105 protein-coding genes and 2 tRNA genes (1 of these 107 running past the window's edge) are annotated in these 112,010 nt (G+C 66.2%); 50 read left to right on the plus strand and 57 right to left on the minus strand.

Annotated elements, in window-relative coordinates; translation table 11 throughout:
* Positions 1 to 79 precede the first annotated feature (79 nt).
* Both SCA01S_RS01725 and SCA01S_RS01730 read left to right on the plus strand, forming a co-directional pair.
* Positions 80 to 574 carry a hypothetical protein gene (locus tag SCA01S_RS01725; RefSeq protein ID WP_062782283.1) on the plus strand — a complete coding sequence of 165 codons (495 nt, stop codon included), beginning with the start codon at positions 80 to 82 and terminating at the stop codon, positions 572 to 574.
* A gap of 122 nt (positions 575 to 696) precedes the next feature.
* The gene (locus SCA01S_RS01730; RefSeq protein ID WP_022674660.1) at positions 697 to 1,149 is read left to right on the plus strand and encodes a hypothetical protein; all 453 of its coding nucleotides are present in this window, start codon (positions 697 to 699) and stop codon (positions 1,147 to 1,149) included.
* A gap of 75 nt (positions 1,150 to 1,224) precedes the next feature.
* On the opposite strand, the gene SCA01S_RS01735 is transcribed toward SCA01S_RS01730, so the two are convergent.
* On the minus strand, positions 1,225 to 1,683 hold the full coding sequence (locus SCA01S_RS01735) for a MaoC family dehydratase (protein WP_022674659.1): 459 nt from the start codon (positions 1,681 to 1,683) through the stop codon (positions 1,225 to 1,227).
* A 54-nt stretch (positions 1,684 to 1,737) separates the two neighbouring features.
* The gene (gene ychF / locus SCA01S_RS01740; RefSeq protein ID WP_062782286.1) at positions 1,738 to 2,838 is read right to left on the minus strand and encodes a redox-regulated ATPase YchF; all 1,101 of its coding nucleotides are present in this window, start codon (positions 2,836 to 2,838) and stop codon (positions 1,738 to 1,740) included.
* Between the two features lie 170 nt (positions 2,839 to 3,008).
* Here ychF and SCA01S_RS01745 point away from each other — a divergent pair, with 170 nt between their 5' ends.
* Entirely contained in the window at positions 3,009 to 4,589 is a 1,581-nt protein-coding gene (locus tag SCA01S_RS01745; protein WP_084390746.1) for a tetratricopeptide repeat protein, read from the plus strand.
* 162 nt (positions 4,590 to 4,751) lie between these two features.
* On the opposite strand, the gene SCA01S_RS21610 is transcribed toward SCA01S_RS01745, so the two are convergent.
* The 5 genes from SCA01S_RS21610 to SCA01S_RS01770 all read right to left on the minus strand — a co-directional run bounded on the left by SCA01S_RS21610 (position 4,752) and on the right by SCA01S_RS01770 (position 8,664).
* Positions 4,752 to 5,147 carry a PEP-CTERM sorting domain-containing protein gene (locus SCA01S_RS21610; RefSeq protein WP_084390722.1) on the minus strand — a complete coding sequence of 132 codons (396 nt, stop codon included), beginning with the start codon at positions 5,145 to 5,147 and terminating at the stop codon, positions 4,752 to 4,754.
* Positions 5,148 to 5,384: 237 nt separating this feature from the next.
* Positions 5,385 to 5,954 carry an aminoacyl-tRNA hydrolase gene (gene pth, locus SCA01S_RS01755; RefSeq protein ID WP_022678194.1) on the minus strand — a complete coding sequence of 190 codons (570 nt, stop codon included), beginning with the start codon at positions 5,952 to 5,954 and terminating at the stop codon, positions 5,385 to 5,387.
* A 157-nt stretch (positions 5,955 to 6,111) separates the two neighbouring features.
* The gene (locus SCA01S_RS01760) at positions 6,112 to 6,726 is read right to left on the minus strand and encodes a 50S ribosomal protein L25/general stress protein Ctc (protein ID WP_054130944.1); all 615 of its coding nucleotides are present in this window, start codon (positions 6,724 to 6,726) and stop codon (positions 6,112 to 6,114) included.
* A 121-nt stretch (positions 6,727 to 6,847) separates the two neighbouring features.
* The gene (locus tag SCA01S_RS01765) at positions 6,848 to 7,741 is read right to left on the minus strand and encodes a TraB/GumN family protein (RefSeq protein ID WP_062782292.1); all 894 of its coding nucleotides are present in this window, start codon (positions 7,739 to 7,741) and stop codon (positions 6,848 to 6,850) included.
* Positions 7,738 to 8,664, minus strand: a complete 927-nt coding sequence (locus SCA01S_RS01770; protein WP_062782294.1) for a TraB/GumN family protein — start codon at positions 8,662 to 8,664, stop codon at positions 7,738 to 7,740. Before SCA01S_RS01770 ends, SCA01S_RS01765 begins: the two co-directional genes overlap by 4 nt.
* A 99-nt stretch (positions 8,665 to 8,763) precedes the next feature.
* Here SCA01S_RS01770 and SCA01S_RS01775 point away from each other — a divergent pair, with 99 nt between their 5' ends.
* The 3 genes from SCA01S_RS01775 (at position 8,764) to ppdK (ending at position 14,643) form a co-directional block, all read left to right on the plus strand.
* Entirely contained in the window at positions 8,764 to 9,669 is a 906-nt protein-coding gene (locus SCA01S_RS01775; protein WP_028658361.1) for a glycine--tRNA ligase subunit alpha, read from the plus strand.
* Between the two features lie 133 nt (positions 9,670 to 9,802).
* Positions 9,803 to 11,911, plus strand: a complete 2,109-nt coding sequence (glyS, locus tag SCA01S_RS01780) for a glycine--tRNA ligase subunit beta (RefSeq protein ID WP_062782297.1) — start codon at positions 9,803 to 9,805, stop codon at positions 11,909 to 11,911.
* A 65-nt stretch (positions 11,912 to 11,976) separates the two neighbouring features.
* Positions 11,977 to 14,643, plus strand: a complete 2,667-nt coding sequence (gene ppdK / locus SCA01S_RS01785) for a pyruvate, phosphate dikinase (RefSeq protein WP_062782300.1) — start codon at positions 11,977 to 11,979, stop codon at positions 14,641 to 14,643.
* 118 nt (positions 14,644 to 14,761) lie between these two features.
* Here ppdK and SCA01S_RS01790 read toward each other — a convergent pair whose 3' ends face one another.
* Positions 14,762 to 15,571: a methyltransferase domain-containing protein gene (locus SCA01S_RS01790; RefSeq protein WP_062782303.1), complete on the minus strand. Its 810-nt coding sequence runs from the start codon at positions 15,569 to 15,571 to the stop codon at positions 14,762 to 14,764.
* 67 nt (positions 15,572 to 15,638) lie between these two features.
* Between SCA01S_RS01790 and SCA01S_RS01795 the strand changes: the two genes are divergently transcribed.
* From SCA01S_RS01795 to SCA01S_RS01805, 3 genes are all read left to right on the plus strand, one after another.
* The gene (locus SCA01S_RS01795) at positions 15,639 to 16,385 is read left to right on the plus strand and encodes a ComF family protein (protein WP_062782956.1); all 747 of its coding nucleotides are present in this window, start codon (positions 15,639 to 15,641) and stop codon (positions 16,383 to 16,385) included.
* Positions 16,386 to 16,842: 457 nt separating this feature from the next.
* A complete protein-coding gene (hisI, locus tag SCA01S_RS01800; protein ID WP_062782959.1) occupies positions 16,843 to 17,178 on the plus strand; it encodes a phosphoribosyl-AMP cyclohydrolase in 336 nt (111 codons plus the stop codon).
* Between the two features lie 33 nt (positions 17,179 to 17,211).
* On the plus strand, positions 17,212 to 17,658 hold the full coding sequence (locus tag SCA01S_RS01805) for a MerR family transcriptional regulator (RefSeq protein ID WP_062782306.1): 447 nt from the start codon (positions 17,212 to 17,214) through the stop codon (positions 17,656 to 17,658).
* Positions 17,659 to 17,691: 33 nt separating this feature from the next.
* Here SCA01S_RS01805 and SCA01S_RS01810 read toward each other — a convergent pair whose 3' ends face one another.
* From SCA01S_RS01810 to tyrS, 5 genes are all read right to left on the minus strand, one after another.
* Positions 17,692 to 18,393 (minus strand): dienelactone hydrolase family protein, encoded by a 702-nt coding sequence (locus tag SCA01S_RS01810; RefSeq protein WP_062782309.1) that lies wholly within the window; start codon positions 18,391 to 18,393, stop codon positions 17,692 to 17,694.
* A gap of 6 nt (positions 18,394 to 18,399) precedes the next feature.
* On the minus strand, positions 18,400 to 19,317 hold the full coding sequence (gene cysK, locus SCA01S_RS01815; protein ID WP_022675767.1) for a cysteine synthase A: 918 nt from the start codon (positions 19,315 to 19,317) through the stop codon (positions 18,400 to 18,402).
* 29 nt (positions 19,318 to 19,346) lie between these two features.
* A complete protein-coding gene (locus SCA01S_RS01820; RefSeq protein ID WP_028657730.1) occupies positions 19,347 to 20,639 on the minus strand; it encodes an MFS transporter in 1,293 nt (430 codons plus the stop codon).
* Positions 20,640 to 20,769: 130 nt separating this feature from the next.
* Positions 20,770 to 21,108, minus strand: coding sequence for a PilZ domain-containing protein (locus SCA01S_RS01825; protein WP_022675765.1), 339 nt, complete (start codon positions 21,106 to 21,108; stop codon positions 20,770 to 20,772).
* A 110-nt stretch (positions 21,109 to 21,218) separates the two neighbouring features.
* Positions 21,219 to 22,445 (minus strand): tyrosine--tRNA ligase, encoded by a 1,227-nt coding sequence (tyrS, locus tag SCA01S_RS01830; protein ID WP_062782312.1) that lies wholly within the window; start codon positions 22,443 to 22,445, stop codon positions 21,219 to 21,221.
* 31 nt (positions 22,446 to 22,476) lie between these two features.
* On the opposite strand from tyrS, the gene SCA01S_RS01835 reads away from it, so the two are divergent.
* Both SCA01S_RS01835 and SCA01S_RS01840 read left to right on the plus strand, forming a co-directional pair.
* Entirely contained in the window at positions 22,477 to 23,043 is a 567-nt protein-coding gene (locus SCA01S_RS01835) for a DOMON-like domain-containing protein (protein WP_062782315.1), read from the plus strand.
* A complete protein-coding gene (locus SCA01S_RS01840; protein WP_062782317.1) occupies positions 23,040 to 24,242 on the plus strand; it encodes an exo-beta-N-acetylmuramidase NamZ family protein in 1,203 nt (400 codons plus the stop codon). Before SCA01S_RS01835 ends, SCA01S_RS01840 begins: the two co-directional genes overlap by 4 nt.
* Here the strand turns inward: SCA01S_RS01840 and SCA01S_RS01845 are convergent.
* Positions 24,236 to 24,664, minus strand: coding sequence for a GFA family protein (locus SCA01S_RS01845; protein ID WP_062782320.1), 429 nt, complete (start codon positions 24,662 to 24,664; stop codon positions 24,236 to 24,238). The two genes, SCA01S_RS01840 and SCA01S_RS01845, sit on opposite strands and share 7 nt — an antisense overlap.
* Positions 24,665 to 24,774: 110 nt before the next feature.
* Between SCA01S_RS01845 and SCA01S_RS01850 the strand changes: the two genes are divergently transcribed.
* On the plus strand, positions 24,775 to 25,515 hold the full coding sequence (locus SCA01S_RS01850) for a glutathione S-transferase family protein (RefSeq protein ID WP_062782323.1): 741 nt from the start codon (positions 24,775 to 24,777) through the stop codon (positions 25,513 to 25,515).
* A 162-nt stretch (positions 25,516 to 25,677) separates the two neighbouring features.
* Positions 25,678 to 26,490 carry a hypothetical protein gene (locus tag SCA01S_RS01855; RefSeq protein ID WP_062782962.1) on the plus strand — a complete coding sequence of 271 codons (813 nt, stop codon included), beginning with the start codon at positions 25,678 to 25,680 and terminating at the stop codon, positions 26,488 to 26,490.
* A 45-nt stretch (positions 26,491 to 26,535) separates the two neighbouring features.
* On the opposite strand, the gene SCA01S_RS22045 is transcribed toward SCA01S_RS01855, so the two are convergent.
* The 4 genes from SCA01S_RS22045 to SCA01S_RS01875 all read right to left on the minus strand — a co-directional run bounded on the left by SCA01S_RS22045 (position 26,536) and on the right by SCA01S_RS01875 (position 32,981).
* The gene (locus tag SCA01S_RS22045) at positions 26,536 to 27,582 is read right to left on the minus strand and encodes a hypothetical protein (protein WP_157088831.1); all 1,047 of its coding nucleotides are present in this window, start codon (positions 27,580 to 27,582) and stop codon (positions 26,536 to 26,538) included.
* 137 nt (positions 27,583 to 27,719) lie between these two features.
* The gene (locus SCA01S_RS01865) at positions 27,720 to 29,627 is read right to left on the minus strand and encodes a methyl-accepting chemotaxis protein (RefSeq protein ID WP_062782329.1); all 1,908 of its coding nucleotides are present in this window, start codon (positions 29,625 to 29,627) and stop codon (positions 27,720 to 27,722) included.
* A 129-nt stretch (positions 29,628 to 29,756) separates the two neighbouring features.
* Positions 29,757 to 31,781, minus strand: coding sequence for a DNA topoisomerase IV subunit B (locus tag SCA01S_RS01870; protein ID WP_062782331.1), 2,025 nt, complete (start codon positions 31,779 to 31,781; stop codon positions 29,757 to 29,759).
* A gap of 69 nt (positions 31,782 to 31,850) precedes the next feature.
* Complete coding sequence (locus SCA01S_RS01875; protein ID WP_062782965.1) at positions 31,851 to 32,981, minus strand: penicillin-binding protein activator; 1,131 nt, start codon at positions 32,979 to 32,981, stop codon at positions 31,851 to 31,853.
* Positions 32,982 to 33,095: 114 nt separating this feature from the next.
* On the opposite strand from SCA01S_RS01875, the gene rsmI reads away from it, so the two are divergent.
* From rsmI to SCA01S_RS01895, 4 genes are all read left to right on the plus strand, one after another.
* Positions 33,096 to 33,938 carry a 16S rRNA (cytidine(1402)-2'-O)-methyltransferase gene (gene rsmI, locus SCA01S_RS01880; protein ID WP_062782334.1) on the plus strand — a complete coding sequence of 281 codons (843 nt, stop codon included), beginning with the start codon at positions 33,096 to 33,098 and terminating at the stop codon, positions 33,936 to 33,938.
* Complete coding sequence (locus SCA01S_RS01885; RefSeq protein ID WP_062782337.1) at positions 33,935 to 34,285, plus strand: YraN family protein; 351 nt, start codon at positions 33,935 to 33,937, stop codon at positions 34,283 to 34,285. The genes rsmI and SCA01S_RS01885 overlap by 4 nt, the downstream gene beginning before the upstream one ends.
* Positions 34,286 to 34,502: 217 nt before the next feature.
* Complete coding sequence (gene gshB, locus SCA01S_RS01890) at positions 34,503 to 35,453, plus strand: glutathione synthase (RefSeq protein WP_062782968.1); 951 nt, start codon at positions 34,503 to 34,505, stop codon at positions 35,451 to 35,453.
* A 43-nt stretch (positions 35,454 to 35,496) separates the two neighbouring features.
* On the plus strand, positions 35,497 to 36,138 hold the full coding sequence (locus SCA01S_RS01895; RefSeq protein WP_062782340.1) for a DedA family protein: 642 nt from the start codon (positions 35,497 to 35,499) through the stop codon (positions 36,136 to 36,138).
* Between the two features lie 126 nt (positions 36,139 to 36,264).
* On the opposite strand, the gene accC is transcribed toward SCA01S_RS01895, so the two are convergent.
* From accC to SCA01S_RS01925, 6 genes are all read right to left on the minus strand, one after another.
* Entirely contained in the window at positions 36,265 to 37,617 is a 1,353-nt protein-coding gene (gene accC, locus SCA01S_RS01900) for an acetyl-CoA carboxylase biotin carboxylase subunit (protein ID WP_062782343.1), read from the minus strand.
* Positions 37,618 to 37,630: 13 nt separating this feature from the next.
* A complete protein-coding gene (gene accB, locus SCA01S_RS01905) occupies positions 37,631 to 38,125 on the minus strand; it encodes an acetyl-CoA carboxylase biotin carboxyl carrier protein (protein WP_054130953.1) in 495 nt (164 codons plus the stop codon).
* A gap of 119 nt (positions 38,126 to 38,244) precedes the next feature.
* Entirely contained in the window at positions 38,245 to 38,703 is a 459-nt protein-coding gene (gene aroQ / locus SCA01S_RS01910; protein WP_022675254.1) for a type II 3-dehydroquinate dehydratase, read from the minus strand.
* A 94-nt stretch (positions 38,704 to 38,797) separates the two neighbouring features.
* Positions 38,798 to 39,193, minus strand: a complete 396-nt coding sequence (locus SCA01S_RS01915) for a hypothetical protein (protein ID WP_107715560.1) — start codon at positions 39,191 to 39,193, stop codon at positions 38,798 to 38,800.
* A gap of 102 nt (positions 39,194 to 39,295) precedes the next feature.
* Complete coding sequence (locus SCA01S_RS01920) at positions 39,296 to 40,645, minus strand: aldehyde dehydrogenase family protein (protein ID WP_062782349.1); 1,350 nt, start codon at positions 40,643 to 40,645, stop codon at positions 39,296 to 39,298.
* A 312-nt stretch (positions 40,646 to 40,957) separates the two neighbouring features.
* Positions 40,958 to 41,034: transfer RNA gene (locus SCA01S_RS01925), tRNA-Pro, on the minus strand.
* 270 nt (positions 41,035 to 41,304) lie between these two features.
* Here SCA01S_RS01925 and yajC point away from each other — a divergent pair.
* From yajC to secF, 3 genes are all read left to right on the plus strand, one after another.
* Positions 41,305 to 41,628, plus strand: a complete 324-nt coding sequence (gene yajC, locus SCA01S_RS01930; RefSeq protein WP_022675251.1) for a preprotein translocase subunit YajC — start codon at positions 41,305 to 41,307, stop codon at positions 41,626 to 41,628.
* Between the two features lie 77 nt (positions 41,629 to 41,705).
* Positions 41,706 to 43,304: a protein translocase subunit SecD gene (gene secD, locus SCA01S_RS01935; protein ID WP_022675250.1), complete on the plus strand. Its 1,599-nt coding sequence runs from the start codon at positions 41,706 to 41,708 to the stop codon at positions 43,302 to 43,304.
* A gap of 17 nt (positions 43,305 to 43,321) precedes the next feature.
* A complete protein-coding gene (secF, locus tag SCA01S_RS01940) occupies positions 43,322 to 44,299 on the plus strand; it encodes a protein translocase subunit SecF (RefSeq protein ID WP_022675249.1) in 978 nt (325 codons plus the stop codon).
* 147 nt (positions 44,300 to 44,446) lie between these two features.
* Here secF and SCA01S_RS01945 read toward each other — a convergent pair whose 3' ends face one another.
* A complete protein-coding gene (locus tag SCA01S_RS01945) occupies positions 44,447 to 45,643 on the minus strand; it encodes a glycosyltransferase (protein WP_174544778.1) in 1,197 nt (398 codons plus the stop codon).
* A 98-nt stretch (positions 45,644 to 45,741) separates the two neighbouring features.
* Positions 45,742 to 46,314, minus strand: a complete 573-nt coding sequence (locus SCA01S_RS01950) for a helix-turn-helix domain-containing protein (protein WP_022676005.1) — start codon at positions 46,312 to 46,314, stop codon at positions 45,742 to 45,744.
* A 216-nt stretch (positions 46,315 to 46,530) separates the two neighbouring features.
* On the opposite strand from SCA01S_RS01950, the gene SCA01S_RS01955 reads away from it, so the two are divergent.
* Entirely contained in the window at positions 46,531 to 48,357 is a 1,827-nt protein-coding gene (locus SCA01S_RS01955; RefSeq protein ID WP_245652408.1) for a DUF885 domain-containing protein, read from the plus strand.
* Positions 48,358 to 48,411: 54 nt separating this feature from the next.
* Here SCA01S_RS01955 and SCA01S_RS01960 read toward each other — a convergent pair whose 3' ends face one another.
* On the minus strand, positions 48,412 to 50,205 hold the full coding sequence (locus tag SCA01S_RS01960) for an ABC-F family ATP-binding cassette domain-containing protein (protein WP_062782352.1): 1,794 nt from the start codon (positions 50,203 to 50,205) through the stop codon (positions 48,412 to 48,414).
* 107 nt (positions 50,206 to 50,312) lie between these two features.
* On the opposite strand from SCA01S_RS01960, the gene SCA01S_RS01965 reads away from it, so the two are divergent.
* The 3 genes from SCA01S_RS01965 (at position 50,313) to SCA01S_RS01975 (ending at position 52,876) form a co-directional block, all read left to right on the plus strand.
* Positions 50,313 to 50,615, plus strand: coding sequence for a hypothetical protein (locus tag SCA01S_RS01965; RefSeq protein ID WP_369801227.1), 303 nt, complete (start codon positions 50,313 to 50,315; stop codon positions 50,613 to 50,615).
* Between the two features lie 145 nt (positions 50,616 to 50,760).
* Positions 50,761 to 51,435 (plus strand): response regulator transcription factor, encoded by a 675-nt coding sequence (locus SCA01S_RS01970; protein WP_022676009.1) that lies wholly within the window; start codon positions 50,761 to 50,763, stop codon positions 51,433 to 51,435.
* Between the two features lie 121 nt (positions 51,436 to 51,556).
* On the plus strand, positions 51,557 to 52,876 hold the full coding sequence (locus SCA01S_RS01975; protein WP_084390748.1) for a sensor histidine kinase: 1,320 nt from the start codon (positions 51,557 to 51,559) through the stop codon (positions 52,874 to 52,876).
* Positions 52,877 to 52,951: 75 nt separating this feature from the next.
* On the opposite strand, the gene SCA01S_RS01980 is transcribed toward SCA01S_RS01975, so the two are convergent.
* The 4 genes from SCA01S_RS01980 to rph form a co-directional block, all read right to left on the minus strand.
* On the minus strand, positions 52,952 to 53,851 hold the full coding sequence (locus tag SCA01S_RS01980; RefSeq protein WP_062782355.1) for a tyrosine recombinase XerC: 900 nt from the start codon (positions 53,849 to 53,851) through the stop codon (positions 52,952 to 52,954).
* 12 nt (positions 53,852 to 53,863) lie between these two features.
* Entirely contained in the window at positions 53,864 to 55,015 is a 1,152-nt protein-coding gene (hemW, locus tag SCA01S_RS01985; protein ID WP_062782358.1) for a radical SAM family heme chaperone HemW, read from the minus strand.
* A gap of 111 nt (positions 55,016 to 55,126) precedes the next feature.
* A complete protein-coding gene (gene rdgB, locus SCA01S_RS01990; RefSeq protein ID WP_062782361.1) occupies positions 55,127 to 55,756 on the minus strand; it encodes an RdgB/HAM1 family non-canonical purine NTP pyrophosphatase in 630 nt (209 codons plus the stop codon).
* Positions 55,753 to 56,469 (minus strand): ribonuclease PH, encoded by a 717-nt coding sequence (gene rph / locus SCA01S_RS01995; protein ID WP_062782364.1) that lies wholly within the window; start codon positions 56,467 to 56,469, stop codon positions 55,753 to 55,755. The genes rdgB and rph overlap by 4 nt, the downstream gene beginning before the upstream one ends.
* A gap of 135 nt (positions 56,470 to 56,604) precedes the next feature.
* Between rph and hrcA the strand changes: the two genes are divergently transcribed.
* The 3 genes from hrcA (at position 56,605) to SCA01S_RS02010 (ending at position 58,704) form a co-directional block, all read left to right on the plus strand.
* A complete protein-coding gene (hrcA, locus tag SCA01S_RS02000) occupies positions 56,605 to 57,681 on the plus strand; it encodes a heat-inducible transcriptional repressor HrcA (protein WP_062782367.1) in 1,077 nt (358 codons plus the stop codon).
* The gene (gene grpE, locus SCA01S_RS02005) at positions 57,678 to 58,244 is read left to right on the plus strand and encodes a nucleotide exchange factor GrpE (RefSeq protein WP_022677505.1); all 567 of its coding nucleotides are present in this window, start codon (positions 57,678 to 57,680) and stop codon (positions 58,242 to 58,244) included. Before hrcA ends, grpE begins: the two co-directional genes overlap by 4 nt.
* 208 nt (positions 58,245 to 58,452) lie before the next feature.
* Positions 58,453 to 58,704, plus strand: coding sequence for a glycine zipper domain-containing protein (locus tag SCA01S_RS02010; RefSeq protein ID WP_022677504.1), 252 nt, complete (start codon positions 58,453 to 58,455; stop codon positions 58,702 to 58,704).
* Here SCA01S_RS02010 and SCA01S_RS02015 read toward each other — a convergent pair whose 3' ends face one another.
* Together SCA01S_RS02015 and SCA01S_RS02020 are read right to left on the minus strand one after the other, a co-directional pair.
* Positions 58,705 to 59,154 carry a hypothetical protein gene (locus tag SCA01S_RS02015; protein ID WP_062782369.1) on the minus strand — a complete coding sequence of 150 codons (450 nt, stop codon included), beginning with the start codon at positions 59,152 to 59,154 and terminating at the stop codon, positions 58,705 to 58,707. It abuts the gene before it with no gap.
* A gap of 15 nt (positions 59,155 to 59,169) precedes the next feature.
* Positions 59,170 to 59,724 carry a copper chaperone PCu(A)C gene (locus SCA01S_RS02020; protein ID WP_157088832.1) on the minus strand — a complete coding sequence of 185 codons (555 nt, stop codon included), beginning with the start codon at positions 59,722 to 59,724 and terminating at the stop codon, positions 59,170 to 59,172.
* A 178-nt stretch (positions 59,725 to 59,902) separates the two neighbouring features.
* Here SCA01S_RS02020 and dnaK point away from each other — a divergent pair, with 178 nt between their 5' ends.
* The gene (gene dnaK, locus SCA01S_RS02025; RefSeq protein ID WP_062782372.1) at positions 59,903 to 61,810 is read left to right on the plus strand and encodes a molecular chaperone DnaK; all 1,908 of its coding nucleotides are present in this window, start codon (positions 59,903 to 59,905) and stop codon (positions 61,808 to 61,810) included.
* A gap of 120 nt (positions 61,811 to 61,930) precedes the next feature.
* Positions 61,931 to 63,070, plus strand: coding sequence for a molecular chaperone DnaJ (gene dnaJ / locus SCA01S_RS02030; protein ID WP_022677501.1), 1,140 nt, complete (start codon positions 61,931 to 61,933; stop codon positions 63,068 to 63,070).
* Between the two features lie 63 nt (positions 63,071 to 63,133).
* Here the strand turns inward: dnaJ and SCA01S_RS02035 are convergent, their stop codons facing one another.
* Positions 63,134 to 65,533 carry a patatin-like protein gene (locus SCA01S_RS02035; RefSeq protein WP_062782375.1) on the minus strand — a complete coding sequence of 800 codons (2,400 nt, stop codon included), beginning with the start codon at positions 65,531 to 65,533 and terminating at the stop codon, positions 63,134 to 63,136.
* A 189-nt stretch (positions 65,534 to 65,722) separates the two neighbouring features.
* Here SCA01S_RS02035 and SCA01S_RS02040 point away from each other — a divergent pair, with 189 nt between their 5' ends.
* Genes SCA01S_RS02040 through SCA01S_RS02055 form a run of 4 tightly spaced genes read left to right on the plus strand, consistent with a single transcriptional unit; the run spans position 65,723 to position 72,238 of the window.
* Positions 65,723 to 67,108, plus strand: coding sequence for a TIGR03013 family XrtA/PEP-CTERM system glycosyltransferase (locus tag SCA01S_RS02040; protein WP_062782378.1), 1,386 nt, complete (start codon positions 65,723 to 65,725; stop codon positions 67,106 to 67,108).
* A gap of 15 nt (positions 67,109 to 67,123) precedes the next feature.
* Positions 67,124 to 69,274 carry an XrtA/PEP-CTERM system histidine kinase PrsK gene (gene prsK, locus SCA01S_RS02045; protein ID WP_062782381.1) on the plus strand — a complete coding sequence of 717 codons (2,151 nt, stop codon included), beginning with the start codon at positions 67,124 to 67,126 and terminating at the stop codon, positions 69,272 to 69,274.
* Positions 69,274 to 70,650 (plus strand): PEP-CTERM-box response regulator transcription factor, encoded by a 1,377-nt coding sequence (gene prsR, locus SCA01S_RS02050; RefSeq protein WP_028658192.1) that lies wholly within the window; start codon positions 69,274 to 69,276, stop codon positions 70,648 to 70,650. Before prsK ends, prsR begins: the two co-directional genes overlap by 1 nt.
* Complete coding sequence (locus SCA01S_RS02055; RefSeq protein WP_084390725.1) at positions 70,643 to 72,238, plus strand: tetratricopeptide repeat protein; 1,596 nt, start codon at positions 70,643 to 70,645, stop codon at positions 72,236 to 72,238. The genes prsR and SCA01S_RS02055 overlap by 8 nt, the downstream gene beginning before the upstream one ends.
* 7 nt (positions 72,239 to 72,245) lie before the next feature.
* On the opposite strand, the gene panB is transcribed toward SCA01S_RS02055, so the two are convergent.
* Positions 72,246 to 73,115, minus strand: a complete 870-nt coding sequence (gene panB, locus SCA01S_RS02060; protein WP_062782384.1) for a 3-methyl-2-oxobutanoate hydroxymethyltransferase — start codon at positions 73,113 to 73,115, stop codon at positions 72,246 to 72,248.
* A gap of 228 nt (positions 73,116 to 73,343) precedes the next feature.
* Between panB and SCA01S_RS02065 the strand changes: the two genes are divergently transcribed.
* Positions 73,344 to 74,864, plus strand: coding sequence for an amino acid permease (locus tag SCA01S_RS02065; protein WP_022675416.1), 1,521 nt, complete (start codon positions 73,344 to 73,346; stop codon positions 74,862 to 74,864).
* Positions 74,865 to 74,952: 88 nt separating this feature from the next.
* On the opposite strand, the gene SCA01S_RS02070 is transcribed toward SCA01S_RS02065, so the two are convergent.
* The 3 genes from SCA01S_RS02070 to SCA01S_RS02075 are packed head-to-tail and all read right to left on the minus strand — an operon-like array spanning position 74,953 to position 76,355.
* On the minus strand, positions 74,953 to 75,435 hold the full coding sequence (locus tag SCA01S_RS02070; RefSeq protein WP_022675415.1) for a pyridoxamine 5'-phosphate oxidase family protein: 483 nt from the start codon (positions 75,433 to 75,435) through the stop codon (positions 74,953 to 74,955).
* 32 nt (positions 75,436 to 75,467) lie between these two features.
* The gene (locus SCA01S_RS22990) at positions 75,468 to 75,596 is read right to left on the minus strand and encodes a hypothetical protein (RefSeq protein WP_327195818.1); all 129 of its coding nucleotides are present in this window, start codon (positions 75,594 to 75,596) and stop codon (positions 75,468 to 75,470) included.
* Positions 75,597 to 75,614: 18 nt separating this feature from the next.
* A complete protein-coding gene (locus SCA01S_RS02075; protein ID WP_369405402.1) occupies positions 75,615 to 76,355 on the minus strand; it encodes an alpha/beta fold hydrolase in 741 nt (246 codons plus the stop codon).
* A 153-nt stretch (positions 76,356 to 76,508) separates the two neighbouring features.
* Here SCA01S_RS02075 and SCA01S_RS02080 point away from each other — a divergent pair, with 153 nt between their 5' ends.
* Both SCA01S_RS02080 and SCA01S_RS02085 read left to right on the plus strand, forming a co-directional pair.
* Complete coding sequence (locus SCA01S_RS02080) at positions 76,509 to 77,756, plus strand: putative DNA modification/repair radical SAM protein (RefSeq protein ID WP_054130981.1); 1,248 nt, start codon at positions 76,509 to 76,511, stop codon at positions 77,754 to 77,756.
* 3 nt (positions 77,757 to 77,759) lie between these two features.
* Positions 77,760 to 79,202: a UdgX family uracil-DNA binding protein gene (locus SCA01S_RS02085; protein ID WP_062782387.1), complete on the plus strand. Its 1,443-nt coding sequence runs from the start codon at positions 77,760 to 77,762 to the stop codon at positions 79,200 to 79,202.
* A 61-nt stretch (positions 79,203 to 79,263) separates the two neighbouring features.
* Here the strand turns inward: SCA01S_RS02085 and SCA01S_RS02090 are convergent, their stop codons facing one another.
* The gene (locus SCA01S_RS02090) at positions 79,264 to 81,990 is read right to left on the minus strand and encodes a hypothetical protein (RefSeq protein WP_062782390.1); all 2,727 of its coding nucleotides are present in this window, start codon (positions 81,988 to 81,990) and stop codon (positions 79,264 to 79,266) included.
* Between the two features lie 72 nt (positions 81,991 to 82,062).
* Between SCA01S_RS02090 and SCA01S_RS02095 the strand changes: the two genes are divergently transcribed.
* From SCA01S_RS02095 to SCA01S_RS02115, 5 genes are all read left to right on the plus strand, one after another.
* Positions 82,063 to 82,416, plus strand: a complete 354-nt coding sequence (locus SCA01S_RS02095; RefSeq protein WP_062782393.1) for a hypothetical protein — start codon at positions 82,063 to 82,065, stop codon at positions 82,414 to 82,416.
* 97 nt (positions 82,417 to 82,513) lie between these two features.
* Entirely contained in the window at positions 82,514 to 83,734 is a 1,221-nt protein-coding gene (locus tag SCA01S_RS02100) for a hypothetical protein (protein ID WP_062782396.1), read from the plus strand.
* Positions 83,724 to 84,695: a hypothetical protein gene (locus SCA01S_RS02105; protein ID WP_157088833.1), complete on the plus strand. Its 972-nt coding sequence runs from the start codon at positions 83,724 to 83,726 to the stop codon at positions 84,693 to 84,695. Before SCA01S_RS02100 ends, SCA01S_RS02105 begins: the two co-directional genes overlap by 11 nt.
* A gap of 2 nt (positions 84,696 to 84,697) precedes the next feature.
* Positions 84,698 to 86,098: a sensor histidine kinase gene (locus SCA01S_RS02110; protein ID WP_022676549.1), complete on the plus strand. Its 1,401-nt coding sequence runs from the start codon at positions 84,698 to 84,700 to the stop codon at positions 86,096 to 86,098.
* Between the two features lie 136 nt (positions 86,099 to 86,234).
* On the plus strand, positions 86,235 to 86,663 hold the full coding sequence (locus SCA01S_RS02115; protein ID WP_156306423.1) for a hypothetical protein: 429 nt from the start codon (positions 86,235 to 86,237) through the stop codon (positions 86,661 to 86,663).
* A gap of 47 nt (positions 86,664 to 86,710) precedes the next feature.
* Here SCA01S_RS02115 and SCA01S_RS02120 read toward each other — a convergent pair whose 3' ends face one another.
* From SCA01S_RS02120 to gltX, 3 genes are read right to left on the minus strand one after another with little or no spacing between them, the layout of a single operon-like run.
* Positions 86,711 to 86,920 carry a hypothetical protein gene (locus SCA01S_RS02120; RefSeq protein ID WP_054130987.1) on the minus strand — a complete coding sequence of 70 codons (210 nt, stop codon included), beginning with the start codon at positions 86,918 to 86,920 and terminating at the stop codon, positions 86,711 to 86,713.
* A 15-nt stretch (positions 86,921 to 86,935) separates the two neighbouring features.
* Positions 86,936 to 88,222 carry a citrate synthase gene (locus tag SCA01S_RS02125; RefSeq protein ID WP_022676546.1) on the minus strand — a complete coding sequence of 429 codons (1,287 nt, stop codon included), beginning with the start codon at positions 88,220 to 88,222 and terminating at the stop codon, positions 86,936 to 86,938.
* 48 nt (positions 88,223 to 88,270) lie between these two features.
* A complete protein-coding gene (gene gltX, locus SCA01S_RS02130; protein WP_062782401.1) occupies positions 88,271 to 89,743 on the minus strand; it encodes a glutamate--tRNA ligase in 1,473 nt (490 codons plus the stop codon).
* A 169-nt stretch (positions 89,744 to 89,912) separates the two neighbouring features.
* Between gltX and SCA01S_RS02135 the strand changes: the two genes are divergently transcribed.
* Positions 89,913 to 92,114: a ComEC/Rec2 family competence protein gene (locus tag SCA01S_RS02135; protein WP_157088834.1), complete on the plus strand. Its 2,202-nt coding sequence runs from the start codon at positions 89,913 to 89,915 to the stop codon at positions 92,112 to 92,114.
* Entirely contained in the window at positions 92,111 to 92,995 is an 885-nt protein-coding gene (locus tag SCA01S_RS02140; protein WP_084390726.1) for an energy transducer TonB, read from the plus strand. The genes SCA01S_RS02135 and SCA01S_RS02140 overlap by 4 nt, the downstream gene beginning before the upstream one ends.
* A gap of 253 nt (positions 92,996 to 93,248) precedes the next feature.
* Here SCA01S_RS02140 and lexA read toward each other — a convergent pair whose 3' ends face one another.
* The 9 genes from lexA to SCA01S_RS02185 are packed head-to-tail and all read right to left on the minus strand — an operon-like array spanning position 93,249 to position 102,040.
* On the minus strand, positions 93,249 to 93,938 hold the full coding sequence (gene lexA, locus SCA01S_RS02145; RefSeq protein ID WP_062782407.1) for a transcriptional repressor LexA: 690 nt from the start codon (positions 93,936 to 93,938) through the stop codon (positions 93,249 to 93,251).
* Positions 93,939 to 93,995: 57 nt separating this feature from the next.
* Positions 93,996 to 95,231, minus strand: coding sequence for a molybdopterin molybdotransferase MoeA (locus tag SCA01S_RS02150; protein WP_062782410.1), 1,236 nt, complete (start codon positions 95,229 to 95,231; stop codon positions 93,996 to 93,998).
* The gene (gene moaC, locus SCA01S_RS02155) at positions 95,228 to 95,698 is read right to left on the minus strand and encodes a cyclic pyranopterin monophosphate synthase MoaC (RefSeq protein WP_043608145.1); all 471 of its coding nucleotides are present in this window, start codon (positions 95,696 to 95,698) and stop codon (positions 95,228 to 95,230) included. Before moaC ends, SCA01S_RS02150 begins: the two co-directional genes overlap by 4 nt.
* 7 nt (positions 95,699 to 95,705) lie before the next feature.
* Positions 95,706 to 96,152 carry a reverse transcriptase-like protein gene (locus SCA01S_RS02160; protein WP_062782413.1) on the minus strand — a complete coding sequence of 149 codons (447 nt, stop codon included), beginning with the start codon at positions 96,150 to 96,152 and terminating at the stop codon, positions 95,706 to 95,708.
* Between the two features lie 7 nt (positions 96,153 to 96,159).
* The gene (gene trpC, locus SCA01S_RS02165; RefSeq protein WP_062782416.1) at positions 96,160 to 96,948 is read right to left on the minus strand and encodes an indole-3-glycerol phosphate synthase TrpC; all 789 of its coding nucleotides are present in this window, start codon (positions 96,946 to 96,948) and stop codon (positions 96,160 to 96,162) included.
* 12 nt (positions 96,949 to 96,960) lie between these two features.
* A complete protein-coding gene (trpD, locus tag SCA01S_RS02170) occupies positions 96,961 to 97,956 on the minus strand; it encodes an anthranilate phosphoribosyltransferase (protein WP_062782985.1) in 996 nt (331 codons plus the stop codon).
* Positions 97,953 to 98,537, minus strand: coding sequence for an anthranilate synthase component II (locus SCA01S_RS02175; protein ID WP_054130993.1), 585 nt, complete (start codon positions 98,535 to 98,537; stop codon positions 97,953 to 97,955). The genes trpD and SCA01S_RS02175 overlap by 4 nt, the downstream gene beginning before the upstream one ends.
* A 10-nt stretch (positions 98,538 to 98,547) precedes the next feature.
* Positions 98,548 to 100,092, minus strand: a complete 1,545-nt coding sequence (gene trpE / locus SCA01S_RS02180; protein WP_062782419.1) for an anthranilate synthase component I — start codon at positions 100,090 to 100,092, stop codon at positions 98,548 to 98,550.
* Positions 100,093 to 100,096: 4 nt separating this feature from the next.
* The gene (locus tag SCA01S_RS02185; protein WP_062782421.1) at positions 100,097 to 102,040 is read right to left on the minus strand and encodes a peptidylprolyl isomerase; all 1,944 of its coding nucleotides are present in this window, start codon (positions 102,038 to 102,040) and stop codon (positions 100,097 to 100,099) included.
* Positions 102,041 to 102,287: 247 nt separating this feature from the next.
* Between SCA01S_RS02185 and tpiA the strand changes: the two genes are divergently transcribed.
* From tpiA to pyrG, 3 genes are all read left to right on the plus strand, one after another.
* Positions 102,288 to 103,058: a triose-phosphate isomerase gene (gene tpiA / locus SCA01S_RS02190; protein WP_062782424.1), complete on the plus strand. Its 771-nt coding sequence runs from the start codon at positions 102,288 to 102,290 to the stop codon at positions 103,056 to 103,058.
* Positions 103,059 to 103,131: 73 nt separating this feature from the next.
* Positions 103,132 to 103,518 (plus strand): preprotein translocase subunit SecG, encoded by a 387-nt coding sequence (gene secG, locus SCA01S_RS02195; protein WP_022675537.1) that lies wholly within the window; start codon positions 103,132 to 103,134, stop codon positions 103,516 to 103,518.
* A 205-nt stretch (positions 103,519 to 103,723) separates the two neighbouring features.
* Positions 103,724 to 105,355 (plus strand): CTP synthase, encoded by a 1,632-nt coding sequence (gene pyrG, locus SCA01S_RS02200; RefSeq protein ID WP_022675538.1) that lies wholly within the window; start codon positions 103,724 to 103,726, stop codon positions 105,353 to 105,355.
* A 194-nt stretch (positions 105,356 to 105,549) separates the two neighbouring features.
* On the opposite strand, the gene SCA01S_RS02205 is transcribed toward pyrG, so the two are convergent.
* Positions 105,550 to 106,014, minus strand: coding sequence for an Hsp20 family protein (locus SCA01S_RS02205; RefSeq protein WP_028657657.1), 465 nt, complete (start codon positions 106,012 to 106,014; stop codon positions 105,550 to 105,552).
* A gap of 171 nt (positions 106,015 to 106,185) precedes the next feature.
* Here SCA01S_RS02205 and grxC point away from each other — a divergent pair, with 171 nt between their 5' ends.
* The 4 genes from grxC to SCA01S_RS02225 all read left to right on the plus strand — a co-directional run bounded on the left by grxC (position 106,186) and on the right by SCA01S_RS02225 (position 107,983).
* On the plus strand, positions 106,186 to 106,461 hold the full coding sequence (grxC, locus tag SCA01S_RS02210) for a glutaredoxin 3 (RefSeq protein WP_028657658.1): 276 nt from the start codon (positions 106,186 to 106,188) through the stop codon (positions 106,459 to 106,461).
* Positions 106,462 to 106,469: 8 nt separating this feature from the next.
* Positions 106,470 to 107,321 carry a carbon-nitrogen hydrolase family protein gene (locus SCA01S_RS02215; protein ID WP_062782427.1) on the plus strand — a complete coding sequence of 284 codons (852 nt, stop codon included), beginning with the start codon at positions 106,470 to 106,472 and terminating at the stop codon, positions 107,319 to 107,321.
* Entirely contained in the window at positions 107,318 to 107,827 is a 510-nt protein-coding gene (locus tag SCA01S_RS02220; protein WP_062782430.1) for a DUF1178 family protein, read from the plus strand. Before SCA01S_RS02215 ends, SCA01S_RS02220 begins: the two co-directional genes overlap by 4 nt.
* 79 nt (positions 107,828 to 107,906) lie before the next feature.
* Positions 107,907 to 107,983 (plus strand) — tRNA-Arg (locus SCA01S_RS02225).
* 44 nt (positions 107,984 to 108,027) lie between these two features.
* Here the strand turns inward: SCA01S_RS02225 and SCA01S_RS02230 are convergent.
* The 5 genes from SCA01S_RS02230 to SCA01S_RS02250 form a co-directional block, all read right to left on the minus strand.
* Complete coding sequence (locus SCA01S_RS02230; protein ID WP_062782432.1) at positions 108,028 to 108,456, minus strand: hypothetical protein; 429 nt, start codon at positions 108,454 to 108,456, stop codon at positions 108,028 to 108,030.
* 87 nt (positions 108,457 to 108,543) lie between these two features.
* The gene (locus SCA01S_RS02235) at positions 108,544 to 108,963 is read right to left on the minus strand and encodes a GNAT family N-acetyltransferase (protein ID WP_022675544.1); all 420 of its coding nucleotides are present in this window, start codon (positions 108,961 to 108,963) and stop codon (positions 108,544 to 108,546) included.
* A 57-nt stretch (positions 108,964 to 109,020) separates the two neighbouring features.
* Positions 109,021 to 109,671, minus strand: coding sequence for a TadE/TadG family type IV pilus assembly protein (locus SCA01S_RS02240; protein ID WP_022675545.1), 651 nt, complete (start codon positions 109,669 to 109,671; stop codon positions 109,021 to 109,023).
* Positions 109,665 to 110,243: a TadE/TadG family type IV pilus assembly protein gene (locus SCA01S_RS02245; protein ID WP_167542857.1), complete on the minus strand. Its 579-nt coding sequence runs from the start codon at positions 110,241 to 110,243 to the stop codon at positions 109,665 to 109,667. Before SCA01S_RS02245 ends, SCA01S_RS02240 begins: the two co-directional genes overlap by 7 nt.
* A gap of 20 nt (positions 110,244 to 110,263) precedes the next feature.
* Positions 110,264 to 112,010: the 3' portion of a TadE/TadG family type IV pilus assembly protein gene (locus SCA01S_RS02250; protein WP_084390727.1), read on the minus strand. 59 nt of this gene lie beyond the right edge of the window; only the last 1,747 of its 1,806 coding nucleotides appear in the window; the start codon falls outside the window, past its right edge; its stop codon occupies positions 110,264 to 110,266.

Here is a 112,010-nt window from a genome sequence, read left to right on the forward strand (position 1 = left end):
GCCCCCTCCGTCGGGCCTGCGGCCCGCCACCTCCCCCGAGGGGGGAGGATGTGTTGCCTATTGCTGTGGGAGAGAGATCATGCGTTCGATTGTTCTGGCCTTGCCTCTGGTTTTGCTCGCCGCGTGTCACAAGGCCCCGCAGCAAAGCGACGATGCGGCGATTGCCCAGGTTGAGGCGGCGCAGAAGGAGCGGGCACCGGCGCAGGAGATCAGCCCGCAGGTCATCGACTTTTTCGACATCACCAAACGCAAGCTGACCGGATCGGGATGCAACTTCGTGCCTGACAATGGTGGCATGGGGGCGGTGCTGCTGGCGCAGGAAGATCGCGGCCTCATCAAGATCAAGGATCAGATCGTGGTATTGGCCGCCGACAAGGGCAGTGCCAAGCTGCCGCAGCACGGCTGGTCGCACTATACCGGGCGCGAGTGGGCGCTGACGCTGACGCGGATCGATGATGGCAAGGCCAAGACGATGGGCGTGATCGACAGCTTTGACGGGCAACTGGTGATTTCCGACGCCGATAGCCGCCCGGTTTATACCGCCAAGGGCAATGTGCAGTGCAAGCCGATGTAGGTTTGCGCACCATATCTTGCAAAAGCACCAATCTGGCGCGTTTTGGTCCATTTCGGCGTGACTCTTTGCCCTCTCATGCGTCTTGCATCGCGCGGGGGCGCCAAAGACTAAGGGAAACGCCTATGAACAAGGGTCGTCACATCGTGTTGCTTTCCGCACTTCTGCCAATGGCGCTGGCAGGGTGTGCAACCACCGGATCGGTTAAGCGGGCCCAGGCTGCGGCCGATCAGGCACAGGCGCGCGCTGATGAAGGCGTAATGACGGCGCAGCGGGCGCAGGGTTCGGCCGATTCCGCGGCACAGGCTGCGGCGCAGGCACAGGGTTCGGCCAACAACGCTATGACTGCGGCGCAGAGCGCCGGTTCGGCCGCCCAGGCCGCCTCGATGGCGGCGCAATCGGCCGGCAGCCGTGCCGATACGCTGGAAACGCGCCTGCGCTCGCTTGAGCGTTGGAAGTGGGCCAAGACCCACCCCAAGAAGGCCAAGAAGCACCACGCGCGTCATCACCACGCCAAGCACAACGCGGCGCTGCATCGTCCGGTCACGGCCGATCAGACCTCTGCCCAGAAGATGTGATCACGCACATCTGATGCAAGGAAACGGGCGCGTGTGGCCATGCCACGCGCGCCCTTTTTCATGGACGCTGCCTGCTTAGTCGGTGCCGTTGGGGTCGCGCGTGCTCACCATGGCGTTGCTCACCATGGTCAGTACAATCACGCCATCCTGGTTGAGCACGCGGGTTTCGGCGCGGAACAGGCCCATTTCCGGGCGCGATTGGCTGCGCCGCTTGCTCAGGATCGTGGTTTCCACGCGCAGCGTGTCGCCGGGGTAGACCGGGTGGCGCCAGCGCAGTTCGTCAATGCCGGGTGAACCAAGGCCCTGGTGGCCGGCGCGGTCCTGCTCTTCCACGATCATCGCCATGGTCATGGCACAGGTGTGCCAGCCACTGGCGGAAAGCCGCCCGAAGTGCGTGGCGGCGGCCGCCTCGTCAGACAGGTGGAACGGTTGCGGGTCATACTTGCCCGCAAATTCCACCACTTCCTCTCGCGTGACGTGGCGTTGCCCGAACCGGGCAACGGCGCCCACTTCCAGATCTTCATAGTGTCGCATGGGGGGCAGGGTGAACCTGCTTTCCCCATGCGTCAACCATCCGATCGAACAGGTTCAGACGTTGAACTTGAAGTGCATCACATCGCCGTCCTTGACGATGTATTCCTTGCCTTCCTGGCGCAGCTTGCCGGCATCGCGCGCGCCCGCCTCGCCGCCCAGCGCGACGAAATCGTCAAAGGCGATGGTTTCGGCGCGGATGAAGCCGCGCTGCATGTCGGAGTGGATTTCGCCGGCAGCCTCGGGGGCCTTGGCGCCCTGGTGGACGGTCCAGGCGCGGGCTTCCTTGGGGCCGACGGTGAAGAAGGTCAGCAGGTGCAGCAGATCGTACCCGGCGCGGATCACGCGGTTGAGGCCGGTTTCATGCAGCCCCAGTTCGGCCAGGAACGCCAGGCGTTCTTCGCTATCCATCCCGATCAGGTCGGCTTCGATCGCGGCAGAGACCACCACGGCTTCGGCGCCTTCGGCCTTGGCCTTTTCGAACACGCGGGCAGAGTGGGCATTGCCGGTGGCGGCGCTTTCCTCTTCCACGTTGCAGACATAGAGCACCGGCTTGGCGGTGAGCAGCTGCGCCTGCTTGAACAGGCGCTCTTCCTCGTCATCCTTGGGCTGGGTGAGGCGGGCCGGCTTGCCCTCGCGCAGCAATTCCAGCGCCTGGCCCAGCACCGAGGCCATGGCCTTGGCTTCCTTGTCGCCGCTGGTCGCCTTCTTGGCGGCGGCGGGCACGCGCTTTTCCAGGCTTTCCAGGTCCGACAGCATCAGCTCGGTTTCCACCGTATCGGCGTCCGACAGCGGATCTACGCGGTTGTCGACATGCTGGATATCGTCGTTTTCAAAGCAGCGCAGCACATGGATGATCGCATCCACTTCGCGGATATTGCCCAGAAACTGGTTGCCGAGGCCTTCACCCTTGGATGCACCGCGCACCAGGCCGGCGATGTCGACAAAGCCAAGCTGGGTGGGGATGATCTTCTGGCTGCCGGCGATCTTGGCCAGGGTATCGAGCCGCGCGTCGGGCACGCCGACATTGCCCACGTTGGGTTCGATCGTGCAGAACGGATAGTTGGCGGCCTGGGCCGCCTGCGTTTCGGTCAGCGCGTTGAACAGCGTCGACTTGCCGACATTGGGAAGGCCGACGATCCCGCAACGAAAACCCATCTTCGTGTCCTTGGCTATGGCCCCAAGCCGATGCGGGGCCGCATATTGCCGGCCGCGATGGTGGCTTGTAGGCCCAAGGTCAAGGGGGCAGCGCCCTGTGGCAAGGGGTTTTGCGTGGCCGGTCGGCAATCTTCACCGAAGTTTCAGGCCTTGCTGGCATGGCAACCGGCATGAGGCGCGCTATCCTGCCATCGTTTTTGCACCGCCATGCCCGTGCCGGTCTGCCGCGCGGCGCGCTGATCACGCCGGCATTGGCGCTGGCCCTGGTGCTGGCCGGCTGTGGCGACAATCCCGCCGCCCATGCTGCCAAGGCCCGCAGCGCCTTTGCCGCGCAGGATTTCGTGACGGCGCGGATGGAAGCGCTGAGCGCGCTCGACTCGGGCAAGCTGCCCGCCGCCGACTCGCAGGCGCTGCTGCGGCTGCTCGCCCGTGCGCAGTTGCAGATGGGCGATGGCGATGGCGCGCAGGCAACGCTGACGCGGCTGGAAGATGCCGGCGGTGGCGGGCCGGCGGTCAACCGCATGAAGGCCGAAGCAGCCCTGCTGCGCGGCCTGCCGCGCCAGGCGCTGTCGCTGCTGGGCCAGGATGGCGATGCCGATGCCTGGCGCCTGCGGGCCGCAGCGCACCAGGCTCTGGGTGACAATGCCCAGGCACTTTCTGCATTTCGCCAGGGCATGGCCGCCGGAGACAATGTGCAACTCGCGCGCGACTATGCCCGCTTCCTGATCACGGCCGAAGATTTTGCCGGGGCCGACCAGGTCCTGGCCGTGATGCAGCGGCTCGATCCCAAGGGCCTCGATACCGCGATGGTCGAAGGGGCGCTGCGGGTCCGGCAAGGCCAGCTAGACGCGGCCGGCGCTGCCTATGACCGCGCGATCGCGGCCTATCCCCGCCGGATCGAGCCGCTGATCGAGCGGGCCAACCTGGCTGACATGCAAAGCCAGCTCGACCGCGCGATCGGCCTCATCGGCAAGGCCGCGCGCCTCGCGCCGGGCGATTCACGCGTGCTCGATCTGCAGGTGCAGTTCGCCAGCGAAAAAGGCGATTGGGAAAAGGTACGCCAGCTCTTGGCGCCGCATGAGGTCGATCTCGATCCACGCACCCCCAATGGGCTGACCTATGCCGAGGCGCTGCTGCGCCTGGGCCATCCCGAGCAGGCCCGCGTGATCTTTGCCCGCGCGCTGCTGCTCTCGCCGCAAAATCCCTATTCGCGCATGATGCTGGCCGAAGCACAACTGGCCACCGGCGATCCCGGCACGGCGCTGCGCACGATCCGGCCCTTGTCGGATTCGCTGCTGGCTGGCCAGCGCGAACTCGATCTGGCCCTGCGTGCGGCGCGGGCAGCGGGTGATCCCTCGGCCGATGCGCTGGCGGCGCGGCTCCGCTCCGGCCAGTGGCAGCAGGACCAGCGCCTGGCCGCCGATGGCCAGGCCGCGCTGGGCCGGCGCGATTGGGCCGCAGCAATCACCGCCTATACCGCGTTGCTGGGCAATGGCAGCGATCCCGAAGTGCTCAAGCGGCTGGCGGTGGCCTATACCAGCGCTGGTCGCCACCAGGAAGCGATCGCCTATGCCGACCGCGCCCTGGCCCAGGCGCCGCGCGATCCCGACATGCTGCATATCGCTGGCCTCGTGCGGCTCAACGCCGGGCAGGACATGGCCGCCGCGCAGCATCTGTTGAGCCGCGCGGTCGATGCCGATCCGGCCAACCGCCTGTTCCGCGCCGATCTCGCCCGCGCCCAGGCACGTTGAGGCCATAGACCTCTTCCGAACGCAAAAATGCCGCCCAAGCCAGGCTTGGACGGCATTTTTGGAGAAACATCGCGTGGCGGCGGGATTTGGGCCAGCCGGGCGGCATGCGCAAGGCGTGCCGGCCCGTCCCTGTGCTGGTGCCCCCAGGCCCGCGTGCCGCGATCAGCGGCGGCGACGACGCACGAACGCCAAGCCAGCCAGGCCAGCGCCCATCAGGCCCAGCATGCCCGGTTCCGGCACGTCGGTGCCACCGGTCGACGACGAGGTAGTGCTGCCGCCCGAGGTCGACGAGGTGGTCGAGCCGCCAGTCGAGGTCGAAGTGGTGCTGCCGCCCGAAGTCGACGACGTGGTCGAACCGCCCGAGGTGGACGAGGTGGTCGAAGACGTGGTGCTGCCACCCGAGGTCGAGGTCGAAGTCGACGAGGTGCTGCCGCACATCGCCGCGCCGGCCGAGTGGCCGCAGTTGCAATAGTGCGTGTGGAAGAAGGTGGCGTGGGCCGGGGCTGCAGCGATGGTGGTGGTCAGCGCGGCGGCGAGGATGGCAATCGAACGCTTCATGGTCAGTCCCCTGTCAAACTTGAAGTTTCAAACTGGAAGGCAGACGTTCGAACCATTAGATCCGAATGCACTGTCTTGGTTGACAGAGGTAAAAGCAAAAGCGGTGCCAATTGCAGAAATCAGCGCTTTTTGGTGGTTAACGCCGTTTCACGGGTGTGTCGGTTGTAAGCGATTCCGACGGTTTTTCCGGAAATTCGCGTTAACCTTTTCAGGACATTTCAATCTTGCTGGCGCGTTTCAATCCTGCTGGCGCCGGGCCACATCACTCATGAAGCGGGTATCGTCGCCTTGGGCCAGCCGATCGGCTTCTGCTGCCACGGCGCCCAGCATGGTGACCAGGTCATCGTGCTCGGCCTTGGCAAAGGGGCCCAGTACATAACCGGTCACCCGGTCCTTGTGGCCGGGGTGGCCGATGCCCAAGCGCACGCGGCGGAATTCCGCGCCACAGTGCTGGTCGATCGAACGCAGGCCATTGTGCCCGGCATGGCCGCCGCCCTGCTTCACTTTCACTTTGAACGGCGCCAGGTCCAGTTCGTCATGAAACACGGTGAGGGCATCGGTGGCGAGCTTGTAGAAGCGCAGTGCCTCGCCCACGGCGCGGCCGCTTTCGTTCATGAACGTGGCGGGCTTGAGCAGGATGATCTTCTGCCCGCCGATGCGGCCTTCCTGCACCCAGCCCTGGAACTTCTTCTGCACCGGGCCAAAGCCGTGGACATCGGCAATCGTGTCGAGCGCCATGAAGCCCACGTTGTGGCGGTGCAGGGCGTATTGCGGGCCGGGATTTCCCAGGCCAACCCAGACTTGCATGGCAGACGCTCCGGTTGTGGTTGGAGTTTGCAGGGTGTTTTGCGGTGAGGGCGCGCGTGCCTATTGCATGGGCGCGGCGCAAAAAAGAACCCCTCCCGGTTGGGGGAGGGGTTCCTTGAACCGATGCGACAGCCCGAAAGCTGCCGTGCCGGAAAGATCAGCCTTCGCTGGCTTCGCCAGCAGGAGCTTCTTCTTCCTCGGTCAGAACGGTCGGCGTGGCGATCGTGGCGATGGTGAAATCGCGGTCGGTGATCGCCGAGCGGGCGCCGGCCGGCAGCTTCACGGCGCTGATGTGCACCGAATCGCCGATTTCCAGGCCCGAGAGATCGACGATGATGTCATCGGGGATCTTGTTGGCTTCGCACACCAGTTCCAGTTCGTGGCGCACAACGTTGAGCACGCCGCCCTGCTTGATGCCGGGGGCCTTTTCTTCGTTCTGGAACACCACCGGCACGTTCACGTGCACTTCGGCGTTCGCGCTCACGCGCAGGAAGTCTGCGTGCTGCGGACGGTCGCTCACGGCGTGGAAAGCCACGTCCTTGGGCAGAGTGCGGACCTTCTTGCCGCCGATGGTCAGTTCGACGATCGAGTTGAAGAAGTGGCCGGTGCCCAGGGCACGTGCCAGTTCCTTTTCTTCGAGGTGGATGGCAACCGGTTCCTGGTTGCCGCCATAAACCACGGCAGGAGTGCGGCCTTCGCGGCGCAGGGCACGGGAGGCTCCCTTGCCTGCCCGTTCGCGCAGCTCAGCCGACAGGGTCAGCGTCTCGCTCATGTGAAATACCTTCCGAAATAAATCTGTTGCATGTTCCTTCCGCCACGCCTCCAGGGATGACCATGACGGGGAAGCGGCGGCCCTTAGCGGATCGGGCCGAAAAAGCAAGGGGCGTGCGCGATCACTCCACCCGGCGCACCAGCCAGCCCTTGGCCTGGAGCAGCGCGGGCAGGCCATCGCTGCCGGCCACGTGCGCCGCGCCCACGGCGATGAAGGGGGCGGCGCCATCCTTGAGCATGGCATCGATCTGACTAGCCCAGGCCGCGTTGCGCGCGGTAAGCAGCGCCTGGTGCAGCGTGGGATCAGACAGAAAGCCCTTCTGGCTTTCGCGGGCAATGCCCAGGTCATCGCCGCGCAGCCACAGGCGCACCATGTCGGCATCGTCATCGCGGTTATCGGCCGCTTCCACGGCGACCTGTTCCAACAGGGTCTGCTGCGCGCGATCGGGCAGGGCATCGAATATGCCAAACTGCCCGTCCAGCGTTTCCAGGCCCGCTACCGGCTTGCCCCCGATCAGCTTGCGCAGTTGCGGCTCCACCCCGCTGGCTGGGTCCATGCCTTCCTTCTGCCCACCGATCGCAGCGATCTGTAGGGCGACCGCCCAGGATTCCTCGTTCTGGAACTGTGCGTCGGTCAGGTTGAGGTCTTTGTAAACCTTTGCCAGGGCATCGCGATACTTCATCGCCACGCGCGCCGAGGGCGGCGGCAGGCCAGGGGTATAGGCGAGGCGCGCCAGGGCCACGCCGGCAACATTGCCATCGAGCGGCTGGGCGATTTCCAGCACCAGGCGATCGGCATTGGCCAGCGCGTGGTCGATCGCCGGGCGGCGCCATTGCACGCCAGCGGGCAAGGCATGCACCGTGCCGAATATCCAGCCGCGCGTGCCGCTGGTATCGGCGATTTCCCACAGCGCCACCTTGGCCGGCAGCGGCGGTGGTGCTGCCTTGTGACACGCCGCAGCGAGCAGGGCCAGGGCGGCGACGAGGAACGGTTTCCAGCGCATGGTCATGGTCATTGCACCCGCGTCACAGTGATGCCGTCGCGCGCCAGGTCTTCCTGCACACTGCCCTTGCCGGCCAGGTGCCCGGCACCCACGGCCATGAACACGGTGCCCGGCGTTTTCAGCCGCTGTTCGATCCACTTGGCCCAGGTGGCGTTGCGGCGGATCAGCAGCGCGTCGATCAGGCGGGGATCGTCCTGCATGTCGGCGGTCATCAGCTTGCCCAGTTCCTCGGCGTTGCCCTGGCGCCAGGCCGCAACGATGCCGGCGATCTGTTCGCCGATCGTGTCGTACTGGGCGACCACGCTATCGAGCCAGGCGATCTGTGCATCCTGGGGCAGGCTGTCGATCAGGCCAAGCTGGAACGCCACGGTTTCCAGACCCGCTTGCCGTTGCGGGTGGGCCGCCTGCAGTGCGGCTTCCACGCCGTGCGAAGGCTGATAGCCGCGCTGGACCAGCGGCAGCATCGACAGCGCGGTGGCCGCCATCCACGGCTTGTAGCCATCCAGCTGCGTGGCCGGCATGCCGGATGCGGTGAGTGTGGCCGCCAGCCGCGCCGCGCGCTGCGGCCCCAGCAGGGCCGTCAGGGTCTGCCCCTTGGGCAGCAGGCCTGGCGCGGTGTCAATCGCCCCATGCATGTCGGCCTGCGTCACCTCGGTCACCAGCGTGTCCGATCCGTTCAGCGCCTTGGCGACGGGGCCGACCAGCCACGGCGCGCCGCCCTTGGGCAGCATGTGGATCGTGCCGAACAGCCAGATCGTGGTATCAGCGTCAGCCACTTTCCACAGCGCCGGGCGCGAGGGCGCGGCATCGGCCTGCTCCGCTTGCGGCGCAGGCAGCGGGATGGTCTGCGCATCGGCAGAAAAAGGGGCCTGCAGCAGCGCCATGGCGGCACAGGCGGCGATGCGGGCGGGGATTTGGGCAAGGAAGCGGCGCATGCCTTGTCCCATGCACAGGGCAGCGCGCAATGGGAAGTCCCCATGTTGCGCCTGCTGGCGGTTGATTTGCGCTGCGCCATCGGCCATGGGCGGCACACCATGGCCGATACTGCACCAAAGCCGCTCAGCCTGCAGGACATGATCCTGCGCCTCCACGCTTACTGGAGCGACAAGGGCTGCCTTGTCCTGCAACCCTATGACATGCGCGTGGGCGCGGGTACGTTTCACCCCGCCACCACGCTGCGCTCGCTGGGGCCAGAGCCGTGGAACGCGGCCTATGTCCAGCCCAGCCGCCGGCCGACCGACGGCCGCTATGGCGAAAATCCCAACCGGCTTCAGCATTATTACCAGTACCAGGTGATCATGAAGCCGAGCCCGGCCGACATGCAGGATCTCTATCTCGACAGCCTGCGCGCCATCGGCGTCGATCCGCTGCAGCACGATATCCGCTTTGTCGAGGATGACTGGGAAAGCCCGACGCTGGGCGCCTGGGGCCTAGGCTGGGAAGTGTGGTGCGACGGGATGGAAGTGACCCAGTTCACCTATTTCCAGCAGATGGGCGGGTTTGATTGCAAGCCGGTGGCCGGCGAGCTGACCTATGGCCTGGAACGCCTGGCGATGTATATCCAGGGCGTCGATAACGTCTATGACCTGGCCTATAACAGCCACGGCGTGACTTATGGCCAGGTGTTCCTGGAAAACGAACGCCAGATGTCGAAGTGGAACTTCGAGATCGCCAATACCGACGCGCTGTTCGACCTGTTCAACAAGGCGGTGGCGGAATGCCGCAACTGCCTCGACGCCAAGCTGCCGATCCCGGCTTATGAACAGGCGATCGAGGCGAGCCACGTGTTCAACCTGTTGCAGGCGCGCGGCGTGATCTCGGTGCAGGAACGCGCCAGCTATATGGGCAAGGTGCGCGACCTCGCGCGCGGTTCGTGCGAAGCCTATATGGCCAAGTACCAGGACGAGTGGGCGCAGAAATTCCCGGGGTGGAGCGCATGAGCCGGCTTGTTGCGCGTGGGGCTTCGACAAGCTTAGCCCGAACGGTCCCCTGGATTGGTTCTCACACCCCGTTCGCCCTGAGCCTGTCGAAGGGCGCTGACACCACCTTGAACACACCCAAGCGAGACGCCGCATGACCGCCGATTTCCTGCTCGAGTTGCGCAGCGAAGAAATCCCCGCGCGGATGCAGGCCGGCGCGCGCGCCGATCTGGAAAAGCTGTTCGTCAAGGAATTGACCGCCGCCGGGCTGACGCCGGGCGCGATCACCGTATGGTCCACGCCGCGCCGGCTGGCGCTGATCGCGCGCGATCTGCCGCTGGGCACGCAAGCTGTCAGTGAGGAAGTGAAGGGGCCGCGCGCCTCGGCCCCGCCGCAGGCATTGGAAGGCTTCCTGCGCAAGACCGGGTTGACCCGCGAGCAACTGACCGAGCGCGATGGCGTGCTGTTCGCCATCACCGAAAAGCCCGGCCGCGCGACCAAGGATGTGCTGGCCCAGGCCATCCCGGCGATCGTCCGCGCGTTTCCCTGGCCCAAGTCGCAGCGCTGGGGCGCCGCCTCGTTCAGCCCGGAATCCTTGCGCTGGGTGCGCCCGCTCTCGGGCATCATCGCGATCCTGGGCGACGAGGCGATCGACCTCGAAGTGGGCGGCATCCGCTCTGGCACGGTCACGCGTGGGCACCGTTTCCACCACAGCGGTGACATCACCATCACTGGCGCGGCCGACTATGCCGCCCGCTTGCGCGATGCCTACGTGATCGTCGACCACGCCGAGCGCGAGGCGCTGGTGCGCGATGGCGCGCGCGCCGCGGCGCAGGCTGCCGGCCTCGTGCTGGTGGACGATGAAGGGCTGGTGGTGGAAAACGCCGGCCTCACCGAATGGCCCCAGCCGCTGCTCGGCCGTTTTGACGAGGCGTTCCTCGACGTGCCGCCAGAAGTGATTCAGCTGACCGCGCGGGTCAACCAGAAGTATTTCATCTGCCGCGACGCTGCCGGCAAGCTGGCCAACGCCTTTGTCTGCACGGCCAATATCGCCGCCACCGATGGCGGCGCGGCGATCGTGGCGGGCAACCGCAAGGTGCTCGCCGCGCGCCTGTCCGACGCCCGCTTCTTCTGGGAACAGGACAAGAAGGTGCCGCTCGCCCGCCAGGCCGAAAAGCTGGCGCGCATCACGTTCCACGAAAAGCTGGGCTCCGTGGCCGACAAGGTCGCCCGCGTGGCCGACCTGGCTGAATGGCTCGCCCGCGAAGGCGTGGTGCCCGGCGCCGATCCGGCCCTGGCGCGCCAGGCGGCGCAGCTGTGCAAGGCCGATCTCGTCACCGACATGGTTGGCGAGTTCCCCGAACTGCAGGGCCTGATGGGCGGCTATTACGCCCGCGCCGAAGGCCTGGGTGATGCCGTGGCCGACGCGATCCGCGATCACTACAAGCCGGTGGGGCAGGGTGACGATGTGCCGACCGCGCCGGTTTCGGTCTGCGTCGCGCTGGCGGACAAGCTCGATACGCTGCGCAGCTTCTTTGCGATCGACGAAAAGCCCACCGGGTCGAAAGACCCCTTCGCGCTGCGCCGTGCCGCCCTTGGCATCATTCGCCTGATCACCGAGAACCATCTGCGCTTCGCTGTGGCCGAAGGTGACTTGCTCGGCTTCTTTGCCGACCGCCTTAAGGTGCAGCAGCGTGAAGCCGGCGTGCGCCACGACCTGATCGATGCCGTGCTTGCCCTTGGCGGTGAAAGCGATCTCGTGCGCCTGCTGGCGCGCGTGTCGGCGCTTCAGGCGTTCGTCGGCACCGAAGATGGCGTCAACCTGCTGGCGGGCTACAAGCGCGCGGCCAATATCCTCAAGAAGGAAGCGGCAGCAACCGCTGGCGCGCAAGGCGAGGGCGTGGTGCCGCCCACTGGCGAGGAAGACCCTCTGGTCTTGGTCGATGATCCCCTGTTCAAGGATGTCGCGGCCGAATTTGCCCATGGCGAAGCGGCGCTGTCCTACACCCCCGAACCGGCCGAAGCGGCGCTGATGGCGGCGCTCGCCCAGGCCGAGCCGCAGGTGGACGAAGCTGTGGCGCAAGAGGCGTTCACCACCGCCATGGCCGCGCTGGCCTCGCTCCGCGCGCCGATCGATGCGTTTTTCGATGACGTTACGGTCAATGACGCAGATGCGGAAAAGCGTGCCCATCGCTTGGCCCTGCTTGACCAATTCCGTGCTGCGGTGCACAAAGTAGCGGACTTCTCGCGGATCGAGGGCTAACCGCCCTCGGTCCATTTCCTGGACCTCGCAATGACTGACCTTTGCTCAAGGAACGGACTGTAATCATGAGTGCATACGTATTCCATTTCGGCGGTGGTGCGCGTAACGACGATCCTCGGGCCAAGGACAAGACCATTACCGGGGGCAAGGGCGCCAACCTGGCCGAGATGGCGGGCATCGGCCTGCCGGTGCCGCCGGGCTTCACCATCAGCACCGAAGTGTGCACGCAATACAATTCGGCCGGCAAGCAGTTTGACGCCGACATCAAGGCGGGCGTGGCCGCCGGGCTCTCGCACATCGAAGCGGCGACCGGCCGCGTATTCGGCGATGCGGCCAATCCGCTGCTGGTCTCGGTGCGCTCGGGCGCGCGGGTGTCGATGCCGGGCATGATGGATACCGTGCTCAACCTGGGCCTTAACGACGTGACGGTTGAGGGACTTTCGGCCGATTCCGGCGACGCCCGCTTTGCCTGGGACAGCTATCGCCGTTTCATCCAGATGTACTCCGACGTGGTGCTCGGTGTGGACCATCACCGCTTTGAAGATGCGCTGGAAATCGCCAAGGAAGACAACGGCTATTACGCCGATGTGGAAATGAGCGCGGACAACTGGCGCAAGCTGGTGGGCGAATACAAGGCGATCGTTGAAGAGGAACTGGGCCGCCCGTTCCCGCAGGACGTGCACGAGCAGCTGTGGGGCGCGATCGGCGCGGTGTTCGATAGCTGGGAAAGCGAACGCGCCAAGGTCTATCGCAAGCTCAACGACATTCCGGCCGAATGGGGTACGGCGGTCAACGTCCAGGCCATGGTGTTCGGCAACATGGGCGATACCTCGGCCACGGGCGTTGCCTTCACCCGCGATCCGGGGACCGGCGAAAAGGCCTATTACGGCGAATGGCTGGTCAACGCCCAGGGCGAAGACGTGGTGGCCGGCATCCGCACCCCGCAATACCTGACCTTGGCCGCGCGCGAGCGGGCCGGGGCCAAGCCGCTGTCGATGGAAGAGGCCATGCCGCAGGCATATACCGAGCTGGCCAGCGTGTTCGAGCTGCTGGAAAAGCACTACAAGGACATGCAGGACATCGAGTTCACGGTTGAAAAGAACAAGCTGTGGATGCTGCAGACCCGTTCGGGCAAGCGCACCGCCAAGGCCGCGCTCAAGATGGCGGTGGACATGGTGGGCGAGGGCCTGATCGACGAGGCCACCGCAATCGCGCGCGTCGATCCGATGGCGCTTGATCAGCTGCTCCACCCCACGCTCGATCCCAAGGCGCCGCGCGATGTGCTGGCCAAGGGCCTGCCCGCCTCGCCGGGCGCGGCCAGCGGCGCGATCGTGTTCGACGCCGATACCGCCCAGGCGCGCGCCGAACGCGGCGACAGCGTGATCCTGGTGCGCGTGGAAACCAGCCCCGAAGACATCCACGGCATGCACGCGGCCAAGGGCATCCTCACCGCGCGCGGCGGCATGACCAGCCACGCTGCCGTGGTGGCACGCGGCATGGGCCGCCCCTGCGTCTCGGGCGCGTCGGGCCTGTCGATCGACATGACCGCGCGCAAGGCGCGGATCGGCAACCGTGACCTGGCCGAAGGCGACGTGATCACGCTCGACGGTTCGACCGGCGAGATCATGGCCGGCGAAGTGGCGATGGTGGAACCCGAACTCGTCGGCGATTTCGCCACGCTGATGGTCTGGGCCGACAAGCACCGCCGCATGAAAGTGCGCACCAACGCGGAAACGCCGATGGATTGCCAGGTGGCGCGCCAGTTCGGCGCCGAAGGCATCGGCCTGTGCCGTACCGAGCATATGTTCTTCGAAGCCGGGCGCATTTCCGCCGTGCGCCAGATGATCCTGGCCGAAGACGAAGCCGGCCGCCGCGCCGCGCTGGCCAAGCTGCTGCCCGAACAGCGCGCCGATTTCATCGCGATCTTCGACGTGATGGCCGGCCTGCCCGTGACCATTCGCCTGCTCGATCCGCCGCTGCACGAATTCCTGCCGCATGCCGATGCAGAGTTCGAGGAACTGGCCGAAGTGACCGGCCTGGGCGTCGACCACCTCAAGCGCCGTGCCGGGGAACTGCACGAATTCAACCCGATGCTCGGCCATCGCGGCTGCCGCCTGGGCATCACGTTCCCCGAAATCTATGAAATGCAGGCCCAGGCGATCTTCGAGGCTGCGGTGGAAGTGGCCACCAAGTCTGGCGAAGCAGTGGTTCCCGAGGTGATGATCCCGCTGGTTGCCACCAAGAAGGAACTGCAGATCCTGCGCGCGCTGGTCGATCGCGTGGCCGCACAGGTCTTTGCCGACAAGGGCAAGACGCTGGATTACCTGGTCGGCACGATGATCGAGCTGCCGCGCGCCGCGTTGATGGCCGGGGAAATCGCCGAGGAAGGCACGTTCTTCTCGTTCGGCACCAACGACCTGACGCAGACCACCCTCGGTGTAAGCCGCGACGATGCCGCGCGCTTCCTCAACCCCTATGTCGACCAGGGCATCTATCCGCGCGACCCGTTCGTCAGCCTGGACATCGAGGGCGTGGGCCAACTGGTGGAACTGGCGGCCGAGCGCGGCCGCAAGACCCGCCCCGATATCAAGCTGGGCATCTGCGGCGAACACGGCGGCGATCCCGCCTCGATCGCATTCTGCGAAAAGGTCGGCCTCGATTACGTCTCGGCCAGCCCCTACCGCGTGCCGATCGCGCGCCTGGCCGCAGCGCAGGCGGCGTTGAAGGCGTAAGGCCTCCACCACCCCCCAACCCCCTCCTCTGAAGAGGAGGGGGGGTTAAGCACTGATCCAAAAGCCCCCTCCTCTTTAGAGGAGGGGGTTGGGGGTGGTGTAGCCCAAGCTCGGTGGTTCAAAACTTCGGCGCGCGCAGCGGCTTGGCCCAGCCGCTCAGCGTCAGGATCTCGAACGTCTCGGTAACCCGCCCTTCTGCGTCAGCAGCGGCGGCAAAGGCCTCTTGCGCGCGGGCCAGGGCAGCCTTGCCGAGCGGCGCGCCGGGGCGGGCGAGGCAGTTGGACAGGCCCTGGTCGCGCAGGTCCTGCACCAGGCGCGACAGGCTGCGATAGCGCACCGCCAGGCTGCGGCTGTCGATTACCGGATCGGCAAAGCCGGCGCGTTGCAGCAATTGCCCGCCAGCGCGCACATCCACCTGCGGGTGTACGCGCGGGGCGGGCCGATCCGCGTCGGCAGCCAGCATCACGCTGCGCAGCGCCGGCAGGCTGCCGGCAGCGGGAAAGCTCACCATCGCCAGGCCATCGGGCGCCAGCGCGCGGCGCAGGTGGACCAGCGCGCCGGGCAGATCGTTCACCGTATCGAGCGTGCCTAGCACGGCGATGAAATCAAACCCCTGGGCAAAGGGCAGCGGCGCTTCCTGGTCCACATCGATCTCACCGGGCAGGGCAGCCGGATCAGCCTGGGTGACGGCCACGCCTTGCGCGGCCAGCGCGGCGCCCAAGCTCTGGTCCACATCGCCGATAATCAGCGCGGTCTGCGGCGTGTGGCGCAGGAACGCGAGGCGATCGAGCATGTCCTCGATCATGTCATCGGCCAGGAAGCGCGCGGCATCGGGCCGCGTGGCCAGGCGGCGCATGCGCGCGCGCTGGGCCAGACGGCGGTGGCGGGCAAAGATTTCGGGCGGGGCGGGGGGCGTGGTTTGGGCCATGCCGTGCTGCCTGCCCGCAAGCTGCGCGCTTGCCAAGCCTCTTGCGCTGGTGGAAGCATGGCCAGCGATGCTGCGCCCCGCGTTTCTTGCCCCGGTTGTTGACCTGCTGTTCCCGCCGCGCTGCCCGCTGTGCGGGGAAACCCTGGCCACGCATGGCGGGCTGTGCGCCGCGTGCTGGGCCAACCTGGAAATTCCCGGGGAGCCGAGCTGCCACTTGTGCCAGCGCCCCCTGGAAACCAGCCTGGCGCGTGACGAGACAGCGCTGTGCGCCCCCTGCATGGCGCAGCCGCCACGGCATGATGGGATTGCTGCCGCCACGCTCTATGGCGATGCCACACGCACCCTGGTGCTGCGATTCAAGCATGGCCGCAAGGTGGGCCTTGCCGGGCTGATGGCACGCCTGATGGTGGCGCGCCTGCCGCCACTCGACGGGGAATGGCTGATCGTGCCGGTGCCGCTGCACCGCTGGCGGCTGTGGCAGCGCGGCTATAATCAGTCAGCGTTGCTGGCAACGCAGATTGCGCGGGCGATCGGGCAGCGCCTGCTGGTCGATGCGCTGGTGCGGCGCAAGCGCACGCCTTCGCTCGGCGGTTTGGGTGCCAAGGCGCGCGCGCAGGCGCTGGCGGGCGCCATCGCGCCTCATCCGCGCCACGCCGCGTCTTTGCGCGGTGCCCAGGTGCTGCTGGTCGATGACGTGCTGACCAGCGGCGCCACCAGCGATGCCTGCGTGCGGGCGCTTCGCCGCGCCGGCGCGGCCAAGGTCAAGATCGCCTGCTTTGCCCGCGTGCTGCGCGAGGCCGAGGGGCGGGGGTGAAAAAGGAGAGTTGATTCGCGGGCGACAGGCGCGATGCAAGCAGCATCAAACCGAAAACGCCCGGAACCTTGCGGCCCGGGCGTTTCGTGACGAAACCTTGTGATTGACGGGGCTCCCTCTCGGCCCTGACCGTAACCCCGTCGCTCAATATCTCCAGATGGCTGCGCCTTCCTAGTCAGAAGGTCGAACCAGCCCCCCGGTCCCTCGCGTGTCCCTGAACTTTGGCGCTTGCCGCGCCGCCTTTCGGCGGTTCAGATCGCGGTTCCCTCAAACCGCATGTTCTTTCTTGACGATTGCGCCGCCGGAAGGAAGGGGGACATGCGTATGCCGCCGATTTTGCCCAGGCCATGTGGTTATCGTGCAACAATGTATGCTGTGGCAGCCCGTTTGCAGAAGGGAATTACCTACCGTGTCGGTCGATAACGATTCGCTACAGCGCGAACAGGGCACCGCCTTCATGCCGCGCTTCGATTCTCACGGCCTGGTCACCGCCGTGGCGATCGATCACCGCACCGGGCAACTGCTGATGCTGGCGCACATGGATGCCGAGGCGATCACCCGCACGCGCGAAACCGGTCTGGCGCACTTCTGGTCGCGCTCGCGCCAGAAGCAGTGGATGAAAGGCGAAACCTCGGGCCACGTGCTCAAGGTGCTCGAAATCCGCGTGGACTGTGACCAGGATGCGCTCGAACTGCGGGTCGAGCCGGCTGGCCCGGCCTGCCACACCCTGGCGCAAAGCTGCTTCTATCGCCGGATTACCCCGCAAGGGACGCTGGAGCGGATTGAGGTTTGACGTTTACGTAAGCTGCGCGGTATCGTGGCGGGCATGGACACCGTGCCCGCCTCTTCCCACACCGGCCATCTCGACCGGCCCGATGCCCTGGCCCGCGACCAGTTCACCATCACCGACCTGTCGGCCGAATTCGGCGTAACCGCGCGGGCGCTGCGGTTCTACGAGGACGAGGGCCTGATTTCGCCGACGCGGCACGGCACGGCGCGGATCTATTCCCGGCGTGATCGGGCGCGGCTGGCGTGGATCATGCGCGCCAAGAATGTGGGTTTCAGCCTGGCTGACATTCGCGAGATGATCGATCTCTACGATCTGGGCGATGGCCGTGCGCAGCAGCGCAAGGTGACGATCGCCAAGTGCCGCGAACGCATCGCTGCTCTGGTGCGCCAGCAGGCCGATATCGCCAGCACGATTGCCGAGCTGGAAGGCTTCGTCGCGCAAGTGCAGCAACTGGAAGGTGCCGAGGGCGGCGGCCCGACCTGATCGGCCCGGCCACCGCCCCGCGGCGGATGGATATCAGCTATAGATTTCGTCGAGCAGCGCGGTCAGCGCCAGCCACGATTGGCGGTCGGCGCTGGCGTTGTAGCCGAGGAAATCCTTGCCGCGCGCCTCGCTGTCGGGATCGGTGAACCCGTGCTTGACCCCGGCATAGGCATGGAAGTGCCAGTTGCCACTGGCGGCATCCATTTCCTTCCAGAAATCCAGTACCTGCTCGCGCGGGACGAGCGGATCGGCATCGCCGTGGCAGATCAGCAAGCGCGGCTTGATCGGGGTTTCCGCCGTGGCCGGGCGATCAGAGGTGAGCAGGCCGTGGAAGCTGGCCGCCAGCACGATCGGTGCGTCCATGCGCGCCAGTTCCAGCGCCGCCTGGCCGCCCATGCAATAGCCGATCGCCGACAGCGTCAGCCCCGGCGCCGCCTTGGCCAGCGCGTCGAGCCCGGCCGTGATGCGGGCGCGGTAGTGATCGACATCGGCACGCAGGGCATTGCCCAGCGGGAACGACGCTTCAAAGCTTTCCACCGGCTCGCCATAGAAATCTGCGACCATGGCAACAAAGCCTTGATCGGCCAGCATGCGTGCACGCTGTTCCATTCCGGCGTTGACGTTGGCGATGGTGGGCAGGATCAGGATCGCGCCGAGCGGGGTGCCTTCGGGGCGGGCAAGCCACCCCGTCAGCGCCACGTCACCATGCGCATAATCGATGCGTTCAAGGCTCAAGGCTGGTTACTCCGGAAGAAAATCGGGCACCGAGAGGTAGCGCTCGCCGGTGTCATAGTTGAAGCCGAGCACGCGGCTGCCGGCGGGCAGTTCGCGCAGCTTGGCGGCGATGGCGGCCAGCGTCGCGCCCGAGGAGATGCCGACCAGAAGGCCTTCCTCACGCGCCGAGCGGCGGGCCCATTCCTTGGCGTCGGCCGGATCGACCTGGATCGCGCCGTCGATTGCCTGGGTGTGCAGGTTGCCCGGAATGAACCCGGCGCCGATGCCCTGGATCGGGTGCGGCGCGGGCTGCCCCCCGGAAATGACCGGCGAGAGCGTCGGTTCCACGGCATAGGCCTTGAAATCGGGCCAGTGCTTCTTGAGTTCCTCGGCGCAACCAGTGAGGTGGCCACCGGTGCCAACCCCGGTGATCAGCACGTCGATCGGGCTATCTGCGAAATCGGCCAGGATTTCTTGCGCGGTGGTGCGCACGTGCACGGCCACGTTGGCGGGATTGTCGAACTGCTGGGGCATCCAGGCGCCCGGCGTTTCGGCCACCAGTTCCTTGGCGCGCTCGATCGCGCCCTTCATGCCCTTTTCGCGCGGCGTCAGATCGAACGTGGCCCCATAGGCAAGCATCAGCCGGCGCCGCTCGATCGACATCGATTCGGGCATGACGAGCACGAGCTTGTAGCCCTTGACCGCCGCCACCATGGCGAGGCCAATGCCGGTATTGCCCGAGGTCGGCTCCACGATGGTGCCGCCGGGCTTGAGGCTGCCGTCGGCTTCGGCCGCCTCGATCATGGCCAATGCGATCCTGTCCTTGATCGAGCCACCTGGATTGGTGCGCTCGCTCTTCACCCATACCTCGTGGTCGGGAAACAGGCGGGACAGGCGAACATGCGGCGTGTTGCCGATCGTGGCGAGAATGGAATCCGCTTTCATGTCGCGTGTGCTCCTTGGTGTTGAGCGGGTCAGGATTGGTATTTTGCAGCAAAGGTCCGGGCGCGGCGCAATTCGGGAAAGCCGATCGCCCAGGCCAGAGTAACGACTATCGCACCCACCCCGCCAAACACAACCGCCCCGGTTGCGCCAAGCAGGGCCGCAGCCACGCCCGATTGCATGTCACCCAGTTCGTTGGAGCAGGAAATCGCCAGGCCCGAGATGGCCGAGACGCGGCCGCGCACGGTGTCTGGCGTGTGCAATTGCACCAAGGTGGTGCGGATATAGACCGAAACCATGTCCGCCGCGCCGATCAGCACCAGCATCGCCAGCGACAGGAACAGATTGCGCGACAGGCCAAAGCCGATTGTCGCCACGCCAAAGGCGGCGACCGCCAGCAGCATCTTGGCGCCGACCTCGCGCTCGACCGGGCGCCGCGCCAGGAATGCCGCGACCAGCGCCGCACCGAGCCCAGGCATGGCCCGCATCACGCCCAGGCCATAGGAACCCACGGAATGGCCATCGAACGTCAGGATGTCGCGGGCATAGACCGGCAGCAGCGCGGTTGCGCCGCCCAATAGCACGGCAAAAAGATCGAGCGTGATACAGCCCAGCAGAAACCGATCGTGCGCCACGAAGCGAAAGCCATCGGCGACCTGCCGAAACGGGTGCGTACGGCGATTTTCCGCTGGCGGGGGCAGGCGGCGAATGCCGAATGCGCCGAACGCGGCCAAGGCCAGCAGCGCCACCGAAACGCCATAGGGCAAGGCGGGAGAGAAGGCGAAGAGCACGCCGGCCAGCGCTGGCCCGCCCATCGAACCGATCTGCCAGGCCATGGAATTGATCGCCACCGCCCGCGGCATGAGCTTGGCCGGCACGATGTTGGGCGCGATCGATGACAGGGCCGGGCCGATGAACACGCGGCTGGTGCCATGCGCTGCGGCCATGGCAAACAGCAGCGGCAGAGACAGCGTGCCACTGGCGGTGGCGATCGTCAGCACCAGCGCGATCAGCGCGTCGAGTACCATGGTCAGCCCGGCGATCACCCGCCGGTCGAACCGATCGGCGACGACGCCGGCGACGGGCGTAAGCACGAACTGCGGCAGGAACTGCACCAGCCCCATCAGGCCAAGCTGAAACGCCGCTTCCTTGATGCCCATGCCATATTGGCCGCGCGCGACGTCATAAAGCTGGTACCCCAGCACCACGACCATGCCGGACGTGGCCAGGACGGAAAACAGGCGTGCCACCCAGAACCGCCGGAAATCGGCAATCTGGAACGGTGATGAAGGGCTATCGGGCGCCGGGGCAGGGGTGTCGGTCACGGCTTGGTCTGTGGCAGCGGCCCAGTGCTTTGCCAAGCCAACAATTGTTTGTCGTCGTTTCAGAAAATCATGATCGGCGCCAATCGCGCCGGGCCCCGATCAGCCAGCGCCCGATCAGCCCCCCGCCCGATCAGCCCTTGCCGCGCAGGCGGGTGTTGGGCTGGAGCTGTTTGATCATCTTGGCAAAATCATCGTGCCGCACGATCCGCTCGAACTGGAAGCCAGCACGGCTTTCATCGCTCCACACCAGAAACGCCTCGATCCGGCCGATCTGGGGCAGGCGGATGGTCACCCGCTCACCCCGGCCAAGGTCGAGCGTGTCGCGCACCATGAAGCCGGTCGTGGAAATATTGACGATGTTCAGCATCACGTCGCCCAGGCGGCGATGCTCCCCGATCACCGGCAGGTGAACGGGGTGGCGGGTAGACCGGCGCAGGTCGGTCACTGAAAGCTGCGCGCCGCCGGACATGGCTTCTCCTGCCGGTATGAGGGATTACAGGCGGGAAAAATACATCCAGATTGACTTAGATTTGGTTAATGGGCGGCAGCGGCCTGCCGCCGCCCTGCAACGGCAAGTCGTTAAGCGGGCTTGATTATGCCGTGCTTCTTCTTGCCGGAAGACAGCCGACGCTCGGCCGAAACCGCGATAACGGCGGTATCGTCGGTGATCGCCTCGCCATCCAGCCGGGCGCCGCCGCCGGCGATCAGGCGCTTGGCCTCGCCCCGGCTGGAGGCAAAGCCCAGGCCGATCAGCGCCTCGATCACGCTGATCGTGGGCTCGCCCACTTCCAGCGTCGGCAGGTTCTGACCCAGGCCGCCGCCGGCAAACGTGGCCTTGGCGGTTGCCTCGGCAGCGTCGGCAGCCTCGCGCCCACGGATCAGCGCGGTCACCTCGTTGGCCAGCACCGTCTTGGCGGCGTTGATCTCGCTGCCTTGCAGCGCTTCCAGGCGGGTGATTTCATCGAGCGGAACGTCGGTGAAGATGCGCAGGAAGCGGCCCACGTCGCGATCGTCGGTATTGCGCCAGAACTGCCAGAAATCGTAGTTGGGCAGCTGTTCCTCGTTCAGCCAGACCGCGCCGTTGACCGACTTGCCCATCTTGGCGCCATCGGCGGTGGTCAGCAGCGGCGTGGTGGCACCGAACACCTCGATCCCATTCATGCGCCGGGTCAATTCGATGCCATTAACGATGTTGCCCCACTGGTCAGACCCGCCGAACTGCAGGCGGCAGCCATGGCGCAGCGCCAGCTCGCGGAAGTCATAGGCCTGGAGAATCATGTAGTTGAATTCCAGGAACGTCAGCGGCTGTTCGCGATCCAGGCGCAGCTTGACCGAATCGAACGTCAGCATGCGGTTGACGGTGAAGTGCGGCCCCACGTCACGCAGCAGGTCGATATAGCCGAGCTTCGACAGCCATTCGTCGTTGTTGACCAGCGTGGCCCCGGTGGCGCTGTCGTCGAACGTCAGCAGGCGGTCGAACACCTTGCGGATCCCGGCGATGTTGCTGGCGATGATCTCTTCGGTCAGCATCTGCCGGCTGGTGTCCTTGCCCGAAGGATCGCCGATCTTGGTGGTGCCGCCGCCCATCAGCGCGATTGGCTTGTGCCCGGCCTGTTGCAGGCGGCGCAGCAGCATGACAGAGGCGAGGTTGCCGACATGGAGCGATGGCGCGGTGGCGTCATAGCCATTATAGCCCACCACGATTTCCTTGGCCGCCAGGGCATCCAGGCCCTGCGCATCGGTCAACTGGTGGATATGGCCCCGCTCAGACAGCAGGCGCAGCAGGTCGGACTTGTATTCGGTCATGGTTGCCTCGATGTGGAGCGGGGCGCCTAGCATGAAAGGACGTGCCTTGGAACCGGCGCTGCTTGTTGCCCATCCCGATCACCCGGCGCTGGCCGTGCGGCAGGTTGCGGCGCGCATCATCTCGATGGACGATCACTGGCTGTGCCTGCGCTGGCGGGTGGAGGGCACCTCGGCGCTGGTCGTGCCGCTGTTTTCCGGCCGTGCGCGCACCGATGGCCTGTGGCAGTCGACCTGTTTCGAACTGTTCCTGGGCGAAGACGATCCGGCCGCTGGCGGCGCCTATGCCGAATTCAACTTCGCCGCTTCGGAGCGCTGGGCGGCCTATGACTTTGATGGCTATCGCGAGGGTATGGCGCCGCGCCCGCTCCCGCGCGAACCGGTGATCACGCCGCGCCGTGGGCAGGATGTGCTGATTTTCGACGCGGCGCTGCCCGTTGCCGGCCTGCCGCCGCTGCCCTGGCGCATGGGGCTCAGCGCGGTTCTGGAAGAGGCGGGCGGGGTCAAATCCTATTGGGCGCTGGCCCATCCGCGCGGCAAACCCGATTTCCACCATGCGGCTTGCTTCGCCGCGCGGGTTGAGGCACCCCACGCGCCATGAAGACCGGACTTGATCGCCTGCTGGCCGAGCCTGCGCTGCGTGCGCCGCTCGCCGGCCGCCGCGTGGCCCTGGTGGCCCATCCCGCCTCACTTACCGATGGCCTGGTGCACGCGCTCGATGCGCTGACCGCATGCCCTGACGTGACGCTCAGCGCCGCGTTCGGGCCGCAGCATGGCCTCAAAGGCGACAAGCAGGACAACATGGTCGAATCGCCCGACTATCGCGATCCGGCCTTGGGCATCCCGGTGTTCAGCCTCTATGGCGAAGTGCGCCGGCCAACGCCCGCGATGATCGACACGGCCGATGTCTTCCTGTTCGATCTGCAGGATCTGGGCTGCCGCATCTACACGTTCGTGACCACGCTGCTCTATCTGCTGGAAGCCTGCCACGGCACCGGCAAGGCGGTGTGGGTGCTCGATCGGCCCAACCCGGCCGGGCGCCCGGTCGAAGGCACGCGGCTGGTGCCGGGCTGGGAGAGCTTTGTCGGCGCCGGGCCGATGCCGATGCGCCATGGGATGACGCTGGGCGAAATGGGCCGCTGGTTCATCGCGCACTACAACCTTGATGTGGATTACCGCGTCATCACGATGGAAGGCTGGCACCCCGATGCCGCGCCGGGCATGGGCTGGCCGCAGAACCGCATCTGGATCAACCCGAGCCCCAATGCGGCAAGCCTGGCCATGGCGCGCGCCTATGCCGGCACCGTGATGCTTGAAGGCACCACCCTTTCCGAAGGGCGCGGCACCACCCGCCCGCTCGAAGTGCTGTTCGGCGCGCCGGATGTCGATGCATTGGCCGTGAAGGCAGAAATGGCCCGGCTGGCGCCGCACTGGCTGGCCGGCACCGCAATCCGCGAATGCTGGTTCGAGCCGACGTTTCACAAGCATGTCGGCCACCTGTGCCACGGCCTGATGCTGCATCCCGAAGGCCCGTTTTACGATCACGCCGCGTTCCGCCCCTGGCGGCTTCAGGCGCTGGCGTTCAAGGCCATCCGCAACCTCACTCCCGATTATCCGCTGTGGCGCGATTTCCCCTATGAATACGTGCTCGACAAGCTGGCGATCGACGTGATCAACGGCGGCCCGGCCTTGCGCGCATGGGTCGATGACCGCGCCGCGCAGGCCGGTGATCTCGATGCCGTGGCCGACCCGGACGAGGCCAGCTGGATCGAAGAACGCGCGCCCTTCCTGCTTTATTGAGCCGGCTGGCCGGGCGCGGGCGGTTGCCCGGCAAAGCTGGCGGCGCGCTGGTCGATCTGCGCCCAGGCCGGCGCATCGTCGGTCCAGATCACCGCATCGGGTTCCAGCCCATGGCCGGGATCGAGAAAGCCCAGGCGCACCGTGCGCAGATGCATGCGACCCGATGACTGGGCCATGACCCCGGTGCCGCAGGCCGGGCAGAAAAACTGGGTGAGCGTGTTCCCCGATGGCGCCACATAGGAAAACGATCCCAGGGTTCCCGCGATGGCAACGGCCTCGGCCGGGAACACCGCATTGTTGGTGCAGCCGCCGGCAGCGGCCTGCTGGCACTGCCGGCACCAGCACTGGCGCACGGCCACCGGCTCGTGCGCAGAAATGGTGGCGCTCACCGCCCCGCAGGCACAGTGTCCGGTAAAGCTCATGCGAATTCTCCGATCGGGTATTGTTAGGTTTGCAAACAATCGTTAGGCTGCGTGGACAAGACCGGGCCGCAGCCCGGGAGAGGATAACAGGCCCGAGGATAACAGGCTCCATGCTCAAGCTCTACAGTTTCGGTCCCGCCGCCAATTCCATGAAGCCCTTGCTGACCCTGTTCGAAAAGGGGCTGCCGTTCCAGGCCAATCGGCTCGACCCGGCCAAGTTCGAGCATCATTCCGACTGGTTCAAGGCGATCAACCCGCGCGGGCAGGTTCCCGCCCTGGTCGATGGCGACAAGGTCATCACCGAAAGCACGGTGATCTGCGAATACCTGGAAGATGAATATCCCACGCAAGTTTCGCTGCGCCCGGCCGACAGCTATGGTCGCGCGCAGATGCGGGTATGGACCAAGTGGGTGGACGAATACTTCTGCTGGTGCGTCTCGACCATCGGCTGGCACCGCTATGTCGGCAAGATGGTGCAGGGCCTGTCCGACCAGGAGTTCGAGGACAAGGTCAAGGCCATCCCCGTGGTGGAGCAGCAGGTGAAATGGCGCCGCGCGCGCGAAGGCTTCCCGCAGGACCTGCTGGACGAGGAAATGCGCAAGATCGCCTTTTCGGTGCGGCGCCTGGACGATCACCTGCGCGATCATGAATGGCTGGTGCCGGGGCAATATACGCTGGCGGATATCTGCAATTTCGCCATCGCCAACGGCATGCAGTTCGGGTTTGCCGAGCTGGTCAACCGCGAGGATACGCCGCACCTGGTGCGCTGGATCGAGCAGATCAAGCAGCGCCCCGCCGTGCGCACCATGTTCGACAGCGTGGAACTGGAAAAGCTTGGCCCGCGCGATTGAGGTGGCTATCCTTTCCCGCGCACTGCTTTTTTTCTGGGGCTGGCGAAGGGTGGGACGCAATCGGAGGGTTTTGTCAGTGGCAGCCTTGGTATAGGGCGGCCGCTTGCAGGAGTGTCCGCGCGCATGCGCGGCGCACGGGCACCCTGCGGTGACGGAGCCTTGATGCAAGACGTGCTGCTTGCGGAAGGGGGTGGGCGCTATGGCGCAGACCCTCGCCGCCGTTCCATCTCGTTCGTGCTGGCGTTGGCCATGTCGCTGCTTTTGCTGGCGGCACTTCTCTCCGTGGGCCTTTACGAGCCACCGGCCAAGCATGAGGGGGGCACGCTCACCGCGGTCAATCTGTCCGCTGCGGCCGGCGACAAGAGCGAAAACCCCACACCCAAGCAGCAGAAGGCCGCCCAGCAGGCCACCCATGCCACGGCGACCGCGCCCGCTGCTGCCATTCCGCCGCGCGTGGTCGTGCCGACGGACAACAAGGTGGTCTGGCCCGAGGGCTTCATCCCGATGAAGCGGTCAGACTTTGCCGCGTCGGACATTTCCAAGCTGACCGGCCCGGCCGGCACCGGCAGCGCGGCGCAGCAGGCCTCTGCCGGCGGTGGCGGCGGCACGGCCGGCACCGCGCCCGATGGTTCGCGCCTTTACAATGCACAGTGGTATCGCGAGCCGCGCGACGCGGAAATCGATGGCTATATGCGGCCGGGGCAAGCCTCGGGCCGGTGGGCGATCATCGCCTGCCGCACGATTGCCGATTACCATGTCGACGATTGCCAGGAACTGGACGAAAGCCCGCGCGGCTCGGGCATGGCCCGCGTGCTGCGCCAGGCCGCCTGGCAATTCCTGGTGCGCCCGCCGCGCATCAACGGCACACCCCAGGTCGGCGCCTGGGTGCGCATCCGCTTTGATTTCATCCGTGGCAAGCGCAACGATGACGCCGGCGGCAGCGACGGCGCCAGCGGTCCCAGCGGCGACGGCTGAGCCTGAAATTACCCAAGCTCGTCGGTTGGGCGTGGTGCGCAAGGTTCACGGATGGATCGTGATCGATTTGCCGTCCGATGTTTCGCTTTGTGCATGTTCGCGGTCGAGTGCGGCGATCGCCTGGTCTGGTGGCGGAAGGCTCGCATAGGCCGGATAGACCATGACCTTGTCGAACATTGTCAATGTGGCGCTATAGGTTAGTCGCTTGTCGAGCAGCGCGGACAAGGTGTTAGGGCCGACCGCCAGGGTGATACCAGCGTCGCCGAGCGCGATGACGTAGCGCTGCCTGTCACCCGGTGCTCGATAAACGCCGTGATCGATCGATGATGATGGATCGCGGCAAAGCGTAGCGGCATAGGGCGGCGGTTCGCTGGTGGCGTCGCCCTTGGCCTCCGCCTCCTCTGCGGCGCCTTGCGATTGGGCCAGCGCCGCCCCGAGCAACGCGTCGATCAACGAATTGCTGCTCTTGCTTGGTCCGACATGCTTGGCCGGTTTGAGCGTCAGCGTATCGGTGCAGGGGATCATCGGCACGGCGGCAGGCAGCGGCTGGGCCGGGGCTGGCACGTGCAAGGCTGCGGCCGCTGTAGTCAACTGGGCGTCCAGTACCTTGGCGTCGAGCGTGGCAGAGCTCATCCGCATGGTCACCAGCCACTGCCCATAAGGAATGACCACCGCCCCGGTCGCCTGCCATTGTCCGCCTTGCACTGCCTGCACCACGCGCAGCGCGCTGGCATTTACATGGCCTGTGGGAGCAAACGCGGCAAAGCTGGGCGGCCCTGCCAGCGTGCCGCCGTTGCGCTGCGCGCTCATCGCCATCACCTGGCTCAATCGGTCTGCCCACAATGGCGCCTGCGGCCAACCAGCGCGAAAGACGTAGACGGTCAGCGCGGTGCGGCTGACGTTGTCCTGATAGGAGATCGAAACATCCGCCAGCCCATGATCGCTCTGCGATACTTCCGTGCGGGTGAATGCCCCGATCGCTGCTGGCAAAACGATGCCGGTGGGGCCGTGTGTCCAGGCAGCGGCGGTATCGACCACGATCGGGCCCGCTTTGGCCGGTGCCGTGGCTTCGGCAGCCTGGCTCTCGGGCACGGCCCCTGCCAAGGCCCACCCCATTGCAATCAACCGCACGCTTGCCGCCGCCTTCATGTCTCGCCCCCCACTATGCCTGCCTCAATTCACGGCAGATCAGGAACTTGGCGACATTGGAAGCGCCGTGCAAGCTGATCCTAGAACTCTGACCAGTCTTCCATGCCGCTGCCTCCGCCGCCTGCCGCGCTGACCTTGCGCGCGGCGGGGGTGGCGGCGGGGGTGGGCAGGGCGCGCGGCGCCGGCGCTGCCACTGGCGTGGGCGCCGGCAGGGGGGCAGGGCCCGCCGAAGCGACGGCAAGCACCGCTGGTGCGCGGTGTGCCGGGCCGCTGCTGCCGGCGCGGAAGCGGGCGACCAGATTGCCCAGCGCGTCGGCCTCGCTCGCCAGGGTGCGGGCGGCGGCCGTGCTTTCTTCGACCATGGCGGCGTTCTGCTGGGTCATCCGGTCGAGCGAGCCAACGGTTTCATAGACCTTCTTCACGCTGTCGGATTGATCGGCGGTGGCTTCGGCAATACCTGCGACAAGGCCGCGCACGTTGCCGATGCGGGCGATGATCGCCTCCAGCGCCTCGCCGGTGCGGGTCACCAATTGGACGCCGGCGGCGACCTGGCCGGTGCTTTCCCCGATCAGCCCCTTGATATCGCGCGCGGCGTCGGCCGAGCGGCGGGCGAGGGCGCGCACTTCGGTGGCGACCACGGCAAAGCCTTTGCCCGCGTCGCCAGCGCGCGCCGCCTCGACCCCGGCGTTGAGAGCCAGCAGGTTGGTCTGGAAGGCGATGCCATCGATCAGGTCGATGATCTGGTTGATCGTTTGCGACGAGCGGGCAATGCCATCCATGGCCGCCACTGCTTCGGTCACCACCTGGCCGCCGTCGCTGGCAGCAAGGGCGGTTTCCTCGATCGTGTGGCGCACGGCTTCGGCCTTGGCCGCGCTGTCGTCCACCATTGCGGTCACGTTGCGCATGGCGGTGGCGGCGGTTTCCAATTGCGCCGCCTGGGCCTCGGTACGGTGGGCAAGATCGTCAGACGCGGCGCGGATCTCGGTCGATCCGGTGCGCACATTGTCGGCCGCGCTGGTCACCGCGCCGATCACTTTGCCCAGTTCGGCCGCCATGGTGTTGAAATCGTCGCGCAGCTGGGCAAACGGGCCTTCGAGCCCGCCCTCGATCCGCGCCGCCAGGTTGCCGCTCTTGAGGTCGGCAAGGGCCACGCCCAGCGTGCGCACGATCAGGTCCACCTGCGCTGCCTTGGCCGCGTCGGCCGTGGCGAGTTGGTCGCGCAGTGCGCCAAAGGCACGGGCCAGGTCGCCGAGTTCATCCGCGCTGTCAGCGTGATCGACCTGCGCTGTGCGGTCTCCCGCGCCCAGCCGGGTGAGCGCCTGGGTCACCTCGGCTACCGGGCGGGCGACCAGGCGTTCGAGCAGGCGGTAGCTCCACACCAGGACCGCGATCAGCCCAGCCAGCGCGCCCAGCCCGGTGATCAGCGAAAACCAATAGGCCTGGTTGGCCGCGGCCGTCGCCTGGGTGATATGGCCACGCTGATAGTCGATCAGCTTGTCGAGGCTGGAATCGATACCCTGGGCCAGTTCCTCGTTCTGCTGGACCAACCCCTGGGCTTCGGCCATGTGGGCCTGGGCGGCCAAGGCCTGCACCTGTTCGGCAGCGGCGGCATAGCTGGTCCAGCCCTTGGCGAAATCGCCGACAAAGCCGGCTTCGTTGGCATCCAGGTCCGTAGCCTTGAGGCTGGTCACCGCCTTGTCGATCATCGCGCGGTTTTCGGCGATGCGCGCGGTGTGGCCTGCGGCCGTCTGGCTGGATGATGGCATGGTGAGCGCACGCAGATCGGCGTCGATCTGGGCAATCGCGGTGTCCATGCCATTGGCCAAGAGCGCCTGCGGCACGTGGTCACCAGTGATTTCAGCGTCGTTGGCGCTGATCTGGTGCAGCCCGGCACTGATCATCGCCAGGGCCGCCATGATCATCGCGGCAATGATCACGAAAAGCCGCGACAGCTTGCGGCGGATCGGCGCGTTCTTGAGATATTCCATCGACACTCACCTGGCCAGCCGGCAGCGCAGGCCGCCGGTTCTCGAACAGATGAAATGCCACAGTCTGCTTAGGTGCCTTTCAATGCCGGGCTAAGCGAAAGCGCCTAGTCCGGACAGCCGCGCCAAGCCTCAGGCGTCGATCAGGTCGCGGTCCAGATCGCCGGCGCGGTTCTGGATGAACATGAAGCGGTGTTCGGGGTTGCGGCCCATCAGGCGGTCGACCAGGTCTTTCACCGCCGCGCGGCCTTCGTATTCGGGCGGCAGGGTGATGCGCAGCAGGCTGCGGCTGGCCGGCGCCATGGTGGTTTCGCGCAGCTGGCCGGGGTTCATTTCGCCCAGGCCCTTGAACCGGCCCACGTCCACCTTCTTGCCCTTGAACTTGGTGGCTTCCAGTTCGGCGCGGTGCGCATCGTCGCGGGCATAGGCCGAAACCGTGCCGGCGGTGAGGCGATAGAGCGGCGGCTGCGCCAGGTAGAGATGCCCGCGCTTCACGATCTCGGGCATTTCCTGGAAGAAATAGGTCATCAGCAGCGTGGCGATGTGCGCGCCGTCGACGTCGGCATCGGTCATGATGATCACGCGGTCATAGCGCAGCGCGTCGGGGTTGCAGTCCTTGCGCGTGCCGCAGCCGAGCGCAAGGCACAGATCGGCGATTTCCTGGTTGGCGCGGATCTTGTCGGCCGTGGCGCTGGCGACGTTGAGGATCTTGCCGCGGATGGGCAGGATCGCCTGCGTCTTGCGGTCACGCGCCTGCTTGGCACTGCCGCCGGCCGAATCGCCTTCGACGATGAACAGTTCGGTTTCGCCGCTGCCTTCGCCCGAACAATCGGTCAGCTTGCCGGGCAGGCGCAGCTTGCGCGCATTGGTGGCGGTCTTGCGCTTGACCTCGCGCTCCGCCTTGCGGCGCAGGCGATCGTCCATCCGCTCCATCACCGCACCGAGCAGCGCGCGGCCGCGGTCCATGTTGTCGGTCAGGAAGTGGTCGAAATGGTCGCGCACCGCCGCTTCCACCAGCCGTGCGGCTTCGGGCGAGGTGAGGCGGTCCTTGGTCTGGCTCTGGAACTGAGGATCGCGGATGAACACCGACAGCATGATCTCGCTGCCGGTGATCATGTCTTCGGGCGTGATGTCCTTGGCCTTTTTCTGGCCAACCAGTTCACCAAAGGCGCGAATGCCCCGCGTCAACGCCGCGCGCAGGCCCTGCTCGTGCGTGCCGCCATCAGGGGTGGGAATGGTGTTGCAATACCAGGAATAGGCACCGTCAGACCACAGCGGCCAGGCGATCGCCCATTCCACGCGGCCCATTTCCTGCCCATCGGGCCCGGCGGGAAAGTCCTGCCGCCCGGCAAAGGGCAGCGCCGTCACGCATTCGCGGCCCTTGACCTGTTCGGCCAGGTGATCGGCCAGGCCCCCGGGAAACTGGAACACCGCCTCGGCCGGGGTATCGTCGGCAATCAGCGCGGGATCGCACTTCCAGCGGATTTCGACCCCGGCGAACAGGTAGGCCTTTGACCGCACCAGGCGGAACAGGCGCGCCGGCTTGAACTTGGCATCGGCGCCAAAGATCGTGGCATCGGGAATGAAGGTGACTGCGGTGCCGCGCCGGTTGGGCGCATTGCCCACGCGGGCCAGCGGGCCCTTGGCCAGGCCGCAGGAAAACTCCTGCGCATAGAGTTCCTTGTTCCGCGCCACTTCCACTCGGGTGAGGGTGGACAGCGCGTTGACCACGGAAATCCCCACGCCGTGGAGACCGCCCGAGGTGGCATAGGCCTTGCCCGAAAACTTGCCGCCCGAATGCAGCGTGGTGAGGATCACCTCCAGCGCAGACTTGCCGGGGTACTTGGGATGCTCGTCAACCGGGATGCCGCGCCCGTTGTCGGTGATCGTCACCTTGCCGGCGGCGCCATCGGCAGCTTCGAGGAAAACCTCGATGCGGTTGGCATGGCCCGCGACGGCTTCGTCCATCGCGTTGTCGAGCACTTCGGCCACCAGATGGTGCAGGGCGCGCTCGTCCGTCCCGCCGATATACATGCCGGGGCGGCGGCGCACCGGTTCCAGCCCTTCAAGCACCTCGATGGCAGAGCCATCATAGCTTTCTTGCGGGCTGCCCTGGGGCAGCTTGTCGAACAGGGAGCCGGAATCGTCTGTCGCCATGAGAACGGCTATAGAACACGCGCGAATTGCCGCGCAAGCCGTGCCGGCTCCCTTATCCGATGGAATCGCCTAGTTCGTGAACTTTTCCGGCGCGCGAGATACGGTCACCACGGTTCCGCCCGAAACCTCGCGCACTTCCAGCGCGCGCTCGGCCACGCCATTGGCATTGAAGCGGAAAACGCCATCGGTGCCGATGAAGCCGTCCGGCGCATAGAGCCTCGCTGTGGGAAACAGCGTGCCCGGCTTCCAATTGCGCGCGATGTTGAGCGTGAGCAGCACCGAATCATAGCCCAGCGTGGCGATGCGGGCGGGCGCCGTGCCGAACCGCTGGCGGTAGGACTGCTCGAAGCGCGGCAGGCGATCATCGGAAATCGCGGCAAACCACGCGCCCTTCATCGCCGGGGTGCGTGCCAGCGTCGGGTCACCCTTCCACAGTTCAGTGCCCAGCAGGCGCGTGCCCTTGGCAAAGGGCGCGGCCTGCACCGCGATCCGCGCGCCATCACCGATCAGCAGCGCATCGATCGGCCCGCGCGCCTTCACCCGGCGCACCGCGCTCGCGGCCGAGGTATTGCTGCGGTCATAGGTTTCGATGGCGGTCAGGCGAATGCCCTGCATCCGTGCGGCATCGGTCAGCGCGATGCTTACCCGCTGGCCATAAGTGCCGCTCGGCACGATCGCGCCCACGGTCCGGATCCCCTGGCTATGGGCATAGCCGATCACGCGGGCGATCGATTGACCGGGCACCTGGCCCAGCACGAAAACATCGCGATCGGCCACCGCGCTGTCGTTGGAATAGGTGATCATCGGCACCTTGGCCGGGCGGGCTACACCAGCCACGGCGCTGACATCTTCCGAGGTCAGCGGGCCTAGGATCAGGCGATTGCCATCGAGCACGGCCTTGCTCGCTGCTGCAGCGGCGCCCGCGCCGGTATCATAGGTAGTGATGCGCAAGGACTGCGCGTTGGTATCGAGCAGGGCCATCGTGGTGGCATTGGCAATCGCCTGGCCCACGGCGGCGTTGGGGCCGGTCAACGGCACGAGCAGCGCCACGCGGTGGCGGCCGGCATCGCTCGGCAGCACGTTTTCCTGCGGCGCGGTTTCGCGCGGCGGGGGCGGGGTGCCTGGCGTTCCGGGCTTGGGAATGACCGAACAGCCGGCCAGCAGCGCCGCCGGCAGCGACAGCGCCAGCCATTGGCCCATGCGGCGGCGGCTCAAGCCGGAAGGCGCCCTGCTGCCGTCCGCAATGCCGTTGTTGCCGCTCTTGCCCATCATCATCTGCTTGCCGCTCCCGTAAGGCCGGTCCATGGAAAAGGAATGGATACACCACCCCTTGCGCCCGGGCTCTATATCGTGGCCACGCCCATCGGCAATCTTGGCGATATCACCGCCCGCGCCGCCGACATCCTTGCCCGGTGTGACGTCATAGCCTGCGAAGATACCCGCGTCACGGGCAAGTTGCTCAATCATCTGGGAATCCGCAAGGCCATGCGCCGCTATGATGACCACGCATCGGCCGACGTGCGCGAGCGGCTGCTCGGTGAAATGGCCGAAAAGTCGGTCGTGCTGGTGTCTGACGCCGGCACGCCGCTGATTTCCGACCCCGGCTATCGCCTGGTGCGCGAGGCACGCGAACTGGGCCTTGCCGTCACCAGCCTGCCGGGGCCGAGCGCGATGATCGTGGGGCTGACGCTGGCGGGCCTGCCGACCGACCGCTTCATGTTTGCTGGTTTCCTGCCGTCCAAGGACAAGGCGCGCGGCGATGTGCTGGCCGAACTGGCCGCGATACCGGCCACGCTGGTGTTCTATGAAACCGGGCCGCGCCTGGTTGCCTCGCTCACGGCGATGGAACAGCATCTGCCGGGGCGCGAACTCGCCGTCGCACGCGAATTGACCAAGCTGCACGAGGAATGCCGCAGCGGCACGCCCGAGGAACTGATCGCGCACTACTCTGCCCATCCGCCCAAGGGTGAGATCGTACTGCTGGCCGGCCCACCGCCCGCGCCTGCTGCGCCAGCGGCCGATGACGTCGACACACTGCTGCGCGCCGCGCTGGAGCACCTGTCGCCCTCGCAGGCGGCCGGGCAGGTGGCCAAGGCGCACGGCCTTGATCGCAAGGCGCTTTATGCCCGTGCCATGGCCTTGAAAGAGGCCCCGTGAACCGCGCCCGGGCCGAGGCACAGGGCCGGCGCGGCGAATGGCTGGCCGGGCTCTACCTGATGCTCACCGGCTGGCGCGTGCTGGCGCGGCGGGTGAAGATCGGCGTGGGCGAGGTGGACCTGATCGCGCGGCGGGGCCGCACCGTGGCCTTTGTCGAGGTGAAATGGCGGGCCAATGCAGCCGCTCTCGATACCGCGATCGACGCCCGCCGCCTGGCGCGCGTTGCCCGTGCGGCGCAGGCACTGGCGCCGCGCTATGCCGGGCCAGGCGATGATGTGCGGATCGATGTGATCCTGATTGCGCCGGGCCGCTGGCCGCGCCGCATCGTCAACGCCTGGCAGCCATGACCGTCAGGCGTGGACCGCCGTCAGGCGTGGACCAGGCCCGGCACGTCGATCAGCACCACCGCGCAGGCAATGAGGCACAGAAACGGGGTAATGAGCCGGGCGGCAAGCATGGTTGATTTTTCCTGATGCGGTTGCGGCTCCTTTTTGGTCGCGCTGCTGCCAATTCGCCTTTAAACGGGCCACCCGCAAGACCACGGATATCATTCGGAGCACTGCCTTGACCCTGCGCGTTGCGGTCCAGATGGACCCTCTCCATTCGATCAAGATCGGTGGCGATTCGACCTTTGCCCTGATGCTGTCCGCCCAGGCGCGCGGGCATGAACTGTGGTATTACCACGTCACCAGCCTGGCCTGGGAAGCGGGCCGGGTAACGGCCGATGCCGCGCCAGTCACCGTGCAGCACGTCGAAGGCGATCACTATCACCTGGGTGAGACGCGCAAGATCGATCTGGGCCGCGATGTCGATGTCGTGCTGATGCGCCAGGACCCGCCGTTTGACCTGGGCTATATCACCGCCACGCACCTGCTGGAGCGGCTGGAGGGCGAGACCCTGGTGGTCAACGATCCCCGCTCGGTCCGCAATGCGCCCGAAAAGGTCTATGTCCTCGACTATGCGCGCTTCATGCCGCCCACGCTGATCACGCGTTCAGCGCTCGACGTGCGCGCGTTCCAGCACAAGCACGGTGACCGCGCCGTGGTGGTCAAGCCGCTGCATGGCAATGGCGGCAAGGCGGTGTTCAAGATCGATGCCGATGGCGGCAACCTGTCGGCGCTGGCCGAACTGTTTGGCCAGGTCTGGCCCGAGCCATTCATGGTGCAGCCGTTCCTTCCCGAAGTGGCCGAGGGCGACAAGCGCATCGTGCTGGTCGATGGCGAAGTGGCCGGCGCGATCAACCGCAAGCCGGGCGAGGGCGAGTTCCGCTCCAACCTGGCGGTGGGCGGCTATGCCGAAGCCGCCACGCTCACGCCACGCGAGCAGGAAATCTGCGAAGCCATGGGGCCCGAGCTGAAAAAGCGTGGCCTGATCTTCGTGGGCATCGACGTGATCGGCGGCAAGTGGCTCACCGAAATCAACGTCACGTCGCCCACCGGCATCGTCGCGATCGACCGGTTCAACGGCAGCGATACCGGCGGCATGATCTGGGACGCGATCGAACGGCGGATTTGATTTTTACGCGGGGCCGTTTGTGGCCCCGCGCGTTGTTCCGACCATGAACGACTGGATTTTGCAGCTTATTGCCGACGGCGGCTATTGGGGCATCGCGTTCCTGATGGCGCTGGAAAACATCTTTCCGCCCATCCCTTCCGAGGTGATCATGGGGCTGGGCGGCATTGCCGTGGCCCAAGGGCGCATGGATGTGGTGCCGCTGATGATCTTCGGCACGGTCGGCTCCACGCTGGGCAATTATGCCTGGTTCCTGCTTGGCCGCCATCTTGGCTATCAGCGACTGCGGCCGTTCGTCGCGCGCTATGGCCGCGTGCTCACGCTCGATTGGCCGGCCATGCGCCGCCTCGTCGCGTTCTTTCGCCGCCACGGGCAATGGGTGGTGTTCGTAATGCGCTTTTCCCCGGCGATGCGGACGATGATCTCGCTGCCGGCCGGCCTCGCCGCCATGGGCCATGCGCGCTTTCTGGTCTTTACCTTTGCCGGCGCGGCAATCTGGAATGCTTTGCTGGTCTGGGCCGGCTGGCACCTGGGGCAGCACTATGAAAAAGTCGCTGCCTATACCGGGCCGGCCTCGCTCGGGCTCACCGCCGTGCTGGTCGGCGCCTATCTCTGGCGCGTGGTCACGTGGAAGCCGCGGGAACAAAATCCTCCCCTGCGCAGCGGGGGAGCGGGACCGCCGGCATAGCCGGTGGTGGAGGGGGGCGGCACGAGACATACCCCCTCCGTCAGGCCTGCGGCCTGCCACCTCCCCCACGATGTGGGGGAGGATCTCAACAAAAAAGGCCGCATCTTGCGATGCGACCTTTTCGTGTTACTTGCCGCCGCCCTGGGCCAGCCATTCCTCAAGATACTTGATCGAATAGCCGCCATCGAGAACCGTCGGATCTTCCAGCAGGCGCTGGTGCAGCGGGATCGAGGTCTTGACCCCGTCGATCACCATTTCCTCCAGCGCACGCTTCAGGCGCATGATGCAGCCTTCGCGGGTGCGGCCGTAGACGATCAGCTTGGCGATCATCGAATCGTAATAGGGCGGGATCTTGTAACCGGCATAGAGCCCGCTATCGACGCGCACGTGCATGCCACCGGCCGCGTGATAGCTCTTCACCAGGCCCGGCGAGGGCGCGAAGGTGAAGGGATCTTCGGCGTTGATGCGGCACTCGATCGCGTGGCCCTTGAACTCGATCTCGTCCTGCGTGACCGACAGCGGCTTGCCATCGGCAATGCGGATCTGCTCGCGCACCAGGTCGACGCCGGTGATCGCTTCGGTCACCGGGTGTTCCACCTGCAGGCGGGTGTTCATTTCGATGAAATAGAACTCGCCATTTTCCCACAGGAACTCGATCGTGCCGGCCCCGCGATAGCCCATGTCGGCCATCGCCTTGGCCACCACGCCACCCATGCGAGCGCGCTCGTCAGACGAGATGACGGGCGAGGGAGCTTCTTCCAGCACCTTTTGATGGCGGCGCTGCAACGAGCAGTCGCGCTCGCCCAGGTGGATGGCCTTGCCATTGCCGTCGCCAAAGATCTGGAATTCGATGTGGCGCGGATTGCCCAGGTACTTTTCGAGGTACACCGTGGCATCGCCGAACGCAGCCTTGGCTTCCGAGCCGGCCTGCTGCATCAGCGTTTCCAGGTCATCGGGGCTGTTGCACACCTTCATGCCGCGCCCGCCGCCGCCCGAAGCGGCCTTGATGATCACCGGATAGCCGATTTCCTCGGCGATCTTCCGGGCTTCTTCCACATCGGAAATCGCGCCGTCAGAACCGGGCACCAGCGGCAGACCCAGCGCGCCGGCGGTGCGCTTGGCTTCCACCTTGTCGCCCATCGTGCGGATGTGCTCGGGCTTGGGGCCGATCCAGGTGATGTCATGGGCTTCGACGATTTCGGCAAAGCGCGCGTTTTCCGACAGGAAGCCATAGCCGGGGTGGATCGCGTCGGCCTGGGTGATCTCGGCCGCCGAAATGATCGCGGCGATGTTGAGATAGCTGTCCTTGGCGGCGGGCGGCCCGATGCACACGGCATGGTCTGCCAGGCGCACGTGCATGGCATCGGCATCGGCGGTGGAATGCACCGCCACCGTTTCGATGCCCATTTCGTGCGCAGCGCGATGGATGCGCAGCGCGATTTCGCCGCGATTGGCGATCAGCAGGCGCTTGATGGCCATCTTTTCTATGTCCTTAGCCGATGACCACGAGCGGCTGGTCGTATTCGACCGGCTGCGCGTTTTCGACCAGGATCGCCTTGATCGTGCCGGTGGCCGGCGCGGTGATCGGGTTCATCACCTTCATCGCTTCCACGATCAGCAGCGTGTCACCAGCCTTCACCGCCTGGCCCACCGCGATGAACGCGGGCGCGCCCGGCTCGGGGGTGAGATAGCAGGTGCCGACCATCGGCGATTTCACCGCGCCAGCCAGATCGGCGGCGGCGGGAGCGGCGTCTGCCGCAGGGGCGGGGGCTGCAGCGGCCGGCGCGGCCACGGCAGCAGCAGGCGCTGCCACCATGTGTGCCACCGGGGCGGCCGTCAGCGTGCGCGCCACGCGGATCTTGCGGGCACCGTCTTCCACTTCGATTTCGGAAAGCCCGGTGTCGGCCAGCAGTTCGGCCAGTTCGCGCACAAGCGCGCTGTCGATTGCCATGGTTGCGGCGGGCTTGTCGCCGGTGTCGTGGCCCATTGTTAACCTCACAGGTGGGAAAGTCTGGCGCAGCGCCATGCCCGCACGGGGGCGCGCTGGCAAGGGGAAAGGCGGGCGAAATCGCCCACCCTTCGGGGAAAAACCGGGCCTAAGCGCGGTTAAAGATGCAAAACCGCGTCGAGCGCGACGATATAGCTCGCCGCGCCGAACCCGGCGACCGTGGCCTTGGCCGCCATGCCGACATAGCTCTTGTGGCGGAATTCCTCGCGCTTGTGCGGATTGGAAAGGTGCACTTCTATCACCGGGGTGACAATGCCCTTGATCGCATCGTGCAGCGCCACGCTGGTGTGGGTATAGGCGCCGGCATTGAGCAGCACCGCGCGCGCGCCCACGGCCTGGGCCTCGTGCAGCCAGTCGATTAGGTGGCCTTCGTGATTCGATTGGCGCACGTCCACCGTCAGGCCCAGGTCCTGGGCGCGGTCTTCCAGGCGGCCGGCAATATCGTCGAGCGTGTCGTGACCATAGATGGCCGGCTCGCGCATGCCCAGAAGGTTGAGGTTCGGGCCGTTGAGCACGAACACCACGGGCGCGGTGGCAGGGGCGGCGGTATCGGTCATGGTCTGGCTAAACTCCTGCCGGGAACGGTGCGCGGGTGATAGCGCCCTGCTGCGTTGGTGCAAGAGCTGTGCCTTGGCTGCAAGAGGCAGCCGATCAGGAAGCGACTGGCGGGCTGCCCACGTCGACCGGGCCAGGCACGCCGACCGGCGGCGGCTGAATCACCAGTTGCGGCCCTTCGTTGTCGGGCTGGAAATCGGCCGATGGCTGGTTGTCGCTTTGCTGCTGCTGATCGACGTCACCTTCCACCGGCGGCTGGTCTTCCGAGGTTGCCTCCTGGCTGTCGCTCTCGTCGCTCACGGTGCCAGTCGTGACGGGTGACGTCGATCCGGCCGCGGCCTCTGCCGCCGCGGCGCGCTTTTCCGCGGCAGCGGCCTTGGCCTCGGCCGCGGCAATGCGCTCTTCCATCTTGCGGTCACGCTCGCTTTCGCAACCGGCCAGGGCCAGGCTGCCCACGGCCAGCGCCATGAGCGAAAGACGGGGCAGGTGCATGCGCAAGGGTCTGGACAGGTTGTGCATCTTGAACCCGAGCCTAGCAGCCAAAGGTTACCGCAAGCTAACCACCATGACGCCGCAACCTGTCCCTCGTCCGGCTTACTGGTGGCGATAGACCGCGCGTTCGTGGCTGAAGCACTTGAAGCCGAAATAGCCGTGGTAGCTGCCCATGCCACTGGTGTTCACGCCGCCAAACGGCAGGTTGTTTTCCAGGTAGTGCGAGAACACACCGTTGACGGTGACGCCGCCAGAGGAGGTGCGGGCCAGCACCGTCTCGACCACCGTCTCGTCGGGGCTGTACACATACAATGCCAGCGGCTTGTCGCGCGCCTCGATATAGCCGATCGCCTGGTCGAGCGATTCATAGGTCATGACCGGGATAACCGGGGCAAAGATCTCGTCCTGCAGGATGGTCATTTGCGGCGTCACGTCGGTAAGCATAGTCGGGTGGATGGTTAGGTCTTCGGCCTCGAATGTGCCGCCCACGGCCACCGTCGCACCCTTGGTCACGGCATCATCAAACATGCCTTTCACGCGATCGAAGTTGGCCTGGTTGACGACCTGGGCAATGCCATCCTTTTTCAACTGGCCATCGTCGCCATAGAGATTGGCGCGGACGCTGGCGGCAAAGCCTTCGACAAGCGCGGCTTTCTGCGCTTCCTTGACGAACACATAGTCGGGGCTGATGCAGGCCTGCCCGCCGTTGAACTGCTTGGCGGCGGCCAGCTGCGCTGCAACCTTGCCGATGTCGGCGCCATCATCGACGATCACCGGCGACTTGCCGCCCAGTTCGAGCGTGACCGTGGTCAGATGCTTTGCCGCCGCTGCCATGACGATCTTGCCCACGCGCGGGCTGCCGGTGAAGAAGATATGTGAAAACGGCAGGTCGAGCAGCGCCGTGGCCACCGACACATCGCCTTCGAACAGCGCGACGTCCTTTTCGTCGAACGCCTCGCGAATGATCGCCGCCGCAACGCGGGCGGTCGCCGGGCACAGGTCGGTCAGCTTGACGATGCAGGTGTTGCCCGCCGCAATCGCTGCCGCCACGGGCCCGAGTGCCAGGCCGAGCGGAAAGTTCCACGGCCCGAGGACGAGGCAGACACCCCGCGCTTCGTAGATGATCTGCGCGCGGTCGGCCGGATTGAGCGACGGCGTCACCTCGGTCGGCGCCATCCAGGCATCGAGATTGTCGATATTGCGCTGGATATTGCCCGTCACGTTGAGCACCTCGGTGACGCGGATCTCGCCCACCGGCTTGCGCGTGTCTTCCAGCACGGCGGCAATGATGGCGTCGGCATGGGCCTCTACGGCCGCCTTCAGCCGTGCCAGCTTGGCCTTGCGCACTTCTGCACTCGATGCCTTGGCCTCCCACTGATGCGCCTGTTGCAGGGCAAAGACGCGACGGATGTCGTCGGCAAGGTCGGCGGTGGTCGGGGCGGTCGTCGTCATGGCTGTGGCATCCTGCTCAGTGTTTTTGTTCGTTAGACACACTAACTAGTGCAGGGGCCGCTGGCAACGATGTCCGAAGGGGTGGGCGCGGGTTGCCGGCCTGCCGATGTGGCAGCGGCGCGCTGGCATCAATATCGGGGTTGGTCACGGACGGTCGCACGACTCAGCCAGGATCGCCAAGGGATCGGGGCGGTCAGCAACGCATATCGGGAGAGGATTTTCTGGCACGTCGATCTGTCCCACCAGCGCCGCTTGCGGGCAATTTCGGGGAGCCCCCAGAGGGGTAAGATATCGACTATGTCAGTGAGAAATTGGTCGGGACGAGAGGATTCGAACCTCCGACCCCCACACCCCCAGTGTGATGCGCTACCAGGCTGCGCTACGTCCCGACCGGTGGGGCGCCTCTAAGCGGAACGTTTCGGGATGGCAAGCCCCTTGCACGGCATCTTTTTGCGCCGGCCGGGAAATGCCTGTGGATTGTGATGCGCGCAGGGCACGGCGATCGGGGTGCGAAAGGCGCGCCGATGGCGCTTCATTGCCTTGCCTTTCCCAAACTGCTAGCAGCCGCGGCCAATTGCAACAATCGGGGGAAGGTGCGGCCACACGTGCCCCGCCGGGGGTTGTAAACCCTTGTCTCCGATCCCACGAACGGTTCTGTCATGCTCAGCCTTCTCTCCGCCGCCGCCGCCAATGCGGCCTCGCCGCCCGCCTACCTCCAGTTCCTGCCGCTGGTGGCCATGGCCGTGATCTTCTATTTCCTCATCCTGCGTCCGCAGATGAAGCGCCAGAAGGAACACCAGCAGCGCCTGGCCGCCTTGCAGAAGGGCGATTCCGTGATCACCGCCGGCGGCCTGCTCGGCAAGATCGTGCGGATCGACGATGCCTATGTCGATCTGGAACTGGCCCCGGGCGTGCGCGTCAAGGCCGTGCGCTCCACCCTGGGTGAGATCGTGCAGCCCGGCGACAAGCCCGCCAACGACTGACCGTTACCGGACCCTGGCCGATCTCGTTGGTCCGACCACATAGATTTCTGGCCCGATAGATTTCTGAAAGCCCGATCATGCTCGATTTTCCGCGCTGGAAGGTACTGATGCTATGGGGGGTGACCATTCTGGTCGCCCTGGCATCGTTGCCTTCGCTGTTTACGGTCTCCGGCCTTGCCTGGCCCTCGGCCCTGCCTTCGCCCACGATCAACCTGGGCCTGGACCTGGCCGGTGGCAGTCACATCCTGCTCGAGGCCGATCCATCGCAAGTGCGCGAGCAGCGGTTGGAAGGCATGGAGGAATCCGTCCGCAACAAGCTGAAGACGACCGATGCCACCATCCGCATCAGCGACATCAGCAACAACAACGGCAGCCTGACCTTCCTGGTTGACGATGTCACCAAGGTGGACGCCGTGCGCGAGGCGATCCTGCCGTTGACGTCGGGCGCGGGCCTGACCGGCCAGCGCGACTGGAACATCCAGGTGGTGGACGGCAACCGCTTCGTCCTCACCCCCACGCAGGAAGGCATCGACCAGGCCGTGAGCCAGGCGATGGACACCGCCGTGGAAGTGGTGCGCAAGCGCATCGACGGCCTGGGTACCAAGGAACCGACGATCCTGCGCCAGGGTGCGCAGCGCATCGTGGTGCAGGTGCCGGGCCTGCAGGACCCGCAGCAGCTCAAGAGCCTGCTGGGCCAGACTGCCAAGCTGGAATTCAAGCTGGTTGATCAAAGCGCGCTGCCGTCTGACCTGGCGCGCGGCATTGCCCCGGCCGGCAGCCAGATCCTGCCGTTTGCCGATCCCAAGCAGGGCGTGCCGATCGCGGTCAAGCGCCTGGGCGGCATTCGCGGCGACGAACTGACCAATGCGCAGGCCGGCAACAACCCGCAGACCAACGAACCGGTGGTGAACATCACGTTCAACACCGAAGGCGGCGCCAAGTTCGCCAAGTTGACCACGCAGAACGTGGGCAAGCCCTTTGCCATCATTCTCGATGGCAAGGTGCTGTCGGCACCCAACATCAACGAACCGATCCTGGGCGGCAGCGCGCAGATTTCCGGCCACTTCACCGCTGAAAGCGCGGGTCAGCTGGCAATCTCGCTGCGCTCTGGCGCCCTGCCGGTCGATCTCAAGGTCGTGGAAGAACGCACGGTCGGTCCTGACCTTGGCGCCGATTCGATCCGCAAGGGCGTGATCGCCATGGCGGTCGGCACGCTGGCCCTGGTGGTATTCATCATCGCCACCTATGGCCGCTTCGGCGTCTATGCCTGCCTTGCGCTGGTCATGAACATGCTGATGATCCTGGGGGTCATGGCCACGATCGGCGCCACGCTGACGCTGCCAGGCATTGCCGGCTTCGTGCTCACCATCGGCGCCGCGGTCGACGCCAACGTCTTGATCAACGAGCGTATCCGCGAAGAACGCCATCGCGGCCGCCGCGTCGTGGCGGCGGTCGAAACCGGCTACAAGGAAGCCAGCCGCGCCATCTTCGATGCCAACGTCACCAACGTGATTGCGGCCGTACTGATGGCCAGCTTTGGCTCCGGCCCGGTCAAGGGCTTTGCCGTGGTGCTGATGATCGGCATTGCCACCTCGGTCTATACCTCGATGTGGCTCACCCGCATGTGGGTGGCGCAATGGCTGCGCCGCGCCCGCCCTGCCGATCTCAAGCTGTGACAGGGGAGCGATAACCCATGAAACTTTTGAAGCTCGTTCCCGACAACACCAACATCCACTTCCTCAAGTGGCGCGTGCCGTTCTACCTGGGCAGCCTACTGCTCATGGCCGCCTCGCTTGGCCTGGTGTTCACCAAGGGCCTGAATCTGGGCGTCGATTTCGTCGGCGGTCAGATGATCCGCGTGACGTTCGAGCGCAGCGCCGAGGCGCCGGTGGCCGACCTGCGCAGTGAAGTGGCCAAGCTCGGCTATGGTGAGCCGATCATCCAGCGCTATGGCAAGCCCAACGAAATCTCGATCCGCATGAAGCTGCCCGAGGGTTCGGAGCATGATGCCGCGCAGTCTGACAAGATGGCGCGCACCATCACGGCCGATATCAAGAGCCACCACACCGATGCGCGGATCGACGGCATCGATTCGGTTTCCGGCAAGGTGTCCGGCGAACTCAAATGGGACGCGTTCAAGGCGCTTGGCCTCGCCGCGCTGGCTGTGGCCGCCTATATCTGGATCCGCTTCGAATGGCAGTTCGGCGTCGGCGCCCTGTTCAGCCTGGTGCACGACGTCACGCTCACGCTTGGCATGTTCGCGCTGACCCAGATGGAGTTCGACCTCAACATCGTGGCGGCACTGCTCACGCTGATTGGCTATTCGCTCAACGATACGATCGTGGTCTACGATCGCGTGCGCGAAAACCTCAAGAAGTATCGTAAGATGCCGCTGCCCGAACTGCTCGATCTGTCGGTCAACGAAACGCTGGCACGCACCATCGTCACGTCGCTGTCGATGCTGATCACGCTGGTGGCGCTGCTCGCGTTTGGGCCGGAAGTGATCTTCGGCTTTACCGCCGCCATCACCCTGGGCATTTTCGTGGGTACCTACAGCTCGATCTACATGGCTGCGCCCATCCTGATCTGGCTCAAGGTCAATCCCAAGAGCTTCGTGCCCACCGAAACCGCGCTGGAAAAGCAGGAGCGCCTCGCGCGCGAAGGCGCCTGATTTTTGGCGATTTAATGTAAGGTTTCGCACCACCCCCAACCCCCTCCTCTGAAGAGGAGGGGGCTTTTTTATGTCTTACTCCCCATCCTCTTCAGAGGAGGGGGGCGGGGGGTGGTGGGAGCCACAACCTAGGCGCAAGTGGCGCGCTCAGCCCGCGACAACCTTGCCGTAAACATCAGCCAGCATTGCGGCGTTGTTTTCCCAACTGAACCGCGCGGCGCAGGCCGCAACCGCTTCGGGTGCGCTGGGCTGGGAAATGAGGGCCGCCAGCGCGCGGGCAATCGCGGCAGGCTCGCGGGCGGCAATGCGCCCGGCGGCCGGCGCCATCAGCACTTCGCGCGCGCCGCCGATATCCGGAATTACCAGCGGCGTGCCGCAGGCCAGCGCCTCGATCCACACGTTGGCCAGGCCTTCGCGTTCGGACGGCAGCACCATCGCGCTGGCGCCGGCCATCAGCACCGGCATGAAATCGTGGCCCAGTGCGCCCATGAAATGCACGCGATGCGCCACGTCCAGCTGGCGGGCCAGCGCGCGCAGCGCCGCCTCGTCGGGGCCGGTGCCGGCCAGGGCCAGGCTCACCCCTTCCATGCCGGGTTCAGCCAGGGCCTTGATCGCCAGGGTCTGGCCCTTGATCGCGATCAGCGCGCCGACGCAGGCGACCAGCGGGCCGTCGGCGGGAATGTGAAAGCGTTCGGCCAGGATTGCGCGCGATGCGGCGCGGGGGCGGGGGTGGAAACGGCCATGATCGAGCCCGGTATAGTGCACGGTGATGGCGCGTTCCGGCAGGCCCAGATCGGCCATGTCGTCAGCCAGCGCCTGTGACACGCTGAGCAGCGCCCCGGCGCCCTGGGCCGCGGCGGTCATCTGGCGCAGCGCCTCTGGCCGATGTCCCCATACGTGAATGTCTGATCCGCGCGCCTTGATGGCATAGGGCAGGCCCAGCGCATCAGCGATCCGCGCGGCGGCGGGGCCATCGGGATAGAAGAACTGCGCGTCCACCATGTCGAACGGCTGCTCGGCATGAAGCCGCCGCGCCAGCGGCAGCACCGCACGCACGATCAGCGCCGGGTTCAGGCGGCCGGAAAGACCCGGCAGCAGGCGAAACCGCGGATGATGCACCGGCACGCCGCTGCGCCGTTCCATCGGCGGAATTTCCAACAACGGGCGATAGATACGCGGCATCAGTGCGCCGGGCAGGGGGGGCAGGCCGATCGGATTGATCACCGTCACGTCCCAATCGGGCCGCGCGGCCAGCGCTTCCATCTGCCGCGCCACGAACCGGCCAAAACCGGGCCGAAGCGAGGCAGGATAGAGCGTGGACAAGCTGAGCAGGCGCAACGTCATGGCTCAGGGCGTAGCGCGAAAATGCTGCGTGTGCGAGGGCAAGCGTACCGGAATGGACACAAAGGGCCTGGAGAGCCGGATATTGCGGCGGTTTGGCGTCAGAGTGGGCGAACCAGAACTTCGGCCACGGCAATCCACGCCGGGCGATCGATCACCAGTTGCCGTTGGCCGGGCCCGGGCGGCAGCAACGCCACGCGGCCATCGCGATGGTCGATCATCCGGCCAAAGGCAAAGCGCCCGCCGGGCCGCGGCGCAAGCACATCGCGGTTGAGACCACGGCCGATCTCGGCGGCGTCGAGCCGGCGCAGCCATACCTGGTCACCCGCACGCCAATCACCCGCGCTGGCTTCCACAGAGAGCGCCATCAGCCCCTCGCGCCCCAGCAGCGTGTCGGGCAATTGCGCCAGGATCGGGGTTGGCACCGGTTCGGCGCCCACCGGGGTGAGGCGCGCCACGACATGCGCCTGCGCGTCGTCTCCCGCGCGCACGAGCAGTTCGGGATCGATGCCCAGGGCGGCACCGATCCGGTTCATCCACTTGAGTGAAAGCGATCGGGTGCCGGTTTCCAGGCGGCCGATCGTTTGCGCCGTAGTGGCGGGATTACAGCGCGCGGCAACGTCGGCCAGCGTAAGCCCCTTTTGCCTGCGAATTTCGCGAATTCTGTTGATCATCGAGGATGGTCCACATCTACAGGCGTGAGGTGTTATGCTTTCTTACCCGTAATTTGGAGGGCAGGGCAAGCATCCTTGCACAATTGATCGCGAGAACCGGCGTTGGTCGATTCATATCGTGATTTGGTCGATTGCCGTATCATTTTGATTGTCGCTGCACGGTGGCCGTGGCACCTCGTCTCACTTGAAACAAAAAGCCAGGGAGCGACCCTTTAGATGATGCACGGTTTGGAACGACGCGCCTTCCTTTCGCTGGCTGGCGGCACCATGGCGGGTGGCCTGCTGGCTGGCATGCCGGGCTTGGCATTTGCCCAAGATACTGGCGACGCAGCATTTGTTTCCCTGCTCGATCGCATTTTCTGGTCCAGCCTGCTGATCGAGCCGGAACGCGCGACCGGTCTTGGCCTCGATACCGGCGTGCGCGCCATGCTGCGCCACCGGCTCGACAGCGCCGGGCAGGGCGGCCGCGAAGCCAGCCTGGCGTTTTATCGCGATGCCCGCGCTGCGGTCGCCGGGTTCGATCCGGCCGGATTGAGCGCTGCCAACAAGCGCAATCGTGCCATCGTCCTGCATCGCCTGGGTGACCAGTTGAGCGGCGCTGCCTTTGATATCGATGATCCGCAAACGCCGTTCACTATCGATCAGCAGCGCGGCGCCTATTTCTCCGTGCCCGATTTCCTCGATAACCAGCATCCGATCGAAAAGCTCGACGATGCCGAGGCCTATCTCGATCGCCTGGCCGCGTTCCCGGTCGTGCTCGATGATCAGACCGCTGAAGTGGCGCGCCAGGCCGGCTTGGGCCGCATTCCCCCGGCCTGGGCGATCGATCTGGCGCTGGGCCAGATGGGCAAGCTGCGCGGCGTGCCGGCTGGCGAAAGCGGGTTGGTCACCTCGCTGGTGCGGCGCGCCCGTGAAAAGGGCCTGGCCGGCGATTGGCAGGGCCGCGCCACGGCGATCGTCAAGGACAAGGTCTATCCCGCGCTCGATCGCCAGATCGCGCTGCACCGCCGCCTGCGTGGCAAGTCGGCGCCCGGCGATGGCGTGTGGCGCCTCAAGCGTGGCGATGACATCTACGCCGCTGCGCTTGCCAGTGCCACCACCACGGCGCTGACGCCGGAACAGGTGCACAAGATGGGCCTGGAGCAGGTGGCCGATATCACCGGCCAGCTCGATACCGTGCTCAAGGCGGCCGGGCACGCTACCGGCACCGTGGGCGAGCGGCTGTCCGCGCTCAACCGCGCCAGCGACCAGCTCTATCCCGATACTGCGCAGGGCCGCACCGATCTGATCGCGGGGCTCAACAAGAGCGTGGCCGCGATGCGCGAAAAGCTGCCGCGCGCCTTTGCCGACATCCCCAACGATCCGCTGGTGATCCGCGCCGTGCCCACCGATATCCAGGATGGTGCGCCCAACGGCTATTACAACAGCGCCCCGCTCGATGGCTCGCGGCCGGCGATCTATTGGATCAATCTCAAGTCGGTGAACGACTGGCCCAAGTATACCTTGCCCTCGCTCACCTATCACGAAGGCATCCCCGGGCATCATCTCCAGGGTGGCTATGCCCAGGGTGGCGGTGAGCTGCCGTGGATTTTGCGCGATTACTTCATTTCCGCCTATGGCGAGGGCTGGGCGCTCTATGCCGAGCAGCTGGGTGACGAACTGGGCGGTTATAACGGCATCGAACGTGCCGGCTATCTCCAGTCGTTCCTGTTCCGCGCCGTGCGCCTGGTGGTCGACACCGGCATCCACCACTATCGCTGGAGCCGGGAAAAGGCGACGGCCTACATGGTCGAGAAAACCGGCTTTACCCAAGCGCGCAGCCAGCGCGAGATCGAGCGTTATTGCACGATGATCGGCCAGGCCTGCAGCTACAAGATCGGCCACACCGCGTGGGTCGCCAACCGCAAGAAGGCGCAGGCGGCGCTGGGCGACAAGTTCAGCCTGCCCTGGTTCCACGCCGTGCTCAAGGAAGGCTCGATGCCGCTCTCGATGCTCGAAGCGCGGATCGACGAGCGCATTGCGGAGCGTTTGCGCAGCGCCTGATCAACACGGGAGCCGGGTGGCCTTGTGGCCGCCCGGCTCCCGTTGCCAGAACGTTCAGGCGCCTTCGACCTGTTCGGCCAGTTCGAGCCAGCGTTCCTCGGCCGCTTCCTTTTCCCCGCGCGCCTTGGCTACGGCCTCGCTCAGCGCGGCAAAGCGCTTGGGATCGCGGCTATAGAGCGCCGGATCGGCCAGCGCGGCTTCATCGCGCGCGATCGCCGCATCGAGTTCCTCGATGCGCTTGGGCAGCATTTCGTAGTCGCGCTGGTCCTTGTAGGTCAGCTTGGCCTTGCGCGGTGCCGGTGGCGGCGGGGGAGGGGCCGCCTCGGCCACCTTGCTCGCGCCCACCTTGGGCTGGGCGGCCAGGCGCGCCTTGCGCTGGCGCTCCCAATCGGCATAGCCGCCCACCACGATATCGACCTTGCCCGAGCCATCCATGCCCAGGGTGATATTGACCGTGCGATCGAGAAAGTCACGGTCGTGGCTGACGATCAGCACGGTGCCCTCGTAGTCGCCGATCACTTCCTGCAACAGGTCGAGCGTTTCTAGGTCGAGGTCGTTGGTCGGCTCGTCGAGCACCAAGAGGTTGGAGAACCGCGCAAACTCGTGCGCCAGCAGCAGGCGCGAGCGTTCGCCGCCCGAAAGCGTGCCCACGCGCGCTTCGACCAGGCCGGGATCGAACAGGAAGTCCTTGAGATAGCCGTGGATATGCTTGCGCACACCGCGTACGTCGATCCAGTCGCCGCCTTCGGCCAGCACATCGCGCACACGCTTTTCCGGCGCCATCAGGCTGCGCTGCTGGTCGATCACTACCCCGGTCAGCGTCTGGGCCAGCGTGACGCTGCCTTCGTCGGGCGCCAGTTCGCCGGTCAGGATTTTCAGCAGCGTGGTCTTGCCCGCGCCGTTGGAGCCGACCAGGCCGATGCGGTCGCCGCGCTGGATACGCAGCGAAAAGTCCTTGATGATCGTGCGATCGCCAAAGCGCTTGGTCACGTGGTCGGCCACGATCACCGACTTGGTCTTGCTGTCGTCGCTGGCGATGGCGAGCTTGGCCGCGCCTTGCGGGCCGGTCATCGCGGCGCGTTCGGCGCGCATTTCGTGCAGCTTTTCCAAGCGGCCCATGTTGCGCTTGCGCCGCGCGGTGACGCCGCGATGCAGCCAGTGCTCCTCGATCTTGAGCTTGGCATCGAGCTTGTCGGCCGCGCGCGCCTCTTCGGCGTGGACCTGCTCCATCCACGCTTCATAGCCGCCAAAGCCCACTTCCTTGCGGCGCAGGCTACCCCGGTCGAGCCACAGCGTGGCGCGCGTCAGCCGCGTCAGGAAGGTACGGTCGTGGCTGATCACCACGAACGCGCCGTTGAAGCGTTGCAGCCAGTCTTCCAGCCATTCGATCGCCGCCAGGTCGAGGTGGTTGGTCGGCTCGTCGAGCAGCAGCACATCGGGATCTTGCGCCAGGGCGCGGGCCAGCGCCGCCCGGCGCCGCTCCCCGCCCGAGGCGTTCTGCGCTTCGCGCGCCAGGTTGATGCCCAGCTGATCGGCGATGGCTTCCACTTCGTGCGGTTCGGGCGCATCGGGCCCGTGCAGCGCGAAATCGCGCAAGGTGGCAAAGCCCTTGAAGAACGGGTCCTGCTCCAGCGTCACCACGCGCGCGCCGGGCTGGACCGAACGCTTGCCCTTGTCGGCATCGATCGTGCCGGCAATTAGTTTGAGCAGGGTGCTCTTGCCCGCGCCGTTGCGCCCGATCAGGGCGAGACGGTCACGCGGGGCGATTTGGATGTCGAGGTCCTGGAAAAGCCAGCCGGTGCCTTGATGCAGGCCCAGCCCTTCCCAGCTCAGGATTGGTGCTGCCATAAGCCCCTGCGCTTAGCGGCGGGCTGGCCACAGGTCCACCTGAACATGGCGAAACGGTGCTATTCACAACTTGTTCAATAGGATTGTTGCATGCACAAGGCATGACGATGCTCCGCCGCCTTCTCCTTGCTGCTGCCAGCGTGCTGGCCCTGGCTGCCGCCGCACCAGCGGCCAACGCCCAGATTCGCAACGAACAGGACCGTGCCCGCCAGGATTTGGCAGCCGGCCATGTGCGCTCGCTGCGCGAGATCGAGGCGCGCGTATTGCCGATGATGCGCGGCGCCCAGTATCTCGGGCCTGAATACGATCCCCAGGCGCGGGCCTATCGCTTGAAATTTATTCGCGAGGGCCGGGTGGTGTTCGTCGATGTCGATGGCCGCACTGGCCAGGTCATGGGCGAATCGCGCTGATATCCCCCGCCGGTTACACGGCATGATGCGCCACGCGGGAACCGTTTCTTGACCGTTCAGGTTCCTGTCGCCATCTAACCTCCATTCCAGCACGTTCGCGCCGCCCGTCCATCCGGGCAGCCGGCGCCAGAAGGGGCCAATTGCCATGCGTATCCTGATCGTCGAGGACGAACCGACCCTGGGGCGGCAGCTCAAGTCCACGCTCGAGCAGAACGGCTATGCCGTGGACCTGTCGACCGATGGGGAAGACGGCCACTTCCTTGGTTCGACCGAAGACTATGACGCGGTGATCCTCGATCTGGGCCTGCCCGAAATCGACGGGCTCACCGTGCTGGGCATGTGGCGCAAGGAAGGCCGCAAGTTCCCCGTCCTCGTGCTCACCGCGCGTGACAGCTGGTCCGACAAGGTTGCCGGCCTCGATGCTGGCGCTGACGATTATCTCGCCAAGCCGTTCCAGACCGAAGAACTCATCGCCCGCCTGCGCGCGCTTATCCGCCGCGCCTCGGGCAATTCCTCGTCCGAACTGATCGCCGGCGATGTGCGCCTCGATACCCGCTCGGGCCGCGTCACCCTGCAGGGTGAGCCGGTCAAGCTGACGGCGCAGGAATACAAGCTGCTGTCCTATCTGCTCCACCACAAGGGCAAGGTGGTCAGCCGCACGGAATTGATCGAACACATCTATGACCAGGATTTCGATCGCGATTCCAACACCATCGAAGTGTTCGTCACGCGCATTCGCAAGAAGCTGGGCGCCGATGTGATCACCACGATCCGGGGCCTGGGCTACAGCCTCGACGATCCGGCGGCCGTGCGCGGATAAGGGCTGCGGCGTGAACCGGCTGGCCCGCCTCCTGCTGCGGCTGGGCTTCGGGCGCCACCGCGCCGAAGCCGCCGCTGCCACGGCAGGCGGGCGCCAGCACACCGGCTCGCTGTCGCGGCGCATGCTGCTGATCGCGTTTGCCTGGGTCACGGTGCTATTGCTGGGCGGCGGGCTGGCCCTTGATCGCACGCTGACCGGGCTGGTCACCCGCAATTTCGATGACCAGCTCAACTACATGCTCACTGCCATGGTCGCTTCGGCCGAAATCGGGCCCGATGGGGAGGTGTTCTTCAACCGCACCCTGGGCGACCAGCGCTTTCTCGAACCCAATAGCGGCCTCTATTGGCAGATTTCGGGGCAGGGGCATGACGATTTCCCCTCCCGCTCGCTGTGGGACCGGACGCTGAAGCTGCGCGCCGATCACGTCGACACCGCGCCGCACATCTACGATTCCAACCAGTTTGGCGATAATGAGCGGCTGCGCATGATCGAGCGTTCGGTCATCCTGCCCGGCAGCAATACGCTATGGCAGTTTTCCGTGGCGGCCAGCCGTGGCGAGCTTGATGCGCAGATCACCCGTATCCGCGCGATCCTGGTCTGGTCATTCCTGGTGCTGGGCATGGGTCTGTTCATCATGGCCGGCCTGCAGACCTTCTATGGCCTTGGCCCGTTGCGCCGCGTGCGCCGCGCGATTGCCGCCATGCGCGAAGGCGGCGCATCGCGCGTGAACGAGCCGCTGCCCCTGGAAGTCCAGCCGCTGGTCGAGGAAATCAACCTGCTGCTGGCCCATTCCGAAAAGCAGGCAGAAGAGGCGCGCACCCATGCCGGCAACCTGGCCCATGCGCTGAAAACGCCGCTGACCGTGGTGATGAACGCAGCGACTGCCCACGCGCCCGACCTGTCCGATACTGTAATCCGCGAGGCCGCAGTAATGCGCCGCCAGGTCGATCACCACCTCGCCCGCGCCCGCGCCGTCGGCCGCCGCGCCACCGGCCTGTCGCGCGCCACGGTGTGGGAAAGCGCCGATGCCGTGGTGCGCGCCGTCACGCGGCTCTATGCTGACGTGCGCTTTGACCTGGATGGCAACCGTGAGGCGGGCGTGGCGATCGAGCGGCAGGATCTTGATGAAATCCTGGGCAACCTGATTGAAAATGCGGCCAAATATGGCGGCGGATCGGTGTTCATCACCATCGACGCCGTGCCCACCGATCCGCGCTTTTGCGATATCTGGGTGGAAGACGACGGCATGGGCATACCCGAGGCGGAGCGGGAGCGGATTTTCGACCGTGGCGCCCGGCTCGATACCGGCAAGCCGGGCACGGGTCTCGGCCTCGCCATCGTGCGCGACGTGGCCGAACTCTATGGCGGCGCGGTCACGCTGGGTGAAAGCGAAGACCTGGGCGGTCTGCTAACGACCCTCAGATTGCCCCGCGCCAAATAAAAGATCCTCCCTCCGCAAAGCGGGGGGAGGGGGACCGCCGGCGAAGCCGGTGGTGGAGGGGGGTGCTGTGCCGCGCTACTCCCCCCGCTCGCGCGGATGGGCATTGCGATAGGCATCGAGCAGCGTGGCGGCATCCACCCGCGTATATATCTGCGTCGACGACAGGCTGGCATGGCCCAATAGTTCCTGCAGGCTGCGCAAGTCGGCCCCGGCGCCCAGCAGGTGCGTGGCAAAGCTGTGGCGCAGGGCATGGGGCGTGGCCGTGGCCGGCAGGCCCAGCGCCACACGGGCGCGGGCCATGGCGCGCTGAACCAGGCCGGGCGAGAGCGGCCCGCCCTTGGCACCGCGAAACAGCGCGGCGTCGCGCTCCAGCGGCCAGGGCACCTGCGCGGCATAGTCGGCCACCGCCTGGCGCACCGCCGGCAACAGCGCGATCACCCGCTGGCGTCCGCCCTTGCCGGTCACCACCAGCCGTTCGCCCAGCGGCAGCACGCTGGCGGGCAGGGCCAGTGCTTCGGCAATGCGCAGGCCGGCGCCATAGAGCAGCAGCAGCACGGCGCGGTCGCGCGCGGCGATCCAGGGCGCGGCCTCGTCGGAAACCATCTCGGCCAGGGCCACGGCATCGTCCGGCGAAATCGGGCGGGGCAGGCCCTTCTTCACGCGCGGCCCACGCAGGCGCGGCGCCACGGCATCGGGCAGGCCCGCTTGCGCACGGGCAAAGGCCAGGAACGCCTTGAGCGCGGAAAGCTCGCGCGCGGCAGAGGTATTGACCAGGCCTTCCGCGCGCCGCTCGGCCAGATGCTGGCGCAGGCGCGGGGCGTCGAGCCGGGCCAGGCTGGCCCAGTCCTGCCCGGCGGGCAGAGCATCGAGCAGGCGTTGCGCGGTCTTGTGATAGGCGCGCACGGTATGGGGCGATCGGCGCAGCGACAGCGCCAGGTGATCATGCCAAGCCATCAGCAGCTCTGCCCGGTCCATGCCGCTTTTCCCTCAGCCCACCAGTTCGGCCGGCACCAGCTCGGCCAGCAGCGCATCGAGGAGCGGCATGCCCGCTTCGGTCACCACCAGCCGCGTGCCGTCTTGGCGCAGCAACCCGCCGCGCGCATGGAACGCGCGCTTGGCCGGGTCGATCAGCGCGCTTTCCGCCAGGCCAAAGCGGCGAGAAAGCGCGGCGACATCCACCCCTTCGTCAAGACGCAGGCCCATCAGCAGCGCTTCGCTGGCCTGTTCGGTCCGGCCCAGGGCGCGCTCGTCCACCAGGCCGTGGCCTTGCTCAGCCACTGCGCGCAGATAGTTTTCCGGCTTGCGGTGCCGGACCGTGGCGGTGTCGAGCCGGCGGCCATGCGCGCCCGGCCCGATCCCGGCATAATCGCCATAGCGCCAGTACGTCAGGTTGTGGCGGCTTTCCTCGCCGGGGCGAGCGTGGTTGCTGATTTCGTAGGCGGGCAAGCCGGCCGCGGTCATGCGTTCGCGGGTCAGCGCAAACAGGTCGGCCGCGCCATCATCGTCGAGCGGGGTAAAGCGCCCTTCGCGCACCAGCGTGGCAAAGCGCGTGCCCGGTTCGATCGTCAGCTGATAGAGCGACATATGCCCGGTGCCCAATGCCAGCGCCCGCGCCAGTTCGGCGTCCCACGTCTCAGGCGTGTGGCCGGGGCGGGCATAGATCAGGTCAAACGTCACGCGGGCAAAATGCCGCTGCGCCACGTCCAGCGCCGCCATCCCCTCAGCTGCATCATGCAGGCGGCCGAGGAAATGCAGCGTCTCGTCATCCAGTGCCTGGAGGCCCAGCGACACGCGGTTTATCCCCGCATTTGCCAGCGCGGCAAAATTGGCTGCTTCGACCGACGATGGATTGGCCTCCAGCGTGATCTCGATATCGCTGGCCAGGCGCCAGTGCTGCCCCGCCGCTTCGATCAGCCGCGACACCAGCGCCGGCGGCATCAGCGAGGGCGTGCCACCGCCAAAGAAGATCGACGTGAGTTCCCGCCCGGGCAGCAGCGCCGCCTCGTGCGCCATGTCGGCCAGAAGCGCGCTTTCCCACGCCGCCATGTCCGTCTTGGCGCGCACATGGCTGTTGAAGTCGCAATAGGGACACTTTGCGAGACAGAACGGCCAGTGGATATAGAGCGCGAGGGGGGGCATTTGTTCTCCGGTTCGGGGTGTTGCGTAAGGTCTCTCACCACCCCCCGACCCCCTCCTCTGAAGAGGAGGGGGTCGGGGGTGGTGGCAGTTCCTGCGCTAACCCAGCCCCTTCTACCCCGCGAACTGCGCGGCGACCAGCTTGGCAAAGGCATCGGCGCGATGGCTGATGGCGTGCTTTTCGGCCGGATCGAGTTCGGCAAAGGTGCGCGTATCGCCCACCGGCACGAACACCGGGTCATAGCCAAAGCCCAGCGTGCCGCGCGGCGGCCAGGTCAGTGTGCCATCGGCCCGCCCTTCATAGCTGACCGCTTCGCCATCGGGCCAGGCAATCGCCAGAACGCAGGAAAACCAGCAGTCGCGCGGGGCATCCGGGCCCAGCTCGGCCAGCTTGCCCTCAACCTTGCCCATCGCCATGTACCAGTCGCGGCCGGGCCCACCTTCAAAGGGCGCCGCTTCCGCCCAATCGGCGGTATAGACGCCGGGCGCGCCGCCCAGCGCGGCCACCGAAAGGCCGGAATCGTCAGACAGCGCCGGCAGGTTGGCGGCGCGCGCCGCTGCATGCGCCTTGATCAGCGCATTTTCCACAAAGGTCGTGCCGGTTTCTGCCGGTTCGGGCAGGCCAAGCTCGCCCGCCGACAGGCATTCCAGGCCATAGGGGGCCAGCAGCGCCTGGATTTCGCGCAGCTTGCCCTTGTTGTGCGTGGCAATGACCAGCTTGCCGGGGGCGAGCGTGCGGCTCACCGCGCCACGGCCTGTTCCTGCGCGGCGAAGATGTCGGTGCAGCCCAGGCGCGCCAGCCGCAGCAGGCGCAGCAGCGCTTCCTCGTCATAGGTCGCGCCTTCGGCGGTCGCCTGCACTTCGGCGATGTGGCCGCCTTCGATCAGCACGAAGTTGGCATCGGCATCGGCCGAGCTGTCTTCGATGTAATCGAGATCGAGCACCGGGGTGCCCTTGACGATTCCGCACGAAATCGCCGCGACTTTGCGGGTCAGCGGATCGTCCTGGATCGCACCGGCGTCCATCAGCTTCTGCACCGCCAGGCGCAGGGCAACCCATGCGCCCGAGATCGAGGCGGTGCGGGTGCCGCCATCGGCCTGGATCACGTCGCAATCCAGTGTGATCTGGCGTTCGCCCAGTTTCTTGAGATCGGTCACGGCGCGCAAGGACCGCCCGATCAGGCGCTGGATTTCCTGGGTGCGGCCCGATTGCTTGCCCTTGGCCGCCTCGCGGCTGCCGCGGGTGTGGGTGGCGCGGGGCAGCATCGAATATTCTGCCGTCACCCAGCCTTCACCCTTGCCGCGCATGAACGGCGGCACGCGCTCTTCCACCGAGGCCGTCACCAGCACCTTGGTGTCGCCAAAGCCGATGAGGACCGAGCCCTCGGCATGCTTGGTGAAGTTGGTCTCGATGGTGATCGCCCGCATCTGATCGGCGGCGCGGCCGGAAGGACGCATGTTGAGGTTTCCTTGCAAGGGTGGGTGCCAGAATTGCGCGCTGCCTTGGCCGATTGCGTGATGGCCCGCAAGCAATTCCGCGCGGCAAGCAATTCCCTTGAGCCTTGGGCCAAGGCTTCTACATATGGCACTGGTATGAACGGCTCCACGCTTACCGATCTGTCCAACCGCGCCCGCGATATCTTCCGCCTGGTGGTGGAGGGCTATATCGCCTCAGGCCAGCCGGTCGGCTCCAAGACGCTGGCCGGCGCGGGCGGGGTCAACCTGTCGCCCGCCTCGATCCGCTCGGTCTTGCAGGAATTGCAGGACGCCGGGCTGCTGGCCGCGCCGCACACCAGCGCCGGGCGGATGCCCACCGAAATGGGCCTGCGCCTGTTCGTCGACGGCATCATGCAGGTCGCCCAGCCGAGCGAGGCCGAACGCGCCCAGATCGAACGCGGCCTCAAGCGCACCCGCGCGCAGGGCGGCACGATCGAGGCGGCCCTGGCGGCGGCAACCTCGGCGCTTTCCGAACTTTCGGCCGGGGCAGGGGTGATCATGGTGCCGCGCCGCGAACCGCGGCTGATGCAGCTTTCGTTCGTATCGCTGTCGCCCACGCGCGCGCTGGCCGTGCTGGTGGCCGAAGACGGTGGCATCGAAAACCGCGTGATCGATCTGCCGGCGCCCACCGCGCCCTTCATGCTGGAACAGGCCTCCAACTATCTAACCGCGCGTCTCGCCGGCCGCACCCTGGCCGAGGCAGTTGCTGCGATCCGCGCCGAAATTGCCGGCGGGCGCAGCGCGCTCGATGTTGCCAGCGCCGATCTGGTGCAGCGCGGCCTGGCAGTATGGAGCATGGACGCGGCCCAGCGCCCGGTCTTGGTGGTGCGCGGCCAGGCCAACCTGCTGGATGAAGCCGCGCTCGGCGATATCGAGCGGGTGCGCCTGCTGCTCGATGAACTGGAAAGCGCCGAGGCGATTGCCGGCGTGCTCGACGCCGCGCGCGAGGCGCAGGCCACGCGTATTTTCATCGGCAGCGAGAACCGCCTGTTCTCGCTTTCGGGGTCCTCGGTGATCGCTTCGCCCTGGCGCGACGGCGAGGGGCGGGTGGTCGGTGTAGTGGGGGTGATCGGGCCAACGCGGTTGAATTATGCGCGCGTCGTCCCCATGGTGGATTTCACGGCCCAATCCTTGGGCAAACTTATCGGACAAGACGGATTTTCACGCAAATGACGGATAACGAGACGCGCCCGCAAGATGCAGAGCTGGAAGCCGAACTGGCTGGCGTGCCCGAGGATTTGAAGGAATCCGGCGCCGCTGGCCACGATACCGAGTTGGCGGCCCTGCGCGAATCGCTCGAGGTGGCCAAGCAGGACGTGCTCTATGCCAAGGCAGAGACACAGAACGTGCGCCGCCGCATGGAAAAGGACATTGCCGATGCGCGCGCCTATGCCGCCACCAGCTTTGCCCGCGACATCCTGTCGGTGGCCGACAACCTGGCCCGCGCACTGGAAACCATCCCGGCCGACCTGCGCGAGGACGACAAGTTCAAGAACCTGGTCACCGGCCTGGAAGCCACCGGGCGCGAGATCGAAAAGGTGTTCGGCAACCACGGCATCAGCCGCATCGCCGCCAAGGGCATGCCGCTCGATCCGCATCAGCACCAGGCCATGATGGAAGTGCCCTCGGCCGAGCATGAACCCGGCACCGTCGTGCAGGAGCTTCAGGCCGGTTACACCATTAAGGACCGCCTGCTGCGCCCGGCCATGGTCGTGGTGGCCAAGAAGCCGGATTGATTTTCGGGCGTCGGCAAAGGCCTGGCACCACCCCCAACTCCCTCCTCTGAAGAGGAGGGGGCTTTAAAGTCAAAGCCTTAACTCCCCATCCTCTTTAGAGGAGGGGGTTTGGGGGGTGGTGGCGGCCAAAAACCGCGCTTTTGTGGAACCAACCGCCCGCTTTCATCGTAATATCCTGTGACAACGGGAGGGCGATGGAGGAATTGCCATGGGTAAGAAGTTCCTGATCCCCGCCGCCATTGCGCTTGGTGCCCTGTCGCTGGGCGGTTGCGCGCGCAACTATGCCGGTGAAGGTGGCTTGGCCGGGGCTGGCGTCGGCGCTGCCGTGGCCGGCATTTCCGGCGGCAATATTGGCACTGGCGCAGCGATCGGCGGCGCAGTGGGCGCTGCCGCCGGCTCGCAGGTCAAGAAGGATTGCTGGCGTACCGACGCCGATGGCCGCAGCTATCGCGTCTGCTGATCAAAACGGCAGGACTGCCCGATAGGCCGCCAGCGGTGGCTTGTCGGGCAGTGCCATGCCTTGCTCCAGCAGGAAGGCGTGGCGCACTATTTCCGCCTGTTGTTCCAGGCCATAGCGGGCAAACGGCTTGCCCGGCACCAAGTCATAGGCATAGCGACAGAACGGATGACGCTGCAGGGGCAGAAAGACGCCCCGCTGCCATTGCCACACGTGGCACAATTCGTGGATCAGAAGCCCTTGCAGGCTGAGGTGCTCTTGCGCGAAATCGGCTGACCAGAAATCGGCGCCGGGGTGAAAGTGGATGTGCCCCATCGGCGCCATCACCACGTTCACCCCTTGAAACGGCCACCAGCGGCGGCGCCGCACTTCCACCCGCTGCCAATCGATCGCCGCACCATAGACGCTGCGTCCCAGCGCCACTTCGCCCGGCGTCAACTTGCGCGCGACCATGATGGCGCGCTGGCCTTACATATGATCCATGTGGTCCATGCTGCCGCCTGCGGCGGTGCTTGTGGCTGCGGCGCCGGGCGCGACGACCTTGGCCTTGGTCGTTGCCTTGTCACCGTTGTCGAGAGTGATGGTGAGTTCGGTCACCCCGCCGGCCTTGAGCGTGGGGGCGAGGTCGAACAGCATCACGTGGTTGGCACCGGGCTTGAACTCCACGCTCTTGCCCGATTGCAGCGGCACCGCCTTGAGCGGCGACATCTGCATCATGCCATCCTTCATCGCGCTTTCATGCATTTCCGCGCGGCCCGCGCCGTCGACATGCACGGCTACCAGCTGGCGGTCGGGCCCGCTGCCCTGCGCCAGGGTGAAATAGGCAACGCCCGGATTGCCGGCCACGGCGGGCAACTGCACGGTTGCATCGGTCAGCGTGGTGCCCGGTGCGTTTTCAGGCGTGGCATCGAGGCTTGCGGCAACGCTGGGGCTTTCCTGCGGCGCAGGCTTGCTGCATCCCGCCAGGGCAAGGCCCGAAGCCAGGGCAAGACAGGCCATGCCGGCCAGAACAGGTGCGCGCATGCGATGCGATCCTTCTTTTCAAGCGAGGTGAAAATGTGACGCAGCCATAGCACGCGCGGGGCTTGTGCCAAGCGCAAGCGCACCTATATCCCGCCCGTAACGAGCCGCCAAGGTGGCGCCTGCCCACAAGGGGGACGCCCGATTAAGCGGTGTCAACACGCGAAGGATATGGGGAAACATGGCTAAAGTTATTGGTATCGACCTCGGCACGACCAACAGCTGCGTCGCGGTGATGGACGGGGGCACGCCCAAGGTCATCGAGAATTCGGAAGGCGCGCGCACGACGCCTTCGATCGTGGCTTTCACCAAGGACGGTGAGCGCCTGATCGGTCAGCCGGCCAAGCGCCAGGCCGTGACCAACCCTGACAACACGATCTTTGCGGTCAAGCGTCTGATCGGCCGTCGTTTCGACGATCCGCTGACCCAGAAGGACACCCAGCTGGTGCCCTACACGATCACCAAGGGCAAGAACGGCGATGCGTGGGTTGCGGCTGGCGGCCAGGATTACAGCCCGTCGCAGATTTCGGCCTATACCCTTCAGAAGATGAAGGAAACCGCCGAAAGCTACCTCGGCGAAACCGTGACGCAGGCAGTGATCACCGTGCCCGCTTACTTCAACGACGCGCAGCGCCAGGCGACCAAGGACGCCGGCCAGATCGCTGGCCTTGAAGTGCTGCGCATCATCAACGAGCCGACTGCGGCCGCGCTGGCCTATGGCCTCGACAAGCAGGACGGCAAGACCATTGCCGTGTACGACCTTGGCGGCGGCACGTTCGACATCTCCATCCTCGAAATCGGCGATGGCGTGTTCGAGGTGAAGTCCACCAACGGTGACACGTTCCTGGGCGGTGAAGACTTTGACACCGCGCTGGTCGAATACCTGGCGGACAAGTTCAAGGGCAAGGAAGGCCTTGATCTGCGTGGCGACAAGCTTGCCCTGCAGCGTCTCAAGGAAGCGGCGGAAAAGGCCAAGATCGAACTGTCTTCGGCCCAGACCACCGAAATCAACCTGCCCTTCATCACCGCGCGCATGGAAGGTGGCAGCACCACCCCGCTGCACCTGGTGGAAACCATCACCCGTTCGGACCTCGAACGCCTGGTCGGCAAGCTGATCGAGCGCACGCTTGAGCCCTGCCGCAAGGCGCTGGCCGATGCCGGCCTTTCGGCCAAGGACATCGACGACGTGGTGCTGGTCGGCGGCATGACCCGCATGCCCAAGGTGCGCGACGTGGTGAAGGACTTCTTCGGCAAGGACCCGCACACCGGCGTGAACCCTGACGAAGTCGTGGCCATGGGCGCGGCCATCCAGGCCGGCGTGCTCCAGGGCGACGTCAAGGACGTGCTGCTGCTCGACGTGACCCCGCTGTCGCTGGGTATCGAAACGCTGGGCGGCATCATGACCAAGATGATCGACCGCAACACCACGATCCCGACCAAGAAGAGCCAGGTCTACTCGACCGCGGAAGACAACCAGCAGGCCGTAACCATCCGCGTGTTCCAGGGTGAACGCGAAATGGCGCAGGACAACAAGCTGCTGGGCCAGTTCGACCTGCTCGGCATTCCGCCCGCACGGCGCGGCGTGCCCCAGATCGAGGTGACGTTCGACATCGACGCCAACGGCATCGTCAACGTGTCGGCCAAGGACAAGGGCACCGGCAAGGAACAGCAGATCCGCATCCAGGCATCGGGCGGTCTGTCCGACTCCGATATCGACCAGATGGTGCGCGACGCGGAAAAGTTCGCGGCTGACGATAAGAAGCGCCGCGAGGCGGCCGAGGCCAAGAACAACGCCGAAAGCCTGGTTCACGCCACCGAGCGCCAGCTTGAAGAGCATGGCGACAAGGTCGACGCGGGCCTCAAGGCCGAAATCGAGGCAGCCCTGGCAGAAGCCAAGACCGCAATCGAAAGCGGCAATGCCGAAGACATGACCGCCAAAACCCAGGCCCTCACCGACAAGGCGATGAAGCTGGGCCAGGCGATCTATGAAAAGGAACAGGCCGGTGCCGCCTCTCCGGGGGCAGAAGCGCCCAAGGACGATGGCGTGGTCGACGCCGAGTTCTCGGAAGTGGACGACACCAAGGCTTGATCTGCAACATGACCCCCTCTCTTGCCGCGCAGCGCGGCAAGGGACGGGGAGAGGGGACCAGGAACGCCTTTAACATGGCATTGCCCAGGCCCTCTCCCCGTGCGGGGCGAGGGCTTTGTTATGGCAGTTGAAGCCGATTATTACGAATTGCTGGAAGTGGAACGGACGGCTGATGACAAGGTCATCAAGTCTGCGTTCCGCAAGCTGGCGATGAAATTCCACCCCGACAAGAATCCGGGGTGTCAGGATTCCGAGGCCAAGTTCAAGCAGATCAACGAGGCCTATGCCTGCCTCTCCGATCCGCAAAAGCGCGCCGCCTATGATCGCTATGGCCATGCCGCGTTCCAGCAGGGCGGCCCCGGTGGCGGCGGTGCAGGCGGTTTTGGCGGCGGCGATTTCGGCGACATCGGCGATATCTTCGAAACCATCTTCGGCGGCGCCTTTGGTGGCGGTGGTGGCCGGCAACAAAGCCGGCGCGGCGCCGATTTGCGCTATGACATGGAAGTGACGCTGGAAGAGGCGTTCCATGGCAAGACCGCCGAAATCAGTGTCGAGGTTTCGCAGACTTGCGAACCGTGCAGTGGTTCCGGCGCCACGCCTGGCACTTCTGCCCGCCGCTGCAACCTGTGCGGCGGACATGGCAAGGTGCGCGCACAGCAGGGCTTTTTCATGGTGGAGCGGGCCTGCCCCAACTGCCACGGTCGCGGCGAAGTGATCGAAAAGCCCTGCCGCCATTGCCGTGGCGAAGGCCGCGTCGATGCGCCGCAGACCTTGGCGGTGGATATTCCCGCCGGCGTCGATACCGGCACGCGCATCCGCCTGGCTGGCAAGGGCGAGGCCGGGCCCAATGGCGCCCCGGCCGGCGATCTCTACATCTTCCTGCACATTGCCCGGCACAAGGTGTTCGAGCGCGACGGTACCACGCTGCTGACCCGTGCCCCGATCAGCTTCACCACCGCGGCCCTGGGCGGCGAAATCGAGATCCCCGGCTTGGACGGCAGCCGCCACGCGATCGAGATTCCCGCCGGCATCCAATCGGGCAAGCAGCTGCGCAAGCGCGGCGCGGGCATGCCCGTGCTGCAAGGGCGCGGCTCGGGCGATCTTGTCGTGGAAATCCAGGTGGAAACGCCCACCAAACTGTCGGCGCGCCAGCGCGAACTGCTGCGCGAATTCCAGAGCACCGAAACCGGCGAGGAATGCCCGCAATCCAAGGGCTTTTTCGAACGCATCAAAGATGCCTGGACCGATTTGACGGAATAACATCGGGCAAGGCGTCCACCACCCCCAACCCCCTCCTCTGAAGAGGAGGGGGCTTTTTTATGTCTACTCCCCATCCTCTTTAGAGGAGGGGGTCGGGGGGTGGTGGAAGCCACCATCAAACTTCGCCAAAACCTCCGCCCGCACACTTGGCACCAACTCAGCGTCTGCCCGTAAGCGCCGTTCCTCTTCGGCCAAGATCGCCAGGAACGCATCCCGCTTGAAGGTCTCGATCAAAGCAGGATCAAGCGGCTCGTCCAGCGTCGAACAGACCATGTCGATCAGCCGTTCCGCACCATTGAGCCGCCCCCACAGATAGTCATTCTCGCGCCAGGCACGGCTGAAGAACGCGCCGAAGTGGGTGAATGCAATGCCCTTGAGGCAGGCGCGCGTGCCGCCGCTGCGGATGGTGGTGGCGTCTTCGGGCGAAATACGGTCGACCTTGACCGGGTCGAACTCACCCAGGCCATCGCCTTGAAACAGCGGCAGCGTGGCGACGTCATAGAACGGAAAGCCCAGATAGGCGTGCAAGAAACGGCGGCGCAGCGCCTTGTCCATCATGCCCAGCGCATGGACGAACAGCCCATCCACTTCATCATCCAGCCGCGCCAGATCGCGCCGCGCGGCAATCGCGGCCAGGACCGCGCCAGGGTCTTCGCGCACCACGGCGGCACTGGCGGCAAAGCCGGGGCCCAGCCCGCTCAGGCTGGCCCGCGCCTGATACAGCGCCTGGGCACGATAGACCACGTCGCGTGCTGCCTCGCGCGCGGCCGGGTCGATGCCGGCGGCTTCGTCCCAATCGGCGGTCAGCCGGCGGGCCAGAAGTTTCAACCGGCGGATGCGGAATGCCAGGTCGTGGGCGCGGAAAAAGGCGATGGCCGGGGCCGTCGCACCTGCGCCGCGCGCGCTCAGGTTGTCGAGACCAAGCTGGTTGAGGTGGCGCCACAGGGCTTCTTCCACCCCGGCGTTGTCATCGGCGGGCAGGGCCTGGGTGATCACCTCGGCCAGATCGGCGACGATCCCCGCCAGCTTGACCTGGGCATAGCCATGAAACGCATAACCAGCCTGCTCGGCGGCGGCCTGCTGCGCCCGGGCGCGCCAGGTGATCAGGCGCTTGGGGTTGGGCCAATCGAAAAACAGCGTGTGGCCAAACAGCTTGGCCACGGTTTCCTCGATCTCGCCCTGCAGCGAATCGACGATCGCGCGCAGCCGCAGGCGCTCGCGTGATTGCCGCTCCAGCGCCTCCAGGTTGTCGCGAATCGGCTGCTCGCGCGGGATGGTGGAGAGGGCGCCAAAGATCGCCGCGATAAACCCCACAGGCGCGGCCGCCGGCGCGGCATCGCCGGGCGCGTGTGGCGCGGGATCGAGATAGACGAAACGCCGGTCCACCTCGCGCCGGGAAGGGCGGCTGCCCAGCGCGGCCATGGCCGGCGCGAACGGGCGGTTGACCAGCACGGCGCCGTCGACCAGCGCGGCCTGGTCCACCGTGCCGCGCCGCCAGCGATTGGGCATGATCCGCTGCAGAAAGGCCGAGCGGCCACGCCAGGTTTCGCCGCGTTCGGCGACCAGACGGTCAATCTCGGCAATGGTCAGCGGCGGAAACGCGCCGGGAAAGCTCGCTGTGGCGCGCGCGGCCAGGACCAGTTCGGGCAGCGGGGCCAGGCCTTCGCCGGTATGGGCGCGGGCCTCGGCGCGAAAGCCGATGCCCAGGCGGTGTTCGTTTTCCTCTACCAAGGGCGGGCTGTTGAGCCGCAGCGGCGCGGGATGGCCAGCAAAATCGGTGGCCGTCACCATCAGATCGATCGGGTGGCCCGGCGGCAGCAGCGGCGCGGCATTGCCGCTGCGCGCCATCGCATCGAGCGCCTCGGCCAGCAGGCGGGAAAAGCCGATGCCGCTGAACGGCGGGGCAAACCAGCGCGCGCGGATCAGGCGCGAAATCTTGCGGCGCACTTCGCCCCAGGCCTTGCTGTGGCGTGTTTCGTAATCCACCTGCTGCGCCAGTTCGCCACCCCGTGCGCGCAGCGCGGGCCAGCGCAGCACGGCCCAGACCAGCGGCTGCGCCCAGAACTTGGCAAAGCGCCCCCATGGCCGGGCATCGGGATCGAGCAGTACGTCGCTATCGGCGCGGGCTAGCCACAGCCGCGTCAGCGGCTCCAGGCTTTGCCCGGTGGCAAGCGCCTGGCCCAGGAACACGGCATTGATGCCACCGGCGCTGGCGCCCGAGAGGATATCGACCAGTACGCGCAGGCGCAGCCCGCGCTCGGCGTGGATGGTGTCCAGTAGGGCGATCCACACTGCTTCGATCCCCGGCTCTGGCACGGGCGCTGCGGCAGAGCCGGCCTTGGCGTTGACCGCGCAGCTGGCGCGCGACAGGTGCCACAGTTCCTTGGTAACCCCATGCATATACACCGCCAGGCTGATGCCGCCGGTGGAAACAAGGGCCAGGCGCAGTTCTTTCTGCCGCATCGCCAGACCATGACAGGGATTGAAGCGCTCGACCAGTAGGGGCGAGAGGCTGTAAGCCGGTCCGACGCTATTAACCGCGACTTGTCAGATTCACCGACAATTTACCCGTGCGGGCCTATCCCCGCCACAGAACGATACGCGCAGTTACCGATCCGCCCCGGCAGGGCGCAGCTGGATACCCTTGGCCTGATGATCCGCTTGTTCAAACACTATATTCCCAACGCGGTCTTCCTGCTGGGAATCATCGATTTCTGGCTGCTGGTGCTGGCGGGTGAACTGGGCTGGGTGGTGCGTGCCCACCAGATCGGCATCGATGTGGGCTATGCCAGCGATCGCCTGTGGCCACTGCTTACCTTTGCCGTGCTGGTGCAGACCGCAATGGTCTCGGTCGGCGTCTATGGCTCTGACGCGCTGCGCTCGATGCGCTACGCCACGGCGCGGCTGATGGTCGCCGTCAGCCTTGGCATCATTGCGCTCTCGGTCGTCTATTTCCTGATCCCCGGCCACACGCTGTGGCGGTCCAACCTGTTCTACGCCATGGTCTTTTCCATGGTCCTGCTGGTTGGCGTGCGGCTGGTGCTGGGCGGGTTCCTCGGCACGGCGGCGTTTCGTCGCCGCGTGCTGGTGCTGGGTGCGGGCAAGCGCGCCGATCGCCTGCGCAAGCTGGGCGAGCGGCCCGAGGCCGGCTTCGTCATCGTCGGCTATGTCGCGATGAGCACGCAGCACCCGCTGATCGAGGAAGCGATCAGCCGCGACGCGCTGCCCAATCTGACGCGGTTTGTCGAAAACCTCGGCGTGAGCGAGGTGGTGCTCGCGCTGGAAGAGCGGCGCAATGCGCTGCCGCTGAAGGACTTGCTGCGGATCAAGACCACCGGCGTGCATGTGAATGACTTCTCCACCTTTGTCGAGCGCGAGACCGGCCGCGTCGATCTCGATACGGTCAATCCCAGCTGGCTGATCTTTTCCGATGGGTTTTCCTCGGGCCGCATGCTGTCGGGTGCGATCAAGCGCGCGTTCGATATCTGCGCCAGCCTGCTGCTCCTGGCGCTGACCGCCCCGATCATCCTGGTCTTTGCCATCCTGGTAAAGCTCGACAGCAAGGGGCCGGCATTCTTCCGGCAAACCCGCGTCGGCCTCTATGGCGAAACCTTCAACCTCATCAAGCTGCGCTCCATGCGCACCGATGCCGAGGCCGGCGGCGCGCAATGGGCCGCCAAGAACGATCCGCGCGTCACGCGCATCGGCCGGCTGATCCGCAAGCTGCGCATCGATGAACTGCCGCAGACCTGGACCGTGCTCAAAGGGCAGATGAGCTTTGTCGGCCCGCGCCCGGAACGGCCCGAATTCGTGTCAGACCTGGAAGAGCATCTGCCCTATTACGCAGAACGCCACATGGTGAAGCCGGGCATCACCGGCTGGGCGCAGATCAACTATCCCTACGGCGCCTCTATCGAGGATTCGCGGCACAAGCTGGAATACGATCTCTATTACGCCAAGAATTACACCCCGTTTCTTGACCTCTTGATCCTGCTGCAAACCCTGCGCGTCGTGCTCTGGCACGAAGGCGCGCGTTAAGCAGGCGCTGCCGCGATGCAGGCCCCTCTGGGATGGACAGGATTGGGCCAATGGGCCTTTGTGCTGGCGGCCTTTGCCGGGCTGGTGCTGGGCGTGTGGCAGATCGATCGGCAACGGCGCGGTCGGCCGGTCAGCCGCGCGGGAACCGCGGCGGTGCTGGTTGGAGCGGTCTGGGCCTTGCTGCAGGCCGCATTGGGGCCGCACGCGCCCGTGGCGCTCTTGGCCGATGTGGCGCGCAACCTGGCCTGGCTGCTGGTGGTCTATGCCCTCTTCGCCCGGGATGGACGGCATGAATCCGTAGCGCCGGTGCGGCCGGTGCTGATCGTGCTGGCCGTGGTGGAACTGCTCCAGGTCGTGCTGCTCGTGCTCGATTGGCGCTTTGCCGCGTTCCCGGTGGCACGGGCGATGATTTTCCAGATTGCGGTGATGCTGCGCCTGCTGGTGATCACCGGCGCGCTGGTGCTGGTGCACAATCTCTATGCCGGGGCGATGACCGCGCAGCGCAGCGCCGTACGGTGGACCTGCGCTGCCCTGGCGGTGATCTGGGGCTACGATCTCAATTTCTACACTATCGCCTATCTGGTGCGCGGCACGCCGGCCGAACTCGTCAGCCTGCGCGCGCTCGCCGCATTGCTCGGCGTCGCCCTGCTGGCGGCGGGCGCCGTGCGCGAGCAGACCACCGGGCGCTTTTCGCCCTCGCGCACGGTGGCGTTTCAGTCGCTCTCGCTGCTGGTGATCGGCGGCTATATGCTGGTCATGGTCGGCGTGGCGCAGTCCATCGCCTGGGCAGGTGGCAGTGCCACGATGCTGACCCAGCTTGGTTTCGTGTTCGCCTCATCGGTGCTGGTCCTTGCGCTGATGCCTTCGGGACGCCTGCGCGGCTGGCTCAACGTCATGCTGTCCAAGCATTTCTTCCAGCACCGCTATGACTATCGCGCCGAATGGCTGCGCTTCAACGCCACGATCGGCCGGGGTGGGGCACGGGGGCCGGGCGGGATGACCAGTGGCGCGGGCGATACCGTGCCGTTGCATACCCGCGTGATCCAGGCCGTGGCCGATATCACCGACAGCGCGCGCGGCGCTTTGCTGATGCCGGCCGATAGCGGCGAACTGGTCCTGGCGGCACGCTGGCAATGGCCCACGCTCGATGTGCCGGCCCAGGGGCTCGACGCAGCAGGCGCCGCCTTCTTCGAAACCCACGGCTTCATCGTCGATCTCGATGAAGTGCGCGGCGGCATCGACCACCGCGGCGAGGCGCAGGCCACGCCCGTCTGGATGATCGAGGAAGAGGCCGTCTGGGCCCTGGTGCCGCTGCTCCATTTCGATCGGCTGGTCGGCCTTGTCGTGCTCGGCCGCCCGGCGGTGGCGCGCCAGCTCGATTGGGAGGATTTCGATCTGCTGCGCGTGGTGGGCCATCAGCTGGCCAGCTACATCGCCGAAAACAATGGCCAGCTCGCGCTGCTCGAAGCCAGCCGGTTCGATGAATTCAACCGCCGCATCGCCTTCGTGATGCACGATATCAAGAACTTGGCGAGCCAGCTGGGCCTGCTCGCGCGCAACGCGCAGCGCCACGCCGACAATCCCGAGTTCCGCAAGGACATGCTCGTCACGCTGAGCAACTCGGCCGACAAGCTCAACGCCCTGATCGCCCGCCTGTCGCGCTATGGCGCCGGCAATGTGGAGCAACTCGCCGCGGTTGATGCCGTGGCGGTGGCCCAGGCGCTGGCCGGTCGCTGGCCGCATGGCGCCAGCGGGGCGCAAGTGGTGGTGACGGTGCATGACCCCTGCACGATCATGGCCAACCGCGAAACGCTGGAACAGGTGCTGGCCCACCTGGTGCAGAACGCCATTGATGCCAGCCCTCCCGGGCAAACCGTGCGGGTCGAACTGCGCAGCGAGGCGCTGCACGGCTGCATCGACGTCATCGACACCGGCACCGGCATGAGCGCCGAGTTCGTGCGCAACAACCTGTTCAAGCCATTCGTTTCCACCAAGGCCGGCGGCTTTGGCATCGGCGCCTTCGAAGCGCGCGAACTGGTGCACGCCATGCGCGGCCGGCTCGACGTGGAAAGCCGGGAAGGGCTGGGCAGCCGCTTTTCCGTGCGCCTGCCGCTTGCTGCCGCCGCTGCCCTGTCCCCACCCTATTCCCAGCAGGACGTTGCATGATGACCGACACCCGCGCCAAGCAGCTGCCCAAGCTGCTCATCGTCGAAGATGATCCGGGCCTCCAGGCGCAGCTCAAGTGGGCCTACGAGGATTTCGAGGTGTTCATCGCCGGCGATCGCGCCAGCGCGCTTACCCTGTTGCGCGCCGAAGAGCCGGCAGTGGTCACGCTCGATCTGGGCCTGCCGCCCGATCCCGATGGAGTGAGCGAGGGCTTTGCCGTGCTGGACGAGATCATGGCAATCAAGCCTGACACCAAGGTTATCGTGGCCTCGGGCCACGGCGCGCGCGAATCCGCGCTGCGCGCCGTGGCGCAGGGTGCCTATGATTTCTATCCCAAGCCGGTGGATATCGACGCCTTGGGCCTGATCGTGCGCCGCGCCCTGCATCTTCACCGGATCGAGGCGGAAAACCTCAGCCTGGCCACGCGGGCGCCGGCCGATCACCGCGTGCTGGGCAACATGATCACGGCCGCACCGGAAATGGTCAAGGTTGCCCGCACGATCGAGCGGGTGGCCAATACCAATGTCTCGGTCATGCTGCTCGGCGCCAGCGGCACCGGCAAGGAACTGCTGGCGCGCGGCCTGCACGAGGCATCGAGCCGGGCGAGCGGCGCGTTCGTGGCGATCAACTGCGCGGCGATCCCGGAAAACCTTCTGGAAAGCGAGCTGTTCGGCCACGAAAAGGGCGCGTTCACCGGTGCGGTCAAGACCACTGAGGGCAAGATCGAACAGGCCAATGGTGGCACGCTGTTCCTCGATGAAGTGGGCGATATTCCGCTGCAGTTGCAGGTCAAGCTGCTGCGCTTCCTGCAGGAACGCACGATCGAGCGGATCGGCGGGCGCCGCTCGATCGCGGTCGATACGCGCATCGTCTGCGCCACGCACCAGAACCTCGAGGCGATGATCGCCGAAGGGCGTTTTCGCGAAGACCTGTGGTATCGCCTCGCTGAAATCGTCGTGAAGATCCCCAGCTTGGCGCAGCGGCCGGGCGATGCCACTTTGCTCGCCAAGGCGTTCCTCACCCGCTTTGCCGCGCAGATGAACCCCTCGGTCAAGGGCTTCGCCCCCGATGCCCTGGCCGCGATTGACGGATGGGGCTGGCCGGGCAATGTGCGTGAGTTGGAAAACCGGGTTAAGCGCGCGGTGATCATGGCCGATGGCAAGCTGGTGGCGGCCGCCGACCTCGATCTCCCGCTGGCCGACGCCGGGGCAGACAATCCGCTCAACCTCAAGGCGGTGCGCGAGGCGGCCGATCGCAAGGCGATCCGCCACGCCCTGGCCCGTAGCGAGGGCAACATTTCCAGCACGGCGCGTCTGCTCGGTATCAGTCGGCCGACGCTTTACGACTTGCTCAAGCAATATGACATGCATGGGTAACCGCAGGCGTGCCTTGCTCGTGTCGCTCGCGGCAACGCTCCTGGCCCTGGCGCCGGTGGGGCAGGCGGCGGCCGATGGCCCCCCGCTCGATGCGGTGCGGGCCAAGGCGCGGGCAGCGCTGGCGCGGCGCGATCCGATCTCGGCCGAAGTGGCCCTGCGCGAAGCCATGCGCCAGGGTGCGCCGGCCGATGCGCTGCGCGCCGATCTGGCCGCGGCGCTGCTGGCGCGCGGTGCTTTGGCCGATGCCCACACTGTGCTCGATGGCGCGGCGCAGTTCACGCCCGATACCGCCGCACTTGGCTGGCGCATGCGTGGGCAACTGGCCCTGGCCGAAGGGCGCTTGCCGGCGGCGGGCCAGGCGTTTGACCAGGCCTTGCGGCTCACGCCCGACGACGCCGATCTGTGGGTGGCGATCGCGCGCCTGCGCTTTGCCGGGGGGGAGCAGGCGCAATCGGTGCAGGCGGCAGCACGGGCGGTGGCGCTGGACCCACGCAATGCCCGGGCGCTGGCGCTGCGCGGCATGCTGGTGCGCGAACAGTTCGGGCTGCGCGCCGCGCTGCCGTGGTTCGAGCAGGGCCTCAAGATCCATCCCCAAGATCCTGATCTGCTGACCGAATATGCTGCCACCCTGGGTGACATGGGCCAGGCCCGCGCCATGCTGGTGGTGGTGCGCAAACTGGCCGAGGTGGACCCGGGCAACCCGCGCACGCTCTATTTCCAGGCCGTGCTGGCCGCCCGCGCTGGCAAGACCGAGCTTGCCCGCACCCTGTTGCAACGCACCGGCACCGCGCTGCGCGACATGCCCGCGGCCATGCTGCTGGGCGGCGTGCTGGAATATCGCGCGGGCAACTACAGCGTTTCGGCCGGATTGCTGGCGCGGCTGGTGCGGCTGCAACCGGCAAATCTCCAGGCACAGCAATTGCTCGCCCGCGCCATTGCGCGCGAGGGCGATCTGCGCCAGGTGGCCTGGCGGTGGGATAGCGTGGCGCGGCAGCCCTTTGCCACACCCTATCTGCAAGCCACAGTGGCGCGCGCCTGGCAGGGGCTGCGCCAGCCACAACGGGCCAAGGATTTGGCCACCGTTGCCGCCAGGATGGGCAACACGCGGCCCTTCACGGCGATTCCGCCCGATCTGCCGCTGGGGGCACTCGCGCTCCGCTATCAGGATGGCCCCAATTTTGCCGACGTGGCGGTGCCCTATGTCCGTGGCCTGCTCGCCGCGCGGCAGTTTGACCAGGCGCGGGCCATTGCCGATCGGCTGCGCGCGGCCAATCCCGGCGCGGCCGAAGCCTGGCTTCTGGCCGGTGACGCTCGCATGATCACCAATGACGCGCGCGGTGCGCTTGCCAGTTATGATGCTGCGGCGGCGATCCGGTTCAACGAACCGGTGCTACGCCGCATGGACGCAGCCCTGCGCGCGGCGGGCCGGGCCAAGGACGCCGACGCGATGACCGCGCGCTATCTGGCGCAAAATCCCGAAAGCCTCCTGGCGATGCGGCTGCTTGTCGTCGCCTGGGCGGGGGAAGGGCGCCAGACCGAAGCCCAGGCCATGGCCCGCGCACTGGCGGCGCGGGGGCAGGTGCTTTAGGCGCGGATTACTTCGGCTGGTAGGTCTGCTCCGGCCCCGGAAACGCGCGGTCGCGTACTTCCTGGGCATAGTGGGCGGCCGCTTGCTCGATCGTGCCGGCCACTTCGGCATAGCGCTTCACAAAGCGGGGCACGCGCTCGAACATGCCCAGCATGTCTTCGGTCACCAGCACTTGGCCATCGCACTGCGCCGATCCGCCAATGCCGATCACCGGGCACGGCACCGCCTGGGTGATGGCAATGGCCAGCGGTTCCACCACACCTTCGGCCACGATGGCAAAGGCGCCGGCATCGGCCAGCGCGCGGGCATCGGCGAGGATCTTGTCGGCTTCGGCCTGGCTGCGGCCGCGCGCGCCATAGCCACCCAGCACGTTCACCGCCTGCGGCGTCAGGCCGACGTGGCCCATCACCGGGATGCCGCGCGCCACCAGGAACGCCACGGTTTCGGCCATGGCCGCGCCGCCTTCCAGCTTGACCCCGGCGCAGCCGGTGTCCTTGAGCAGCCGCGCCGCCGCCGCAAAGGCCGCTTGCGGAGAGGCTTCATAGCTGCCGAACGGCATGTCCACGATCACCACCGCATGATATGAACCGCGCACCACGGCAGCGCCATGGGCGGCCATCATGTCGAGCGTGACCGGAACGCTCGATGGCAAGCCATAGATCACCTGGCCCAGCGAATCCCCCACGAGCAGGATATCGCAATGCGCATCCAGCAATTGCGCCTGGCGCGCGGTATAGGCGGTGAGCATCACGATCGGCTGCGCGGTGTGCCCATCCACCTTGCGCTGGCGGATGGCGGGCACCGACAGGCGCTTCATCGGCGCCGGGGTGGGATGGGCGCGGCTGGTGGCCGTGTCGAGCTGAAAGGTGGTGGACATGCGCACTGCTTTCCCAAAAGCTGGCCCCAAAAGCCGGTCAGGTGTGGCGCGCGCTTCTATACCATGGGGCAAAACCCGCAAGGGCAGGGGGCATTGGCACATGCAGATGAAAAAAGGCCCTTTGCCAAGCCATAGGTTGCCGCTAGCGTTGCGGCCCATGACCTGGTTACCGGTGCAACGTGTTGGCGTGGGGGTTCCCGCCGCACCGGTCCAAGGCGGGAGATTTCAATGTTTGGACGCGTCAAACCACTCGACGCTATTCTGGCGACAGCCGAAAAGAAATCATTGCACCGCTCGCTCGGTGCCTTCCAACTGACCATGCTGGGCGTTGGTGCCGTGATCGGCACCGGTATTTTCGTGCTTACCGCAGAAGCCGCGCAAAAGGCCGGGCCGGGCATGATGATCAGCTTCATCATCGCCGGCTTCGTCTGTGCGGTAGCGGCGCTGTGTTACGCCGAAATGGCAGCCATGGTGCCGGTCTCGGGTTCCGCCTATACCTATAGCTACGCCGTGATGGGCGAACTGGTGGCCTGGATGGTCGGCTGGGCGCTGATTCTGGAATATGCCATCGCTGCCGGTGCCGTGTCGGTCGGCTGGTCGGGCTACATGATCGGCTTTGTCCAGAACAGTTTGCATATAACCGTGCCGCTGGAACTGGTGCGCGGCCCGTTTGACGGTGGCCTGATCAACTTGCCGGCCATGGGTATTGCCGTGGTGATTACCGGCCTGCTGATCCTGGGCACCAAGGAAAGCGCCACGGTCAACGCGGTGCTGGTGGCGATCAAGATCGTCGCCCTGTCCCTGTTCATCGCGCTGACCATTCCCATGATCAAGGCAGGCAATTTCCAGCCGTTCGCGCCGCTGGGCTTCACCGGCATTTCCGGCGCTGCGGCATCGATCTTCTTTGCCTATGTCGGCTTCGACGCGGTTTCTACTGCGGCAGAAGAGACCAAGAATCCGCAACGCAACATGCCGATCGGCCTGATCGGCAGCTTGGCAATCTGCACCGTATTCTACATGCTGGTGGCCGCTGGCGTGATTGGCACTGTTGGCGCGCAGCCGGTGTTCGGCCCCGGCCATGTTGCTCTGTCGCCCGGATCGCCCGCGCTGTCTGATGCCTGCAAGGCGATCGGTGAAAACGCCGTGGTCTGCTCCAAGGAAGCCCTGGCGTGGACGCTGCGTTCGGTCGGCCACCCGATGGTGGGCTGGCTGGTGGGCCTTGCCGCCATCCTGGCGCTGCCTTCCGTCATCCTGATGATGATGTTCGGCCAGACCCGCATCTTCTTCGTGATGAGCCGCGACGGCCTGCTGCCGGAATTTTTCTCCAAGATTCATCCGCGTTTCCACACGCCGCACGTGATCACGCTGCTCACCGGGGTGTTCGTGGCGCTGTTCGCTGCCTTCTTCCCGGTTGGTCTGCTGGCGGACGTGTCGAACTCGGGCACGCTGTTCGCGTTCGCGGCAGTCTCGATTGCGGTGCTGGTGCTGCGCCGGACCGATCCCACGCGCAAGCGTCCGTTCCGCACGCCGGCGGTGATGATCGTTGCCCCCATTTCGATCCTCGGCTGCATCTATCTGTTCGGCAGTCTGTCGGCCGCAACGATCCAGCTGTTCATCGGCTGGGCTGTGCTCGGCCTGATCGTGTATTATGCCTATAGCCGCAGCCGCAGCCATGTTGGCCGTGGCCTGACGGAAGTGCACGAAGGCGATGCTGACCTGCCGCCCAGCTCGGTGCCGCCGATCGACTGATCGCGCATCACTTTGGGCCAGCAATACAAAGGCCGCCGTTTCCCCGGGGAAGCGGCGGCCTTTGCCTATTGGAACGGGTTCGTTCCGTTTAGAGGCTGGTTTCGGCGTAGCCACCCTTGATGCTGTCGCCCACGGGCAGGCCCAGCGCCATCTTGACCGCGCCCATCACGCCCACTTCACCCGACCAGATTGCCGCTTCGCCCAGGTCCATGCGCAGGAACAGCAGGTTGGGATCGTTCTTGCCGCCCGGAAACCATGATTCCACCATGCGGCTCCAATGCTTGTCGAGCAGGGCGCGGTCGGTTTCCTCGGTCAGCGCGCCGGTGAAGCGGGCGAACAGATCATGCCCCTTGGCGGCATAGGTCGCCGTAGCGCCACCCTGCGCGGCAAAGCGATTGTCGCGCGAGGTGAAGAACCAGATGGCGTGGTTTGCATCGCGGTCAAGCTGCGCGGTCATTGGCGCGGCGCTTTCTGGATCGGCATCCAGTTGCAGCATCACGAAAGGCGAATGGGCCAGTTCCTTCCAGAACTTTTCCTTCAGTTCCGCCGGGTTGCCTTGGTCATAATGCATCGTTTCTCTCCTGTGAAAGGGGGGTGTTCGGGTCAGACGTTGGGGGTGATCAGCATTTGCGCCGTCACCGCATCGATCGCGGCCTGGCGATCATCCGGGCGACGCCCGGCCAGAAATTCGGTGAGGTCAGCGATCAGCCGCTCGGTTTCCGTGGCAAACACGCCGTGCGGTGCGCCGGATTATTCGACCAGCATGGCATGGGGGACGGCGCGGGCCACCGCGCGGCCGGTCGCCTCGATCGGCACGGTCTTGTCGCCCGTGCCGTGGATCACCAGTGTCGGCACGGTAAAGCTCGCCAGGTCACCGCGGAAATCGGTGGTGGCAAAGGCCTTTGCCGCGGCCAAGGTCGGCAGCAGTCCGGCTTGCATCGCGTGGTTCCACGACAGCGCGCGCTGTTCGTCGCTCACCGGTTGAGCCAAGAGGCCAACCCCATAGAAATCCTTGATGAACCCGGCCATGAACTTGGCCCGGTCGGCCAGCATGCCCTCGGTCATCTGGTTGAAGGTCTCTTGCGGCACGCCGTCAGGATTGTCTTCGGTCTTGGCCATGAACGGCACAACCGATGAAACCAGCGCCACCCGCCCGATGCCATCGGCACCGTGGCGCGAAAGATAACGGGCAATTTCCCCGCCACCCATGGAAAAGCCGACGAGGGCCGCGCCCGGCCGCGCGTCGGTGGCTGCCAGCACATCGGCGAGATCGTCGGCGAAGGTGTCATAGTCATAGCCATGGCTGGGCTGGTCTGACCGGCCGAACCCGCGGCGATCGTAGGCGATGGCGCGATAGCCCGCGCCAGCCAGCGCATTCATCACCGGGTCCCAGCTATCGGCATTGAGCGGCCAGCCATGGATCAGCACCACGGCGGGACCTTGCCCCCAGGCCTTGACGTAAAGCTGGGTGCCATCGCGCGTCTTGATCATGGGCATGGTTGGGAAATCTCCGCAAATCGTCTGCCCCTCCGCACCTATAACCGGTTGAGGGGGAAGAGCGTTCCGGTGCCCTGCCCAAAATGCCGTGGGCGGTTCGCCGCATCGGCACTGGCATTGCCGGAAAGAAGAACGTATAAGGAACGAATGTCGCAACCCTCGGTCATGGAACGGCTCGGCATCCTGGCCGATGCCGCCAAATACGACGCTTCCTGTGCCTCATCCGGCACGGCCAAGCGCAACAGCGCCGGCGGCAAGGGCCTTGGCTCGACCGAGGGCATGGGCATCTGCCATGCCTATGCGCCCGATGGGCGGTGCATCTCGCTGCTCAAGATCCTGCTGACCAACCACTGCATTTTCGATTGCCACTATTGCGTCAACCGCAAGAGTTCCAACGTGCGCCGCGCGCGCTTCACGCCGCAGGAAGTGGCTGACCTGACAATAGCATTCTATCGCCGCAACTATATCGAGGGCCTGTTCTTGTCCTCGGGCATCGTGCGGTCATCCAACCATACGATGGAACAGTTGATCGAGGCCGCCCGCATCCTGCGCGAAGAGCATGAATTTCGCGGCTATATTCATCTCAAGACGATCCCCGAGGCTGATCCCGAACTGGTCGCGCGGGCCGGGCTCTATGCCGATCGCGTGTCGATCAATGTGGAATTGCCCACCCAGGCGGGTTTGGCGCGGCTGGCGCCCGACAAATCCACGCCGGTGATCGAGGGCGCCATGGCCAGCATCGGCAGCGCCATTGTCGAGGCCAAGGACGCGCGCAAGCGCTTCCGCCATGCGCCGCGCTTTGCACCGGCCGGACAATCGACCCAGATGATCGTTGGCGCCGACCAGGCCAGCGACGCTGATATCGTCGGCCGCTCGGCCACGCTCTACAGCCGCTTTCGCCTGCGCCGCGTCTATTATTCCGCGTTCAGTCCGATCCCCGATGCCAGTGCGGTCTTGCCGCTGCAACGCCCGCCCCTGATGCGTGAACACCGGCTCTATCAGTCTGACTGGCTGATGCGCTTTTATGGCTTTGCTCCGCACGAGGTGCAGCAGGCGGCCGATGCGGGCGGCATGCTGCCGCTCGATATCGATCCCAAGCTTGCCTGGGCGCTGCGCTTTCGCGACGCTTTCCCGGTCGACGTCAACCGCGCCCCGCGCGAGGCGCTGCTGCGCGTGCCTGGCCTCGGCGTGCGCGCCGTCAATGCACTGCTGTCGGCCCGGCGGCAGCGCCGGCTGCGGCTGGAAGACGTGGGCCGGCTGACCGTCTCGCTCACCAAGGTGCGGCCCTTCATCGTCACGGCCGATTGGCGGCCCACGCTGCTGGTCGATCGGGCAGACCTGCGCGCCAGCCTGGCCCCGCACAAGGCGCGGCAGCTCGAACTGTTCGGCACCTGATCCTTGCGCGTCTGCCTTCCCGCGCCCGATGATAACGAGGCCTGGCGCACGGCGGCGCGCGGGCTGATCCTGGCCGGGATCGCGCCTGATGCGGTATCGTGGGAAGAGCCGGGGCAGGGGCCGGGCGATCTGTTCGCGCAAAGTCCCGCGCCGATCCCGCCGCCAAGGCCCGATGCCCCGACAGTGCGCGCCAGCAAGGCGTTTCTCAACCTGGTGCGTATGGCCCTGCTGCACCGTGCGCCCGAACGCTTTGATCTGGCCTATCGCCTGCTCTGGCGCCTGCAGGGCCAGCCGCGCCTGGCCGAGGATGCGGCCGATCCGCTCGTGCGCCGGCTGGATCAATTGTCGCGTCCGGTGCGGCGCGACATCCACAAAATGCGCGCGTTCCTGCGCTTCCGCAGCGTGGCCGAGCCCGATGGCAGCGAGCGCTATGTCGCCTGGTTCGAGCCCGACCATCATATCCTGCGCGCCAATGCCGGCTTCTTCGTGCGGCGCTTTGCGGCGATGCGCTGGTCGATCCTGACGCCGGCCGGATCGCTGCACTGGACCGGCGATGTGCTGGAGGAAGGGCCACCGGCCACTCGCCTGGATGCACCCGGCGGTGATCCGCTGGAAGAATTGTGGCGCACCTATTACGCCAACATTTTCAATCCGGCGCGGCTCAAGGTGGGCGCCATGCTCAAGGAAATGCCGCGCAAGTATTGGAAGAACATGCCCGAAGCCGCGCTCATTCCCGAACTAATCGCCGGAGCCCAGGCGCGCGAGGCGGCCATGGTCGATCTGGGGCGGCAGGAGTTCGGACCTGCGCCGGATAGCCTGGCCGATCTGGCCACCGGCATTGCCGGCTGCCGCCATTGCGCGATCGGCTGCAACGGCACCCGCGCCGTGCCGGGCGAAGGCACGCGCCGCCGCGCGTTCATGATCGTGGGCGAGCAGCCGGGCGATACCGAAGAAATGGAGGGCCGCCCGTTCGTTGGCCCGGCTGGCGAGGTGCTGCGCAGCCAGTTGCAGGCTGCCGGGATCGATCCGGGGCAGGGCTGGCTGACCAACGCGGTCAAGCATTTCAAGCATCAGCCCACCGGCAAGCGTCGCCTGCACCAGACGCCCACGGCCGGTGAGATCGATACCTGTCGCTGGTGGCTGGACCGCGAGCGCGAGCTGGTGGCGCCGCGCCTGATCCTGGCGCTGGGCGCCAGCGCCGCGCGCGGGTTGATCGGCCGGACTGCCAGCGTGCAGCGCGAGCGCGGATTGCTTGCGCGGCAAGGCGACACAGACATCTGGCTGACCTGCCATCCCAGCTATCTGCTGCGTCTGGATGGCGCGGCGCGAGAGGCGGAACAGGCGCGGTTCGTGGCGGATTTGCGCGGGTTTGCGCAGGCGTTGGCGGCAGTGTTCCACCACCCCCCAACCCACTCCTCTAAAGAGGAGGGGGAGTTAACAAGCTGAAATCAAAGCCCCCTCCTCTTCAGAGGAGGGGGTTGGGGGTGGTGGGAAGCCTAAACCAACCTCACGCCCGAAGCCGCTCGATCCCCTGCGCCAGCGCCACATAAAGCTTGCCCATGTCGGACGACAGCAGCGTTACGCCCAGGGCATTGCCATCGCGCGTCGAGAGCAACTGGCGCAGCATGCCTTCGAAATCGTGGATATAGCGGTTTACGTGGCCGCGGAATTCGGCGTCGCCGGCATAGTGCTGCTGCACCGCCTTGGCATCGGCACTGTCGAGCAGGGTAACCGCCCGGCGGGTGAAGATGCCGCGATCGCCACGAAGGTACGAAGCCCAGGCCGTTTCCGAAACATCGGTCGACAGCGCCTGGGCAATGTCGATCGCGGCGGAATTGAGGGACTCGGTGATCAGCGCGGTCCGGCGCGCGAAGTCGTTGTCGACCTGTTCTTCGGCCCGTTCCCGCGCACGGGCAACGCGGTTTTCCAGGTTGGTGGCCAGTTCGTCCACCTTGGCCAACTGGTCGCGCATCTGCACGGCGCTGTCGCGGCTGGCATCGGCGGCGTTGTCGATGGCCTGCTCCAACCGGGCGATCAGTTCGGCGCCGCGGCCTTGCAACACGCGCGCGAATGCGGCGTTGCCTTCCTCGCCCAGCCGCGCGGCAAGGGCCTCGATTTCGTCCTTGAGGGTTTCGCCCATGGTATCGCCAGCGGCACGGGCGGCGGCATTGAGGCGATCGATCGCGGTGGCCATGGTGCCGGTGATGTCACCCGAAAGCGCCTCGGCCTCGCCACGTGCGGTTTCCAGCGTGGCGCGCACTTCATTGAGCTGCGCACGCTCGGCCGCGGCCTGCTGGGCAAAGGCTTCGTGCAGGCGGGCGACATGAGCCAGCGCCTCGGCAATGTCGGCGCTGGTGCCGCGCACCGTTTCGGCCAGGGCCGTGCCCTTGCTGCCCGCTTCACCCAGTTGGGCATGCATCGCGGCCACGCGCTGGTCCAGTTCGGCAAGGCCGGCCTGGCTGGTGCGCAAGATCTCGGGCAGTTCGTTGCGGCTGTGCTGCCCGGCGGCCTGGATCAGTTCGAGCAGGCGCACGGCGGCATCGGTGGTGCGCGCGATATGATCGTCTTGCGTGGTCAGTTCGATGCCGGTTTCGGCCAGGCGCGTGCGCAGCAGATCGAGCGCGCGGGCCACGGCCTGGGCCGTGGTATCGCCCATGCTGGCCGAGGCCGACAGCGTTTCGGCAAGTTCTGCCGCGCGGGCGGCGGCGGCATCGCATTGTGCAGCCAGGCGGCGCGCTTCATCGTGCTGGCGTGTGCGCTGGGTATCGAGCGCGCGATCGAGGTCGGCCAGCTTGTGGGCCAATGCCTCGGTCGCCTCGTTGGCAGCGGCGGCGAGCGCGCTGCGCCGCTCGGCAATGGCGCGGTCAATTTCCACCATGCGGCGGGCCAGCGTTTCGCGCTGGTCATCGGCGCCAGCTGCCAGCGCGGCACGGCGCTGGGCGACGGCGGCGTCGATCGCTTCGCCTTCCGCGTCGAGGGCAGCCACCAGCGCGCGGCTTTCCTCGGCAAAGCGGGCCAGGCGAGCCTGGGCCTGCGCCTGGGTGCTGTCCTGGGCGGCGGTCAAGTCGTCGAGCGCGGCGCGCAACGTGCGCATCTGCGCCTCGCTGCGGGCCTGCCAGCTGGCGAGCGCGGCGCTTTCCTGCTCGGCCACGGCTTCGCCCAGCGTGGCGCTGGCTTCCTTCAGCGTGGCCAGGCGCTGTTCCAGCGCCGCCAGGCTTTCGCGCTCGGCACTCGCCATGGTGCGGCGCTGCTCGCCCAGCCTATCGGCCAAGGCCTGGGCGCGGGCGCGGATCGCAGCAAGCGCGGCATGCTCTTCCTGGTCGAGCGCGGCGCGATGGCTGCTCACTTCTTCTTCCAAGGTGGCAAAGCGCGCCTCGGTCTGTCGGGCAAGGTCAACCCCGGCCGCGGTCAACGCGCCGAGTGCCGCCTGAACCTGATCGCGCACGCTGGCCACTTGGCGCTCGCTGGCGAGGCCGAATTCGTTCAGGCGCTGGAACCCGGCGACCATGTCTTCCAGCTGCACGTGCGCGGTGCGCCCGGCGTTGGCGATGGAGTTGGTCACGTCCTTGGCGCTGTTGGCGATCACCGGCAGCTGGCTGCGCAGCTTTTCCATGTTGTCGAGCGCGTTGGCCGCCACATCGGCGATCGCGTTGACCTGCGCGCCGTTGTCCTGGATCAGCCCGCGCAGGCTGTCGGCATGAATAGACAGGCGGTCAGCCGCCACGCGGCCCAGCGCATCGAGATCGCGCGCCTGGGCGGCGATGAAATCGCGGGCGAGGGCCAGCTCGGTGTTGATCGCACCCAGCTGCTGGTGCAGCTGCGCTGATTCGCGCGAAAGGCCGCTGGCAATGCTGGAAAACCGGCGCGCCTCGCGCCCGCTGCCGCGCTGGATCAGCAGCAGGGTGACCAGCACGACCAGCACCGGCGCCGCCCACTGGCCGGTGGCAGCTGCCCATGCGGCGGGGCTGCGCACGGCAACCAGTCCAGGAACGCTGGCCCAGGCAAAAAAGCTCGTCCACACCGCGATCAGGCCCCCCGCCAAGGCCCAAGGCCAGGGGGCTGGTGACCCCGTCGCGGCATCGTCGAAAGCGTCTTCGCTTTGATCGGCAAATTCCTGTAAAGATGGGGTAATGGGCAAGGCGGTTTCTGCCTGTTCACGATCCAGCGCCAGGCCATGCCCGCCGGTTTCCGGCTGGTTGGCTTCGATCGGAATGATCCGTGGTCCCCCATTCATGCGCGCATCTCTATCATGGAAAAGGGGGGCGGTTAAACCCGCCTTAAGCCCTGATGCCACACTATCAACAGCATGGCTTATCTTGGCGATCCGATCGATGCGCAGCTGGCGGCCGTGGCCGGCAGTGACCCGGCGCTGTTTGCCGAACTGCGCGGCGCTTTTCTCGACAGCGCGCGGCGGCAGGTCGATCTCATGCGGCGCTCACGCTGTGACGGCAACTGGTCGATGGCCGGCATGCGGCTCAAAGGTCTGGCTGCCTCGTTCCATGCGCAAGGCTTGATGCGCCTGGTGGAACAGGCGCTGGCCGGTGCGCCGGGCGATCCGGCGGTCTTGCGCAAGATCGCGATGTGGCTGGATGATTTCAGCGCCGGTGCACAGGATCCGGCGCCAGCAGATCCAGCGCCGATCAGCCCCGATCAGGCCTGATCCGAAACGCCCGACGGGCGCTTGGCACGGCGGGGTTGCCGCCCTACCATGCGCGCGATCAGGAGGCATACAGTTGCGGGTCGCGCTCATATCGTTGATGGAAAATGTGCCGGTCGATCTGGCGGGCGACGGCGCCGTCCAATCGGGTGGAAACCCCGGTTTCTTGCCGATCGCCGGGCACAGCATCGCGCGCCACCAGCTGGGCTTGGCGCTGGCGCTGGGCGCCACGCGAATCGTCGTCCATGCCGAAATGCTCTCGGCCGAGATCGTCGAGATCCAGCACGTCGCCGAACAGCGCGGCGCGCGCTTTCACATCATAACCGCGGCGCGTGCACTGGTGCCGCTGGTTTCGGCCGAGGATGAACTGATCGTCTTTGCCGAAGGGTTCCTGGCCATGCCCGAGGATGCCCGCCGCATTCTGGACGAGGCGCCGGGCGTGTTGGCCTTGCCGGTGGAAGCCGGCGTTGCAGCCGGGTTCGAACGTATCGACATCAACCATGCCTGGGCCGGCGCAATGCGCATGCCCGGCCGGGTGGTGGCCGGGCTGGGCGATCTGCCGCCCGAATGGAACCCGGTTGCCGCGCTGCTGCGCCTGGCGACGCAGGCGCGCCTGCCGTTGCGCGCGGTGCCGCAGGCGCTGCTTGCCTCCGGCCGCTGGCGCCTGGTGCGCAACGAGGCCGATGCCCATGCCGCGGAAAACGATTGGCTGGCCCAGCACACGGCGGCCGGACACGTCCGCTCGCCGGGGGAATGGCTCGCGGTGCAGGCGGTGCGGCGGATCGGCCCTGCGCTCTTGCATGCCCGCACGCGGCCGTGGGTAGCCATGGCAGCGGCGCTCCTGCTCGTGCTGCTCGCGCTGGGCGCGGGCTGGTGGGGCAGGGCGGGGCTGGCTTTTGCGCTGGTTGGCCTGGGCTGGGTGGTGTTGCAGGCCGGGCGCTTGCTGGCGCGGGTGGAACAGGCATCGCTGATGCAGGCATCGGGCCGCTTGCGCGGCGGCGCGTTGTTTGGCCCGCTGGTGGATGGTGCGCTGGTGGCGATCTGCGCCTGGCGTGCGAGTGGCGGGCCTACGGCCCAGACGGCGTGGTTTCCGCCGCTGGTCCTGGTCCTGATCCTCTGGCTGTTTCCGGTAGTGCTGCGCGATTTCCGTTGGACGGCATGGCTGTGTGACCGGCTGCTGGTGGCGCTGACGCTGCTTGTGGTGGGGCTGTTCATGCCGCTGGAAACAGGCCTGCGGGTGATCGTCGTCGTGCTGCTTGCCACCGCCTTGGCACAGGCGCATGGTCTGTTTCCTAACCGCTTGCTAACCAATGGAACCTAGAACCACGGGCATGCAGCACCCCGCGCCCCTTTCGCACGAAGACGATGCCTGGCTCGCCGCTGGCCTGGCGCGCGCCGGTGCCGTGCTCGACAGCACGGCCCCTATTCTGCGCCATCTGGTCTTGCAGGAAGAGCGCGCGGTGTTCGGCGATACGGTGATCGCCCATGTGCGCGGCATGATTGATGATGTCGCCCGGCAACTGGCGGTGGCCCAGGCCCAGGCCGGTGGCGCGGGCGAAGGGGTTGAGCCCGACATTGACGAGGTGGCCGGGTTTGCCAGCCTGCTCAGCGCCAATGGAGCCTTCTTGGCCGCCGTGCATGGCCAGGCATTGGAATGGCAGCTTGCCTGCCGGCTTGAGCAGGATCACGGCGTGGACATGGTGGTCGCGCCCCTGGTTGAAGCGGCGATTGCGGCGCAGGACGGGGATCGCTCGGCCGCAGCCATGGCGGCCCTGGTGGCGCAGGCCCGGTTCTGCCAGGCACAGCGGCGCATGCAGCTTCCGCTGGGTGAACTGCCGCAAGATCTGCTGCGTATTGCCCTGGTCACGCTGCACGCCCGCGCACAAGACGATGCCGAGGCGCAAAGCCGTGCAATCATTGCCGAACGGTCGTTGCGCCTGCGTTTCGATGCCGAGCGCGGGCGCCTCGCGCTGCTGCGCCGCCTGGTCGATACGCTGCCCGATCTGGCGCTGGCGCTCGATCCGCTGCACGCTGGACCGGCGCTGTTCCTCACCGCGCTGGCCCGCGCCATGGGCGCCCCGCGCGAGGATGCCGCGCTGTTGACCGCGCCTTCGCATCTGGCGCGGCTGGCGCTGGTCTTGCGCGCGGCTGGCCTGGATGGCGACGCGGTGCGCAGCCATGTCGCGGTGTTCCATCCCGAAGCGCTGGTGCCGGCGGCCGTAGGCGCGCTGTCGCCGCAGGATGCGGCCGAGCGCCTGGCGCATGCCAGGCTGGGCGGCTGACTTTGGCCACGGCCGATCCGATCCACGCCCGCTGCGATGCTGCGGACACCCTGGTTGCGGCTGATGAGGCCCTGGCCCGGTTGCAGATCGCGGCCGGTGGTACGATGCCGGGCATGCTGGCGGTTCCGGCGCTGCTGGCGCTGGTCCGCCAGGTGCGGGTTTCCGGTTTGGCGCAGGCGCGGCCGATCGTGGCGATGGATGGCGATTGCGCCATCGCGTTTCATGCCCAGGCCACGCCTGACGACGATGGCATTGCCCTGGTGCTGCGCGATTGGCGCCGCGCGGCCGCGCCCGATGATGGCCTGCCCGCGTTTGATGCGTCTGCGCTGTGGCATCATCTTGCGCAGGGGCATGTCCTGCTTGATGAGCAGCAGCGGGTAATCACCGCCGATCTGGCTGCCGCCGATCTTGCCGAACTGGCCGCAGACCTGGCCGGCTCCACTGGGCGCCATTGGGCCTTGTCTCCGGCGCTGTCGCTTGGCCAGGGGCGCATCGAGACGGCGCGGCTGCACTGGCGGCTGCTCGATGACATGGTCGTCGATGTCGCCGGGTCGGCCCGGCGCTGGCGCGTGCGCCTGTTGCCGCGCGTGGGCAGCGGGTTCGATCTGCTGCTCTTGCCTGAAACTATCCTGGCGCTGCCGGCCGATCCCCTGCGTGGAGCAGAGCCTGCCATGGCCGGCGCCGATGCGCCACTGCCGCCCTGGACCGGGTTCCTCGGACGTGATCTTGCGCCCGCACTGCGCCAGCCGATCAGCCGGATCATCGCCAATGCCGAAACCATTCGCAGCCGCCTGGCGGGCCCGCTGGCCGATGCCTATGGCAACTATGCCGCCGACATTGCCGAGGCGGGGCGCCATCTGCTCGGCCTGGTCGAAGACCTGGCCGATCTCGATGCGGTAGAGGCGCCGGGCTTTGCCCCCGCGCCCGATCACATCGACCTCGCCGATTGCGCCCGCCGCGCCGCCGGTATTCTGTCCGTCCGCGCGCGCGAGCGGGGCATCGCCCTGGCCTTGCCCGAGGAGGCGTGCCACGCCCCGGCGATCGGCGAGTTTCGCCGCGTGCTGCAGGTACTGCTCAACCTGTTGAGCAATGCTATCCGCTATACCCCGGCCCATGCCACCGTAACTCTGGCCTGCGGTGTGGAAGGAGCCACGGCCTGGATCGCGGTGGAAGATCGCGGCGAGGGGCTGACTGCCGATCAGGCGGCGCGCGTGTTTGAAAAGTTCGAACGGCTGGGCCGCAGCGGCGATGGCGGATCGGGCTTGGGCCTCTATATCTCCCGCCGGCTGGCCCGCGCCATGGCCGGTGATCTTACCGTATCGAGCACACCGGGCGAGGGCGCCCGCTTTGTGCTGACCCTGCCGGCAGACCTGCCCAGCGCCGGTATCGTCAACGCGCGCTGATTCTTGGCCGCCAGGTTAACCGCACCTTTTCATGGCATTCCGCAAACGTTCAGACCGTCTCGCCCACAACGCTGGGCATCGGGGACCGGAAATCTGACGCTTGTTTCGGAGATTCGCGATGATCAGGAAAATGGCGATGGTCGGCCTGTTGGGCGCCTTGGTGGCGACCCCGGCGCTGGCCCAGGCAGTAGATCCCAACCAGCCGTTCAACGATGGTTCGGCAGCAGCATCAATGACGGCCCCTCCGGGCGTGGTCGTTCCCGGCCAGGATCCCGGGGTTAGCGCGGTCAATCGCAACGAGGCGCAGGCGCTGGCGATCGATACCAACACCGCCCGCGCCGAGCGGAACGCCGAACTGCAAAGCTACCACGCAGCGGTGCATGATTATCACCAGGCCGTGCAGGCCCGGCGCGACACCATCGCCATGATCCGCACCACCCAGTCGCGCCGCGACGCTGCCTATGCGCGGGCAATGGATGCGTGGCACGAGCAGGTCGCGGCATGCCAGAATGGCAATCACCAGGCCTGCCAGGCGCCCACGCCAGACCCTGCCGCGTTCGAATAAATTGTGGGAATGGCGCGGCCAAGCCGGCCGGCGCGGGTCTTGTGCGATCAGCGCCGGCGACCGGCGCGCCACACGGCGGCAATGCCCAGCAGCGCCAGTACGAGGCCACGCCACGCCCACGGTCGCTGATCGAGCATGAAGCTTTCGCGCGGCCAGTGCACCAAGCCCAGGCCTTGCGCGATCCACAGCAGGCCCATGAAAAAGGCGGCCAAGCCGATGATCCGCAGGATCGCCACCATGACCGCCTTTCTCTTCATCGTGTATCTTCCGGCTTAGCGCTGGTTGATCGGAACGTAGTCGCGCTGCGTCGGCCCGGTGTAGAGCTGGCGCGGGCGACCGATCTTCTGGCCGGGATCGCTGATCATTTCGTTCCACTGCGCCACCCAGCCCACGGTGCGGGCGAGGGCAAACAGCACGGTAAACATCGTGGTCGGGAAACCGATCGCCGAAAGGATGATGCCCGAATAGAAGTCCACGTTCGGGAACAGCTTCTTTTCCACGAAGTAGGGATCGTTGAGCGCGATCTCTTCCAGGCGCAGCGCGGTTTCGAACAGCGGATCGTTGACCTTGAGCGCGTCGAACACTTCGCGCACGGTCTTCTGCATCACCGTGGCGCGCGGATCGTAGTTCTTGTAGACGCGGTGGCCAAAGCCCATCAGGCGGAACGGATCGTTCTTGTCCTTGGCGCGCTCGATATAGTGCGGGATCTTGTCGGGCGTGCCGATCTCGCGCAGCATGTTGAGCGCCGCCTCGTTGGCGCCGCCGTGTGCCGGGCCCCACAGGCAGGCAATGCCGGCCGCGATGCAGGCAAACGGGTTGGCACCCGACGAACCGGCCAGGCGCACGGTCGAGGTCGACGCGTTCTGCTCATGGTCGGCGTGCAGAATGAAGATGCGATCCATCGCGCGTTCGACTTCGGGGATCACTTCATATTCTTCGGCCGGAACGCCAAAGGTCATGCGCAGGAAGTTGCCGGTGTACGACAGATCGTTGCGCGGATAGAGGAACGGCTGACCAACCGAATACTTGTAGGCCATCGCCGCGATCGTGGGGATCTTGGCGATCAGGCGGTGCGAGCTGATCGTGCGGTTCTGCGGATCGGCGATGTCGGTCGAATCATGATAGAACGCCGAGAGCGCGCCCACCACGCCGCACATCACCGCCATCGGGTGCGCGTCACGGCGGAAACCGCTGTAGAACTTGGTCAGCTGCTCGTGCACCATGGTGTGGCGCGTGATCGTGCGGGAGAAGTTGGCCAGCTCGTCCTGGTTCGGCAGTTCGCCGTTCAGCAGCAGGTAGCTCACTTCCATGAAGCTGGAATGCTCGGCCAGCTGGCCGATCGGATAGCCGCGGTGCAGCAGGACGCCTTCGTCACCATCGATATAGGTGATCGCGCTGTCGCAGCTGGCGGTGGAGGTAAAGCCCGGATCGTAGGTGAACTTGCCCGACTGGCCGTAAAGCTTACGGATGTCGAGGACGTCCGGCCCGATGGTGCCGCTCTTGACCGGAAGGTCGATGGTCTTGCCATCGATGGTCAAAGTAGCCTGATTGTCGCTCACGCTAGGCTCTCCTGTACAAAGAAACAGTATGTTCTGTGGGCCACCTGGTCAGGCGGCATGGTCACGCAAACGGGCCAGGCTCTCTTCCTTTCCGAGGAGAACCAGGACATCGAAAATTCCAGGTGAGGTCGCTTGTCCCGTCAGGCTTGCGCGCAGGGGCTGGGCGATCTTGCCCAATCCTACTCCCAGCTCCTCGGCCATTTGCTTGAGATTGGCCTCGAGCGTGGCCGCTGTCCAGTCGTTTGCGCCCTCAAGGCGGGTGATCACTTTGGCAAGGATTGCCCGCGCATCGGCGGTGAGCAGGCCTTGCGCCTTTTCATCGAGCGCCAGCGGACGCTGGGCAAACAGGAACACCGCGCCCTTGGCCAGCTCGTTGAGATCGGCCGCGCGCACCTTGAGCACCGGCATCGCCTCGGCCAGCTTGGCACGGTCGTGGGCCGGCACCAGCGCGTCGAGCCGCGGCGCGACAAGATCGACCAGGCGCGCGTCGTCCGCTTCGCGCAGGTAGTGCCCGTTCAAGTTGAGCAGCTTCTTGAGGTCGAAGCGCGAGGCGCCCTTGTTGACATTGGCGATGTCGAACCATTTCACCGCCTGGTCGCGGCTGATGATTTCCTCGTCGCCATGGCCCCAGCCGAGGCGAAGCAGGTAGTTGAACACCGCTTCGGGCAGCAGGCCCATCTCGTCGCGATAGGCGTCCACGCCCAGGGCGCCGTGGCGCTTGGACAGCTTGGCGCCATCCGCGCCGTGGATCAGCGGGATATGGCCATAGACCGGGTCGGGCCAGCCACCTTCGATCGCGTTCATCGCGCGGATGATCACCAGCTGGCGGAACGCGTTGTTGATATGGTCATCGCCACGGATCACGTGCGTCACGCCCATGTCGTGATCGTCGACCACCACCGCGAGCATATAGGTGGGCGTGCCATCGCCACGCAGGATGACGTAGTCGTCGATTTCCACGTTCTGCACGGTGATTGCGCCCTGAACGACGTCATCGATCACCGTCTCGCCTTCGCGCGGGGCCTTGACGCGGATGACATAGGGCTTGTCGGCCGGCCAGGTGGCGGGATCGGCATCGCGCCATTCGCTTTCCAGGCGGAACGGGCGGCGTTCTTCCTGCGCCTTGGCGCGACGGGCGGCGAGTTCTTCCTGCGTCAGATAGCAGCGGTAAGCGTGCCCGGCGTCGAGCAACTGGTGCGCTACCTGAGCATGGCGATCAGATCGTGCGAACTGGAACACCGGCTCGGCATCGCCACCCAAACCCAGCCAGTTGAGGCCGTCAAAGATCGCCTCGATCGCGGCGTCGGTGGAACGCGCGCGGTCGGTATCCTCGATGCGCAGCAGATAAGTGCCGCCGTGATGGCGGGCGAAAAGCCAGTTGAACAGGGCCGTGCGCGCGCCGCCGATATGCAGGAAACCGGTGGGCGATGGGGCAAAGCGGGTGACAACGCGTGCCGCTGGGGTGGGGCTGGCGCTGGCCGTACCCGATCCTGCAGAAACGGTGTCAGTCTGGCTTGCCATCGAGGGCGCATTCCTTCCAATTCGGCGCATGGCCGGCCTTGTTGCAACACCGCCTGATCCGCAAACGGCGCTTGGCCGGGATAACGGTGCCGGCCCGCAGATAACCGGTCTTGATATGGGACCGAACGGGCTCGGGCGCCATTGGGCCAAAGCGGCGCGTTTGTCCAGCATGCTCGCGCATGCGAATGCGTGGATCGAGCAGCGCGGCACAGAACGCGGCCCCTGGCTAAGTGTGGCGTTTGCTGCGGGAATCTGCGCCTGGGTGGTGCTTCCAGGCCCCTGGCAGTGGCTGGCCCTTATGGCCGGAATGGGCGGAATTTTGCTGCTTGTGCTGCCTCGCGATCGAGACGGCCGATTCGCCCATTTGCGGTTGGCCGTGCTTTCGCTGGGGCTGATGGTGATGGCCGGCTGCGCCACGATCTGGATCAAGTCTGCCTTTTTGGGCACCCCGCCGATTCCCCGGCCCATGCTGGTGGTGCTCGATGGCACGGTGGTCGATCGCCAGGTCCAGGCGGCGCAGGGCCGTTTGCGGCTGATTCTGCAGACGCGGGTAACCTTGCTGTCGGGAGAAACGCGGGACGGTCAGGTGCGGATCAACGTGCCCTTGGCGCCGGCCGGGCAAAACGATTCGGCGCTGGCAGACGGGGCGCGGGTGCGCCTGCGTGCGCGGCTGATGCCGCCGGCGCCGCCGATGGTGCCGGGCAGCTTTGATTTTGCCCGCAGCGCGTGGTTTTCCGGCCTTATGGCCACCGGCAGCAGTGTGGGGGCGATCACCCTGCTGGCGCCGGCGCCACCGGGCACGCGGCTCGATGCCGTGCGCCAGCGCCTGGCCGACCACATCCGCACGCAACTGGGCGGATCACCCGGTGCGATCGCGGCCGCCTTTGCCAGCGGCGATCGCGGCAGCATCGCCACGGCCGATGAAGATGCGATGCGCGACGCGGGGTTGACGCACCTCCTGTCGATCAGCGGCCTGCACGTCAGCGCCGTGGTCGGCGCGGTATACCTTATCACCGCGCGCCTGCTCGCGCTGGTGCCTTTCCTCGCGCTGCGCCTGCGCGTGCCGCTGGCGGCGGCCGCGATGGGCGCGCTGGCGGGCATTGGCTATACCCTGCTCACCGGGGCAGAGGTGCCCACGATCCGTTCGTGCCTGGGCGCGTTGCTGGTGCTCTTGGCCCTGGCGCTGGGCCGTGATCCGCTGTCGTTGCGAATGCTGGCTGTGGCCGCATTTATCGTCATGCTGTTCTGGCCCGAGGCCGTGGTCGGCCCCAGTTTCCAGATGAGCTTCGGCTCGGTCATCGCCATCATCGCGTTTGATTCGTCCGCGCCGGTGCGGCGCTTCCTTGGCCATGCGCACGAAGGCTGGGCGATGCGGCTGGTGCGGCATCTGGCGCTCGTGCTGGCCACGGGCCTGGTGATCGAACTGGCTCTGATACCCATGGCGCTGTTCCATTTCCACCGCGCCGGCATCTATGGCGCGGCGGCCAATGTGGTGGCCATTCCGCTCACCACGTTCGTTTCCATGCCGCTGATCGCGCTGGCGCTGCTGCTCGACCTGGCGGGGTGGGGCGCCCCGGCGTGGTGGGCGGTGGGCAAATCGCTCGATGCGCTGCTGGGCCTGGCCCACCTCACCGCCAGCCAGCCCGGCGCGGTGACCCTGCTGCCCGGCATGCCCGGCTGGGTCTTCGGCCTGATGGTCGGCGGCCTGCTGTGGCTGGCGCTGTGGACCGGGCGGGTGCGCCTGTGGGGCCTGGTGCCGGTGGGCGTGGGTGCGGTGTTGACGATCCTGCAACCCACGCCTGATGTGCTGGTAACCGGCGATGGGCACCATGTCGCCCTGGCAGGCGAAGGGCCCAACCTGCTGATGCTCCGCGCCACGCGCAGCGATTACACCCCTTCGATGTTGCTCGAAAACGCCGGGCTGGAGGGAGAGGCCCGCCCGCTCGACACCTGGCCCGGCGCGCAGTGCAACGAGGACTTCTGCCGCGCCGTGCTCACGCGCCAGGGCCGGCGCTACACCGTGCTGATGAGCCGCGGCCGCGACCAGGTGGACTGGCAGACCCTCACCACCGCCTGCGCCGCCGCCGATATCGTGATCGCTGATCGCACTTTGCCCACCAGTTGCCACCCCCGCTGGCTCAAAGCCGACCGCCGCCTGCTGCGCCAGACCGGCGGCCTGGCGATCTATCTGGCACAGGGCAAACTGGCGACCGTGGCGGAGACGGAAGGCCAGCATGGCTGGTTTCCGGCGCCGGAGGCGTGGCGACAGCGACCGGGAGCGGAGCCGCGTTCCGGTGTGTTGTCAAACAGGCCGGAGAAGGCAATGACACAGGTTACGCTCGATCGTGGGCGATCCGGGGGAAAACCATGATTCGCAGTCTTGCCGCAGTAATGGCTGTGGCGTTGGTAACCCAGGCGGCTGAGGCGGCAGAGCCGGTCGTTTATTCCGGATCTGGCCCTTGGCAGATGGACTACGACAAGGACAGCTGCCATCTGGCGCGTAAGTTCACGCATCAGGACCAACAATTGGTGTTAATGCTGAACCGCATGGACACACGTGCCAGTGTGGAGGTGCAACTGATGGGCGATGTGGTGAGCGGGACCGCGCATGGCTCACTACAGATCCATGTTCAGTTTGGCCTGGCAGAGCCGCCCGTATCGGTACCCGCAAGCTATGGCGTCAGCGCCCATATGAGCGTGCTGACTTTTCAGGTGGGAGATCCGCTAGAAACGGCGCTGCCGGGTGAAAAGCATGCTACTTGGCGCGTGCCTTCTCACCGTGATCCCAAACAGGATGGTCCGCGTCGAAATGCCATTACCAGCATCATCTTGCACACGGATGGAATGCCTGCCGTCCGTCTGGAAACGGCGGCCATGGGCGCACCTTTAGCAGCGCTGGATGCCTGCATGGACGATCTCATGAAAAGCTGGGGCTATGACACGACGACCATGATCGAGGCCGTGCCAGCTGAATCTCCGGCGCAATGGATCGATCCAGGGGACTTTCCGCGTGATCCATTGCATACCGGACAGCAGGCCAAGTTGAGCTTCCGGCTCGACGTGGCAGCTGACGGGCGTCCTACCGCGTGCCGGATTACCGGATCGACTGTAGATCCCGAAGGCAAGTTTGCGCAGGCGACCTGCGCCGCACTGATGAGACGCGCTCGCTTCCAGCCACTGCGCAATGAGGCCGGACAGCCGACTACCGGGTGGTTCTTCAGCCAGGTGCGCTACGTCGTCCCGTCACCATGACAATGCCGTCACAGGCAGCATTGCGGCTTCGCGTACGTTGCCAAGATAGGCGGGGGGGAGCAATCCTTCTTTAACGCCAGATTGCGGACTGGACGTTGAACCAATTTCCGGATGGCGATCAAATGCCGGGCTGGCGACTATATTGGGCTGGGCCCATACTATTGTTGTAACTCGTCAGCGGTATTCGCACAAGAACAAGCTTCCGGCAGGAATAAGCGTGAACCTTGTGATATCTGTCGCTCCGGCACCACCCTCAATGATACCGCCGCAGCAGGCCCGCCAGCTTGCCTTGCACTTCCACTTCGTCAGGCGCGTAGAATTGGGGGTTGTAGGCGGCGTTGGCGGGGTCGAGGCGGATGCGGCCTTTTTCGTGGTGGAGGTATTTGAGAGTTGCTTCCTCGCCGCGCACCAGGGCGACGACGATTTCGCCGTCGCGGGCGGTGTTGGTGCGGCGCACGAGGGCGTAGTCGCCGTCCAGGATGCCGGCGTCGACCATCGAATCGCCCGACACTTCCAGCGCGTAGTGCTCGCCAGAGCCGAGCAGGGCGGCGGGCACGGGCAGCATGGCCGAACCTTCCAGTGCCTCGATCGGGGCGCCGGCGGCGATGCGGCCGTGGAGCGGGATTTCGATCACGTCGTTCGCGGCCACTGGCGCTAGGCGCGGGGTGGCGGACGCGGGGGCAGTGGGGCGCGGCGCGGGATTGCGCGCGGCGGCCTTGGTCGCCAGGCTTTCCGGCTCGCGGATCACTTCGAGGGCGCGGGCGCGGTTGGGCAGGCGGCGGATGAAGCCGCGTTCTTCCAGCGCAGAGATCAGGCGGTGCACGCCAGACTTTGACTTGAGATCGAGCGCTTCCTTCATTTCTTCAAACGAAGGGGAAATGCCGGAATCATCAAGGCGCGTCTGGATGAACGAGAGCAGTTCGTGCTGCTTGCGCGTGAGCATCCGCAAGTCTCCTATGGCGAACGAATGCGGAACGAATAAGCAACCAAACCGAACCCGTCAAGCAAATCCGCCAAATTCGAGCAGATAGATCGGCACCTTGCTCCCTTCCGGTTGCATCGCCGTGCCCGCCTCGCGCTGCACCAGGCAATTGGCGCGGGCAATGGGGGCGATCGCGCCGGAATCCTGCAACGGATCGAGTGTGACGGAAACGCCATCCCAATGGCCGCGCAGGAATTCGGTGCGCCCGCCACCGGCCGGCATCGGCTGGGCCAGCGGCATGTGCAGCGGGCTGGGCAGCGGCTGGGCGGCGCCCAGCGCGGCGCGCAGCAGGGGCAGCATGAACAGGTGCGCGGTGACATAGGCAGAGGCCGGGTTGCCCGGCAGGCCGAGGATCACCTGCGGCGCGGCGCGGTCCTTGGCGCTGCGTTGCCCCACCAGCAGCGGCTTGCCCGGCTTGATCGCCACGCGCCAGAAATCGATGCGCGCGCCCACTGCCTCCAGTGCCGGGCGAACCAGATCGTGGTCACCGACCGAGGCGCCGCCGCTGGTGACGATGATATCAGCCTCGCGCACGCTATCGAGCGCGGCGGCCAGGGCATCGAGCCGATCGGGCACCGGGCCGATGCGCTGCACGTCCACCGGCAGGGCGGCGGCCATGGCGGCCAGCATCGGGCCATTGCTGGCCGGGATCTGGTGGCTTTGCAGGGCGTGGCCGGCGGCGGCCAGTTCGTCGCCGCTGTCGATCACGGCCAGGCGCAGGCGGCGGCAGACTGGCACGTGGCCATGCCCGGCGGCGATGGCCAGCGCGATCTGCGCCGCGCCCAGCCGCGTGCCGGTGGGGAGCAGTGGGTCTTGCGCAGCAAAATCCATGCCCGCCGCGCGGATATGGCGCGAGGGCGGTTGCGGCGGCGTGCCGGTGATGGCGAGCGCGGCGCCATCGCGCGCGCAGTCTTCCTGCAGCAGCACGCAATCGGCGCCTGCGGGCATGGCCGCGCCAGTGCTGATCCGCACGGCCTGGCCGGGCGCTACCGTGCCGGCAAATGGATGGCCGGCGGCGCTTTCTCCCGCCACGGTCCATGGGCCGGGCAGATCGGAGCTGCGCAGGGCATAGCCATCCATCGCCGAAAGCGCGGTGGCCGGCTGCGTGCGCGCGGCGACGAGCGGCGCGGCGAGATAGTGGCCCAGCGCCTCTGCCGTGGCGCGATGGTCGATCGGCAGGCGCGGGGCGAGGGCGATGAGCCGGGCCTGCGCCTGTTCGAGCGGCAGGGGCGGCTGGCGCGGCGGGGCATTCATGGCGCGGACCAATCGCCCGATTTGCCGCCGCGCTTGGCGACCAGGCGTACGGCCTCGATCACCATGCCCTTGTCCACCGCCTTGGCCATGTCATAGATTGTCAGCAATGCCACGCAAGCGGCTGTCATCGCTTCCATTTCCACGCCGGTTTTGGCGGTGAGCGAGGCGGTGGCGGTGCATTCCACGCCGCCATCAACAAAGCCAAATTCCACCGCCACGGCATCGAGCGAGAGCGGGTGGCACAGCGGGATCAACTCGCCGGTTTTCTTGGCGGCCATGATCCCGGCGATGCGGGCGGTGGCCAGCACATCGCCCTTGGGCACGGTGCCATCGCGGATCGCGGCCAGCGCCGTTGCCGACATGCGGATCATACCCCGGGCCACGGCCACGCGCTGCGTGGCGGGCTTGGCGCCGACATCGACCATGCGCGCATGGCCCTGGGCATCGAGGTGGGTAAGCTCTGTCATCCCACGCTCATGCCATGCGGGGGAAAAGGCGCAAGCCCTGTTGATCGGCCAGCGGCTGTGGCGGGGCGAGGCCGGCGCGGCGATATTCGAGCGCAATGCCGGCAAGGTTTTGCGCACGGCCGACATGGCGGACCCGCACGCGCGAAAATGAAACGAGGCCGTTCCGATAAGCGGCAAGGCAATCGGCCGTGGCGGGATGGGCGGCGGTGCGGCCGGCGATCTGGTCGATCACGAAGGCGGAATCGCCGCACAGCACCACGTCTGTCTCGCCAAGCTGCAGGGCGAGGTCCATCGCGCCGAGCAGGGCCAGCCATTCGGCGCGGTTGCTGTCACCCAGGCCGCAATCGGGCAAAACCCAGGTGCGGCCACCGGTAACGACTGCGATTTCCATGCGGCCAGGGTTGGGCCGGCAGCCGCCATCGAACCACAGCTTGCGCGGTGCGGGCGGCGGCAAGCTGGGGTCAGCCCTGCAGCAGCGCCTGGGTGGCGGCGGCCACGTCGGCCTCGCGCATCAGGCTTTCACCCACCAGGAACGTGCGCGCGCCGCAGGCGGACAGGCGAACGAGATCGGCGTGGGTGTTGATGCCGCTTTCGGCCACCAGCAGCGTGCCGGCGGGCGCCAGCGGGGCCAGGCGCTCGGTATTGGCGATGTCGGTGACGAAGCGCTTGAGATCGCGGTTGTTCACCCCGATCAGGCGGGAATGCAGGCGCGCGGCGCGCTCCATCTCGGCCTCGTCATGCACTTCGACCAGCACGTCCATGCCGTGCTCGCGCGCCGCGGCTTCGATCTCGGCCATCTGGCCATCATCGAGTGCGGCGACGATGATCAGGATGGCATCGGCGCCGATCGCGCGGGCTTCGGCCACCTGCCAGGGATCGACCATGAAGTCCTTGCGCAGCACGGGCAGCGCACAGGCGGCGCGGGCGGCGACGAGATAGTCTTCATGCCCCTGGAAATAGGGCGCATCCGTCAGGATCGAAAGGCATGCGGCGCCACCGGCTTCATAGGCGCGGGCATGGTCGGCCGGCTGAAAATCGGCGCGGATCAGGCCCTTGGAGGGGCTGGCTTTCTTGATTTCGGCAATCAGGGCAAAGCCGGTGGCGGCGCGGGCACGCAGGGCAGCCTCAAACCCGCGCGGCGCGGTTTGCGTAGCGGCGCGGGCGGCCAGGTCAGCGAGCGATGTGGTGGCCTTGCGCTGGGCCACTTCGGCGCGCTTGGTGGTGCAGATTTCGGTAAGCTTGTCAGTCATGTGCACAGAGCCTTACTTCAGCGCGTCAATCCAGCAACGCAGCAGGCCAAGGGCCAGGCCCTTGTCGATGGTTTCGGCAGCTTCTTCAACGCCTTCGTGCCAGTCGGTGACATCCCCGGCGACCATCAGCGCGGCCGCGGCGTTGAACAGCACGGCATCGCGATAGGGGCCGGGCTGGCCATCGAGCAGCGCCTGGAGCGCAGCGGCGTTATAGGCAGCGTCTCCGCCGCGAATGGCATCGACCGGCGCGGTGGTCAGGCCAGCGTCGCCCGGCGCGATGCGGTGCATGAGGATCGCGCCTCCATGCACGTCGGCCACTTCATTGCCGCCGGCCAGGCTCAATTCGTCGAGGCCTTCATCCCCCGAAACCACGAACGAGCGCGCGGTGCCCAGCCGCGCCAGGGCATCGGCATAGATCGGCACATAGGCGGGGCGGGCAATGCCGACGAGCTGGCGCTGCACGCCGGCGGGATTGGCCAGCGGGCCCATCAGGTTGAAGATCGTGCGGCGGCCAATGGCACGGCGGATCGGCATGATCCGGCCCATGGCAGGGTGGTGCTTGCCGGCGAACAGGAAGCAGATGCCAAGGTCTGCCAGCGTTTCCTCGGCTGTTTCGACTGCGCGATCGAGGTTGAGACCCAGCGCCTCCAGCGTATCGGCAGCGCCCGCCTTGGAACTGGCGGCGCGGTTGCCGTGCTTGGCCACTGGCACGCCGCAGGCGGCAACAACCAGGCTTACCGCGGTGGACACGTTCAAGGTGTGGTGCCCGTCGCCACCGGTGCCGCAGACATCGATGGCGTTTTCGGGCGCGGCGATGCTGATCATGCGCGCGCGCATGGCCTGGGCCGCGCCAGCAATTTCGCTGGCGCTTTCGCCGCGATCGGACAGCGCGACGAGGAAGGCGACGGTCGCATCGTCTGCCACCTGGCCATCGAGGATCGCGGCAAAGGCAGCTTCGGCTTCATCCTGATCGAGCGGGATTTCCCCGACCGGGGGCAGCACGGTCATGCCGGCATCCGCGCCGCGATCCCGCACAATGCCAGAAAATTGGCGATCATGGCGTGGCCATGCTCGGTCGCGATGCTTTCTGGATGGAACTGCACGCCGTGGATCGGCAGGCTGGCGTGGCGAAAGCCCATGGTGTGGCCATCATCCGACCGCGCGTTGACGATCAGGCATTCGGGCACGTCTTCCACCACCAGCGAGTGATAGCGCGTTGCGGTAAAGGGCGAAGGCAGGCCGGCGAACACGCCGGTGCCATCGTGGGTGACGGGCGAGGTCTTGCCGTGCATCAGCCCACCGCGCACCACCTTGCCGCCGAAATATTGGCCGATGGATTGGTGGCCCAGGCACACGCCGAGCAGCGGCATGCCTGCCTGCGCTGCCGCGCCGACGAGATCGAGGCTGACGCCCGCTTCGTTGGGGGTGCAGGGGCCGGGCGAGAGCAGGAAGCCCTTGGCGCCCGAAGCCAGCGCTTCGGCTGCGGTCAGCGCGTCGTTGCGCACCACGTTCACTTCTGCGCCCAGTTCCATCAGGTAGTGGACCAGGTTCCAGGTGAAGCTGTCGTAATTGTCGATGACGAGGATCATGGTCTAATCCCTATTGCCCGAACGCCGGCTCTGCCGCAACGCGGATCGCTTCGCGTGCGGCGGCGAACAGGGCGCCAGACTTGTGTTCGCATTCGCGCTGTTCGGCCGTCGGGTCGCTGTCGGCCACGATGCCGGCGCCGGCCTGGACGTGCATCACGCCATCCTTGAGTACGGCGGTACGCAGCACGATGCAGCTATCGACCGAGCCATCGGGCGCGAAATAGCCGACCCCGCCGGCATAGGCGCCGCGCGTTTCGGGTTCGAGTTCGGCAATGATCTCGCACGCGCGCACTTTGGGCGCGCCGCTCACGGTGCCGGCGGGGAAGCCGGCGAGCAGGGCATCGACCGAATCTGCGCGCTTGGCATCAAGCTGGCCGACCACGTTGGAGACGATGTGCATGACGTGGCTATAGCGTTCGATCGTATAGCTTTCGGTGACCTTGACCGTGCCGGCGGCGGCCACGCGGCCGACGTCGTTGCGGCCCAGATCGAGCAGCATGAGGTGTTCGGCGCGTTCCTTGGGATCGGCCAGCAGGCTTTCCTCGTTGGCGCGGTCTTCGGCCGGGGTGGCGCCGCGCGGGCGGGTGCCGGCGATCGGGCGGATGGTCACTTCGCCATCGCGGATGCGCACCAGGATTTCCGGGCTCGATCCGATCAGGGCAAAGCCGGGCAGATCGAGGAAATAGAGGAACGGCGAAGGGTTGATCCGCCGCAGCGCGCGATAAAGCGCCATGGGCGGCAAGGGGAACGGCGCGGTGAAGCGCTGTGCCAGCACCACTTGGAAGATATCGCCGGCGGTGATGTAGTCGCGCGCGCGGGCCACCATCTGGCCATAGCGTTCCGGCGCCATCTGCGGCTCGCGCACCAGATCGACGGCTTCGGGCAGGCGCGGGTCTGCGGGCAGGGGGCCATGCAGGCGCGCCAGCGTGGCATCGATGCGATCGGCCGCGCGCTCGACCAAGGCCTGCGGCGTGCCGCCCTCGGCCCAGACCGGGGCAACGGCGGTGAGTTCGTCGGTCAGGCGATCGAACACCAGGAGCACGGTGGGGCGCACGAACAGCATGTCAGGCAGTTCCAGCGCGCTTTGGGGGGCGCGTGGCAGCTTTTCCACCAGGCCAATGGTTTCATAGCCGAAATAGCCAACGAGGCAGGCCAGCGTGGGCGGCAGGCCTTCGGGCACGTCGATCCGGCAGCGTTCGACCAGCGCGCGCAGTTCCGCCAGGCTATTGCCCGGCAGCGCGGCGAACGCGGCACGATCGGTCTGCCAGGCGGCATTGATCTGCGCGGTTTCGCCCGTCGCGCGGAATACCAGATCGGGATCGAGCCCGACCAGGCTGTAGCGGCCACGCACTTCGCCACCCTGGACCGATTCCAGCAGAAAATCGCCGCGTTCGGCTTCGAACAGCTTGCGCGCGGCGCTGACCGGGGTTTCGCTGTCGGCAATCAGCTTGCGCCAGACCAGCGCCGGCTTTCCGGCCGCCAGCGCGGCAAGGGCCGCCGCGCTGTTTTCGGGCTGGGCGCCGGTTGGCGCAGGACGCGACAGGATCGTGGTCATGGTCTTACTGGTTACCGACAAGCTTGGCGTTGAGCGCACGCAGCGCGGTTTCATTGCGGGTGACACCCACCTGGTTGCGGATCGCGGTGCGCAGTTCCTCAGCGACTTCGCGGCCCATATCGAGGCCGAACTGCTTGCCAGCCTGGGCCAGGAACGGATCGCCCGCGGGGATGACGCCGGGCGTCACCGCCTTGAGCGAAACTACGTAGAACCCGGCATTGCCCGGCGCGGCGAGCGGCTTGGCCGTGCCCTTGGACATGGCGAACAGCAGCACCAGCGGCGGGGGCAGCTGGCGGCCGCTTTGCTGCATGGCCGCAAGCTGTTCGCGCGTGATCGCCACCGGCTGCGCGGGCGGCAGAGTCACGCCCAGACCCTTGAGCGCGTCGGCCAGCGAAGCACCCTTGGCCATCGCGGCGAGCACCTTGGCCGAGGCATCCTTGGCCTTGGCGGCGCCCTGTTCGGTGGCATAGTCGCGCGTGACCTGGTCCTTGATCTGGTCAAGCGGCGCGGGGGCGGCAGGCATGATCTGGCCCACGTCGAAGATCGCGATGCGCTTGCCATCGGCCAGCGGCGCAACCTGGCCTTCGCCTTCATGCTCCAGCGCAAAGGCGCCTTGCAGCAGGGCGGCAACATCGGCCGGGGCCTTTTGCCCAGGCTGGCCGAACACGCTGCCATCGGCAGTGAGGGCGGGAGTGGTGGTCAGCGTCACGCCCTGGGCCTTGGCCACATCAGCGAGGCCGGTGTGGTTTTCGAACTGCTCTTCCAGGCGGGAAGACAGATCGAGCAGCGCGGCGTGGCGCTTTTCGGTGGTCAGTTCCGCCACCAGTTCGGGGCGGGCCTGTTCCAGTGTCTTGCCCGGCTTCTTGACGATGGCATCGATGCGAATGACGTGCCAGCCAAGGCCGCTCTTGGCCGGCGTTGCCACCTTGCCCTGGGCGGCGGCGAAGACCACATCGGCGACGGCGGCAGAGCTTTGCGCGGCGAGCTTGTCACGCGTGAGATCGGCGATCTTGCTGGCGGCAAGGCCCTTGGCGCGGGCAGCGGCCTCGATGCTGGTGCCGGCAGAAACCTGCACGGCCAGCGCCTGGGCGGCCTGCTCGGTCGGCACGACGACCTGGGTTACCGTGCGGGTTTCGCTGGGCGCATAGACATCGGCCTTCGCCTTGTAGCGGGCGGCAATGTCAGCGTCGCTGGGGGCAGGCACGTTGGCCAGGCTCGCCTCGTCGATCACGGCATAGCGCACGGTGCGGCGCTCGGGCTGCTGATAGCGGGCGGCGTTGGCCTTGTAATAGGTGGCCAGCACGGCATCGCTCGGCTTGTCCTTGCCGGCAAAGGCGATGCTGGGCAGGAAGGCAATGTCGCCCTCGCGCTTTTCCTTGAGCATCGCTGCATAGCGCGCCACGGCCGAGGCGGGCATGGCGGCGCCCGGTACCACCGGCGACAGCACCTGACGGGCGATCAGGCTCTGCGTGATCGACTTGCGCACGGCGGCATCGGTCATCCCGCGCTGGGCGAGGAACGCGCGATAGACCGCGTCGCTGAACTTGCCATCGGGGCCCTGGAACGCGGGCTGCTTGGCGATTTCGCTGTCGACCAGACGATCGCTGACGCCCATGCCGTTCTTGGCGGCCCATTCCTGCATCGCGGCACGATCAGCCAGGCCGGAGAGGGCGTCGTTCATCACGCCTTGGGCCAGGAACTGGCGCATCGTCAGCGTCGGGTTCTGCTCGCGCTCCTGCTCGAACGCGGTGGTGATGGTCTTGCCCAACTCGTCCACGCCAACCTTGGCATGGCCGACCTTGGCTGCTGCCTCACCGTCCGAAGACTGGCCGACACGCAGGCCGCTCACGTCGGCGCCGGCAAAGGCCAGGGCAAGAAGACCGATGAACACCAGGGCGAAAAGCGCGCCGATGCGGGAATGGATCAGTTTACGAAACAGCGAGAGCATGGGATGCGATCAAATCCGCCTGATGACTTGGATTGGCCTGCCTTAGGAGGCTTGGACCGATCCCGCAATGCCTCTGGCAGGGCACATGCCGCCCAAGCACTTCATCGCGGGGGCCTTGCGCTGGCGGGGCAATTGCAGGCAAGGGGGGTGGCACGGAATCGGGCCTGACAACGCGCCACCGCACAACAACCGGCGCGGCAATCCCGATTTTCGGCGGGGCACACAGAACGAGGGATCAAAGCCAGCCATGGCGCAACGACCATATATCGTCGGCAACTGGAAGATGAACGGCAGCCGGGCCATGCTGGCCGAGGCGCGCGCGATCGACCGCGCTGCTGCCCGCCATCCGCAGGTGGATATCGCCCTGGCGCCGCCGTTCCCGCTGATCGGCCTGCTGCGCGAGGCCGTGACCGGCATCGGCGTGGGCGGGCAGGATTGCCATACCGAGGCCAAGGGCGCTCATACCGGTGATGTTTCGGCCGCCATGCTGGCCGATATCGGTGCCGATTTCGTGATCCTGGGTCACAGCGAGCGCCGCCGCGACCATGGCGAGAGCAATGCGCTGGTCCGCGCCAAGGCCGATGCCGCGCTGGCGGCTGGGCTGGGCGTGATCATCTGCGTGGGCGAAACGCTGGAAGAGCGTGACGCCGGCCGCGCCGAAGATGTGGTGGCCAGCCAGGTCGACCATTCCCTGCCGCAGGGCGAAGCGGCACTAGAAGCCGTCGCCGGTGGCAAGCTGGCCGTTGCCTATGAACCGGTATGGGCGATCGGCACCGGCCGTGTGGCCGATGTCGAGGATGTGATTGCCATGCACGCCGCAGTGCGGGCGCGGCTTCATGCCGCCTATGACGAAGCCGGCGCGCGCCCGCGCATCCTCTATGGCGGGTCGGTCAATGCCGGCAACGCCGCTGCATTGCTGGCTGCGCCCGAGGTGGGCGGGGCTCTGGTTGGCGGGGCAAGCCTGACGGCCGATGCCTTCCTGCCGATCGTGGCGGCCGCTGGCGCCGGCGAAGGCTGAGCGCAAAATTCGGCCCCTTGCGCAAGGGCGCCCGGCGCCCTAAGTGCGCCGCAACAGTTTCAGGCGGAACCTCATGTCGCTCTTTATCTTCCTCACCGTTATCCAGGCGCTGGTGGCTGCCGCCCTGGTTGGCGTGATTCTCATTCAAAAGTCCGAAGGCGGCGGCCTGGGCGTGGGCGGCAGCCCGGCCGGCTTCATGTCGGCACGCGGCGCGGCCGATTTCCTCACGCGCGTTACCTCGATCCTGGCGGTTCTGTTCGTCGGGCTGAGCATCGTGCTGGCGGCCATGGCCGTCAACGCCGGTGGCAGCCGCACGCTCGACACGTCGCTCCAGCGCACGGCCGACCCGCTGGCCGGCCAGGCCCAGCAGCCGGTTGCGCCCGCTGCCCCGGCGGCTGATCCTTCGGCGGCAGCCCCTGCTGCGCCGGCCGATCCGCTTGGTGGTGCCGCCAAGCAGTAACCCTATGCAAGCATGAAACCAGGCGTTCCCGCCCCGCAGGCGGGGGCGCCGGTTTTGTTTTTGCGGTCCCTTTCGTGATGCCTGCGCGTGCCTGCAACGGGCGTGCGTGGTATTGCGGTTCGCCCTTGCGCCTGTGGATTGCCACGCTGTTCGGCGTCGGTTCTGCTTGCGCTCCCCTCCCTTCTGACGCTAAGGCCCAACTCCCATGGCGCGGTACATTTTTATCACCGGCGGCGTGGTCTCCTCGCTCGGCAAAGGTCTCATGGCGGCAAGCCTCGCGGCGCTGCTCCAGGCACGTGGCTATCGAGTGCGGATCCGCAAGTTCGATCCCTATCTCAACGTCGATCCGGGCACGATGAGCCCGTATCAGCACGGCGAAGTCTTCGTCACCGACGACGGCGCAGAGACCGACCTTGACCTTGGCCACTATGAGCGTTTCACCGGGGTTTCGGCCCGCCAGGCCGACAACATCACCTCGGGCCGGATCTATCGCGACATCATCGCCAAGGAACGCCGTGGCGATTACCTGGGCGCAACCGTGCAGGTGATCCCGCACGTGACTGACGCGATTAAGGACTTTGCCCAGGCCGAAACCGAAGACCTCGATTTCGTACTGTGCGAAATCGGTGGCACGGTGGGCGATATCGAAGGCCTGCCGTTCATCGAAGCGCTGCGCCAGCTGCACAACGAGCTGGACCGCGACCAGACCTGCTTCGTCCACGTGACGCTGGTGCCCTATATCGCGGCCGCTGGCGAGCTGAAGACCAAGCCGACCCAGCACTCCGTGCGCGAGCTGACCGGCCTTGGCATCCAGCCCGACATCCTGCTGTGCCGCTGTGAAAAGCCGCTGCCCGATGGCGAGCGCGCCAAGATCGCGCAGTTCTGCAACGTGCGCAAATCGGCGGTGATTCCGGCGCTTGACGCCAGCAGCATCTATGCCGTGCCACTGCAGTATCACGCCGAGGGCCTCGACGCCGAAGTGCTGCGCCATTTCGGCATGACGGCACCGCAGCCGGACCTGGCGGTGTGGGACGATATCGTCGATCGCTATCAGAACCCGGAAGGCGAAGTGACGATCGGCGTGGTCGGCAAGTATGTCGGCCTGCAGGACGCCTACAAGTCGCTCAACGAGGCGCTGGCCCACGGCGGCATGGCCAACCGCGTCAAGGTCAACGTGCGCTGGATCGATGCCGAACTGTTCGAGCGCGAAGACAGCGAGATTGCCGCGCACCTTGAACCGATGCATGGCATCCTGGTGCCCGGCGGCTTTGGCGAGCGCGGCTCGGAAGGCAAGATTGCCAGCGTGCGCTTTGCCCGCGAGCGCGACGTGCCGTTCTTCGGCATTTGCCTGGGCATGCAGATGGCCTGCATCGAGGGCGCGCGCAACACCGCCGGCATCGCCGAGGCGTCTTCCACCGAATTCGGCCCGACCAAGGAACCGGTGGTGGGCATCATCACCGAATGGATGACCGCCGAAGGCCTGGAAAAGCGCGAAGCGGGTGGCGATCTGGGCGGCACGATGCGCCTGGGCGCCTATGAAGCGCACCTGGCCGGCAACAGCCATGTGTCGAGCATCTATGACGCCACCACGATCAGCGAGCGCCATCGCCACCGCTATGAAGTGAACGTCGCCTATCGCGATGCGCTGGAGCAGGGCGGCCTGCGCTTTTCCGGCATGTCGCCCGATGGCCTGCTGCCCGAAATCGTCGAGCGTCCCGATCATCCGTTCTTCATCGGCGTGCAGTTCCACCCCGAACTGAAGAGCCGCCCGTTCGATCCGCACCCGCTGTTCAAGAGCTTTATCGCTGCTGCAGTGAAGCAGGCGCGGCTGGTTTGATTTTCTAGTTTCGTTTCAGGCGTCCACCACCCCCTGACCCCCTCCTATAAAGAGGCGGGGGAGCAAACGGGAAAAGCCGCATCCTCTTTAGAGGAGAGGGTTGGGGGTGGCGCGAAGCCTTGCACAAACCCAAACCCAAAAGGGGCGCTGGCCGCATTGGCCAGCGCCCCTTCGCGTTTCCTCAGGTCAATGGATCAGGCGGCCGCGCTGGCGTCGCCACCTTCCACCACCGACAGGGCCTTCTGGTTGCCGATCAGCACCTTCTTGGGCTTCATCGCCTCGGGCACTTCGCGCACCAGGTCGATGGTCAGCAGACCATCGGCGAGGTCGGCCGCGCTCACCCGCACGAAATCGGCGAGTTCGAAGCGGCGTTCGAAGCTGCGGTTGGCAATGCCCAGATGCAGGTACTGCTTGTCGGTCAGATCGGCCTTGCTGCCCTTGACCACCAGCAGGTTCTGCTGCGCGGTGATATCGAGGTCTTCCGGCTTGAAACCGGCCACGGCCAGCGTGATGCGATAGGCATCCTCACCCTGGCGCTCGATGTTGAAGGGCGGATAGTTATCGCCAGCATTGGCGCGGGCCTGGCGTTCGAGCAGGTCGAACAGCCGATCGAAACCCACGGTCGTGCGGCGATAGGGGGTGAAATCGAAACGGTTCATGGCAATATCCTCAATCAGAGCAATCTGCACATGCCCCTGCCCGGGAAACTCCGGCGCTGGGGCGGGTTTAACATGGCGTGCCCGTCTTGCGGCGCACGTCACAAACGACCATGTGTGGGCTGCACCGCGCATTTCAAGGCCCCCGGTTTCACCAATTTCATCGGAGCGAACATGACCCAGTCCCCAAGCCCCAAGGTCGAAATCTACACCAAGTGGGGTTGCCCCTATTGCGTGCGCGCCAAGGCCCTGCTCGATGAAAAGGGCGTGGCCTATGAAGAATATGACGTGACCATGGGTGGCCCCAAGCGCGCCGAAATGGTTGAGCGAGCACCCGGTGCCGCCACCGTGCCGCAGATTTTCGTCAACGATCAGGCACTGGGCGGCAGCGACGATCTCCAGGCGCTCGACCGCGCCGGCAAGCTCGACGCGCTACTCGGACTCGCCTGACCTTGGGCATGAACGCGCCCGTGCGCGTGGCGCTGTTGCAGATGACCAGCGGCATCGATCCGCTGGTCAATGCCGCTACGATTGCCGATGCCGCCGCCCGCGCCGCCGGGGAAGGGGCAGCCATGCTGTTCACCCCGGAAATGGCCGGGCTGATCGATCGGGACCGCGCCCGCGCGACGCCGCATATCGTGGCCGAAGCGGCCAATCCGGTGCTGGCTGCCGCACAAGAGGCGGCGGCACGCCACGGCATATGGGTGCATCTGGGCTCGCTCGCGATCCGGCCGGATCAGCCGGCAGAGGGCGGCGACGCACGCTGGGCCAACCGCGCCTTCGTGATCGACGGCGCCGGCCAGATCGCGGCCCGCTATGACAAGATGCACATGTTCGACGTGGACCTGGCCACGGGCGAAACCTGGCGCGAATCGGCCGCCTATCGTCCTGGTGATGCCGTAGTCACGGTCGAAACCCCGGTCGGCCGCCTGGGCCTGGCGATCTGCTATGACATCCGCTTTCCGGCCTTGTTCGAGGCATTGGGCCAAGCCCGCTGCGATTGCATCGCCATCCCCGCCGCCTTCACCGTGCCCACGGGCGCCGCGCACTGGCACCTGATGCAGCGCGCCCGCGCGGTGGAGGCCAGCGCCTTCGTGATCAGCGCAGCGCAGACCGGCCGGCATGAAGACGGGCGCGATACCTATGGCCATAGCCTGGTGGTCGATCCCTGGGGTGATGTGCTGCTCGACATGGGCGGCAATGCCGGCCTGGGCCTTGCGGAAATCGACCTGGGGCGCCTGGCTGCGGTGCGCCAGCAACTGCCCAGTCTTGCCAACAGGCGCGCCGTGCCCATATCGCGCGCACCATGATTGTCTTCGATCTGCAATGCACCGGCGGCCAGCACCGTTTCGAAGGGTGGTTCGCCTCGTCGGCCGATTATGCGCGCCAGCAGGAGCGCGGCTTGGTCACCTGCCCGATGTGCGGCAGCGGCGAGGTGATCAAGGCCGTGATGGCCCCGGCCGTGGGGCGCAAGGGCAACCAGGCGCCGGCCTTGCCCGTGCCAAGCCCGGCGGACGCTGCACCCGCCGCGCCCGCCGCTGCGGCGCCGGCCAAGTCGTCCCCGCCAGCAAAGCTGCCGCCAGAGGCCGTGGCAATGCTGCGCGCCGTGGCCTTGGCGCAAGCAGAAGCGATCAAGTCATCGACCTGGGTTGGCGATTCCTTTGCCGAGGATGCGCGCGCCATGCATTACGGCGAAAAGGATGCCGCGCCGATCCACGGCCAGGCCACCCCGCAAGAGGCCCGGGAATTGCTGGACGAGGGCATTGCCGTGGCGCCGCTGCTGATCCCCGTAGTGCCGCCGGGCGAAGCGAACTGACCACGGGCCTGGCCCATGCGGGCAGGGCTGCGCAAACGCACATTGCCTTGCCGCAACCACGCCCCTAAGAGAGGCGCGGGCGCCCGTAGCTCAGCAGGATAGAGCACCAGATTCCTAATCTGGGGGCCATGGGTTCGAATCCCGTCGGGCGCACCAACACCAGGCCGGTCCTGCCAAGAGCCGGCCTTTTGCAATCGCGATCAGCGTGGGCTGCCGATGCCCTTGCGGCCGAATACCGGGCGCAGTGGTGCCGGTTGGGCGGCGTTGTCCTCGATCGGCGGTGGCGGCGGGCTGGCGCGCTGGGCCAGATGGCGCGCGATGATGGCGTCGGGATCGAAATCGGATTTGGCTGGCAAGTCTTCCAGGCCGGGCGCAGCGGTGGCGCGCGGCGGCGTTTGTGCCGGTTGCATCAGGCGGCGCAGCGAAATCAGGCCGCCCAGCGCCGATGCGGCGGCAAGGGCCCAGACGCCGATGACCGCGGATTGTCCCACCCCAAACGCCCCGGCATCCGGGCCGGCATCCTGCAATTGCCAGGCGCTGACGCCCCACAGGATGGCCGAGCCGAACGCGCCGATCATGCGCAGGGCGTGGCCGGTGTTGCGGCCGGTTTTGACGAGTGTCTTGAACATGCGCCGGCACTTCCCCCGCAGCCGTCAGGCTGATCACGGTGTGTGGTGTACGCCGGCAATCGTGCAGGAAAGGTTGCCGTGCGCCGCCTAAAGCCGCTTTTGCAGAAAGAACCGGCTTTGCCCGCGCGGATGGTCATCAAGCTGGCCGAACACGGCATAGCCGAGCTTTTCATAGAAGCGCGGCGCCTGGAATGCATAAGTATCGAGCCAGATGCCGACGCAGCCCTGCGCCCGGGCATGCGCTTCGGCCTGGTGCATCAAGGCTTCGCCATGGCCTTGGCCACGGTGCGCATCAGGCACGGCGAGCAGCTCGATGAACAGCCAGTCGTAGGAAATCTTGCCCCACAGGCCGCCGACTTCGACGCCGTCGGCATCGGTCAGCATCAGGGCGAGGGACGACAGGCCCGGATCACCCCCCTCGCGCACGTTGTACACGCGCAGCGGCGCCAGGATCGCTTCGCGCTGGGCAGGGGTCGGTTCGGCGGCATGGACAATCGTCAGCGACATGGCCGCGGCTCATGGCGTCTAACCACGAAGGTGACAATCACAAAGCGGTTGAAACGCTCAGCACGTTGCTGGTGTGACCGCAGGCGCCGGGTTGTAGATCTGCGTCAGATCGCGATCGTCACGAACATACATCGCCGCGTCCTTGCGGATAACGGTGGTTTTGAACACCGTGCCGAAAAACAAGGGTTGGTAGTTGTAGGCCACTTCGACGTACATCATCGCATAAGGGCTTTCGACCGTGATGGGCGTGGGCTGCCCCATGCCGGCAAAGCTGGTGCCGGTGCTGCCCGTGCCCTGGACGCCATAGCGCGAGACGTACTTGTTGCTGCCCCAGCAACGCTGCCAGTGAATCCATTGGCCGCCCGAGCTGTTGGTTTCCAGGCTGGAGAGGATCACCCGGCCGTTGACGGGAAAATTGAGGTCTTCCACCGAAAGCGCGGCGCCGGTGAATACCTGGTTCACGTCAAATTCGCGAAACATCGGCGCGCCGCCCACCACCGACTGCTTGGCGCGTGAAGCGTTGTCGGCCACCGAAATGGCAAGCTGGTTGAGCCGGACATGCAGGATGCCCAAGTTTACCATTTCCATCGAGCCCAGGGCCATGACCATGACGAACGGCAGGCTGACGCCCAGTTCGACGACGGTAACCGCGCTGGTATTGCGCGCGAGGCGGCGCAGGAGCGGAAAGAGAGAGCGACGCTTCAGCATATCTGGGTCACCGTACGAACGGTCTGCGTGGCAAAGGGCTGGTTGCGCAAGATCGTGCTGGCGCTTGCCGTCATGTTGGTTGGCAGGCCAAGCATGCTGGAAAAGCCGAACAGCGCGGTATAGTTCACCGTGACGGTATAGAGCACGACGTCGTTTGCGCCGCCCAGCCCGGTCTTGCCCATATCCGCATCCCAGACCCCGTTGCCGTTGGCATCGTTGAAGCATTCGCCCTGATCGTATTGCCCGTTCTTGTTGGAATCGGTGAAGACTTCGGGCTGACCGACGTTGGTGAAATCGGTATAGTTGCGGCGCGAGAACGATACCGTGGCCCATGGCACGACATGCTGGATGCGCGTGGTGACCTCGCTGTCGATGGTGGTAGTCGAGGTTTGCGCGCTTTGCAGCGAGGAATCGCGCCCGGCGGCGTTGATCGTGCCGGTCAACACGGCCTGCACATAATAGGCCAGGCCCAACTCCAGCAACACGGCCATGATCAGCAGCATGACCGGCGCAGCCAGCGCAAATTCCAGCGCGGTCACGCCCCGGGGATCGCGCCGGAGCCGGCGGACCATCTGGCGAAGCACGAGGCCGGTCATTTGTTGAGCCGCAGGTTGGCCACCTGGCCGGCGATGTACTGGAAGGTGGTGGTCAGCGCCGTGGTATTGGATGCGTAATAGGCGCGGTTGGCCGTGGCGCAGGCCTGCATCTGGGTTGTCAGGGTCTGGCCAAAGCCGATGACCCAGATGGTATAGCCCATGTTCTTGGCCAGCGTGCAAGCCGCCAGGAAGCGGTTGTTGTGATAGTTGACGAGGCTGGAGGCCGAGGTGGAGGTGGGCGCATCGCGGCCATCGTATTGCGTCACGCCCCACGCCGTATAGTTGGCGGGATAGTTTTCCATGGTGCCGTCGGTCATGAAGATGATGTGGCGGCTCACCGAGGGCAGATTGCCGGCATTGACGTTGCTGGCAAAAATCCCGTTGGGATTGCCCAGGCGCGCGCCCCACAGCATGCCGATGTCGTGATAGGTACCGCCGTTGGCGTAGAGGCTGTTGACGTAATTGTTCAGCCACGTGGGCACGGTTTGCGGCGCCGTGGTATCCACCGTGGTGAACGGCAGCATCGACTGCGGGCAATAGCCTGTTTGGTTGGACATGTCGGTGGTCGTGTTGAGCGGCATTGAATAGCCGTTGAGATAGAACTCGAGGCTTTCCAGATAGGGCTTCCAGCTGGTGGCGTCGTTGGTCGGCGCGCTCGTCACGTCCATGTCGTAGGCGCCGCTGGGAATGGGCGACATCGACAGCTGCGGCACCGTGTTGCGCTCTTCGATGCAGCCGCTCCAAGTATAGCTGGTGGTGGTGACATTGCCCACCGTGCCGGTGGCAGTGGTGCCGGTGGCGAGGTCGCGGATGGTGTAGTAGGGATTGGTGCTGGATGGCTTGGTCGTGACGTAGGATGCGCTCGATGCGTTGTTGCCGTTATAGAGCGTCACGCCCGTCGCCAGCGGCACCGAGCCGAATCCCTTGAACGCGGTCACGTCCATGGTCGTCTGGGCATAGCGATAGCTGATCGCGGGATATCGCGTCTGCTTGTTCACGGTGATGGGGGTGGTGCTGAACTGCACCAACTGGGTAATGTATGGCGAGCTGTTGACGAAATAGTTGCTGGGCATCGCGCCCGACGTCAGCAGCCCTTTGGCGTTGACCGTCATGGAATAGGGTACGAAGCCGAAGCGCACGCGGGTGTTGACCTTGTCGACCACCGCACCCGCCACCGTGGTATAAAACGAGCGGATCGCGTTCTGCAGGCCGACGATCTTGGAATCCGAACCGCTATAGCAATTGCCGCCCGACACATTGCAGGCCATCGACCCGGTCGTATCGAGCACGAACATGACGTCGGCATTGGCCATCTGCAATTCAGCGCTGCACTCCACGGTCATCGGCAGGCTGGAATAGTTGAACAGCTTCATCAGCGTGGTCGGCATCGTGGTGCTGGCCGTGCCGCTGACGTGGCCGGTGGTATCGGCGCTGGTGGTGAAAACCGCGGCAGAGCTTTCAGTGCGGTTTTCGTTGATGTTGAAGTTGAACATCTTGTTGGCCTTGGCCTGTTCGGCAGCGCCATAGACGCCCGAAGCCGCCATCGCCTTGCGTCCGGCAAGCACGCCTGCGTCGCAGGCGTCCTGAAGGCTGGTCTTGGTGAGATACGCGCGCGACATGTCCATGCCCAGGCCTGCCAGCGTGATCATCGTGAACGCCGTCAGCGTCATGATCGCCAGGGCATTGCCAGCCCGGTCCTTGGCCAGGCGGCCCATGAAGCCGCGGGCAGGACCCTGCGTGCGG

The organism is Novosphingobium capsulatum NBRC 12533 (genome assembly GCF_001598375.1).
GTDB classification, from domain to species: Bacteria; Pseudomonadota; Alphaproteobacteria; order Sphingomonadales; family Sphingomonadaceae; genus Novosphingobium; species Novosphingobium capsulatum.

Coding starts and splice junctions, on each gene's coding strand:
- trpC (WP_062782416.1), bottom strand. CDS start 96,948: ATGACTGACAAGCTTACCGAAATCTGCACCACCAAGCGCGCCGAAGTG.
- SCA01S_RS01795 (WP_062782956.1), top strand. CDS start 15,639: ATGCTGCGCCCCGCGTTTCTTGCCCCGGTTGTTGACCTGCTGTTCCCG.
- aroQ (WP_022675254.1), bottom strand. CDS start 38,703: ATGACCGATACCGCCGCCCCTGCCACCGCGCCCGTGGTGTTCGTGCTC.
- SCA01S_RS01725 (WP_062782283.1), top strand. CDS start 80: ATGCGTTCGATTGTTCTGGCCTTGCCTCTGGTTTTGCTCGCCGCGTGT.
- SCA01S_RS01770 (WP_062782294.1), bottom strand. CDS start 8,664: ATGCGCCGCTTCCTTGCCCAAATCCCCGCCCGCATCGCCGCCTGTGCC.
- SCA01S_RS02020 (WP_157088832.1), bottom strand. CDS start 59,724: ATGCGCGCACCTGTTCTGGCCGGCATGGCCTGTCTTGCCCTGGCTTCG.
- SCA01S_RS02120 (WP_054130987.1), bottom strand. CDS start 86,920: ATGAAGAGAAAGGCGGTCATGGTGGCGATCCTGCGGATCATCGGCTTG.
- SCA01S_RS01975 (WP_084390748.1), top strand. CDS start 51,557: ATGCTGCTGATCGCGTTTGCCTGGGTCACGGTGCTATTGCTGGGCGGC.
- SCA01S_RS02240 (WP_022675545.1), bottom strand. CDS start 109,671: ATGCTGAAGCGTCGCTCTCTCTTTCCGCTCCTGCGCCGCCTCGCGCGC.
- SCA01S_RS01960 (WP_062782352.1), bottom strand. CDS start 50,205: ATGGCAGCACCAATCCTGAGCTGGGAAGGGCTGGGCCTGCATCAAGGC.
- SCA01S_RS02040 (WP_062782378.1), top strand. CDS start 65,723: ATGATCCGCTTGTTCAAACACTATATTCCCAACGCGGTCTTCCTGCTG.
- SCA01S_RS02205 (WP_028657657.1), bottom strand. CDS start 106,014: ATGAACCGTTTCGATTTCACCCCCTATCGCCGCACGACCGTGGGTTTC.
- dnaJ (WP_022677501.1), top strand. CDS start 61,931: ATGGCAGTTGAAGCCGATTATTACGAATTGCTGGAAGTGGAACGGACG.
- SCA01S_RS02015 (WP_062782369.1), bottom strand. CDS start 59,154: ATGGTCGCGCGCAAGTTGACGCCGGGCGAAGTGGCGCTGGGACGCAGC.
- moaC (WP_043608145.1), bottom strand. CDS start 95,698: ATGACAGAGCTTACCCACCTCGATGCCCAGGGCCATGCGCGCATGGTC.
- SCA01S_RS21610 (WP_084390722.1), bottom strand. CDS start 5,147: ATGAAGCGTTCGATTGCCATCCTCGCCGCCGCGCTGACCACCACCATC.
- SCA01S_RS01775 (WP_028658361.1), top strand. CDS start 8,764: ATGGCCGATACTGCACCAAAGCCGCTCAGCCTGCAGGACATGATCCTG.
- SCA01S_RS01875 (WP_062782965.1), bottom strand. CDS start 32,981: ATGGGCCAATGGCTGGCGCTGTCGCTGCCGGCGGCGCTGCTGGCCGGC.
- dnaK (WP_062782372.1), top strand. CDS start 59,903: ATGGCTAAAGTTATTGGTATCGACCTCGGCACGACCAACAGCTGCGTC.
- SCA01S_RS01920 (WP_062782349.1), bottom strand. CDS start 40,645: ATGACGACGACCGCCCCGACCACCGCCGACCTTGCCGACGACATCCGT.
- pyrG (WP_022675538.1), top strand. CDS start 103,724: ATGGCGCGGTACATTTTTATCACCGGCGGCGTGGTCTCCTCGCTCGGC.
- SCA01S_RS02235 (WP_022675544.1), bottom strand. CDS start 108,963: ATGTCGCTGACGATTGTCCATGCCGCCGAACCGACCCCTGCCCAGCGC.
- ychF (WP_062782286.1), bottom strand. CDS start 2,838: ATGGGTTTTCGTTGCGGGATCGTCGGCCTTCCCAATGTCGGCAAGTCG.
- hemW (WP_062782358.1), bottom strand. CDS start 55,015: ATGCCCCCCCTCGCGCTCTATATCCACTGGCCGTTCTGTCTCGCAAAG.
- SCA01S_RS02230 (WP_062782432.1), bottom strand. CDS start 108,456: ATGTTCAAGACACTCGTCAAAACCGGCCGCAACACCGGCCACGCCCTG.
- SCA01S_RS02080 (WP_054130981.1), top strand. CDS start 76,509: ATGTCGCAACCCTCGGTCATGGAACGGCTCGGCATCCTGGCCGATGCC.
- SCA01S_RS02185 (WP_062782421.1), bottom strand. CDS start 102,040: ATGCTCTCGCTGTTTCGTAAACTGATCCATTCCCGCATCGGCGCGCTT.
- SCA01S_RS01735 (WP_022674659.1), bottom strand. CDS start 1,683: ATGCGACACTATGAAGATCTGGAAGTGGGCGCCGTTGCCCGGTTCGGG.
- SCA01S_RS02075 (WP_369405402.1), bottom strand. CDS start 76,355: ATGATCAAGACGCGCGATGGCACCCAGCTTTACGTCAAGGCCTGGGGG.
- SCA01S_RS01765 (WP_062782292.1), bottom strand. CDS start 7,741: ATGACCATGACCATGCGCTGGAAACCGTTCCTCGTCGCCGCCCTGGCC.
- SCA01S_RS02055 (WP_084390725.1), top strand. CDS start 70,643: ATGGGTAACCGCAGGCGTGCCTTGCTCGTGTCGCTCGCGGCAACGCTC.
- accC (WP_062782343.1), bottom strand. CDS start 37,617: ATGGCCATCAAGCGCCTGCTGATCGCCAATCGCGGCGAAATCGCGCTG.
- trpD (WP_062782985.1), bottom strand. CDS start 97,956: ATGACCGTGCTGCCCCCGGTCGGGGAAATCCCGCTCGATCAGGATGAA.
- SCA01S_RS01850 (WP_062782323.1), top strand. CDS start 24,775: ATGCTCAAGCTCTACAGTTTCGGTCCCGCCGCCAATTCCATGAAGCCC.
- SCA01S_RS02115 (WP_156306423.1), top strand. CDS start 86,235: ATGGTCGGCCTGTTGGGCGCCTTGGTGGCGACCCCGGCGCTGGCCCAG.
- rph (WP_062782364.1), bottom strand. CDS start 56,469: ATGCGTCCTTCCGGCCGCGCCGCCGATCAGATGCGGGCGATCACCATC.
- cysK (WP_022675767.1), bottom strand. CDS start 19,317: ATGAAAGCGGATTCCATTCTCGCCACGATCGGCAACACGCCGCATGTT.
- SCA01S_RS01760 (WP_054130944.1), bottom strand. CDS start 6,726: ATGAGCGAGACGCTGACCCTGTCGGCTGAGCTGCGCGAACGGGCAGGC.
- SCA01S_RS01970 (WP_022676009.1), top strand. CDS start 50,761: ATGCGTATCCTGATCGTCGAGGACGAACCGACCCTGGGGCGGCAGCTC.
- grxC (WP_028657658.1), top strand. CDS start 106,186: ATGACCCAGTCCCCAAGCCCCAAGGTCGAAATCTACACCAAGTGGGGT.
- SCA01S_RS01745 (WP_084390746.1), top strand. CDS start 3,009: ATGAGGCGCGCTATCCTGCCATCGTTTTTGCACCGCCATGCCCGTGCC.
- secF (WP_022675249.1), top strand. CDS start 43,322: ATGAAACTTTTGAAGCTCGTTCCCGACAACACCAACATCCACTTCCTC.
- SCA01S_RS01980 (WP_062782355.1), bottom strand. CDS start 53,851: ATGGACCGGGCAGAGCTGCTGATGGCTTGGCATGATCACCTGGCGCTG.
- SCA01S_RS02070 (WP_022675415.1), bottom strand. CDS start 75,435: ATGCATTATGACCAAGGCAACCCGGCGGAACTGAAGGAAAAGTTCTGG.
- SCA01S_RS01825 (WP_022675765.1), bottom strand. CDS start 21,108: ATGTCCGGCGGCGCGCAGCTTTCAGTGACCGACCTGCGCCGGTCTACC.
- SCA01S_RS02100 (WP_062782396.1), top strand. CDS start 82,514: ATGGAAAATGTGCCGGTCGATCTGGCGGGCGACGGCGCCGTCCAATCG.
- grpE (WP_022677505.1), top strand. CDS start 57,678: ATGACGGATAACGAGACGCGCCCGCAAGATGCAGAGCTGGAAGCCGAA.
- secG (WP_022675537.1), top strand. CDS start 103,132: ATGTCGCTCTTTATCTTCCTCACCGTTATCCAGGCGCTGGTGGCTGCC.
- panB (WP_062782384.1), bottom strand. CDS start 73,115: ATGTCCACCACCTTTCAGCTCGACACGGCCACCAGCCGCGCCCATCCC.
- SCA01S_RS02150 (WP_062782410.1), bottom strand. CDS start 95,231: ATGAATGCCCCGCCGCGCCAGCCGCCCCTGCCGCTCGAACAGGCGCAG.
- SCA01S_RS01855 (WP_062782962.1), top strand. CDS start 25,678: ATGCAAGACGTGCTGCTTGCGGAAGGGGGTGGGCGCTATGGCGCAGAC.
- SCA01S_RS01790 (WP_062782303.1), bottom strand. CDS start 15,571: ATGGCCCAAACCACGCCCCCCGCCCCGCCCGAAATCTTTGCCCGCCAC.
- SCA01S_RS01950 (WP_022676005.1), bottom strand. CDS start 46,314: ATGATCAACAGAATTCGCGAAATTCGCAGGCAAAAGGGGCTTACGCTG.
- tyrS (WP_062782312.1), bottom strand. CDS start 22,445: ATGACCGAATACAAGTCCGACCTGCTGCGCCTGCTGTCTGAGCGGGGC.
- rsmI (WP_062782334.1), top strand. CDS start 33,096: ATGGATACACCACCCCTTGCGCCCGGGCTCTATATCGTGGCCACGCCC.
- SCA01S_RS01865 (WP_062782329.1), bottom strand. CDS start 29,627: ATGGAATATCTCAAGAACGCGCCGATCCGCCGCAAGCTGTCGCGGCTT.
- SCA01S_RS02140 (WP_084390726.1), top strand. CDS start 92,111: ATGATTCGCAGTCTTGCCGCAGTAATGGCTGTGGCGTTGGTAACCCAG.
- SCA01S_RS01835 (WP_062782315.1), top strand. CDS start 22,477: ATGAAAGGACGTGCCTTGGAACCGGCGCTGCTTGTTGCCCATCCCGAT.
- SCA01S_RS02220 (WP_062782430.1), top strand. CDS start 107,318: ATGATTGTCTTCGATCTGCAATGCACCGGCGGCCAGCACCGTTTCGAA.
- glyS (WP_062782297.1), top strand. CDS start 9,803: ATGACCGCCGATTTCCTGCTCGAGTTGCGCAGCGAAGAAATCCCCGCG.
- prsR (WP_028658192.1), top strand. CDS start 69,274: ATGACCGACACCCGCGCCAAGCAGCTGCCCAAGCTGCTCATCGTCGAA.
- SCA01S_RS01895 (WP_062782340.1), top strand. CDS start 35,497: ATGAACGACTGGATTTTGCAGCTTATTGCCGACGGCGGCTATTGGGGC.
- yajC (WP_022675251.1), top strand. CDS start 41,305: ATGCTCAGCCTTCTCTCCGCCGCCGCCGCCAATGCGGCCTCGCCGCCC.
- SCA01S_RS01805 (WP_062782306.1), top strand. CDS start 17,212: ATGGACACCGTGCCCGCCTCTTCCCACACCGGCCATCTCGACCGGCCC.
- SCA01S_RS01945 (WP_174544778.1), bottom strand. CDS start 45,643: ATGACGTTGCGCCTGCTCAGCTTGTCCACGCTCTATCCTGCCTCGCTT.
- SCA01S_RS01870 (WP_062782331.1), bottom strand. CDS start 31,781: ATGGCGACAGACGATTCCGGCTCCCTGTTCGACAAGCTGCCCCAGGGC.
- SCA01S_RS02245 (WP_167542857.1), bottom strand. CDS start 110,243: ATGGTCCGCCGGCTCCGGCGCGATCCCCGGGGCGTGACCGCGCTGGAA.
- SCA01S_RS01845 (WP_062782320.1), bottom strand. CDS start 24,664: ATGAGCTTTACCGGACACTGTGCCTGCGGGGCGGTGAGCGCCACCATT.
- SCA01S_RS02105 (WP_157088833.1), top strand. CDS start 83,724: ATGGAACCTAGAACCACGGGCATGCAGCACCCCGCGCCCCTTTCGCAC.
- pth (WP_022678194.1), bottom strand. CDS start 5,954: ATGCAAGTCTGGGTTGGCCTGGGAAATCCCGGCCCGCAATACGCCCTG.
- accB (WP_054130953.1), bottom strand. CDS start 38,125: ATGGGCCACGACACCGGCGACAAGCCCGCCGCAACCATGGCAATCGAC.
- gltX (WP_062782401.1), bottom strand. CDS start 89,743: ATGGCAAGCCAGACTGACACCGTTTCTGCAGGATCGGGTACGGCCAGC.
- trpE (WP_062782419.1), bottom strand. CDS start 100,092: ATGACCACGATCCTGTCGCGTCCTGCGCCAACCGGCGCCCAGCCCGAA.
- lexA (WP_062782407.1), bottom strand. CDS start 93,938: ATGCTCACGCGCAAGCAGCACGAACTGCTCTCGTTCATCCAGACGCGC.
- SCA01S_RS01955 (WP_245652408.1), top strand. CDS start 46,531: ATGATGCACGGTTTGGAACGACGCGCCTTCCTTTCGCTGGCTGGCGGC.
- SCA01S_RS02065 (WP_022675416.1), top strand. CDS start 73,344: ATGTTTGGACGCGTCAAACCACTCGACGCTATTCTGGCGACAGCCGAA.
- hisI (WP_062782959.1), top strand. CDS start 16,843: ATGCCGCGCTTCGATTCTCACGGCCTGGTCACCGCCGTGGCGATCGAT.
- secD (WP_022675250.1), top strand. CDS start 41,706: ATGCTCGATTTTCCGCGCTGGAAGGTACTGATGCTATGGGGGGTGACC.
- SCA01S_RS01840 (WP_062782317.1), top strand. CDS start 23,040: ATGAAGACCGGACTTGATCGCCTGCTGGCCGAGCCTGCGCTGCGTGCG.
- tpiA (WP_062782424.1), top strand. CDS start 102,288: ATGGCGCAACGACCATATATCGTCGGCAACTGGAAGATGAACGGCAGC.
- SCA01S_RS02095 (WP_062782393.1), top strand. CDS start 82,063: ATGGCTTATCTTGGCGATCCGATCGATGCGCAGCTGGCGGCCGTGGCC.
- SCA01S_RS01730 (WP_022674660.1), top strand. CDS start 697: ATGAACAAGGGTCGTCACATCGTGTTGCTTTCCGCACTTCTGCCAATG.
- SCA01S_RS01915 (WP_107715560.1), bottom strand. CDS start 39,193: ATGCACCTGCCCCGTCTTTCGCTCATGGCGCTGGCCGTGGGCAGCCTG.
- SCA01S_RS02010 (WP_022677504.1), top strand. CDS start 58,453: ATGGGTAAGAAGTTCCTGATCCCCGCCGCCATTGCGCTTGGTGCCCTG.
- SCA01S_RS02135 (WP_157088834.1), top strand. CDS start 89,913: ATGCTCGCGCATGCGAATGCGTGGATCGAGCAGCGCGGCACAGAACGC.
- prsK (WP_062782381.1), top strand. CDS start 67,124: ATGCAGGCCCCTCTGGGATGGACAGGATTGGGCCAATGGGCCTTTGTG.
- ppdK (WP_062782300.1), top strand. CDS start 11,977: ATGAGTGCATACGTATTCCATTTCGGCGGTGGTGCGCGTAACGACGAT.
- SCA01S_RS02215 (WP_062782427.1), top strand. CDS start 106,470: ATGAACGCGCCCGTGCGCGTGGCGCTGTTGCAGATGACCAGCGGCATC.
- SCA01S_RS02035 (WP_062782375.1), bottom strand. CDS start 65,533: ATGCGGCAGAAAGAACTGCGCCTGGCCCTTGTTTCCACCGGCGGCATC.
- SCA01S_RS02175 (WP_054130993.1), bottom strand. CDS start 98,537: ATGATCCTCGTCATCGACAATTACGACAGCTTCACCTGGAACCTGGTC.
- SCA01S_RS01965 (WP_369801227.1), top strand. CDS start 50,313: ATGCTCCGCCGCCTTCTCCTTGCTGCTGCCAGCGTGCTGGCCCTGGCT.
- SCA01S_RS02090 (WP_062782390.1), bottom strand. CDS start 81,990: ATGAATGGGGGACCACGGATCATTCCGATCGAAGCCAACCAGCCGGAA.
- hrcA (WP_062782367.1), top strand. CDS start 56,605: ATGAACGGCTCCACGCTTACCGATCTGTCCAACCGCGCCCGCGATATC.